The organism is Marinobacterium jannaschii DSM 6295 (genome assembly GCF_000620085.1).
GTDB lineage: Bacteria > Pseudomonadota > Gammaproteobacteria > Pseudomonadales > Balneatricaceae > Pontibacterium > Pontibacterium jannaschii.
The window spans coordinates 1-115,343 of record NZ_JHVJ01000003.1; the positions used below are offsets into that span (position 1 = coordinate 1).

General features: G+C 54.4%; 93 protein-coding genes and 1 tRNA gene (1 of these 94 running past the window's edge). 51 read left to right on the forward strand and 43 right to left on the reverse strand.

What is annotated here, in order from left to right; genetic code table 11:
• Window positions 1-1,073 precede the first annotated feature (1,073 nt).
• A complete protein-coding gene (locus tag Q354_RS28105) occupies window positions 1,074-1,643 on the forward strand; it encodes a hypothetical protein (RefSeq protein ID WP_156948092.1) in 570 nt (189 codons plus the stop codon).
• Window positions 1,644-2,397: 754 nt separating this feature from the next.
• On the opposite strand, the gene Q354_RS0100015 is transcribed toward Q354_RS28105, so the two are convergent.
• The 7 genes from Q354_RS0100015 to betI form a co-directional block, all read right to left on the reverse strand.
• The gene (locus Q354_RS0100015; RefSeq protein ID WP_027855813.1) at window positions 2,398-3,531 is read right to left on the reverse strand and encodes a BCCT family transporter; all 1,134 of its coding nucleotides are present in this window, start codon (window positions 3,529-3,531) and stop codon (window positions 2,398-2,400) included.
• 215 nt (window positions 3,532-3,746) lie between these two features.
• Window positions 3,747-4,940 carry a choline ABC transporter ATP-binding protein gene (gene choV, locus Q354_RS0100020; protein ID WP_027855814.1) on the reverse strand — a complete coding sequence of 398 codons (1,194 nt, stop codon included), beginning with the start codon at window positions 4,938-4,940 and terminating at the stop codon, window positions 3,747-3,749.
• Between the two features lie 2 nt (window positions 4,941-4,942).
• On the reverse strand, window positions 4,943-5,788 hold the full coding sequence (choW, locus tag Q354_RS0100025) for a choline ABC transporter permease subunit (protein ID WP_027855815.1): 846 nt from the start codon (window positions 5,786-5,788) through the stop codon (window positions 4,943-4,945).
• A 174-nt stretch (window positions 5,789-5,962) separates the two neighbouring features.
• Window positions 5,963-6,925, reverse strand: a complete 963-nt coding sequence (locus Q354_RS0100030) for a choline ABC transporter substrate-binding protein (RefSeq protein ID WP_036228118.1) — start codon at window positions 6,923-6,925, stop codon at window positions 5,963-5,965.
• A gap of 160 nt (window positions 6,926-7,085) precedes the next feature.
• Window positions 7,086-8,777 carry a choline dehydrogenase gene (betA, locus tag Q354_RS0100035; protein WP_027855817.1) on the reverse strand — a complete coding sequence of 564 codons (1,692 nt, stop codon included), beginning with the start codon at window positions 8,775-8,777 and terminating at the stop codon, window positions 7,086-7,088.
• Window positions 8,778-8,826: 49 nt separating this feature from the next.
• Window positions 8,827-10,284, reverse strand: coding sequence for a betaine-aldehyde dehydrogenase (gene betB / locus Q354_RS0100040; protein WP_027855818.1), 1,458 nt, complete (start codon window positions 10,282-10,284; stop codon window positions 8,827-8,829).
• On the reverse strand, window positions 10,284-10,913 hold the full coding sequence (gene betI / locus Q354_RS0100045; RefSeq protein WP_027855819.1) for a transcriptional regulator BetI: 630 nt from the start codon (window positions 10,911-10,913) through the stop codon (window positions 10,284-10,286). The genes betB and betI overlap by 1 nt, the downstream gene beginning before the upstream one ends.
• 388 nt (window positions 10,914-11,301) lie before the next feature.
• Between betI and Q354_RS0100050 the strand changes: the two genes are divergently transcribed.
• Entirely contained in the window at window positions 11,302-11,667 is a 366-nt protein-coding gene (locus tag Q354_RS0100050; protein ID WP_027855820.1) for a YacL family protein, read from the forward strand.
• Window positions 11,668-11,737: 70 nt separating this feature from the next.
• Here Q354_RS0100050 and mqo read toward each other — a convergent pair whose 3' ends face one another.
• Window positions 11,738-13,300: a malate dehydrogenase (quinone) gene (gene mqo, locus Q354_RS0100055; RefSeq protein WP_084332409.1), complete on the reverse strand. Its 1,563-nt coding sequence runs from the start codon at window positions 13,298-13,300 to the stop codon at window positions 11,738-11,740.
• Window positions 13,301-13,622: 322 nt separating this feature from the next.
• Between mqo and Q354_RS0100060 the strand changes: the two genes are divergently transcribed.
• The 3 genes from Q354_RS0100060 (at window position 13,623) to Q354_RS0100070 (ending at window position 16,771) form a co-directional block, all read left to right on the forward strand.
• Window positions 13,623-14,354 carry a helix-turn-helix domain-containing protein gene (locus Q354_RS0100060; RefSeq protein WP_027855822.1) on the forward strand — a complete coding sequence of 244 codons (732 nt, stop codon included), beginning with the start codon at window positions 13,623-13,625 and terminating at the stop codon, window positions 14,352-14,354.
• Window positions 14,355-14,650: 296 nt separating this feature from the next.
• On the forward strand, window positions 14,651-15,067 hold the full coding sequence (locus tag Q354_RS0100065) for a hypothetical protein (RefSeq protein ID WP_156948094.1): 417 nt from the start codon (window positions 14,651-14,653) through the stop codon (window positions 15,065-15,067).
• Between the two features lie 168 nt (window positions 15,068-15,235).
• Entirely contained in the window at window positions 15,236-16,771 is a 1,536-nt protein-coding gene (locus Q354_RS0100070; protein WP_027855824.1) for a hypothetical protein, read from the forward strand.
• A gap of 90 nt (window positions 16,772-16,861) precedes the next feature.
• Here the strand turns inward: Q354_RS0100070 and Q354_RS0100075 are convergent, their stop codons facing one another.
• Window positions 16,862-18,373, reverse strand: coding sequence for an alanine/glycine:cation symporter family protein (locus Q354_RS0100075; RefSeq protein WP_027855825.1), 1,512 nt, complete (start codon window positions 18,371-18,373; stop codon window positions 16,862-16,864).
• A 499-nt stretch (window positions 18,374-18,872) separates the two neighbouring features.
• On the opposite strand from Q354_RS0100075, the gene Q354_RS0100080 reads away from it, so the two are divergent.
• Window positions 18,873-20,162, forward strand: a complete 1,290-nt coding sequence (locus Q354_RS0100080; protein WP_027855826.1) for an NAD(P)/FAD-dependent oxidoreductase — start codon at window positions 18,873-18,875, stop codon at window positions 20,160-20,162.
• Between the two features lie 64 nt (window positions 20,163-20,226).
• On the opposite strand, the gene Q354_RS24045 is transcribed toward Q354_RS0100080, so the two are convergent.
• Both Q354_RS24045 and Q354_RS0100090 read right to left on the reverse strand, forming a co-directional pair.
• Window positions 20,227-20,649 (reverse strand): SRPBCC family protein, encoded by a 423-nt coding sequence (locus Q354_RS24045; protein ID WP_051559762.1) that lies wholly within the window; start codon window positions 20,647-20,649, stop codon window positions 20,227-20,229.
• Window positions 20,650-20,684: 35 nt separating this feature from the next.
• Window positions 20,685-21,047: an ArsR/SmtB family transcription factor gene (locus tag Q354_RS0100090; RefSeq protein WP_245600952.1), complete on the reverse strand. Its 363-nt coding sequence runs from the start codon at window positions 21,045-21,047 to the stop codon at window positions 20,685-20,687.
• A 215-nt stretch (window positions 21,048-21,262) separates the two neighbouring features.
• On the opposite strand from Q354_RS0100090, the gene Q354_RS0100095 reads away from it, so the two are divergent.
• The 3 genes from Q354_RS0100095 (at window position 21,263) to Q354_RS0100105 (ending at window position 25,864) form a co-directional block, all read left to right on the forward strand.
• Window positions 21,263-22,219: a GlxA family transcriptional regulator gene (locus tag Q354_RS0100095; RefSeq protein WP_027855828.1), complete on the forward strand. Its 957-nt coding sequence runs from the start codon at window positions 21,263-21,265 to the stop codon at window positions 22,217-22,219.
• A 312-nt stretch (window positions 22,220-22,531) separates the two neighbouring features.
• Window positions 22,532-23,698 (forward strand): acyl-CoA dehydrogenase family protein, encoded by a 1,167-nt coding sequence (locus tag Q354_RS0100100; protein ID WP_027855829.1) that lies wholly within the window; start codon window positions 22,532-22,534, stop codon window positions 23,696-23,698.
• A 66-nt stretch (window positions 23,699-23,764) separates the two neighbouring features.
• Window positions 23,765-25,864 carry an acetate--CoA ligase family protein gene (locus Q354_RS0100105; protein WP_027855830.1) on the forward strand — a complete coding sequence of 700 codons (2,100 nt, stop codon included), beginning with the start codon at window positions 23,765-23,767 and terminating at the stop codon, window positions 25,862-25,864.
• A 69-nt stretch (window positions 25,865-25,933) separates the two neighbouring features.
• On the opposite strand, the gene Q354_RS0100110 is transcribed toward Q354_RS0100105, so the two are convergent.
• Window positions 25,934-26,719 carry a carnitinyl-CoA dehydratase gene (locus tag Q354_RS0100110; protein WP_027855831.1) on the reverse strand — a complete coding sequence of 262 codons (786 nt, stop codon included), beginning with the start codon at window positions 26,717-26,719 and terminating at the stop codon, window positions 25,934-25,936.
• 235 nt (window positions 26,720-26,954) lie between these two features.
• Complete coding sequence (locus Q354_RS0100115) at window positions 26,955-29,489, reverse strand: CoA transferase (RefSeq protein WP_027855832.1); 2,535 nt, start codon at window positions 29,487-29,489, stop codon at window positions 26,955-26,957.
• Between the two features lie 167 nt (window positions 29,490-29,656).
• Here Q354_RS0100115 and Q354_RS0100120 point away from each other — a divergent pair, with 167 nt between their 5' ends.
• Complete coding sequence (locus tag Q354_RS0100120; protein WP_156948095.1) at window positions 29,657-30,511, forward strand: LysR family transcriptional regulator; 855 nt, start codon at window positions 29,657-29,659, stop codon at window positions 30,509-30,511.
• A 66-nt stretch (window positions 30,512-30,577) separates the two neighbouring features.
• Here Q354_RS0100120 and Q354_RS24050 read toward each other — a convergent pair whose 3' ends face one another.
• From Q354_RS24050 to Q354_RS0100140, 4 genes are all read right to left on the reverse strand, one after another.
• On the reverse strand, window positions 30,578-32,248 hold the full coding sequence (locus Q354_RS24050) for a BCCT family transporter (RefSeq protein WP_051559763.1): 1,671 nt from the start codon (window positions 32,246-32,248) through the stop codon (window positions 30,578-30,580).
• A gap of 153 nt (window positions 32,249-32,401) precedes the next feature.
• The gene (locus tag Q354_RS0100130) at window positions 32,402-33,163 is read right to left on the reverse strand and encodes an SDR family oxidoreductase (protein ID WP_027855834.1); all 762 of its coding nucleotides are present in this window, start codon (window positions 33,161-33,163) and stop codon (window positions 32,402-32,404) included.
• Between the two features lie 100 nt (window positions 33,164-33,263).
• Window positions 33,264-34,232 carry a 3-hydroxyacyl-CoA dehydrogenase NAD-binding domain-containing protein gene (locus Q354_RS0100135; RefSeq protein ID WP_027855835.1) on the reverse strand — a complete coding sequence of 323 codons (969 nt, stop codon included), beginning with the start codon at window positions 34,230-34,232 and terminating at the stop codon, window positions 33,264-33,266.
• Window positions 34,233-34,244: 12 nt separating this feature from the next.
• Window positions 34,245-35,135, reverse strand: a complete 891-nt coding sequence (locus Q354_RS0100140) for a BKACE family enzyme (RefSeq protein WP_027855836.1) — start codon at window positions 35,133-35,135, stop codon at window positions 34,245-34,247.
• A gap of 374 nt (window positions 35,136-35,509) precedes the next feature.
• Here Q354_RS0100140 and Q354_RS0100145 point away from each other — a divergent pair, with 374 nt between their 5' ends.
• Complete coding sequence (locus Q354_RS0100145) at window positions 35,510-36,694, forward strand: gamma-butyrobetaine dioxygenase (RefSeq protein WP_027855837.1); 1,185 nt, start codon at window positions 35,510-35,512, stop codon at window positions 36,692-36,694.
• A gap of 59 nt (window positions 36,695-36,753) precedes the next feature.
• On the opposite strand, the gene Q354_RS0100150 is transcribed toward Q354_RS0100145, so the two are convergent.
• A complete protein-coding gene (locus tag Q354_RS0100150) occupies window positions 36,754-37,710 on the reverse strand; it encodes a GlxA family transcriptional regulator (RefSeq protein WP_027855838.1) in 957 nt (318 codons plus the stop codon).
• A gap of 163 nt (window positions 37,711-37,873) precedes the next feature.
• Here Q354_RS0100150 and Q354_RS0100155 point away from each other — a divergent pair, with 163 nt between their 5' ends.
• The 8 genes from Q354_RS0100155 to apbC all read left to right on the forward strand — a co-directional run bounded on the left by Q354_RS0100155 (window position 37,874) and on the right by apbC (window position 48,670).
• The gene (locus Q354_RS0100155; RefSeq protein WP_245600953.1) at window positions 37,874-38,338 is read left to right on the forward strand and encodes a thioesterase family protein; all 465 of its coding nucleotides are present in this window, start codon (window positions 37,874-37,876) and stop codon (window positions 38,336-38,338) included.
• Between the two features lie 560 nt (window positions 38,339-38,898).
• Window positions 38,899-39,303: a ketosteroid isomerase-related protein gene (locus Q354_RS0100160; RefSeq protein ID WP_027855840.1), complete on the forward strand. Its 405-nt coding sequence runs from the start codon at window positions 38,899-38,901 to the stop codon at window positions 39,301-39,303.
• Window positions 39,304-39,545: 242 nt separating this feature from the next.
• Entirely contained in the window at window positions 39,546-40,001 is a 456-nt protein-coding gene (locus Q354_RS24055) for a glycine zipper domain-containing protein (protein ID WP_036228192.1), read from the forward strand.
• Window positions 40,002-40,165: 164 nt separating this feature from the next.
• Window positions 40,166-42,358, forward strand: coding sequence for an MFS transporter (locus Q354_RS0100170; protein WP_027855841.1), 2,193 nt, complete (start codon window positions 40,166-40,168; stop codon window positions 42,356-42,358).
• Between the two features lie 203 nt (window positions 42,359-42,561).
• Complete coding sequence (locus tag Q354_RS24060; RefSeq protein WP_036228121.1) at window positions 42,562-43,155, forward strand: TetR/AcrR family transcriptional regulator; 594 nt, start codon at window positions 42,562-42,564, stop codon at window positions 43,153-43,155.
• A 12-nt stretch (window positions 43,156-43,167) separates the two neighbouring features.
• Window positions 43,168-46,626, forward strand: coding sequence for an acyl-[ACP]--phospholipid O-acyltransferase (locus Q354_RS0100180; RefSeq protein WP_027855842.1), 3,459 nt, complete (start codon window positions 43,168-43,170; stop codon window positions 46,624-46,626).
• A 159-nt stretch (window positions 46,627-46,785) separates the two neighbouring features.
• A complete protein-coding gene (locus tag Q354_RS0100185) occupies window positions 46,786-47,142 on the forward strand; it encodes a RidA family protein (RefSeq protein WP_027855843.1) in 357 nt (118 codons plus the stop codon).
• 430 nt (window positions 47,143-47,572) lie between these two features.
• On the forward strand, window positions 47,573-48,670 hold the full coding sequence (gene apbC, locus Q354_RS0100190; protein ID WP_027855844.1) for an iron-sulfur cluster carrier protein ApbC: 1,098 nt from the start codon (window positions 47,573-47,575) through the stop codon (window positions 48,668-48,670).
• A gap of 55 nt (window positions 48,671-48,725) precedes the next feature.
• On the opposite strand, the gene fldB is transcribed toward apbC, so the two are convergent.
• A complete protein-coding gene (fldB, locus tag Q354_RS0100195) occupies window positions 48,726-49,244 on the reverse strand; it encodes a flavodoxin FldB (protein ID WP_027855845.1) in 519 nt (172 codons plus the stop codon).
• A 212-nt stretch (window positions 49,245-49,456) separates the two neighbouring features.
• Between fldB and dcd the strand changes: the two genes are divergently transcribed.
• From dcd to Q354_RS0100215, 3 genes are all read left to right on the forward strand, one after another.
• Window positions 49,457-50,023 (forward strand): dCTP deaminase, encoded by a 567-nt coding sequence (dcd, locus tag Q354_RS0100200; RefSeq protein WP_027855846.1) that lies wholly within the window; start codon window positions 49,457-49,459, stop codon window positions 50,021-50,023.
• Between the two features lie 23 nt (window positions 50,024-50,046).
• Window positions 50,047-50,691 carry a hypothetical protein gene (locus Q354_RS0100205; RefSeq protein ID WP_027855847.1) on the forward strand — a complete coding sequence of 215 codons (645 nt, stop codon included), beginning with the start codon at window positions 50,047-50,049 and terminating at the stop codon, window positions 50,689-50,691.
• A gap of 349 nt (window positions 50,692-51,040) precedes the next feature.
• The gene (locus Q354_RS0100215) at window positions 51,041-51,841 is read left to right on the forward strand and encodes a hypothetical protein (protein WP_027855848.1); all 801 of its coding nucleotides are present in this window, start codon (window positions 51,041-51,043) and stop codon (window positions 51,839-51,841) included.
• Window positions 51,842-51,917: 76 nt separating this feature from the next.
• On the opposite strand, the gene Q354_RS24065 is transcribed toward Q354_RS0100215, so the two are convergent.
• From Q354_RS24065 to gcvA, 8 genes are all read right to left on the reverse strand, one after another.
• Window positions 51,918-53,219 carry an MFS transporter gene (locus tag Q354_RS24065; RefSeq protein WP_084332411.1) on the reverse strand — a complete coding sequence of 434 codons (1,302 nt, stop codon included), beginning with the start codon at window positions 53,217-53,219 and terminating at the stop codon, window positions 51,918-51,920.
• 668 nt (window positions 53,220-53,887) lie between these two features.
• On the reverse strand, window positions 53,888-57,013 hold the full coding sequence (locus Q354_RS0100225) for an efflux RND transporter permease subunit (RefSeq protein WP_027855849.1): 3,126 nt from the start codon (window positions 57,011-57,013) through the stop codon (window positions 53,888-53,890).
• A 3-nt stretch (window positions 57,014-57,016) separates the two neighbouring features.
• Window positions 57,017-58,099, reverse strand: coding sequence for an efflux RND transporter periplasmic adaptor subunit (locus tag Q354_RS0100230; RefSeq protein ID WP_027855850.1), 1,083 nt, complete (start codon window positions 58,097-58,099; stop codon window positions 57,017-57,019).
• 232 nt (window positions 58,100-58,331) lie between these two features.
• On the reverse strand, window positions 58,332-59,630 hold the full coding sequence (locus Q354_RS0100235; protein WP_027855851.1) for a TolC family outer membrane protein: 1,299 nt from the start codon (window positions 59,628-59,630) through the stop codon (window positions 58,332-58,334).
• Window positions 59,631-59,723: 93 nt separating this feature from the next.
• Window positions 59,724-62,774: an efflux RND transporter permease subunit gene (locus Q354_RS0100240; RefSeq protein WP_027855852.1), complete on the reverse strand. Its 3,051-nt coding sequence runs from the start codon at window positions 62,772-62,774 to the stop codon at window positions 59,724-59,726.
• 5 nt (window positions 62,775-62,779) lie between these two features.
• Window positions 62,780-63,781, reverse strand: coding sequence for an efflux RND transporter periplasmic adaptor subunit (locus Q354_RS0100245; protein ID WP_245600954.1), 1,002 nt, complete (start codon window positions 63,779-63,781; stop codon window positions 62,780-62,782).
• A gap of 69 nt (window positions 63,782-63,850) precedes the next feature.
• Window positions 63,851-64,465, reverse strand: a complete 615-nt coding sequence (locus Q354_RS0100250) for a TetR/AcrR family transcriptional regulator (RefSeq protein WP_027855854.1) — start codon at window positions 64,463-64,465, stop codon at window positions 63,851-63,853.
• A 191-nt stretch (window positions 64,466-64,656) separates the two neighbouring features.
• Window positions 64,657-65,592 (reverse strand): transcriptional regulator GcvA, encoded by a 936-nt coding sequence (gene gcvA, locus Q354_RS0100255; RefSeq protein ID WP_322786124.1) that lies wholly within the window; start codon window positions 65,590-65,592, stop codon window positions 64,657-64,659.
• Window positions 65,593-65,779: 187 nt separating this feature from the next.
• Between gcvA and Q354_RS0100260 the strand changes: the two genes are divergently transcribed.
• Window positions 65,780-65,971 carry an RSP_7527 family protein gene (locus Q354_RS0100260; protein ID WP_027855856.1) on the forward strand — a complete coding sequence of 64 codons (192 nt, stop codon included), beginning with the start codon at window positions 65,780-65,782 and terminating at the stop codon, window positions 65,969-65,971.
• A 124-nt stretch (window positions 65,972-66,095) separates the two neighbouring features.
• On the opposite strand, the gene Q354_RS0100265 is transcribed toward Q354_RS0100260, so the two are convergent.
• A complete protein-coding gene (locus Q354_RS0100265; RefSeq protein ID WP_027855857.1) occupies window positions 66,096-66,599 on the reverse strand; it encodes a disulfide bond formation protein B in 504 nt (167 codons plus the stop codon).
• 231 nt (window positions 66,600-66,830) lie between these two features.
• The gene (gene ald / locus Q354_RS0100270) at window positions 66,831-67,946 is read right to left on the reverse strand and encodes an alanine dehydrogenase (RefSeq protein ID WP_027855858.1); all 1,116 of its coding nucleotides are present in this window, start codon (window positions 67,944-67,946) and stop codon (window positions 66,831-66,833) included.
• 288 nt (window positions 67,947-68,234) lie between these two features.
• Between ald and Q354_RS0100275 the strand changes: the two genes are divergently transcribed.
• Both Q354_RS0100275 and Q354_RS0100280 read left to right on the forward strand, forming a co-directional pair.
• Window positions 68,235-69,596, forward strand: coding sequence for a cache domain-containing protein (locus Q354_RS0100275; protein WP_036228124.1), 1,362 nt, complete (start codon window positions 68,235-68,237; stop codon window positions 69,594-69,596).
• A 12-nt stretch (window positions 69,597-69,608) separates the two neighbouring features.
• Window positions 69,609-70,268: a response regulator transcription factor gene (locus Q354_RS0100280; protein ID WP_027855860.1), complete on the forward strand. Its 660-nt coding sequence runs from the start codon at window positions 69,609-69,611 to the stop codon at window positions 70,266-70,268.
• A 56-nt stretch (window positions 70,269-70,324) separates the two neighbouring features.
• On the opposite strand, the gene Q354_RS0100285 is transcribed toward Q354_RS0100280, so the two are convergent.
• Window positions 70,325-71,146 carry a substrate-binding periplasmic protein gene (locus Q354_RS0100285; protein WP_211252174.1) on the reverse strand — a complete coding sequence of 274 codons (822 nt, stop codon included), beginning with the start codon at window positions 71,144-71,146 and terminating at the stop codon, window positions 70,325-70,327.
• Between the two features lie 339 nt (window positions 71,147-71,485).
• On the opposite strand from Q354_RS0100285, the gene Q354_RS0100290 reads away from it, so the two are divergent.
• The 11 genes from Q354_RS0100290 to Q354_RS0100345 all read left to right on the forward strand — a co-directional run bounded on the left by Q354_RS0100290 (window position 71,486) and on the right by Q354_RS0100345 (window position 90,727).
• Window positions 71,486-74,140: a bifunctional diguanylate cyclase/phosphodiesterase gene (locus Q354_RS0100290; RefSeq protein WP_027855862.1), complete on the forward strand. Its 2,655-nt coding sequence runs from the start codon at window positions 71,486-71,488 to the stop codon at window positions 74,138-74,140.
• An 84-nt stretch (window positions 74,141-74,224) separates the two neighbouring features.
• Window positions 74,225-74,301: transfer RNA gene (locus tag Q354_RS0100295), tRNA-Val, on the forward strand.
• A 499-nt stretch (window positions 74,302-74,800) separates the two neighbouring features.
• Window positions 74,801-75,595: a sulfite exporter TauE/SafE family protein gene (locus Q354_RS0100300; protein WP_036228126.1), complete on the forward strand. Its 795-nt coding sequence runs from the start codon at window positions 74,801-74,803 to the stop codon at window positions 75,593-75,595.
• 593 nt (window positions 75,596-76,188) lie between these two features.
• Window positions 76,189-77,358 (forward strand): ABC transporter substrate-binding protein, encoded by a 1,170-nt coding sequence (locus tag Q354_RS0100310; RefSeq protein ID WP_245600955.1) that lies wholly within the window; start codon window positions 76,189-76,191, stop codon window positions 77,356-77,358.
• Between the two features lie 964 nt (window positions 77,359-78,322).
• Window positions 78,323-79,462 carry a diaminopimelate epimerase gene (locus tag Q354_RS24070; protein WP_051559765.1) on the forward strand — a complete coding sequence of 380 codons (1,140 nt, stop codon included), beginning with the start codon at window positions 78,323-78,325 and terminating at the stop codon, window positions 79,460-79,462.
• Window positions 79,459-81,498, forward strand: coding sequence for an MFS transporter (locus Q354_RS27085; protein WP_051559766.1), 2,040 nt, complete (start codon window positions 79,459-79,461; stop codon window positions 81,496-81,498). The genes Q354_RS24070 and Q354_RS27085 overlap by 4 nt, the downstream gene beginning before the upstream one ends.
• Before the next feature lie 34 nt (window positions 81,499-81,532).
• A complete protein-coding gene (locus Q354_RS0100325) occupies window positions 81,533-83,077 on the forward strand; it encodes a hypothetical protein (RefSeq protein ID WP_156948097.1) in 1,545 nt (514 codons plus the stop codon).
• A 101-nt stretch (window positions 83,078-83,178) separates the two neighbouring features.
• Window positions 83,179-84,231 (forward strand): ABC transporter substrate-binding protein, encoded by a 1,053-nt coding sequence (locus Q354_RS0100330; RefSeq protein WP_245600956.1) that lies wholly within the window; start codon window positions 83,179-83,181, stop codon window positions 84,229-84,231.
• Between the two features lie 49 nt (window positions 84,232-84,280).
• Window positions 84,281-85,354, forward strand: a complete 1,074-nt coding sequence (locus Q354_RS24080; RefSeq protein ID WP_169828843.1) for an ABC transporter substrate-binding protein — start codon at window positions 84,281-84,283, stop codon at window positions 85,352-85,354.
• A gap of 11 nt (window positions 85,355-85,365) precedes the next feature.
• Window positions 85,366-88,614 (forward strand): cache domain-containing protein, encoded by a 3,249-nt coding sequence (locus Q354_RS27090; RefSeq protein WP_051559768.1) that lies wholly within the window; start codon window positions 85,366-85,368, stop codon window positions 88,612-88,614.
• A complete protein-coding gene (locus Q354_RS0100345; protein ID WP_036228131.1) occupies window positions 88,589-90,727 on the forward strand; it encodes a two-component system response regulator in 2,139 nt (712 codons plus the stop codon). The genes Q354_RS27090 and Q354_RS0100345 overlap by 26 nt, the downstream gene beginning before the upstream one ends.
• A 152-nt stretch (window positions 90,728-90,879) precedes the next feature.
• Here the strand turns inward: Q354_RS0100345 and Q354_RS0100350 are convergent, their stop codons facing one another.
• The 3 genes from Q354_RS0100350 to Q354_RS0100360 form a co-directional block, all read right to left on the reverse strand.
• Window positions 90,880-91,203 (reverse strand): hypothetical protein, encoded by a 324-nt coding sequence (locus tag Q354_RS0100350; protein WP_027855869.1) that lies wholly within the window; start codon window positions 91,201-91,203, stop codon window positions 90,880-90,882.
• A gap of 51 nt (window positions 91,204-91,254) precedes the next feature.
• Window positions 91,255-92,541, reverse strand: a complete 1,287-nt coding sequence (locus tag Q354_RS0100355) for a CinA family nicotinamide mononucleotide deamidase-related protein (protein WP_027855870.1) — start codon at window positions 92,539-92,541, stop codon at window positions 91,255-91,257.
• Between the two features lie 74 nt (window positions 92,542-92,615).
• The gene (locus Q354_RS0100360) at window positions 92,616-93,188 is read right to left on the reverse strand and encodes a DNA-J related domain-containing protein (RefSeq protein ID WP_027855871.1); all 573 of its coding nucleotides are present in this window, start codon (window positions 93,186-93,188) and stop codon (window positions 92,616-92,618) included.
• A gap of 81 nt (window positions 93,189-93,269) precedes the next feature.
• On the opposite strand from Q354_RS0100360, the gene Q354_RS0100365 reads away from it, so the two are divergent.
• The 3 genes from Q354_RS0100365 (at window position 93,270) to Q354_RS0100375 (ending at window position 96,003) form a co-directional block, all read left to right on the forward strand.
• Entirely contained in the window at window positions 93,270-93,743 is a 474-nt protein-coding gene (locus Q354_RS0100365; protein WP_027855872.1) for a DUF2947 domain-containing protein, read from the forward strand.
• A gap of 175 nt (window positions 93,744-93,918) precedes the next feature.
• Window positions 93,919-94,761: a DNA ligase gene (locus Q354_RS0100370; protein ID WP_027855873.1), complete on the forward strand. Its 843-nt coding sequence runs from the start codon at window positions 93,919-93,921 to the stop codon at window positions 94,759-94,761.
• A 540-nt stretch (window positions 94,762-95,301) separates the two neighbouring features.
• Window positions 95,302-96,003 (forward strand): endonuclease, encoded by a 702-nt coding sequence (locus Q354_RS0100375; RefSeq protein WP_051559770.1) that lies wholly within the window; start codon window positions 95,302-95,304, stop codon window positions 96,001-96,003.
• 9 nt (window positions 96,004-96,012) lie between these two features.
• Here the strand turns inward: Q354_RS0100375 and Q354_RS0100380 are convergent, their stop codons facing one another.
• Window positions 96,013-96,915 (reverse strand): LysR family transcriptional regulator, encoded by a 903-nt coding sequence (locus Q354_RS0100380; RefSeq protein ID WP_027855875.1) that lies wholly within the window; start codon window positions 96,913-96,915, stop codon window positions 96,013-96,015.
• 107 nt (window positions 96,916-97,022) lie between these two features.
• On the opposite strand from Q354_RS0100380, the gene Q354_RS0100385 reads away from it, so the two are divergent.
• The 3 genes from Q354_RS0100385 to Q354_RS0100395 are packed head-to-tail and all read left to right on the forward strand — an operon-like array spanning window position 97,023 to window position 99,528.
• Window positions 97,023-97,628: an FMN-dependent NADH-azoreductase gene (locus Q354_RS0100385; RefSeq protein WP_027855876.1), complete on the forward strand. Its 606-nt coding sequence runs from the start codon at window positions 97,023-97,025 to the stop codon at window positions 97,626-97,628.
• Between the two features lie 30 nt (window positions 97,629-97,658).
• A complete protein-coding gene (locus Q354_RS0100390) occupies window positions 97,659-98,657 on the forward strand; it encodes a glutathione S-transferase family protein (protein WP_027855877.1) in 999 nt (332 codons plus the stop codon).
• A 13-nt stretch (window positions 98,658-98,670) separates the two neighbouring features.
• Window positions 98,671-99,528, forward strand: a complete 858-nt coding sequence (locus Q354_RS0100395; protein ID WP_027855878.1) for a pirin family protein — start codon at window positions 98,671-98,673, stop codon at window positions 99,526-99,528.
• On the opposite strand, the gene Q354_RS0100400 is transcribed toward Q354_RS0100395, so the two are convergent.
• The 5 genes from Q354_RS0100400 to Q354_RS0100420 all read right to left on the reverse strand — a co-directional run bounded on the left by Q354_RS0100400 (window position 99,525) and on the right by Q354_RS0100420 (window position 102,009).
• Window positions 99,525-100,070 carry an NUDIX domain-containing protein gene (locus Q354_RS0100400; protein ID WP_027855879.1) on the reverse strand — a complete coding sequence of 182 codons (546 nt, stop codon included), beginning with the start codon at window positions 100,068-100,070 and terminating at the stop codon, window positions 99,525-99,527. The two genes, Q354_RS0100395 and Q354_RS0100400, sit on opposite strands and share 4 nt — an antisense overlap.
• 97 nt (window positions 100,071-100,167) lie before the next feature.
• A complete protein-coding gene (locus tag Q354_RS0100405) occupies window positions 100,168-100,635 on the reverse strand; it encodes a GNAT family N-acetyltransferase (RefSeq protein WP_027855880.1) in 468 nt (155 codons plus the stop codon).
• Entirely contained in the window at window positions 100,636-101,025 is a 390-nt protein-coding gene (locus Q354_RS24090; RefSeq protein WP_051559771.1) for a zinc-ribbon domain containing protein, read from the reverse strand.
• Between the two features lie 146 nt (window positions 101,026-101,171).
• Window positions 101,172-101,471, reverse strand: coding sequence for a hypothetical protein (locus Q354_RS0100415; protein WP_027855881.1), 300 nt, complete (start codon window positions 101,469-101,471; stop codon window positions 101,172-101,174).
• 61 nt (window positions 101,472-101,532) lie between these two features.
• Window positions 101,533-102,009, reverse strand: coding sequence for an acyloxyacyl hydrolase (locus Q354_RS0100420; protein ID WP_027855882.1), 477 nt, complete (start codon window positions 102,007-102,009; stop codon window positions 101,533-101,535).
• A 398-nt stretch (window positions 102,010-102,407) separates the two neighbouring features.
• Here Q354_RS0100420 and Q354_RS0100425 point away from each other — a divergent pair, with 398 nt between their 5' ends.
• The 5 genes from Q354_RS0100425 (at window position 102,408) to Q354_RS24095 (ending at window position 109,210) form a co-directional block, all read left to right on the forward strand.
• Window positions 102,408-103,160, forward strand: a complete 753-nt coding sequence (locus tag Q354_RS0100425; protein WP_027855883.1) for a TetR/AcrR family transcriptional regulator — start codon at window positions 102,408-102,410, stop codon at window positions 103,158-103,160.
• 83 nt (window positions 103,161-103,243) lie between these two features.
• Window positions 103,244-105,562 (forward strand): efflux RND transporter permease subunit, encoded by a 2,319-nt coding sequence (locus Q354_RS0100430; protein ID WP_027855884.1) that lies wholly within the window; start codon window positions 103,244-103,246, stop codon window positions 105,560-105,562.
• Window positions 105,546-106,343, forward strand: a complete 798-nt coding sequence (locus Q354_RS0100435) for an outer membrane lipoprotein-sorting protein (RefSeq protein ID WP_027855885.1) — start codon at window positions 105,546-105,548, stop codon at window positions 106,341-106,343. The genes Q354_RS0100430 and Q354_RS0100435 overlap by 17 nt, the downstream gene beginning before the upstream one ends.
• 1 nt (window position 106,344) lies before the next feature.
• Window positions 106,345-107,568 carry a hypothetical protein gene (locus tag Q354_RS0100440; protein WP_027855886.1) on the forward strand — a complete coding sequence of 408 codons (1,224 nt, stop codon included), beginning with the start codon at window positions 106,345-106,347 and terminating at the stop codon, window positions 107,566-107,568.
• Between the two features lie 316 nt (window positions 107,569-107,884).
• Window positions 107,885-109,210 carry a DUF2254 domain-containing protein gene (locus Q354_RS24095; protein WP_051559773.1) on the forward strand — a complete coding sequence of 442 codons (1,326 nt, stop codon included), beginning with the start codon at window positions 107,885-107,887 and terminating at the stop codon, window positions 109,208-109,210.
• 99 nt (window positions 109,211-109,309) lie between these two features.
• Here Q354_RS24095 and Q354_RS0100450 read toward each other — a convergent pair whose 3' ends face one another.
• Both Q354_RS0100450 and Q354_RS0100455 read right to left on the reverse strand, forming a co-directional pair.
• The gene (locus Q354_RS0100450) at window positions 109,310-109,804 is read right to left on the reverse strand and encodes an HD domain-containing protein (RefSeq protein WP_027855887.1); all 495 of its coding nucleotides are present in this window, start codon (window positions 109,802-109,804) and stop codon (window positions 109,310-109,312) included.
• A gap of 111 nt (window positions 109,805-109,915) precedes the next feature.
• Window positions 109,916-110,605, reverse strand: a complete 690-nt coding sequence (locus Q354_RS0100455; RefSeq protein WP_027855888.1) for a pseudouridine synthase — start codon at window positions 110,603-110,605, stop codon at window positions 109,916-109,918.
• A gap of 166 nt (window positions 110,606-110,771) precedes the next feature.
• On the opposite strand from Q354_RS0100455, the gene Q354_RS24100 reads away from it, so the two are divergent.
• Window positions 110,772-111,701 (forward strand): S8/S53 family peptidase, encoded by a 930-nt coding sequence (locus Q354_RS24100; RefSeq protein WP_245600957.1) that lies wholly within the window; start codon window positions 110,772-110,774, stop codon window positions 111,699-111,701.
• Here Q354_RS24100 and Q354_RS0100465 read toward each other — a convergent pair.
• Window positions 111,688-112,287 (reverse strand): acyl carrier protein phosphodiesterase, encoded by a 600-nt coding sequence (locus Q354_RS0100465; RefSeq protein ID WP_027855889.1) that lies wholly within the window; start codon window positions 112,285-112,287, stop codon window positions 111,688-111,690. The two genes, Q354_RS24100 and Q354_RS0100465, sit on opposite strands and share 14 nt — an antisense overlap.
• A 192-nt stretch (window positions 112,288-112,479) precedes the next feature.
• Here Q354_RS0100465 and astE point away from each other — a divergent pair, with 192 nt between their 5' ends.
• Window positions 112,480-113,505 carry a succinylglutamate desuccinylase gene (astE, locus tag Q354_RS0100470; RefSeq protein WP_027855890.1) on the forward strand — a complete coding sequence of 342 codons (1,026 nt, stop codon included), beginning with the start codon at window positions 112,480-112,482 and terminating at the stop codon, window positions 113,503-113,505.
• A gap of 52 nt (window positions 113,506-113,557) precedes the next feature.
• Here astE and Q354_RS0100475 read toward each other — a convergent pair whose 3' ends face one another.
• Window positions 113,558-114,451: a LysR family transcriptional regulator gene (locus tag Q354_RS0100475; RefSeq protein ID WP_027855891.1), complete on the reverse strand. Its 894-nt coding sequence runs from the start codon at window positions 114,449-114,451 to the stop codon at window positions 113,558-113,560.
• 122 nt (window positions 114,452-114,573) lie between these two features.
• On the opposite strand from Q354_RS0100475, the gene Q354_RS0100480 reads away from it, so the two are divergent.
• Both Q354_RS0100480 and Q354_RS0100485 read left to right on the forward strand, forming a co-directional pair.
• On the forward strand, window positions 114,574-115,200 hold the full coding sequence (locus tag Q354_RS0100480) for a class I SAM-dependent methyltransferase (RefSeq protein WP_027855892.1): 627 nt from the start codon (window positions 114,574-114,576) through the stop codon (window positions 115,198-115,200).
• 105 nt (window positions 115,201-115,305) lie between these two features.
• A protein-coding gene (locus Q354_RS0100485) for a cupin domain-containing protein (RefSeq protein WP_027855893.1) crosses the window boundary here: on the forward strand, window positions 115,306-115,343 show its 5' portion. 277 nt of this gene lie beyond the right edge of the window; only the first 38 of its 315 coding nucleotides appear in the window; the start codon lies at window positions 115,306-115,308; its stop codon lies beyond the right edge, outside the window.

Sequence of the window (115,343 nt, forward strand, 5' to 3'; positions counted from 1 at the left end):
TCGGTGTAACGCGATTTTTTCATGCAGAATCTCCTGCGTGTAGATTACGAGAAAATTCTACTTTTGAGCACCGCTAATTCTCGGGGGGATTACCAGGCGGCTTCACCGGTGCTCAAGCCATTGTCACCGAAGCAGTCCGATAGCGAACGGACTATACCGTTTGACCTGGCTGACTAGTTTGCACTGGTCGATTGGACGGGGCGTTGCTGCCGTGATGACAAGCGGGGGCATATTCCTGATAGCCTGCCGCCGATATTGGAGCGCCTCGGTATAGACGCCGACCAGTGGTTAAGGTCAATGCAGCCAAAGGGCTTGCAGCTCAGTCGCGCTTTGGGACGGATTGAACGGCTGAAGCAGTATGCCGGGCAGGTGGGGAACCGCTGGGTGAAAGGCGTCACTCAGTCGAAGCGATTATTTTTGGTGGCCGGGGTGAGCTGAGGTTAGTCGAATTCAGTCTGCGTTTTTGAGGTAAAAATTTTATGGGTGTCCTTAATGCTTCTAATGCTTCTTCTTCTACTCAGTCGAAGCGATTATTTTTTGGTGGCCGGGGTGAGCTGAGGTTAGTCGAATTCAGTCTACGTTTTTGAGGAGAAATTTTTATGGGTGTCCTTGATGCTTCTTTTATGGGTTTCCTTAATGCTTCTTATGCGGCAAGTTGCTCATGAAAAGGATTTTCAATTCGGTGTTGATAGCTCAACTGATCTTTATAGCTGGCTTTATTTGGTTCGGATGGCAAGCTGACCAAACGATGGATAAATCGGGTGTTGGTAACTATGAGGAATGGAGTCGGCTAAATGGGTTAGCGAGCATTACATTTATGTCTGCAGTCGCTATGTGGATTTCAATGGTACTGTTAGCCTTATTTCAGCGAATGTTCAACACATTGTATGCCCAGATAGCGGTAGGCTTACCTCCACTTTTTCTAGCATTTGGCTGGGTTTCAACATGGGTAGTCTAGTTTCGCATAATAAGCGGCTGTTGTTGCCACTTCGTGGCTGGGACTGCCTTATCGCTACTTCGCAGCTACAAGTCAGCCCCAAAGCCGGGCGTTGTACCGTATAGGAGATATTCTCATGAATCTAAAGTTTTTACCCTTGGGCCTAACGCTACTGTCAATTAGCGGTTGTGCTATGTGGTCAGCTGATCGTTACCCAGATGGTGTTGTAGCTGATGCGCAATTCGTATCTGAACCAATGTGTATGCCAACAAATATTTCTCCGGATATTTCAGGCGAACCATCACCAGAATGGAAGCAGCGGGTTATCCATTCCTCCTCTGTTGCAACTCGCATCTTAGCGTCACAGGAGTTCGCTCAAGCATGCCAATCTTTAAGAATGACGCGTACCAACGGAAAGTCTGTCCAGGAAGTGTGTAGAGAGATGGTTTGTTCTGGAACTGTCAAACCATCAGTGAATTTCTATAACAAGCCCAGCACGCGCGCAATCGCTTATGAGAAAAATGGGGCGCTATACATCAATACTGCAAAAGAATCAGCAGGGGCCGGTGGTCCGGGAAATATGGCTCATGAGTTTACTCATACTCTGGGTTACACGCATTTCTCGAATTGGTCATTTTTAGGAAAAAGTTCAGTTCCGTACAGAGTTGGTAATCTTGTAGAAAGATTGGCAAAAGATGCTGAGTAGCTGCGGTACAACAATGCCTTACAACCGACCTGCTTTCCGCTACTTCCCTTTGATTATTCGCTCCAAATGGTCGGCTAAAGGCAAGCGTTATAGCCCAAGGCTAGAGTCTAGGAATAAGTGCGACAGTGACCCCAAAATATACTTCGTAGGGCGTCCGCCCCCCAGCACTAACCGCGGTCGACTGTTAATCAGGAAGCATTGCTGCTGCACATACCTGTCAGACAGCGTGGAAAAATCAGTTTTCTTCGGCCAGATACGCCGCAGTAATCCGTTCGTATTCTCGTTATTAACCCAGCGGGTAAATACTTTCAATGAAAGTAGCTAACTCAATGTAGTCGAACTCTAACGTGTTAGATAATTAAGACAGAAGCCAATAGTTATATTGCTAACAAACTGTTTAAGAGTGATTCGGAACGCGTGGCATTTTTACCATGCGTTGGTATAAGTGATTAACGTGGTATGCGGGGGCATCGGTATTGCGTGCCTCACACACGTAGGGTCTCTTACGCACCAGAAGTGTTGCCATACCGAAAATTCAGCTCGGTATGGGCCACTGGAAGTTACTCGGTAACTCTGGCTGTCCCAGTCAAAGGTGGAACATTCGGATCTACCCATTCGTTACTTCCAATGTAGGTGAGGAGATTGATCGCTTTCGGGGAAAACTCCTACAAGAGCAGTTGTGAAACCAAACAAAGAAGCCCCTTCGCTGCTGCCAGCTAAGGGGCTTTGTTTTATCTATCGATCAGATGCCAAATCAGGCGGTTTTGGCCGCCAGTTGTGGCCGGCGCATAAACAGCAGGGCGTAGATCGCGGCATAGAGGCCGATAACAATCAGGCCCACCCAGGCGATGTCGAACGGGGTGAACTGGTATGCCAGGATCAGGCCGTACATGGCGACGAAGTTGCCGAGGATGTACTTACCCTTGCCGAAGCGTTCCGGGGTCAGCTCCAGGTTGAGGGTGTAGAGACGGATCAGGGAGTCCAGTGAGTTGATCACGAAGACGATACCGACAAATACCATCGCCAGTTTGAGGAACTCGGTCATCTCGATGGCATTGATGTAGTTGTAGTACAGCACAGAGAACCAGATCGCCAGCGGGATCGATGGGATCACCAGCAGGGCGGCGCAGAGCTGCCAGGTTTTCAGGCCGCCGACGAAGCGGGCGACAAACTGGCCGATCATGATGCTCCAGGAGAACCACCAGAACAGGTAGAACTCATGGTAGTCGGAGATCGGACGGGTGAACTGGTCGATATTGGTGAAGTAGCCGCCGATGCTGGCGATGGTACCGAACAGCTCACCCAGGCCCAGGCCTTCGGTGCTGAAGATAACCAGCGCGATCAGAGCGAAGAACAGCCAGGTGGAGCCAACGCTCAGTACCTTGATGTAGCTGATATCGGTACTGGACAGCACGGCCATCAGTACCACTACGGCGACCAGGCCGAAGCGCATCGGATCGGAGATGCCTTCGACGTAGCTTGGCAGGTAGCTGAGGAACAGGAAGCCGGTGAAGGCGCAGGTGCCGATAATGACGATGTTGTTCACCAGCTTGATCAGCGGGATCTCAAACAGTTTTACCTTCGGCTCGATAACGCAGAAGTAGAAGGTGGTCAGGAAGTAGAAGCCCCACACCAGAAAGCCCCAGAAGCCGAATTCGATCGCCAGCGGGTTGGTGAACTGATACACCTCTTCCGCCGCATAGGTGGGGAATTCGGTCAGTGGGAACATGATCAGTCCCACATCGAGCCCGGAGGTAAACAGGATCGCGATAAAGGCGAACAGTGAGCTGGGGATTTCGCCCCGGCAGTTTACATTGCCCGCCCTCAGGAGGATAAAGGCTGACGTTAACAGCGTAACCGCTATGGCTACTGTCAGTATGGTGGTCATGTTGAGATGGTCTCCATTTATTATTATTTGTGCGGTGCCCGTTATATCGCTGGGGGGCCGTGTTCCGCGATTACTCTGTTGGCCCTTAAAAGGGCAACACTTGTCCGCACCGGCCGAAATTTCAGCCAGTGAGAAGGATTCGTTGATGAATTCACCGGCGGCATCAGGGCCGCCGGTGTTATCCGACAGTCAGCTCAGCTCAGCGAAGCCTGTTATCAGGCGGCGCTGGCGCTGAAGTGCTTGCCCAGCAGGGCGTGGTAGAAGTCTTTGTCCGACAGGACGCCGACCAGGCTGTCGCTTTCGTTCAGCAATACCGGTTGTCCGGTGCGGTAACGGATGCCGATGGCGTCGCGCATCGAGATCTCCGGGGTTGCCATGACCAGCGTATCTTCCGGCAGGGCATCCACCTCATCACCTTCGTTCCAGTGGTGCAACGGCAGAGGCTGGCCCTGACGGCTGGCTGCCACCACCTGGCCGGCATCGTTGGTGCTGACACAGGTGTTTTCATTGCGGTTAAGCACCAGCATCTGATCCAGTTGCTCCAGCTGACTGATATCGGTCATCAGTGAGCGCCCGCGCAGGACGTTGAGCGGGTTGGTATGGGCGACGAAGTCCTCGACATAGGCGGTGGCCGGGTTAAGGACGATATCTTCCGGCTTGCCGTGCTGAATGATTCTGGCCGATTCCATAATGGCGATATTGGTGCCGATCTTCAGGGCTTCATCCAGGTCGTGGCTGACGAACAGGATGGTCTTATTCAGGCGTTGCTGTAGCTCGATCAGCTCATCCTGCAGCTGGCTGCGGATCAGCGGGTCCAGGGCAGAAAAAGGCTCATCCATGAGCAGAATGTCGCTGTCCATTGCAAAGGCCCGAGCCAGGCCAACACGTTGCTGCATACCGCCGGAGAGTTCGTGGGGGTACTTGTCCTTCCACTCGGCCAGGCCGACCATCTCCAGTTTCTCCATTGCCTGAGCACGACGCTCAGTTTTCCCTAATCCCTGCATTTCGAGGCCGAAGGCCACGTTGTCCAGCACACTGAGCCAGGGCATCAGTGCGAATTTCTGGAATACCATTGAGACCCGGTGGGTGCGCATATGGCGCAGTGTGGTCGCATCGCAGCTGGCCATATCCACCATCTGGTCGCCGTCGCGTACCAGCAGCTCGCCCCGGCTGATCGGGTTGAGGCTGTTGACTGCACGCAACAGGCTGGATTTGCCCGAGCCAGACAGGCCCATCAGGACGCAGATCTCGCCCTGCTGTACTTCGATACTGGCGTCATGCACGCCGACGACGTCGCCGGTGTCGTCGATGATCTCCTGGCGGGTTTTACCCTTGTCCAGCAGTTGCAGGCTTTGCGCGACGTTGCCACCGAATACCACATCAAGATTGCGAATAGTTACTGCTGTCATGATCAACCCTCCTGACTGGAACCCGGTTTTTTACAGATGCGGTCGAGAATAATCGCGACCAGTACGATAGCCAGACCGGCTTCAAAACCCTGTGAGATGTTGACGGTGTTCAGGGCGCGGATAACCGGCTTGCCGAGGCCGTCGGCGCCGACCAGTGCGGCAATCACCACCATCGACAGTGACAGCATGATGCATTGGGTAATGCCGGCCATGATGTTCGGCATTGCCGCAGGCAGTTCCACTTTGTAGAGCAGCTTGAACGGGGTGGCACCAAAGGCCTTGCCTGCTTCGATCAGCTCTTCCGGTACCTTACTGATACCCAGGTAGGTGAGGCGGATCGGTGCGGCGATGGCGAAGATAATGGTGGAGATAAGGCCCGGCACCACGCCCAGCCCGAACAGTACCAGGGTAGGGATCAGGTACACGAAGGTCGGGATCGTCTGCATCAGATCGAGGATCGGTCGCAGGACGGTGTAGAGCCAGGGCTTATGGGCTGCCAGGATGCCGATCGGGATGCCGAACATGATCGACAGGGCGGTGGCGGTCAGTACCAGGACGAAGGTTTCCAGCATCTCCTGCCAGTAGCCCAGGTTCAGTATCAGCAGCAGCGCGGCGACGACAAAGATCACCAGCGGGATACTGCGGTGCAGTGCCCAGGCGATTGCGGCAGTCAATGCCATTGGTACAAACGGTGGAAACCACTGGAAGATCTCAACCATCGAGAGTATGACCCACTCCAGCGAAACTGATATCGCGTCGAAGAAGCCGGCGGCATTAAAGGTCAGCCAGTCGACAAACGACTCCATCCAGCTGCCTAGCGGAATTTTATTTTCTGTTATCCAATTCATGAATCTGCCTTTCAAAGGTGAACTGAGTGAGTGCCGGGCAGATCTGTGGTAGCGCGTTTCAGAGAAAACGCCTTACCGCAGATATAATTATTATTTTTCTGTGTGTTACGGGCATGGCGACAGCGGCCAGCCTGGGCGGCCGCTGTGTTGTTTACTGAGGTACTTAGCTCAGCATCAGATGCCCAGATGCTTGCGCACGGCGGATACCGCATCGCCACCGTCTTTGGTGGTGACGCCGTCCAGCCACTTGTTCAGCACAGCGGGGTTGTTCTGCAACCAGTCGCGTGCGGCCAGCTGTGGTTGCTGGCTTTCGTCCAGAATGGCACCCATCACCTTGTTTTCCATCTCCAGCGAGAACTGCAGGTTCTGCAGCAGTTTGCCGACATTCGGACACTCTTTGGTGTAGTTCTTCCGCACGTTGGTGTAGACATCGGCACCACCGTAGTTCGGGCCGAAGTAATCGTCGCCACCGGAAAGGTAGGTCATCTCGATATTGGAATTCATCGGGTGCGGTGCCCAGCCAAGGAAGACCACCCACTGCTGGCGTCTGGAGGCACGGCTGACCTGGGAGATCATGCCGGCTTCACTGGATTCCACCAGTTTGAAGCCTTTGAGGTCGAAGGCACCCTTGTCGATCATATCCTGAATCAGGCGATTGCCATCGTTACCCGGCTCGATACCGTAGATGCGCCCCTTAAACTTGTCCTTGTTCTTGGCGATATCGGCGAAGCTCTTCACACCGGCATCGTAGACATACTTTGGCACCGCCAGGGTGTATTTAGCGCCTTCAAGGTTGGCGCGGACGGTCTCGACAGTACCGGCATCACGGTATTTGGCGATATCGGCTTCCATGGTCGGCATCCAGTTGCCGAGGAATACGTCGATATCGTTGTTCGCCAGTGAGGTGTAGGTTACCGGCACGGACAGCAGCTGGGTGCGGGTGCGGTAGCCGAGTCCTTGCAGTACTTCACTGGTGACGGCCGTCGTGGCTGTGATGTCGGTCCAGCCTACATCGGAGAAGCGCACAGTGTCGCACTGACCGGCGAAGGTCAGCGAGGCGCTGAGGCTAAGGGTCGCGGCTGCGACCGCTCCGATAAGTGTATTTTTACGGCTGAGCTTTTTCTGTCGAGTCGTCATGAATCTTTCCTTATAGTTTTTGTTTCTTGCTTTACTCACTGCAGCTGAAGCGGGTGAGGGCTTCGAATTGGCAGGGGCGCTTGCAGGGCATTGCCGCCGCCAGGTATTGCTCCTATAAAATGCCCGGCGCTGCGCCGGGCAGTTGATGCTGAAGTGTTGGTTAAACCAGCGGGCGCTGGGCTTCGCCCTGGCGCTGGCGCTGTTCCCAATCCGGATCGATCCAGACCGGTACCTCTGCCGCAGGCAGCGGTGCCTTGCCAAGAATCATATCGGCGGCTTTTTCCGCCACCATGATGGTCGGTGCATTCAGGTTGCCGTTCGGAATGGTCGGGAAGATGGAGGAGTCCACCACCCGCAACATCTCGATACCGCGTACCCGGCATTCGCTGTCCAGTACCGCCATCGGATCGCTATCCGCGCCCATCTTGCAGGTACAGGAGGGGTGGTAGGCGCTTTCGACATTCTGTTTTACCCAGCTGTCGATCTCAGCGTCGCTGGTGATCTGCTGGCCCGGCTGGATCTCTTCGCCACGATAGGCATCCATCGCCGGCTGATTGAGGATCTCGCGGGTCAGGCGGATACAGTCGCGCCAGTCCTGCTTGTCCTGTTCGGTACTGATGTAGTTGAACAGGATGCCGGGCTTGGCATGGGGATCGGCGGAACGAATCCAGACACGGCCGCGGCTTTCCGGCTTGTTCGGGCCGACATGCACCTGGAAACCGTGGCCTTCAAACGCGGCCTGACCGTCATAGCGCATCGCGGCTGGCAGGAAGTGGTACTGGATGTTGGGCCACTTCAGACCGGCGCGGGAGCGGATAAAGGCGCAGGATTCAAAGTGGTTGGTGGCCCCGAGGCCATCCTTGAACAGAATCCAGCGGGTACCGATCAGGCCTTTGCTGATCAGGCCCAGCTTGCTGTTGAGGGAGATTGGCTGTTTGCAGTGGAACTGGAAGTACACTTCCAGATGGTCCTGCAGGTTTTCACCGACACCCGGCAGATCATGGATGGGCTCGACACCGGCATCCTTCAGCACCTGCTTCGGCCCGATACCGGACAGCTGCAACAGCTGCGGTGAGCCGACGGAACCGGCTGCCAGTATCACTTCACGGCCAGCCATTACGGTTTCGATGTTGCCGTTTTTCTCGAATTCGATGCCGACGGCACGCTTGCCTTCCAGCAGTACCTTGCGGCTGACCACGCCGGTTTTCAGGGTCAGGTTCGGGCGCTTCAGGGCGCGGCGCAGGTAGACGTTGGAGGTCGAGGCGCGCACGCCATCCTTCACCGTCATATGCATCGGGCCGAAACCTTCCTGACGGTGACCGTTGTAGTCATCCGTGGTCGGGTAGCCCGCTTCCGCACCGGCATCGATAAACGCCTGGTAGAGCGGGTTCAGCTTCATATCGTTGCCGTTACAGGTCGCCAGCGGGCCCTTGCCGCCGCGGTAGTCGTCTTCACCGCCTTTCCAGGTCTCCGCCTTACGGAAGTAGGGCAGGCAGTTCTGGTAGCTCCAGCCTTCGGCACCCTTTTCCTGCCACTCGTCGAAGTCGCAGGCGTGGCCGCGGACATAAACCATGCCGTTGATGGAGGAGCCGCCGCCCAGTACCTTACCGCGCGGGCAGTGCAGTTCACGGCCATCGAGACCCTCTTCCTTCACCGTCTCGAACTGCCAGGCGTATTTCTCGGTGTTCATCGGGTAGGAGAGGGCGGTCGGCATCTGGATAAAGATGCTCTTATCGCTGCCACCGGCCTCCAGCAGCAGCACCTGATGCTGGCCGTCTTCGGTCAGGCGGTCTGCAAGTACGCAACCTGCAGAACCGGCGCCAACGATGATGTAGTCGTAATTCTTAGACATAGTGCTCGTGCCTGTTGTTATGCTTCAGTCATTACTGCGCCGCTGTGGCTCAGTAAGGGCTTTCCACGTCACCCAGCTCGATAAAGACGCTCTTGGTCTGGGTGTAGTGATTCAGGGTTTCGATACCATTTTCACGGCCGATGCCGGAGAGCTTGTAGCCGCCGACCGGCATCTCTGCCGGAGAGGCGCCCCAGGTGTTGATCCAGCAGATACCGGCCTGCATCTGTGCGATCACACGGTGAGCACGGGAGAAGTTGGTGGTAAACAGGCCGGCTGCCAGACCAAACTCGGTATCGTTGGCGCGGCGTACCACTTCCTCTTCGTCGCTGAAGCGCAGGATCGACATCACCGGACCGAAGATCTCTTCCTGTACGTTTGGCATATCGTCAGTGCAGTCGGCGAAGACGGTCGGCTGAACGAAGTTACCCTTGTCCAGGCCGTTTTCAGTGGCACGCTCGCCACCGCAGACCAGGCGGGCACCAGCTGCTTTCGCCGCTTCGATGTAGCCCAGTACTTTTTCCATATGCTGGGTGGAGATCAGGGCCCCAACCTGGGTTTCCGGATCGGTCGGATCGCCGATAATCATCTTCCCGGTACGCTCGGCTACACGCTTGATGAACTCGTCATAGATGCTGTCGTGGACGAAGACACGGGTACCGTTGGTGCAGACTTCGCCCTGGGTGTAGAAGTTTGCCAGCAGAGCGCCGGAGACGGCGTTATCCAGCTCGGCATCTTCAAATACGATCAGCGGGGACTTGCCGCCCAGCTCCATGGTGACCTCTTTCAGCGAGCCAGCTGCGTCGGTCATTACCTTACGGCCGGTACCGCATTCGCCGGTAAAAGACACCTTGGCGATCTCAGGGTGGCGGGACAGGGCCTGTCCGGCGCGGTAGTCACCCTGGATAACGTTGAAGACACCATCCGGCAGGCCGGCTTCGGTGAAGATCTCGGCCAGTTTCAGCGCCGTTAGCGGGGTCTCTTCGGACGGTTTGAAAATCAGGCAGTTGCCGGCGGCCAGGGCCGGGCCGGATTTCCACATGGCGATCTGGATCGGGTAGTTCCAGGCACCGATACCGGCGCAGACACCCAGAGGCTCGCGGCGGCTGTAGAAGAAGTTGGTACCGCCCAGATCCTGCTGTTCGCCGTGCAGGCTGGCAGCCAGACCGGCATAGTATTCGATAACGTCGGCACCGGTGACGATGTCGACACAGTCTGCTTCCTGAATCGGCTTGCCGGTATCCAGTACTTCCAGCATCGCCAGTTCATCGTTGCGCTCGCGCAGGATAGCCACGGCGCGCTGCAGGATACGGCCGCGCTCGATGCCGCTCATGGCGGACCAGACTTTAAATCCTTCTTTGGCAGAGGCTACCGCCGCATCAACATCCGCCAGTGCGGCCTGCTGAACTTCAGCCAGTACTTCGCCGGTGGCCGGGTTACGGGTGACAAAGGTTTCGCCAGACGTAGCGTCCTGATAGCGACCGTGAATATAGAGAGCTTGCTGTTGCATCAGTGTGCGCCTTTAGATATCAGTTTACGGTGGTAGTCGAAATGTTCTTTTGGGAGCTGAAGCTCCAGATAATCGGTAATAATGCGCTGGGCCAGATCGCCGTCGATGCCGCCCGGTGTCAGGGCGCCTCGTAGCCAGATACCGTCGATCAGTGCCGCGATCGCCTGGGCGGTCAGCTGGGCTTTGTCGTGTGGCAACACCCGTTTCAGTTCCAGGCGCAGGTGAGACAGCAGACGGCGTTCGTTCACCCGTTGCAGGCGGTACAGCATCGGGTCATGCATGGCCTGCGACCAGAAGGCCAGCCATGTCTTAACCACTTTGCTGTCCAGCTGACGCGGGTCGAAGTTTCCGCCGACGATCGCCTTGATGCGGCCGATCACATCATCCGGGTCCTGCAGCGTGATGCGTTCCTGTACGCCTTCAGACAACTGGCGCAGGACCGAGCGCATGGTGGCTTCCAGCAGGCCGTCTTTGCCGCCGAAGTAATGGTTAATAATGCCCGGGGAGACACCCGCCGCTTTACTGATCAGAGATACGCTTGCGCCCTGCAGGCCGACGTTGTCGATCACCTGCATGGTGGCGTGAATCAGCTGAGGGCGACGAATCTCATCCATTCCTACCTTAGGCATAATTTGTGCACCTGCGTTTTTATTAATTAACCGTTTAATTAAAAACAAATATGGTGATTTATTGAACTTAAGTCAATGGAATTATTTTTGGTCGTAAATGGATATGGCGATAAGGGAGCGGCTCTGCTTGCCGCTAACCGGGTATAAATGCCGGAAACAGCGTGCTTTCTGGGCTTAACTGCCGTTATCTCGAATATACGCTGTAGAGGAAAATGATTCGTACCGAAAGGAATTGTCGCAAAAAGAATATTCTGGAATGGCTGGTCGGGAATGTGTGTCGCAATCAGCTATTCCGGCTTCGCTCAGCATCGGGCAGCCTGATCGCGGGGCAGGCGTTGTACTTTGACGTTAAGTCCCTAAAATAGCGGCTTTTTCAGCGGATCTGCTTATGGATTACGAATTCGGCCGGGATATTACCGGTGCTTATCAGGCGTTGTTCTCGATGGGGCACGAGGCGCTGGGAGTCTGGTTGACCGATGAGATCGGTACCGACAGGCATCGTCTGGACAGGGTGATCAGTGAGACTGAGCGTCTGTTGCAGCGTCAGGGCTGGGAGTGGTCGCAGGAAGGGCTTTCCTACAGTCTGTTTCTGAGTCGTGATGAGGCGAGCGTCAGGGCGAATGCGCTGGGGCAACCGCAGGATATGGAGATCGACGACGAGGATATGGATTTCTATGATGATGAAAGTCAGGCCAGTTGCGGGCTGGATGACTTCTACAAGGTGCTGCAGGACTGGGCTGAGTTTACCGCCTGATGGCCTGGTCTGCTGGCACGGATACAAAAACGCCCGGTGACCCGGGCGTTTTCAGTGGTGAGGAGGGTGCTCAGCTATCCAGCTTCAGCACGTCCAGGTTCTGCTTACGCACTTCCAGCAGCACGTTCGGCTCTTGCACCATATCGTGGCCATAGGATGGCACCATCTGCTTCATCTTCGCCTGCCAGGCTTCGGACGCCATCTGTTCCGGGAAGCATTTTTCGATAATGTTGATCATCGTCGGTACGGCGGTGGATGCGCCCGGGGATGCGCCCAGCAGGGCTGCCAGGGTGCCGTCGCCGGCGGTGATCGCTTCGGTACCGAATTCCAGCTTGCCGCTGCCGTGCTCGTCTTTCTTGATGATCTGCACGCGCTGACCGGCGTAGGACAGTTCCCAGTCTTCGTCTTTTGCATCCGGGAAGAAGCTGCGCAGGGACTCGACGCGGTCGGCGTGAGACTGGCGCACTTCACTGATCAGGTAGCGGGTCAGGTCCATATTCTTCATGCCGACAGAGAGCATTGGCTTGAGGTTACTCAGGCTGATGCTGCGTGGCATATCCAGTACAGAGCCTTCTTTCAGGAACTTGGTGGTAAAGCCGGCAAACGGACCAAATAACAGTGCGGTTTCGCCGTCCAGCAGGCGGGTGTCCAGATGAGGAACCGACATCGGCGGCGCACCGATTGGCGCAGTGCCATACACCTTGGCCAGATGTTTGTTCACGATCTCCGGTTTGCGGCATACCAGCCACTGGCCGCTGACAGGGAAGCCACCGTAGCCTTTACCTTCCGGAATATCTGACAGCTGCAGCAGTGGCAGGGCACCGCCACCGGCGCCGAGGAAGACGAACTTGGCATCGATCTCTTCGCACTTGCCGCTCTGCTCGTTGCGCAGCTCGACAGACCAGCTGCCATCCTGTTGTTGGTCCAGATCCTTCACGGTGCGGTTAAGCAGCAGTTCGAAGCCGTCCTGCTTCTCCAGATACTTAACCATGTTGCGCGCCAGCGAGCCGAAGTTAACATCGCTGCCGTAGCGAACACGGGTGGCGGCGACTTTCTCGCCTTCTTTCCGGTTCTGCATGATCAGCGGAATCCACTCGCGCAATACCTCAGGATCTTCACTGTATTCCATATCAGCGAAGGCTGGCTGCGAACTCAGTGCTTCGTAGCGGGTACGCAGAAACTGAACATTGTCTTCACCCCAGACAAAGCTCATATGCGGTACCGGATTGATAAACTGCTCTGGCTGCGGCAGCGCCTGCTGCTGAACCAGGTACGACCAGAACTGCAAGCTCACTTCAAAAGCGGCATTGATAGAAAAAGCTTTGGAGGTGTTAACGCCGCCGTCAGCGGTCTTAGGCGTATAGTTCAGCTCACAATAAGCTGCATGGCCTGTACCGGCGTTATTCCAGCCATCGGTGCTTTCACGGGCAACATGATCAAGGCGCTCAACCATGCTGATTTTCAAGGATGGATCTAACTGCTTTAGCAGCATCCCCAGGGTGGTGCTCATAGCACCTGCCCCGACTAGCAACACATCTACTGCTTTAGTGGTCATATGATCTTCGCCATTTATTATCAATATTGTAGTTAGAGATGACTCAGGGTGCTGGCTTGTGGCCGCTGAGCAGTGCATCTCCTGGCAAAGATGCTGGCTACCGCTCTAACCCCGATGTACCTCTCCCAGAGTTCCCTGATTGCCGGGTCATAAACATATGATTGTGACAATTTGGCCGAAACGCTGGTCGTTTGGCGCAGAATTATACGGATTTTGTGTCGGAAGTCTCGGATTATAGGACTAAAGGTGTTATCAATTAGCAGTATTGTTCTGCTAAAGTCTTAGTTATATCCACTGCTTATGTGGTGGATTAAGAGAAAATTGATCTGCCAATCGGCCAAAATAGCTGATTCTGTGAAATTATCTGATCACGACAGGCAGACGCAACGGATGGCCGCTTATGTCGCAAACGGTAACCCTTGTTGAAACGCTCAAGAAACAGCTGCGCGCACGCGGGCTGACCTATAGAGATGTCGCTGAGGCGCTGGACCTGAGCGAGGCCAGTGTTAAGCGGCTCTTCTCCGAATATAACTTCACCCTTAACCGGTTAGAGGCGATCGCCCAGCTGGCGGGGATGCAGCTGAGTGAGCTGGTGGCGATCATGTCCGCCGATATGCCGCAGCTGAAACAACTGACCCGCGAGCAGGAGCAGGTGATTGCCGATGACCTGCCATTGCTGATGGTCGCAGTCAGTGTGATCAATGGCTTCAGTTTTGGTGATCTGCTACAGCAGTATCAGTTGTCTGAGACCGACTGTATCGGCTATCTGGCGAAACTGGACAGGCTGCGGATTATTGAGTTGCAACCCCGCAACCGGATTCGCCTGCTGGTATCCCCGAACTTTCGCTGGCTGCCCAACGGGCCGATACAGCGTTTCTTTCTGGACAAGGTGCAGCAGGACTTCTTTAACTCCGGATTTGATAAGAGTACAGAGAGCCTGGTGGTGCTGAACGGAGTCCTGAGTCAGGCCTCTAATGCCGAGCTGCAGAAAAAGATGCAGCGTCTGGCGCGCGACTTTAATGAACTGCTGCGAGAAGACGCCGCCCTGTCACTGGATGAGCGTAAAGGCACTACTATGGTGCTGGCCCTGAGGCAGTGGCAGTTTAAGCCGTTTAAGCGTCTTCAAAAGTAAATGGATTGCGATCAGGTTACCAAGTGATCTGGTTGAAATGGCTGCTTGCCAATTGGTTCTGATTCGTATTTCATTGTTTCCGGTTTTGACGGACTGTGCCGTTTCAGGGATGATTTTTCCGAAGCTTTATAACTCTCGGCGACGAAACGTTGTCAGGCTTATTGGAACTTTTATCTCTGTATATTTATCACTCAATGGCAGGATTTTTTAGCACTTCAAAGTGCTATTGTTTTCCTGAGCGAGGAAAATGAGTGGTGTAGTTCATGCTCAGCTATTTTGAAATTAAGGAGAGAAGAGTGAAATCAATCTGGTTACGTCTGATGTTGCTGCCGTTCGTTCTGTTGCTTGCATCCTGTGCAACGGTCAATACGGTAGCGAATGCCCCTGAAACTGAGGGAGTTAGCAGCTACTTTGACGAAGATTATGATCTGGTGAAGGAGGCCGTGACAAACTCCATTTATAACTTGGGTGTAGACATAAAGATGCAGCGGGATATCGGCAGCCGACATTCAATTGTGTTTAGCAAAGATATGTCGGCTTTCAGTTGGGGAGAAGTCGGTCGCGTCATGGTTATTCCAATGGATGACGGTCGCTCAAAAGTTACTGTATATACGGAAAAGAGATCTAAATATCAGTTAACGGGTACGAGCGAAAACGAATTTGCACAAGAGATTTTCTTAAGCACTAGAAATATTTTGGCGGTGCTGAAGTAGTATGCCTGCTCAAAAGTAAGCCGGTATACCAGAATAACGGCTAAAGTAATAAGGAAGCCGCAGCTTTGAAGAAAGGCTGCGGCTTCCTTGTATTTATGGCACCTTACCAGCAGGGGGAGGATGAATGGGCAAGTTTATTCCAAAGGTTGCTGCCGTCGGTGTTACTTCATGAAACTGAAGATCTTGTCAGCTGCGCTATTGTTTGTGACGCACCTCAATATTTACGCCGCCGATATCACGATACAGGTGTCAGACTCTGAAGTGCTGCAGCCGATACCGCCGGGCGTGGTTGGCTGGGGAGCAATGTGGAAGCAGAAGATGCTCTGGCCCGCACCACCGGCCAGCATGACCGATCAGCAACATCAGGCCTATATCCGTCAGCTGGGCCTGCGCAACCTGTCGCAGGTGCAGGCGGCCGATATGCGCAATATCAGCTGGCCCTGGGGTGTTAGCTTTTCCACCTGGGGCGTTAACTGGGAGAACAGCGCGAAGCCCTGGAGCCAGCGGGTGGCTGATTGTGCGCGAATCCTTAACCGCACCAGCCCCTGGTGTGAGAAGACGGTTGTGGGAGTCGGTGATCTAATGGCGCTGGCGGATATCTGGCAGCTTGAGGCCCTCACTGTCGCTGTGCCGCTGGCGGTGATCGATGGCCGGCGTACCCGCTGGGGGCCGGGTTTCTTTGATCAGACCTTTTCCGACCACACCATCGAGCAAATAGCCGATCACGGCTATCGTCTGGTCGAGTTAATGAAGCAACAGCCCGGCTGGAAACGCCTGCAGCGGGTCTACCTCTCGGCCGGTACCGAGTGGCGTCACTACAGGTTGCGTAATCCCTCATCCGCGGTGCTTAGCTACGCCAAGCTATTGCGACGCCTGCGGGAGAAAATTGCCGACAGCAAAGTGATCATCGTTGGTTCGGCCTCGGACTCCACCGATATCCCCGGTATCAAACACCAGCAGGCGATATCCTGGAATCGCTACCTCTATCGCGAGCTGCACAATGTGCCGGGTATCGCACTGGATCTGCACCGTTATCGTGGCATGATCGGCACCCAGGCCGACAGTAACGGCCGCACTCCGCTCAATTTCCATAATGTAGAGGCCATGCTGGCAACCGGTGCAGGGCAGCGGCAGTACCTGACGGTCAAGCCCGCTGACTGGGGTGAGTCGGGTCCGACAATGCCGACCGTGTTGCTGGAAAATGCTATTCATGGCCGTATGGCCGATCACAGCACTCACTCCTCTCAACCGATTCCCTGGCCAGTGGCGATGGCCCATGCTGATCTGGTGCGTGAGGCGCTGGCCAGCGAAGCACTAACCTTTCTGGGCTGGACCTGGTTTCCCGAAGATCTGCCGGAGGAGTGGCCTCACGGGGCGCTCAGGCCGGATGGTCGCCTCAGTGCGCCAGCCAGGGCGCAGGGCTTTCTCAGTCACTATCATCGTGGCAATCGCGTGAATCTGACAATCAGCGATGAGTCCGCTATCCGGGCTAATGCGGTCGTTGGTGCTAAGGGAAAGTTAGCGCTTTATGGTGGCAACTTCAGCCAGCAGGCAAACCGGTTGCGGATCGGGCTTTTGCATAAAGGAAAGGTGGCTGGAAGTCTGGAGCTGATGAGCGCAGCGGGTATCCATCAGCAGTCATTGACACTGCCTGCCACGATCAGCTTGCCATCTCTAACGTTGTGGCGCTGGCAGGCTCGCTGAATTCTGCAGGCCGTATAAACAGAAAACCGCAGCCCGAAGGCTGCGGTTTCAGAGTGCTTGCGGCTTTAAGCTTGTCGCTCGAAGATGCTCTTAAGCGATCTCTTTCTCTTTCTGAGTTTCAGTCGCTTTAGCTTTCTTAGCCCAGAAGTCAGCGTTCTTGATACCCAGTTTTTCAGGGTTGAAGCTGTATCTGGCCACACCGGCTTTACGCTGCGCTTCATAATCCTTCAGCGCTTTGATTGCAGGCTTGGAGGCGAAGAAGATGATCAGGATGCCGACAATGTTCAGCCATGCCATCAGGCCAACACCTACGTCGCCCAGACCCCACGCCAGATCCGCAGTCTTGATCGCGCCGTAGAAAGTAGACGCCATGATTGCAACTTTCAGAAGCATAGTCAGGCCAGGGATCGGCAGAGAGCGCTGGATGTAGGCAACGTTAGTCTCGGCGATGTAGTAGTAGGCCAGGATGGTGGTGAAGGAGAAGAAGAACAGGGCAAAAGCGACAAACGGAGCGCCTACGCCTGGCAGTACATTCTCGATCGCCATCTGGGTGAACATTGGACCGTTAGCCGCGATGTTCGCACCGATGTTCTGGATCAGGAAGCCTTCGCCGCCGTGTACGTTGTAAGCACCGGTGATCAGGATCATCAGCGCAGTCGCAGTACATACAAACAGAGTATCGATGTAAACGGAGAATGCCTGTACCAGACCCTGCTGAGCCGGGTGGTCAACTTCAGCGGCAGCGGCAGCATGAGGACCTGTACCCTGGCCGGCTTCGTTGGAGTAAACACCACGCTTAACGCCCCAGCCAATTGCCGCGCCGAAGCCCGCCATCGGTGTGAATGCGTCTTCCAGAATCATGCCGAAGATGCCTGGTAGCATATCAACATTCAGCAGAACGATTACGGAAGCGATGATGATGTAGGCCAGTGCCATGAATGGCACAACGATCTGGGTAAAGTTAGCGATACGCTTAACGCCACCGAAGATGATGAAGCCGAGTACCAGAACAACTACGGTGCCGGTAGCGACTTTAGCGAAGCTCAGTGCGCCGAACAGTGAGGTCTCGATGACGCTGCCGCTGCCGACTACCGCTTCTACCGCGTTACCGATGCTGTTGGACTGAACGCCTGGCAGGAACAGGCCGCAGGCTGCGATCGTCGCGATAGCGAAGATCCAGGCGAACCATTTCTGGCCCATTGCCTTCTCGAAGTAGAAAGCCGGACCACCACGGTACTGACCTTCGTGCTCTTCTTTGTAGATCTGTGCCAGGGTGGATTCAGCGTAAGCAGTTGCTGCGCCCAGGAAGGCTACAACCCACATCCAGAAGACCGCACCCGGACCACCGAAGCCGATCGCAGCCGCAACACCGGCAATGTTACCGGTACCGACACGTCCGGACAGGGATACTGCCAGTGCCTGGAAAGAGGAGATCCCTTTTTCAGAACTCTTATTGGAAAGCAGAAGCCTCCACATCTCGCGGAACATGCGAACCTGCACGAAGCGCGTCATGATGGAGTAGAAAAGACCAGCGCCAAGGCAAAGATAGATCAGTGCCGGGCTCCAGATGATGCCGTTCATAAAATCAACAAATGCTTGCAAAGGACGAGTCCCCCCGTGGATTCCGTTGTTTTAACGGTAATTAGAATTATTGGTGGGATGATTCTATAGAGAGCGCTTTGGAGTGATTTTCTGAAAGCTGTGTAAAAACGTTAAAAATATATGCAATTGACAGCCATAAAAGGGAAAAAGGTCTGGAAAAGTGCTTGGCTGCGTAGTGCTACTTAGGGGCTACGTAGTTGTGATTAGGGGATTTTTAAGGGAAATTTCGGGAGGGATTTCCTACCGAGAATCGCACTCCTTTGCGGCAAAGTCATCAGGCTAATAGTCTAATGACAGCACCTATCTAAACGGTTGTTCGGGCAGTCCAGGCAGCTAAAGATCCACGGGCGGGAAATAGCCGAATTGATCAGGTCTGATCGAAAATCATACTAAAGTAGCGAGAACAGGGATTGTTATTTAATTAGTGTTATCTATATTAGGTGGTTCTAATAAAAAGAGTCCGGCCAGCTACCTGGACCGGTAATTCAAGGAGATGAACATGGCCCGTGTTGTGATTGTTGGTGCAAGTACCGGCGGCTTGCCGATGGCTTATGATATTCGCAAAGCGCTTTCCCAAGACCATGAGGTGACCGTCGTATCCAATACGGCCGAGTTTCAGTTTGTTCCTTCTAACCCCTGGGTGGCTGTTGGCTGGCGTAAACCTGAGGATATTACGTTTCCCCTGGAGCCGGCACTGGTGCGTAAGGGGATCGACTTTATCCACTGCGCCGCCCGTCATATCAACGCAGAACACAACCAGCTGTTGCTGAGTGATGGCCGCGTTCTGGACTATGACTACCTGGTTCTGGCAACCGGCCCTAAACTGACCTTCGATGAAGTCGAGGGGCTGGGACCGAATGGCGGCTTTACCAATTCGATCTGCACCACCGGGCATGCGATTAAAGCCTTTGATCAATGGCAGACGTTCTGTGAGCGGCCGGGTCATACGGTCGTGGGGGCGGTACAGGGAGTCTCCTGTTTCGGGCCGGCTTACGAGTTTGCCATGATTATGGATAAGGATCTGCGCAAGCGAAAGCTGCGGGATCGGGTGCCGATGACCTTTATTACACCCGAACCCTATATCGGTCATATGGGGCTGGGTGGGGTAGGGGATTCAAAGACACTGCTGGAATCCGAGTTCCGCCAGCGCCATATCAACTGGATCTGCAATGCGAAGGTGACCCGGATTACCTCCGAAGCGATCTATGTGGATGAGCTGGATGCTCAGGGGGCCTTGCTGAAACAACATGAATTGCCCAATACCTTCAGTATGCTGATGCCGCCGTTCAAGGGTGTCGATCTCTACGATGACGCGCCGCAGGGGCTGGTTAACCCACGTGGTTTCGTACAGGTGGATGCCTTTAACCGTAACCCCGTCTTTCCCAATATCTACGCTCTGGGTGTCGGCATCGCCATTCCTCCGCTGGAAGCAACGCCCGTACCGGTAGGGGTACCGAAGACCGGCCTGATGATCGAAGGGATGGTGACCGCTATCTGCGCCAATATCAAAGCTGAAACGGAGGGGCGGGAGCCTCAGGAGCAGGCCACCTGGAATACGATCTGCCTGGCGGATATGGGCGATACCGGTGTCGCCTTTGTTGCACTGCCGCAGCTGCCGCCACGTAATGTGACCTGGGCCCGTAAGGGGAAGTGGGTGCACCTGGCCAAAGTCGCCTTTGAGAAGTACTTCCTGCATAACATGAAAAACGGCAATGCCGAGCCTGTCTATCAGAAGTACATCCTGAAGATGCTGGGCATCGCCCGTATTAGAAGCGACGAGAAAAAATAACATTGCTGCCTTATCCCGGGGAGACAACGGAGTCCTCCCCGGCGCTCGTATCCTGACCGTTGCTTCATTGCGCCAGTAGCTGCTGCAGCTTGCTCAGGCAGCCCTCCCAACCCTGCTGATGTTTGTCGCGTAACTCCTCGTCTGCAAATTCACGGTGGATCAGGTCCAGCTGGCAACGAGTGTCACTCAGCGCGGTAAAGCGCAGCTCTACCCGGCTGGCACATTCAGCGTGCTGCCACTGCCAGCTGAAAACCAGTTTCTGGTTTTCAATAACATCAATGTAGTGACCGGTGACGATATGCTGCTCGCCATCGGGCTGTTCCATGACCACTCGATATTGTCCGCCGATTGCCGTGTCGGCACTGACTTCCGTTGCTTTCAGGTCGCCCGGTGCCAGCCAGCGGCTCATCAGTGCCGGGTGGGTCCAGGCTTTGAACAGCCTGGCGGCGGAGGCCTCAAATTCCTGACAGATATGAAGCTGATACATCGTTCACCTCCTATTCGTAATTGCGGAGCGCAGGTTCAGGCCTGCTGATCCGGTTTCTCGATAAGCCCGGAAAGGGCGTCCAGTCGCTGTTGCCAGAAACGGCGGTAGACGCTGATCCAGTCCAGGGCCCCGCTGAGCTGCTCCGGCCTGAGCAACAGGTAGTAACTGCGACCGGATTTTCGCCGTTGTATCAAGCCTGCGCTTTCCAGCACCTTAATATGTTTCGAGACTGCGGCCAGAGACATATCGAAGGGTGCCGCCAGCTCGCTCACCGAACACTCCTTCTGTGCCAGCATATGGATCAGCTGGCGCCGGGTGCTGTCAGCCAGTGCCATAAAGACCTGATCCAGTTTGGCGTCAGCATCGGCCGGTTGTTGCTTACTCTTGTTTTCAGACACAGTGTTTTCTTATTTAACCAGTTGGTTAAATATTAGTCGGCATTCTGTTTTATTCAACTAACTGGTTTAATATTTTGGCATTCAAATTCTTGAAATAGGCGGCTCCGCCGGATGGTGTCGGAGGCCTGCTCGCTATAAGCTGCTGTTTTAACCTGTGTTATTTCTGTTCCGGATTGACCGGGCAGTACCTCGAAAAGGGAAGGGTGCTCAGCTGTATGATCCTTAAGCCAGATAAAGACGGTGTATTTAACGTCACCTTCCTGCTGTTTCCCGAATATGCCATGGTGGCACTGATGTCGGCGATCGAGCCGATGCGGGTGGCAAACCGGTTTGCGGGTAAGACCGTATTTCGCTGGGAGATCACCACCGAGGATGGTGAGCCGGTGGAGGCCAGCAATGAGATGGCCCTGCGTGATGCGCGCCGGGTTGGCGATGTCGGCCAGATCGACAATCTGTTTTTGTGCTCAAGCTTTAATCCGGAAAAGCATGTCCGTAAAGAGACAGTAAGCTGGCTGAGAAAACAGGCCCGGCAGGGCACGGTGATCGGTGCCATGGATACCGGCTGTCACTGGCTGGTCGAAGCCGGATTGCTGAAAGACCGGCGGATCACTATGCACTGGGAAGGTGTGCCGGCATTCCAGGAAATGCATCCGGCGCTGATGATTACTAATGAGCTGTTCGAGATCGACAAGGGACTGATCACCTGTGCCGGTGGCAGCTCGGCGATCGACCTGATGTTGCACATTATTCAGACCGAGCTGGGCCATGAGCTGGCGATGATGATCTGTGAGCAGTTCATCAAGAGTGGTATCCGGCAGAAATCCGATAAGCAGCGTATCGACCTGTCGGCACGGCTGAAGATCCATCATCCGCGATTGCTGCGGGTGCTGGCGAAGATGGAAGAGAATCTGGAAACTCCCCTGTCACCGGGGCAGTTGGCGGAATTTGCCCACCTCTCGGTGCGTCAGCTGGAACGGCTGTTTCGCAGCCATCTGCAACATTCTCCATCTGAGTACTATATGAAACTGCGGCTGGAGCGGGCGCGGCAGCTGCTGAAGGAGTCCAGTCTCAGTGTCTCCGAAGTCGCTATTGCCTGCGGCTTTGGCTCGGCGTCCCACTTCACCCGCACCTATCGCAAGCATTTTGCCTGCAGTCCGCGCGAGGAGCGCTGAGCCGGTCCTGAGTTAGCTGTTGAAATTCCCCTGCGGGCAGCAAGCCCGCCGCGACCTACCCCTGAATCTATCGTGCGCTGTTGATCGGATTCGCCGTTTTCTGGTACTTCAGCGACAACCTTATCTGTTGTCTAAATCCCGCTTCTACTGGTCCGCGCAAGATGGCGAATTTGCGCAGAAAAGCGACGAATCTGATCAAGTGGCTCAGTCCGCTATTGCCGTAGTTTTAAAACAGATTCGGGCAGCGCCGGTATCGCGATCACGCGGCCGGGCTGCCGTCGCTAACAAAAATAATTCAGCGGAGAGCTACAGATGGATTTCAACCTGTCGAAAGAGCATCAGGCGTTGCAGGCCAAGGCACAGGAATTTACCGAACAGGTGCTGTTCCCTCATGAGATGGAGTGTGAGGAGAACGATGGCATCAGCCGGGAGACTCACCAGAGTATCATCCAGTCGGTGATGGACTGGGAATTCAACGCGCCGAACCACAGCAAGGAAGATGGCGGTCAGGGCTTCAGTATCTTTGAGCAAACTATCCTTAACGAACAGCTGGGCAAGGCCACTGGCGCGATCTGGGATGCGCTCTGGTATCCCTCCTATCCGATGCGCTTTGCTTCTCAGGCGCAGAAGGAGGAGTACCTGATCCCGACCTGCCAGGGCAAGCGCCGCGATGCCTATGCCATCACTGAAGCGGATGCCGGTTCCGATCCGCGTCAGTGCCTGACCCGGGCTGATAAGGTGGACGGTGGCTGGAAGATCAGTGGCGAGAAGTGGTTTGTCACTATCGGCGATATCGCCGACTACATCCTGGTGCATGCCCATGTCGACGGTGATCCGGATAAGCCGACGGTATTCTTTGTCGATAAGGACCTGCCGGGTGTCGAACTGAAACGCACGCCACTCTATACCCATCATTTCGCCTTCAAGCACCCGGAGTACATCTTTAACGATGTGATTGTCGGCGATGACAAAGTGCTGGGCGAGATCGGTCAGGGCTATGACATGACGAAGGACTGGTTTGTCGAGGCCCGCCTGGGTATTGCCGCGCGCTGTGTTGGCGGTGCGATCCGCGCCGCAGAGGAAGCTAACGCCTATGCCGCTAACCGTATCCAGTTCGGGCAGCCGGTGCGTGACTTCCAGGCGATCGAATTTATGCTGGCGGATATGGCGGTTGAGATCATGGCGGCCAAATCGATGCTCTACCGCCTCAGCTGGGAGATCGACCAGAGCGGTGATCGTAAGCGTAACCATGCCCGTGCGGCGGCGCTGAAACTGCATTGCTCTGAGATGGTGGGGCGGGTGTGTGACAAGGCGGTCCAGGTGATGGGTGGCCGGGGCTACATGCGTGAACAGGCGGTCGAGCGTCTGTGGCGTGATACCCGCGTCGATCGTATCTGGGAAGGCACCTCTGAGATCCAGCGCGTCATCATCGGTGGCCAGATCAAGAAACGCGGCCTGGATATCTACACTGGCTGGTAATCCCTCCCCGGGGTGTGGTTTCCGCCACACCCCAACTTCCTATCAAGATCTGTTCAGGTTTTTGTTATGTCTAAACAAAATAACCTGCGGCGCCTTATGGCGCCGCGAAGCATCGTGATGATCGGTGGGTCCAACCTGGCTGAGCCGATCCACAACACCCGGGCGATCGGTTTTGACGGTGAAATCTGGGTGGTGAACCCGAAATACGATGAGATTGCCGGAATCCCCTGTTACCGCAGCATTACCGACCTGCCCGGAGCACCGGATGCGGCCTTCGTTGCCGTCAATGCGGCGCTGACGGTGCCGGCGGTTGCCCAGTTGAGTGAAAAGGGCTGTGCCAGTGCGGTGTGTTACGCCGCCGGTTTTGCCGAAGTGGGTGAGGAAGGCGCGCAGTTGCAACAGCAACTGATCGACGCCGCAGGCGAGATGGCGCTGGTAGGGCCAAACTGCTACGGCCTGCTGAATTTCAGCAATGGCGTGGCGTTGTGGCCGGACCGGTTATCCGGCGAGAAACATCCTAAAGGGGTTGCCATCATCAGCCAGAGTGGCAACCTGGCCCTGAACCTGACCATGCAGCAGCGTTCGGTGCCGATCAATCATATGATCAGTGTCGGCAATCAGGCTATTTTAGGTATCGGTGACTATATAGAGCCGCTGCTGGAAGATGACAGCGTCTGCGCCATCGGCCTCTATATCGAGGGGCTGAAGGATATTCGTGGCTTCAGTCAGGCGGCGCTGCTGGCGTTGCAGAAAGGGGTGCCATTGGTTGTGCTGAAGGCCGGGACTTCGGAACTCGGTAGTCAGTTGGCCCTGAGCCATACCAGCTCGCTGGCGGGTTCTGACGAGATGTATCAGGCACTGTTTGACCGCCTCGGTATTATGCGGGTGCACTCCCAGGCGGAGCTGCTGGAAACCCTCAAGCTGGCGGCTATCTGTCGGCCTCCTGAAACTGGCCGGGTTGGCGTGCTGACCTGTTCCGGCGCTGACTCGGCACTGATTGCCGATGGCCTTGACGAGCGGGGGCTGACATTACCGTCCCTCACCGCCAGTCAATGCGCGACCCTGCGCCCGCTTCTGCCCGACTTCGTGACCCTGAGTAATCCACTGGATTACAACACCACGATCTGGGGCGACCTGGAAACCTGTACCCAGGTTTTCGGGGCGATGATGGATGGCGATAGTGATACCAATATCCTGGCGCTGGATTTCCCTAAACCGGGTGTCGGTAGCGACCGGGAATGGCAGGCTGCGGTAGATGCGATGATCGCCGCCCATCAGCAGCGCAGTAAGACGACCATTGTGCTGTCCAACCTCAGCGAGCTGCTGGCCGAAGATGCCCGCCAGCGAATGGTCGAGGCTGGTGTGGCGCCGATGCAGGGCCTTGAAGAGGGATTGTCGGCTCTGGCGGCACTGGTGCGCTTTGCTCAGCGGCGTAAACAGATCCTGGCGATGAGTGACCCACAACGGCTGATTCTGCGTCAAAGTGAGTTGTCCGACGGGGACAGCCGGATGTTGGATGAGTGGGTCTCGAAGCAGTTGCTGGGACACTATGGCCTGCCGTTGCCGGGTGGCCAGCTGGCCGACCTGGCATCGGTTGCTACCGTTGCCGACAGTGTCGGGTATCCGGTGGTGATGAAAGCTGTGAGTGACCGCCTGGCGCATAAGACCGAAGCCGGTGCCGTGGTGCTGAATCTGCAGGATGCCGCAGCGGTCAGTGCGGCCGCCGAAGTCATGTCAAACCGGCTGCAGGCACAGGGGCTGGAGCAGTTTAGTTTCCTGATCGAGCCGATGGTGTCTGACGCTGTTGGTGAACTGATTATCGGCCTGAAGCGTGATGAGCAGTTTGGCCTGGCGCTGATTATCGGCACGGGTGGCGTGCTGGTGAATCTGCTGAATGACAGTGCCACGCTGTTGCTGCCAACCGATCGCTCTGCCATTGCCGGGGCCATCGAATCGCTCAAGGGCTATCCGCTATTACAGGGCTATCGCGGCCGTGAGGCGGGGGATATCGAGGCTGCGGTAGATGCGGTGATGGCGGTGGCGGATTTCGCCATGGAACACTGGCACAGCGTCACTGAGCTGGATATCAATCCACTGATGGTGCGCCCGCAGGGCAAAGGGGTGGTTGCGGTGGATGCGCTGGTGCGGCGGGTTGCGACTAACTGAATAAAAAGACCCGAAACAACAAAACCCGGCACAGTGATGTGCCGGGTTTTTCTATTGATGGCAGGGGGCTTAACGTCCCTGCCAGACCGGTGCGCGTTTCTCGGCAAAGGCGCGGGCGCCTTCGACGGCATCCTCACTGTCATACAGCTTGTCGACGGTGGCGAACTGGCGTCGGCCAATACGGTTCATCGCTTCCTGAAAGCTGAGTGATTCCGCTTCCCGTGCAACTTCTTTGATGGCCGCGAATACCAGCGGCGGGCCGGATGCCAGCAGGCGGGCGATCTCCCAGACGCGCTCCATCAGCCGCTCTTTGGGCATGACTTCGTTCACCAGCCCCCAGCGATGGGCTTCCTCCACATCCATCCAGCGTCCGGTCAGCAGCAGGTCCATCGCTACATGGTAGGGTATCCGCTTCGGCAGCTTAACGGTGGCGGCATCGGCCAGGGTGCCTGCGGTAATCTCCGGCAGGGCAAAGCTGGAATGGTCGGCACAGTAGATCAGGTCTGCTGACAGGGCCAGTTCGAAGCCACCGCCGACCGCCATGCCGCTGACGGCAGCGATCACTGGTTTGTTCAGGTCGCGCAGCTCCTGTATACCGCCAAATCCGCCGACACCGTAGTTGCCATCCACCGCCGCGCCCCCGGCAGCGGCCTTGAGGTCCCAGCCGGCACAGAAAAAGCGATCCCCGGCGGTTTTAATGATCGCAACTTTCAGCGCCGGGTCATCACGGAACTCCCTGAAAACCAGTCCCATGCGGCGGCTGGTTTCCAGGTCGATCGCATTGGCCTTGGGGCGGTCCAGCTCTATCTCCAGGATGCCGTCTTCGCGGCGGATATTCAGCAGGTTGTCACTCATTGTTATTGTTCTCTTCAGTTATCACTGCATAACCAAACCGAGGTTGTGCGATCAGCACCGCCGGGTTTGATACGGAAGGGTGTGGATGAACTCTACCGCTGCAGGGCGCGCGGGCTTTTGATCGGATTCGCCGTATTCTGGTACCGCTGCGACATACCGGGCCGCAGGGCCAGCCGGGGCTGGAAATAAGGAAGGCCGGGCGGATGCCGGGCCTTAAGTGGTTTTGAAGCGGCGCTCAGTGCGGCAGGTAGTTGTGGCTCCACTCTGTAGCGGCGATGCCCTGTTCGATCAGGCTGTCGATTTGATGGTCGTCATAGCCGAGCTGTTGCAGCGTTGTCCGGGTATGGGCTCCGTATTTTGGCATCGCGGTCGGTAATACTACGGCGGCATCGTTCGGACGTATCGCGTTGGGGGCGATCAGTTCGACCGCGTGACCGCAGGGGTGATCGGCGTGACGGATGAATGCCACGCTATGTTCTCCCTTCAGATCGATGCCACTCTCTGGCGTCATCAGGTTGTTGTGGCGCAGCTGGCTCATGGTGGCCAGCGGCTGGCAGCCGATATCTGCTGCTTTAAGTGTTTGCTGCCAGTCACTGCAGCAGCGACTTCTGAACAGTGCCTCAAGCTGCTGTTCCAGCTCCGCCGTATCCTCAATTGGGGGCAGGTCCAGGGTATCGAGCAGGGCCGCCAGCTGGCGCTTAGGTTCCAGGGCCAGGAAGAACCAGCTGTCGGCCGCCTGGTAGCAGCGATAGAAGGGGTTGGCACCCTTAACCTCGCGGCCACTGGGTTCGTTAAAGGGCTTGCGGCCCGGATAGTCATACATAAAGGGTGCCTGGATTAGTTGTCCGGCGGCCACCAGTGAACTGCGGGCGAGCGAGCCACCGCCACCACGTGCCCGCTTGACCAGTGCGATGCCGATCGCCTGGGCGGCACAATAGCCGCCCAGTACATCGATGGTGCCGAAGTGGGCGTGTTCTTCAGGGGTCTCCATGCCGCCGCCAAAGCGGGACATGATGCCGGTGGTGGCCTGTACCAGGTCGTCATAACCGGGGTGGTTACTGCGAGGGCCTGTTGCGGGGCCGCCGTAGGCATCGAACTGGCACAGTATGATCTCAGGGTTGTGTTGCTGCAGAGCCTGTTGCGTCAGGCCGAGACGCTCCAGTTGTGCGTCGCTGGCGTTGATGGTGACGATGTCGAAGTCTGGCAGCATGCAGTGCAGTACTTCCTGTCCGTGCGGGGATTTCAGATCGAGCAACAGACTGGACTTGCCCTGATTTGCCTGCATACCGAATACAGTGCTGTTCCAGGGATCGAGAGTGGGTTGCGGCGGATCGATACTGAGCACCTCAGCGCCAAAGCGGGCCAGGGTTCCGGCGATGGTCGGGCCTGCGATTACATTGGTCAGGTCGAGGATACGTATCCCCTCCAGCCAGCCTTTATTTTCCGGCGGCTGATGAGATGCTGCCGCTTTGCTGGCATCGGAATTGGCTGAGCGCCGCCGCCAGTCTGCCAGTGTGGCTTCGATGGTGGCACGACTCTGCCCGTTGGCATGGGCCGCCTTTTTGTTCAGCACGGCTTTATCGTTATGCAGCCAGCAGATATTGCCAAACTGGCGCATGGTGCTGAAGCGCGGGTCTTCGACTTCCAGTACATTGCCCGACTGCAGGGCATGATCTGAATTTAACCACTCCTGTGTCAGCTGATGGGCGCAGCCCGGCACGCCCGCATCGCCAAAGATCTGTTGCCATTCATAGGCCGGCCGGGTGGCGAAGGCGGTTTTCATCCGCTCGGAAACGACGCTCGCCCAGTCGGGAGAGAGGGGGTAGGAGACCAGGGTGCAGTCGGCACCCTCGGGCCAGTCGGCCATATCCAGGTAGGCGCTGTGGGTCGGGATACCGGCCGCTTCGATCTCCTGCCAGATCCCCAGTACCTTGAGACAGTTGATCGGATGGCGGCTATGGGATGAGCAGACGGCATAGAAAGGGCGGCCATCCTGGCAGCGGTAGGTACGATAGAACGGATCGAGAAACTCCTGCAGGTCGGGGTACTGCAGGTCGAGGGGCTCAGCGTTGGCCCGGCGGCGCTCTATCTCCAGCTCGCGGGGCGATTTGTAGCGATCCGGCAGGCCTTCGACATGCATCGAGTTATACGCCAGGCCCTCCATCAGTGCAGCGGAGATGGGGACTTCGATCCTGTCGCCGCATCCGCTTTGCTCCCGGGCAAACAGCGCCAGTGCTACCGATGTGGCACCCAGTACCGAGGCGTAGGCTGAAGCCAGCGGCAGCGGAGAGAACGATGGGTTGATGCCCATCAGGATGCGGTTGAGCCCCATATCGGTGAACTGGCCTACGGCGGCTGCGATAATTCCCTCCCAGGCGGGCAGGTCGGCATACTCCCGGTCGTGCTCTGAGAAGCCGGGCAGCGAGAGATAGACCAGGCCGGGGTTAGCCTGACGCATCGCGACGGCGTCCAGTCCCAGCCGCTCCATCACGCCGGGGCGGAAGTTCTCGATCAGGACATCGGCATTGCGAATCAGCTCCTGTGCCAGCTCAAGGTCAGCTGCCTGTTTCAGGTCCAGCTGGATACGTTGCTTACCCCGGTTGAGGATGGCATCCGCCGGATTGTCCCAGCGAGGGCCGCCCGGAGGATCGATATGGATGACTTCCGCCCCCTGGTCCGCCAGCATCATCGCCACGGCTGGGCCGGCAATATACTGGCCGAAATCTACTACCCGGTAACCACTCAGTGGTCGCTTGTTCTCTGTTGTCATAGCCGTTTCCGTTGTTATTTTTTATCGGACCTGGCCGATCCTATTGGATTGCCTCAGGGCGGCATATCGGATAATTTTCAATCAGGTGTTAGAAGAATTCTAACGGTTAAGTGAAGCCTGAAATCGTTGTTAACCGCTGGTTTTTGATCAGCGCCGGAGCCCGCTCAATGGATATGCAGACCATCAAAACCTTCTTTACACTGGCTGAAGTCAAGCGCCTGAGTCTTTGTGCTGAACAGCTTTGCCTGACCAAGTCGGCGTTGAGTTCGCGTATCAAGCAGCTGGAGCAGGAGCTGGATCAGATCCTGTTCCAGCGTGATGCCAAAGGGATGCTGTTAACCAATGCCGGACGGCGTTTTTATCATCATGCCCTGGCGATGCAGCAACGCTGGGAACGGGCACGGCGGGAGATCGCACTGGGAGATGAGCAGGCAGCATCACTACGCCTCGGTGCCCACCCGACACTGGCGCGGGACCTGCTGTTGCCCTGGAGTGGCCGGCTGAAACAGCAGCATCCGGATCTGACCCTGCATATGGAGGTGGATTACTCCAGCGAGATGGTACGGCAGGTAGCGGCGGGGGAGCTGGATATCGGCCTGATTCTGGTGGCCGATACGACGGCCGGGCTGGTGGTCGAACAGGTGTTTGAGGACCGGCTGCTGATGGTTTCAACCCGGGCGACCGAACTGGCGCAGGTCAGCGCCGAGCAATATCTCTATCTGGACTGGGGCTGGGGGTACAACGCCGCCCATGCGGAACGCCTGCCGCAACTGGAAAACAGCGGTGTCTCCTGTGGCCTGGGCGCGCTGGGCCTGCCCTGGCTGGAGTCCCAGGGAGGGACAGCCTATCTGCCGGAGCGGCTGGTGGGCGAGTCAGTGAAATCGGGACAGCTGCTGCTGGTGGAGGATGCGCCGCAATTTCGCCGTCCGGTGTTTGCCACGTTTTCCCGCGAGCCGCTGGATCCGGTGCTGGTTGAACAGGCGTTAGGTGTATTAGCCGGATTGACGCTTGCTACCCGCTAAAACAAAAAAACGCGGCCAGCTGGGGCTGGCCGCGTGGTTGCAGCGAGGTGTTTCTATAGCTTTAGATCAAACGGCTTCGCTCTCTGCTGCTGTTGGCTGATCTTTAGCGCGCCGTTCCTGGATCAGGGATTTCAGCACCCCGGCTGTCATCAGCAGGATAATCACACTCAGTGGCAGTGCGGCGGCGATATTCGCCGTCTGCAATGCACTCAGGCCACCGGCCACCAGCAGTACGGCGGCAACCAGTCCGATCACGATGCCCCAGAAAATGCGGAAGATCTTCGGTGGCTCCTCGTTACCCAGCGACAGGATGGTGGTCAGTACCAGGGTGCTGGAGTCGGAAGAGGTGATAAACCAGCTCAGCAGCAGGAATACCATCATCGCGGAGATGATCCAGCCGAGGGTGCCGTCGCCGGCAATGCCATCGGAGCTGGCAAACAGCGCCGCAGGCAGGTTCCAGGCTTTCACCAGGTCGATCAGTCCGGCGCTTCCCGCGCCGCCCGCCGCATTCAGCTCCTGGAACAGGGCTGTGCCACCGAAGATGCCGAGCCAGACAAAGATCACCAGGGTCGGTACGAAGAGTACGCCGATCACGAATTCACGCAGTGTGCGGCCGCGGGAGATGCGGGCAATAAACAGGCCAACAAACGGAGCCCAGGCCAGCCACCAGCCCCAGTAAAATACGGTCCAGCCATTCTGCCAGGCTGCCGGGCCTTCCTCTTCAGGGAACCAGAGCCCCATCTGGACGAAGTTGGCCAGGTAGTCACCCAGCGATTCTGCAAACACACTCAACAGCCAGGCAGTCGGGCCGCCAAACAGGAAAAAAGCAATGACCAGAACCGACACCACAATATTCCATTCGGAGATAATCTTGATACCGCGACCGACGCCGGACAGTGCCGACATGATAGAGAGTACCGAGATGATCGCGATCAGCACCAACTGGGTGTTGGTGCCGGAATCGACACTGATCAGCCGTTCCAGGCCCACTGCCATCTGGCTGACACCGAGGCCCAGCGACGTGGCAACACCAAAGACGCAGCCCATCACGCCGAGGATATCGACTACATGACCGATCGGGCCGTAGATGCGGTCACCGATAAACGGGTAGAGGCAGGAGCGCAGCGCCAGTGGCAGCTTTTTGCGGTAGGCGAAATAGGCCAGGGACATGCCGACGATGACGTAGACCGCCCAGCCGTGGAAGCCCCAGTGGAAGTAGGTGACGCGCAGCGCGTCGACGGCCCGGTCGTGACCGATCGCCGCCGCCCCGGCCATATCGGCATAGGGGTTGTTGGGGTAGCCGAAGGCACCGCTGTTATCAAGGTAGAAGATCGGTTCGGCGACCCCGAAAAACAGGATGCCGATACCGATACCGGCCGAGAACAACATCGAGAACCAGGCAAAGTTGCTGAATTCGGGACGGCTGTCATCGTCGCCCAGACGCACGCTGCCGTGCGGACTGACGACGATATAGAAGCAGACCGCGATCAGTAGCACCACGGTGACCAGGTAGTACCAGCCGAAGGTGGATTCGATCCAGCCGCGTGCCGCGCCGAATATAGAGCCAGCCAGCTCAGTATTGGTGCCGGTAAAGAGGACGAAGGCAAGGATCAGGACGGCAGCCGACACGGTCATGCCCTTGTGCATATCCTGGAATAATCCAGATTTGGCTAGTAATTCCGCCTTAAAAACAGAGGTACTTTGGGTACCTCCATCTCTGTTCTGGGTGGATGACATAGCTGATTCTCCGATTGTTTTTGTTATATGAGTAAGCTTCTTAGTGACCGGCACAGGCCGGTATTCCGGGGTGCTGCGCGAACTCATAATCTGCAGGCCGCGAAGCTTAACCCCGTTAAGCCGATGGCGATACTCAAATGATCGCCACAGGGCTTAAGCCAGCGTGTGGGTATCCCCATCGACGCTGATTATCTGGCCCGAGATGCGGGCCCCGGCCGTCGAACTGAGAAACAGCGCCATCGCGGCGATATCCTCTGGGTCGACAAAGGTTTTCATTGAGCACTGGCTGACATAGCTTTCACGTACCTGGCTTTCGCTGAGGTTGCGTGCCGCCGCTTCATTACCGATCACCCGGTCCATCCGCTCGCCGGAGACCGCACCGGGACAGATCGCGTTAACCCGGATGCCATCGCCGCCGCACTCCATCGCCAGCGACTTGGTTAAGCCGGTGACCGCCCATTTTGCCGCGGCATAGGGGGTGCGCAGTGGGTAGCCCATAATGCCTGCGGTGGAGGAGAGGTTGACGATAGAGCCGCTGCCTTGAGCCTTCATATACGGCAGTGCCTGCTTACAGGCATAGAAGGTTGAGTTCAGGTTTAGCTGGATTGTCTGCTGCCAGGCGGCGCTATTCAGTGTTTCCAGGGTGCCGGCCGGGCCGCCGATTCCGGCATTATTGACCAGCACGTCGATACCGCCCAGCTGTTCCAGGCCATCGCGAAAGAATTGTTCCACCTGAGCCTCGTCACCCACATCGGTGACGCTGTAGCTGATCTGTGGCTGCGAGGCGGCCAGCGTTTCCAGCGCCGGGCCGTCGATATCGCAGATATGTACCCGTGCCCCGGCATCACAGAAGGCGATGGCGATGGCGCGTCCGATACCCGCCGCTGCAGCGGTTATAAATACCCGTTGTTGCATGGTTTCTGCTCTTTTGCTTCAGGATTGTAAGGTGTCATCGCGACTTGCCCGCTTGTCTGACAGTCCCGCCCCGGCGGGGACACTCCGGGGCGGGGCCAGGTCAGCGCTTAATACCGCGCTCTTCGCGGTACTCCTGCAGGGTCTGCATGATGCGAATCAGGCAGTCATCGCGTTCCTGGATCAGGTCATTGATGCTGGCGCCATTAGCCTGACTGAGGCAGCCTGCGACCATGTCGTCCTTCAGTTCCTTGGTCAGGGCCGGGGCCTCCAGACGGGTCCAGGGCTCCAGTAGCGAGTCTTCAAAGTGATCCAGCAGGTGTGCCATACCACCCTGACCGCCACCCAGGTGGTAGGTCAGGCAGTGACCCATAATCGCCCAGCGCAGGCCCGGGCCGTAGGCGATCGCCTTATCAATATCCTCAACCGAGCACTCCTTGTTGGCGACCATATGCAGGGCCTCGCGCCACAGGGCTTCCTGCAGGCGGTTACCGATAAAGCCCGGCAGCTCTTTGTCCATCTTGGCCACTTGCTTATCAGTGGCTTCGTAGAAAGCGGCCGTCCAATCAACCACCTCCTGACTGGTACGCTTGCCGCCACAGACTTCGGCGAATGGCACCAGATAAGGCGGATTGAACGGATGGCCGACAACAAAGCGCTCCGGCTGCAATTCCAGCTCCGGCGTCATATCACTCATGGCAAAGCCGGAAGTACTGGAGATAATCACGACTTCGGGTGGCGTGATCGCGTCCAACTGTTTGAACAGGGCGCGTTTGGCGTCGAGGTTTTCCGGCGTACTCTCCTGAATCACTTCGACGTTGCTAACCAGTTCTTCCAGGCTGTCGGCAAAACTCAGACGTTGTGGGCTGGCGCCTTCGCGCAGCCCCAGCTTCACAATGGTTGGCCAGATATGGTCGACCATCGCCAGTAGCTTTTCGCGTGAATTCGGACCCGGATCATAGGCCACCACATCCATGCCCATACGCAGGAAGTGCAGTGCCCAGGCGCCGCCGATAACGCCGGTGCCGATAACGCCGGCTTTTTTAACTTCGGTCGGTAGTGGTCGGGACATCGTTATCTCTCCTTACTGAGTGCCACGCAGGCGCAGTTTTTCACGGGCTTCGGCTGGTGACAGCACCCGTGCACCCATGTTTTCGACGATATTGACCGAGCGCTCGACCAGCTGGCCGTTGGTCGCCAGCTCGCCCTTACCGAGGTAGAGGTTATCTTCCAGGCCGACGCGGACATGACCGCCCATCAGCACGGACTGTGCGGTAAACGGCAGCTGGTTACGGCCCAGCGCGAAGGAGGTGAACTGGGAGCCCTGTGGCAGCATATCGACCATACCCTTCATGATGCCCAGATCGGGCGGCGCACCCCATGGAATGCCGTGGCAAAGCTGGAACATCGCGGTGTCGTCCAGCAGGCCCTCTTTCATCATCTGCAGGGCAAACCAGAGGTTACCGGTATCGAAGATCTCCAGCTCGACGGTCACGCCCAGTTCTTTAATGCGCTGGGCGCCTTTACGCAGCATCTCCGGGGTGGAGACATACACCATATTGCTGTTGCCGAAGTTCAGTGAGCCGCAGTCCAGGGTGCAGATCTCTGGCTTGAGTTCTTCGATATGAACCAGTCGCTCCATAGCGCCCACCAGATCTGTCCCTTCGGCGAACGCCGTCGGGTTTTCATCCGGGCCGATAAACAGGTCGCCGCCCATGCCTGCGGTCAGGTTGATGATCACATCGCAATCGGCTTCGCGAATGCGTTCGCATACTTCGGCGTACAGATCGACCCGGCGCGATCCCTGTTTGGTCTCAGGATCACGCACATGCATATGGGCAATAGCGGCACCGGCATTCCAGGCCTCGATGGCGGCATCGGCGATCTCTTTCGGTGTGACCGGTACGTGTGGGCTCTTGTCTGCGGTGTCGCCGGCGCCAGTCACGGCACAGGTGATAATTACGTCCTGATTCATAACGTTTTTAGCTCTTATTGTGTTGTTGGGTCCTCGACGGGTCATGCCACTTAAGTGGTGGTCCGTCGTTGAATTGCTATTAAAATTACCGGGATGGGAGGGATGTTTTTGCCAAAAATCGAAGGATGTTTGTTAAAAATCGAGCGTTGTGCGTGTATGACGCAAATGAATACGACTTTTCCAGCCGCGACAGCGAGGCTCGTTTGGGAAGCGGGAAGGCTGGCAATTCCGGTAGCCCGGGCCTTTAAGGGGTGAAAGGGCAGGTTGTCGGATGCCATCAATAAATGTACGAATCCGTACAAGTCCGGGCTGCAGTAATCGCCCTAATATGGATGGCGTACCTTCCCTCCCAGCAACAAAAATAAGGATTCGCGATGAATAATCACCCTGACGTTCATGAAATCGCTGGTTACTACCGTTATGACATCAATCATTTGCCGGTCGGGTTGGAGCTGGGGGAGAGTGCATTACGCATTGTCTGGGACGACGGTCGCCGCAGCGAGTACCATTACCTGTGGTTGCGGGATAACTGTCCCTGTCACGAATGTATCAGTGAGCTGAGCCGCGAACAGGTCTTTGAGATCTGTGATGTACCACTGACGATTCGGCCCGAGACTGCAACGCTGACGGAAGATGGGCGCCTGGATATCGTCTGGGACCATGAAGCCCACAAAAGCCGTTATCATCCCGGCTGGTTGCGTAAACATTGCTACAGCGATGAAGCCCGGGAAGAGCGTGTCCTGAAACCGGTTATCTGGGAGAAGGGGCAGATTGATCGCTCACTTCCAACCTATGGATTCGCAGACATCATGGAAGACGATGGTGTCCTGCTGAACTGGTTACGCGGTCAGCGCGACTATGGCCTCTGTCTCGTTGAGGGCGTGCCGACACTGCCGGGTACGGTTCAGGCCATTGCCAACCGGATCTCCTTTATTCGCGAAACCAACTTCGGCGTTTTGTTTGATGTCCAGTCAAAGCCTGATGCTAACAGTGCCGCCTACACCACCTTGCGACTGCCGCTGCATACGGACCTGCCGACCCGTGAGCTTCAGCCCGGGCTGCAGTTTTTGCATTGCCTGGTGAATGATGCCAGCGGTGGTGAGTCGATTCTGGTGGATGGCTTCCGTATTGCCGAAGAAATGCGCGAACACTATCCCGAAGATTTTGCCGCGCTCAGTACACTGCCGATGGATTTCTACAATAAAGACCGCGATACCGATTACCGTTTTCGGGCAACGGCCCTGAAGCTGGACAGTGAGGGCAATGTCAGCGAAGTACGTATCGCTAACTTCCTGCGTGGTCCGCTGGATCTGCCCGGCGGGGATATCGCCGCGCTCTATAAAGCCTACCGGCAGTTTATGCTGCTGACCCGCGAGTCACGCTTCCAGTATTTCCGCCAGTTGCAGGCCGGTGACATGATCGTGTTTGATAACCGGCGTGTGCTTCATGCACGTAATGCCTTCGATCTTAAGGCCGGTGATCGCCACCTGCAGGGGTGCTATGTCGATCGGGATGAACTGCTGTCGCGTATCCGGGTACTCGAACGCACCTATGGGTAATCTGGCCGGTTTCTCAGACAGCCAGGCTTTTTAGCCTGCCTGTCTTGTTTTGAGGCTGGCTAACGCTCCTGGCTGGGCTTTTTATCGAAGCGTTTCTGATAGCTGCGGGTGAAGTGAGACAGTGAGGCAAAGCCGCAGGCGACTGAGATACTGGTAACGCTGTCGGTGCTCTGTTGCAGCATCCAGCGTGCCTGGTCCAGCCGCAGGTCGCGGTAATAGGCTTTCGGCGTCTGTTGCAGGTAGTGGCGAAACAGCCGTTCCAGTTCCCGGTGAGAGATGCCGATATGCTGCGCGATCTCCGGTATGTGCAGCGGTTCTTCCATATTGCGCTCCATCAGCTGTACTGCATCGATCAGGTGCGGGTTACGGCTGTCCAGGCGGCGCTGCAGTGTGGTCCGTTGCGGGTCGCTTTGGGCACGCTTCTGGGTGTAGATCAATTCATCAGCCACAGCCGTCGCCAGGCCATTGCCATGCTGGGTGGTGATCAGGTGCAGCATCATATCCAGTCCTGAAAGCGCACCGGGACAGGAGAAACGTTTGCGGTCGATCACCAGCAGTTCCTGCACCAGCTCCACCTTAGGAAACGCTTCGGAGGTGCTCTGCAGGTTTTCCCAGTGCATCGTGGCACGATAGCCATCCATGACACCGGCCGCTGCCGCGATATAGGCGGCTGTATCCTGACAACCGATATCCGCACCATGACTGGCTTGCTGGCGAATATAGCCGAGCAGGGCGGATGTTAACTGTTCCTGGGGAGAGTTTCCGGCACAGATGATCAGGGTCTCGCAGCGGGGCACATCGCGCAGGCTGCTATGGGTCATTATCTCCAGAGCATCGCTGCTGCTGACCAGGCCGCCCTGTTCGGAGATCAGCTGCCACTTGTAGAGATCCTGATTGGCGGCCCGATTAGCATGCCGTAAAGCGTCCAGCATTGAGGTGAAGCCAAACAGCGAAAAGCCGGGCACCAGCAGGAAGGTCAGTTTTTGCGGGTAGCTCTTTGGGCGGTCACCAAACATCAATCAGCCTCATGGTCTGAGAAATCACTAGATTCGGCGAAAAATAGCACTAAATATGCGATTAAGTACAACTTTATCTCGGTGTCCTGATTAGGATGCTATCTATCAGCTTTTTTAAGCACTCCGATTAACCCGCAGTAAGAGAGTCATAATGACAACAGGAATGACAGTATTTGAGGGGCCGGTTCGCAGCGACTGGATCGACTACAACGGTCATATGAACGATGCCTGCTATGTAGTGGTATTTAGCCAGGGGATCGACGAATTCATGCTGAAAATTGGCCTGACAGAGGCATTTCGCGAAGAAAACCAGGTATCGATCTATACCCTCCAGAGCATGGTTCATTATCTGCAGGAAGTGAGCGAAGGGGAGCCACTAAGGATAGAGGCCCAGTTGCTGGAGAGCGATAACAAAAAGCTACGGCTGTTTTTTACCCTGTATCAGGCAGAGACAGGCGATCAGCTGGCGGCGATGGAAACCCTGCTGCTGCATATGGATATGAGCAGCCACCGGGCAGCCCCGTTTCTTGACGCAACCCGTGAGCGGGTCGAGCAGCTGCAGCATCAGCACAATGAAGTGCCCCAGCCAGAACTGGCCGGACGCAGCATAATGCTTAAGCGACGTTGATCGATAGTTTCGCCACCTGCCGGGAATCGGATTGTCGGGAGACTATCCATCGCAAGATAAAAACGGCCCTGCCGTGTAGGTGGTTATTAAAAAATATTTAAGTACTGCTTACAAATTATTAAATAGGTTTGGGTTAGCAGATTAGTTAACGTAATCAGAGCATTAACGGTTTCGCTGCAATCGGGTTGGAAAGTCTGCGGATTTTTGCAACAAAACTACTCCTAGGTTTTTTGTAGTGAATTATTCGGCCTTGCTTGCAAGGCCTTTTTTATTGCTTGCAATACCCGGATCAGGCGCGGACATAAGTTGTCGAAAACAGGCCGACTGACTTCGCGACAGGCAATCAGTGGGGATTTCTGAAGTGCAGCCAGCGAACTCCGGACCATAAGGCCCATGGAGCAGGGGTATTAGGTTGCCCCGAAATCCTGTCTGCGTCGTCGGCAGAACGTTCTGCCGGAGAGTTTGGATTGTCGATATCTCAAACCATGGCGACGCAGTGAAACCGCCTCTTTGGCGCAGATCATGGTAGCTTCGTTTTTATTTTCAGGAGACCTGTCAAAATGCGCGATGCAACATTAGAACTGATCCAGCAGTATTACGCCGCTTTTAACGCCGGTGATATGGATGTCTTTCTTAACCTGCTGACCGACGATGTCATTCACGATATCAACCAGGGCGGGCGCGAGGTGGGTCGCGATGCCTTCGCCGCCTTTATGGATCGGATGAACGGCAGCTACCAGGAGGAGCTGGTGGATATCGAAGTGATGGTCAATGCGGATGGTAGCCGCGCTGCAGCCGAGTTTGTGGTGCTGGGTAAATACCTCAAGTCTGATCCCGGCCTGCCGGAAGCGAAAGGACAGAACTACCGCTTGCCTGCCGGTGCTTTCTTTGAAGTCCGCGACGGTAAGGTGGCACGCATCAGCAACTACTATAACCTGGAAGATTGGATCGCCCAGGTCTCCTAACCCGATCTTTTTGCCCTGATACAAAAAAGCGCTGCCGGACAGCGCTTTTTTGTTTTCCTCTTTTATGTTTACGCGCGTTTTTAGCGGTCGCTGTAAAGCAACAGTATTTCTGAACGGTGTTCAGTTTCAGCTCAGAAACAGTATGGCAATCTGTGTTCAAGTTAAAGCAAAGCGATATTGACCCGGTTGTTATCCGTGAACGGGCCCTGGCTTTGCCAATCTCTTGGCTGGAGGAGCAGCTTATGTTCAGAAAAATATTTGCAGTGGTATTGCTTGTAGTCGTCTCTCAGGGAGTACAGGCGGGTAGCCTGGCGCAGGATTCGGCGGTGGGTGGTGCGATTGGTGGTGCTCTGGGCGGTCTTATCGGTGCCGAGGCGGGTGGTCGTGATGGCGCTATGCTCGGAGCCGGTCTGGGGGCCGCGGTCGGAACCGCAATTAATACTAAGGATCATCGAGAGCCGCGCTACCGTACCATAGAACATCGGCGCGAAACCCACGTTTATCATGAGCCACGTTACCGTGAAGCACCACGTTACCGCGAAGTCCGGGTTGTGCGTGAGCAACCGGTGTACTACAGCGAACATCACTATTATGGCAAACCCAAGCACTGGCGTAAGCATAAGCGCCGTCACTGGAAGCGCCACCACCGTCACCACCGTCGTCACGGTCATGGGCACGGCCATCGTCACTGGCACTGAATTCAGATCCAACCTCTCGTTTGGGCTCCTTGTGAGCCCTTTTTTTGTCTGTAGAGTTGCTGTAATACGACAAATGCTGTCGTTTTTCTATACGGGTCTTTCAAAATATCTCAAGGAGGCCGACACTTCGGGCTGAATTTAAACCTGACCGATCCGGAGTCATTATGGTCGCCACTCTGTTGCCCCTTTTCTCGCTGCTTTTCAGCGTATTTATCCTGATGCTGGGCAATGGCCTGACCGGTATTCTGCTGCCGGTACGTATGGGTATGGATGCAACGGATACCAGTACCATCGGTCTGGTGATGTCGATGTACGCTGTTGGCATGTTGCTGGGCGGACTCTATTCGCGGCAACTGGTTAAACGCGCCGGTCACTCGCGGGTATTTGCGGCCAGTGCTGCCGGAGCGGCGATCAGCATTCTGGCCAGTGGTCTTCATGCCAATGAATGGTTAATGGGCGCGATGCGTATTCTCACCGGATTTGGCATTGCTGCCGCGACCACGACCATCGATAGCTGGCTCAGTGAAATTGCCAGCGAGAAAACCCGGGGACGTATCCTGGCAACGAACCAGGTAGTGATTATGGGGGGCTTTATCACCAGCCAGTTTATGATCAACCTGGCAGATCCGGCCAGTACCAGCCTGTTTATGGTTGCCGGTATTCTCTTTGCTGCTGCGGTGATTCCAATTGCCCTCAGTCGTCAAAAAGGGCCGCTGGTTGAGGAGGCGACCTATCTGCCGTTTATGGATCTGCTCCGGGCATCTCCGCTGGGCCTGGTGACCTGTTTTTTCTGTGGCGTGCTTTATACCGGCCTGCTGAACATGTTGCCGATCTACGCGGCTGAATATGATATCAGTGGCTTCCGTCTGTCTCTTTTCATGGGATCTGCGATGTTGGGGGCATTCCTGCTGCAGATACCGGTAGGCGCACTGTCGGATCGCTATGACCGGCGTACCGTATTGCTGTTCTTGCTGGTGATATCGATCGCGGCCACGGCTATGGTGCCGACAGTTACCCATATGGATATCTTCGGCATGATGTTGTTGGGTGTGGCGTTAATGACCGGTGTTTTTGGCTGCCTGTATCCCATCAGTGTTTCCCAGACTCTGGACCGGGTGCGTCAGTCGGATATCGTTGCCGCGCTTAGTGGGTTGATGGCGGCCTACGCGGTTGGCAGTATCGCCGGCCCTGTATTGGCTTCGTTTTCGATGGAGATGCTGGGTGTCGATGCACTATTTTATTTCCTGCTGGTGCTTCAGGGGCTGCTGATTCTGTTTGTACTGCATCGTATGCGGGTGAGTGTGGCGCTGCCTACCGAAGCCCAGGAGCATTATGTGATGCAGGCAGCGGGAATAAGCTCAGCGCCGGAGCTGGATCCGCGTACAGAGTATATTGAGCCAGAGATGCCGCTAAGTGCTGAAGCTGAGGTGGCCGTTGCAGTGGCTGAAAGCAATCCGGCGGCAGCGGTGAAAATGGCTAAGGCACTGGCTGCAAATGCGCCGGAGCAGGCTGCCCAGCTCACTGCGGCACTGGCGCAGGTGGAGGATATCGAGGTTTCCAGGTTGTATGCGGCGATTATCGATGCGGCGCCTGAGATGTCTGAATATATTGCGGAAGCGCTGGCTGCAGCGACGCCGGAAGATGCCGAAGAACTGGTGCAGTGGCTGGTGGATGAGAAGCATGATCGACTGGTGGAAATCACCGTTGCCATGGCTAAAGCTGTACCGGAGCAGGGTGGAGCCCTGATCGAATCGGCCGCTGAATCGGTGGCAGAAGACTCGCCGGAAATGCTGGTAGAACTAACTGCGGGCTATGCCTCCGATCGACAGGAAGAACTGGACGGTATGCGCCCGGTCGACCGTGAGGCCGATAGCACCGAGCAGGAGATGGCTGATCTGGTTTCCAACCTGTCCGATATCGCGCCGGATCAGGCCAGTGAACTGGCATTGACAATGGTCGAGGCTGTGCCGGATGCCGCCACTGAGGTGACGGAAGCCTATGTCTGCTCCGTGACCGGCGGTGAAGATGATGAGTCTGGAGAGAGTCATGTCGATGAGGCCGAGACTGAGGCTGCGAAAGCCGAAGAAGTGGAAGAAAGCCTGACCGAATATATGACCCAGGTCGTTGAGAAAGTGCCGGAACAGGCGGTTGATGTCGCTGTGGTTGTGGTAGAGGCGGTGCCTGAGATGGCTTCAGGCGTGGTTGATATGTTGAATGAAGCTGATGCTGTCGAGCCGCTGATGCAGGATATCGACGACCGCCCGGAAGAGTCTGCACTGCAGTCTCAGGCGGAGGAAGAGGTAGCGGTAGCGGTAGCGGACAAAGAAGGCGAAAACAACCAGCTGAGCCGTTCCTGATCTAATCCAAGCCCGGCTTTCAGGGGCCGGGCTTTATCCTTTTCTGAATACACCTCTAAAATTAATCTGAACGACGTTCAAAATTTATGTTTACATTCTGAACGGTGTTCATTATTCTGTGTTTACGCTTGCTGAACGCTGTTCACGAAGCATAGAATCAGCACAGGGTTTCGTGGCAGTGGAATATATCGGGGGATATAGCTTTGGCAAGACGTAGTGATCATTCCAGAGATGAGCTTCGCGAAATGGCGATTGATGCCGCAGAGCAGCTGCTCGATCAGCAGGGTATCGCTGCATTGAGCGCGCGAAAGGTTGCCAACGCAATCGGCTACTCCGTCGGAGCGCTGTATCTGGTGTTTAAGAATCTGGATGATCTCTGTTGGCATATCAATGCCCGTACCATGCATCAGCTGCTGCAGGCGTTGAAGAGTGAAGGGGACAAGGTAGACCCGCGTGAAATACTGAAGGGGTATGCGCGGGCCTACCTTTTTTTTGCTGAGCAGAACCCCCACCGCTGGAGCCTGATGTTTGAGCATCAGGCGCCCGACGAAATGGTATCACCTGCATGGCTTGAAGAATCGATTGCTGCTTTATTTAGCGGTGTCGAGGCTCAGCTATGCTCACTTCATCCCGATGCTGATGAAGGTGAGGTTCGCTTCGCCGCCCGCACCCTCTGGAGCGGAGTCCACGGTATTACTATCCTGAATCTGCGCGATAAGCTGTTTATGGCCGGGCCGGACAGCGCGCTGCAGATGACAGACAATCTGATCGATCGCTATCTTGATGGTTGGCAGTAAAAGGAAAACTGTATGAAAGCGCTGTTGAGTGTTAAAGGCTTCCTGGCATTTATCAGTGTGGCCTTTATTAATGCCTTCGTGGATCTTGGCCACAAAATTGTTATCCAGAATACCCTCTTTAAGGGCTTTGAAGGGGAGACTCAGATCCTGTTGACGGCTATCGTCAATGGTCTGATCTTATTGCCCTTTATCCTGCTGTTTACACCCTCTGGCTTTCTTGCCGACAAGTATCCCAAGCATCGGGTGATGCGACTGGCCGCGGCCGGTGCGGTGCTGATTACCCTGCTGATTACCTGGTGTTACTACCAGGGGCTCTTTGAGCTGGCGTTCGGGCTGACCTTCGTACTGGCGCTGCAGAGTGCTTTCTACTCCCCGGCGAAGTACGGCTATATCAAGCAACTGGTGGGGACTGAAAACCTCAGTGAAGGTAATGGCTGGGTTCAGGCGGTGACCATGATCGCCATTCTGGCCGGTATCGTCGTATTCTCGGCTCTGTTTGAGATTCGCCTGGAAGGCGTTGCCCATATGGCACCGGAGCAGTCATTGCAGATTATCGCTCCGCTGGGATGGGTGCTGGTAGCCGGATCGGTCATTGAGCTGCTGCTGGCCCTACGCCTGCCGAAGTTAAGTGACACTGACGAGCAGGCGCATTTTGACTGGGCGGCTTATACCTCGGGGCGCACGCTGCGTAGGAATTTCAGTCTGATCTACCGTCGTAAGGCGATCTGGCTGTCGATTCTCGGACTGACACTGTTCTGGTCGATCAGTCAGGTGATGCTGGCGGTGTTTCCGGCGTTCGCTGAGGAGTATCTGGGCCAGCACAATACCTTCGTTATTCAGGGCGTGATGGCGCTGGCTGGAATCGGCATCATGCTCGGCTCGATGGTTGTCGGCCGCCTGTCAACCCACTACATCAATGTTGGCCTGATACCTCTCGGCGCTGCCGGTGTGGCCCTGGGACTGATTCTGTTGCCGATGATGGATTCGATGACGCTTCTTGCCGGTGTTTTCCTGCTGATCGGCTTTACCGGCGCCCTGATGAACGTGCCGCTGAATGCGCTGGTGCAGTTCCATGCGGAAGAGCATGAAACCGGTCGGGTGCTGGCGGGCAGTAACTTTATTCAGAATATCGGCATGCTCAGTTTCCTTGGCCTGACCGTCGCCTTTGCTCTGGCCTCTGTTGATGGCATCTGGTTGCTATGGCTGCTGGCGGCGATCGGCATCGGTGGTGCCGTGTTTGCGATAGTCAGTCTGCCTGAGGCGCTGATCCGGGTTATTCTGGCGGCGATCTTCAAACAGAAATACCGCCTTAAAGTACTGGGCTTTGAGCACCTGCCGGAAGAGGGTAAAGGTACTCTGCTGCTGGGTAATCATATCAGCTGGCTGGACTGGGCGATGCTGCAGCTGGCCAGTCCGCGGCATATCCACTTTGTGATGGATCGCGGCATCTATTCCCGCTGGTATCTGAAATGGTTTTTTGATCTCTACCGGGTTATCCCGATCTCCGGTGGCCAGAGCCGACAGGCCTTAGACCAGGTGCGGGAACTGCTTAACCAGGGCGAAATGGTGTGTCTTTTCCCGGAAGGAACCATCAGCCATATCGGCCAGCTGAACGAATTTAAGCGTGGTTTTGAACGTGCCTGCGAGGGCGCAGACGGTGTCATTATCCCGTTCTATCTGCGTGGCCTCTGGGGCAGTTTGTTCTCACGTTCGGCAGATAAGCTGAAACAGCTGCGCAGCCGGGGCCTTAAGCGTGATGTTATCGTCGCCTTCGGCGCACCGCTGCCGATCGATAGCACCGCCGAAACCGTTAAGAAGCGCGTGTTTGAACTGTCTATCCATACCTGGGAGCAGCATACCCGTTCGTTGGAGACCCTGCCGCAGGCGTTTATCCGCACCGCCAAAGCCGCACCTGCAGAGTGGGCCATTACCGATGTGCAGGGTCAGCCGGTAAGCTATGCCAGGTTGCTGACCGGTGCCCGGTTATTTTCAAAACGTCTGAAATCAACCTCAGGCCAGAATCTGGGGCTGTTGCTGCCCACCTCCACCGCCGGGGCAATTGCCAATATGGCCGCGCTGATGGCTGGTAAAACGCTGGTAAACCTGAACTTCACTGCCTCAACTGAGGCACTGCTTTCAGGCCTGAAGCAGGCTGAGGTGTCAACGATCCTGACGGCGCATAAGTTTGTGCGCAAGCTTGAGCAGAAAGGCATCGATGTAACACCGCTGTTTGAAGGACGTGATGTCCTCTATATGGAGGATCTCAAGGAGGGCATCAGTAAAGCGGAGGGCCTGACGACCCTGATTACCGCCAAACTCCTGCCGGTATCGCTGTTGCAACTGGCCTGGTGTCGCAGCAACGGGCTGGAAGATACGGCGGCGATCCTGTTCTCATCCGGCAGTGAAGGTGCACCTAAAGGGGTCATGCTGAGTCAGCGAAATATTATGGCTAACCTGCGTCAGGTCTCCGATATGCTTAATGTGCGTGAAGAAGACCGCATTATGGCGACCCTGCCGCTGTTCCATGCTTTTGGCCTCACCGTGACCTGCTTTATGCCGCTGATCGAGGGTATCCCGGTGGTATGTCACCCTGACCCGACCGATGCCCTGAGTATCGGTAAGGGCGTCGCAAAATACCGGGCGACCTTTATGTGTGCGACCTCGACATTCCTGCGTATGTATACCCGTAATCGCAAGGTGCATCCGCTGATGTTCAAGTCGCTGCGGGTAGTAGTGGCAGGGGCTGAGAAGCTGGATAACGCCGTGCGGGAAGCATTTGAAAGCAAATACCATGTGCAGATCATAGAAGGCTATGGCTGTACCGAAACGACACCTGTCGCCGGGGTGAACCTGCCGGACCACCTGGATACCGATGACTGGCGGGTTCAGCATGGCTCAAGGCTGGGAACCGTTGGCCTTGCGCTGCCGGGCAGTACCTTCCGGATCGTTGACCCGGATACCCTCGAAGAATTACCAACCGGGACCGATGGCCTGATCCTGATTGGTGGTACCCAGATTATGAAGGGCTATCTGGGTAACCCACAGAAAACGGCCGATGTCGTCGTGGAGATGGATGGAATTCGCTGGTACAAGAGTGGCGACAAAGGACATGTGGATGAAGACGGCTTCCTGACTATCGTGGATCGCTACTCCCGCTTCGCCAAGCTGGGCGGGGAGATGGTCAGCCTGACCAGCGTTGAATCCGAAGTACGCCGTATACTGAAGGAACCTGAACTGCCGATGGTCGCTGTGAACCTGCCGGATGCTAAAAAAGGTGAAAAAGTGGTGCTGTTGCTGGAAGGTAAACAGGATCCCCGGGGATTACGTGAGCAGTTGATCAGTGCCGGCATGGCGGCCCTCACCATTCCGTCCGCTATCCACCTGGTGGATCAGGTACCGATGCTGGGTAGCGGCAAAACTGATTTCAGTCGCTCAAGGCTGCTGGCCGAAGCCGCAGAGGGCGTTGCCTGAGCCGCGACGCTGTATCAGGCAGACCTGACAGCGCTTGTAGGTATTGCAAGCGTCCCAGAAGAAAGCTTCAGATATCTGCGCAAATGCTACGTGGCCCGGATCATCCCGGGGCGCGGGCATTTGTCACAGAACTAAATTTTAGTTTAGAGAGTAAAGCCAATGTCTATTGAACGTATCGATACAAATGCCCGCACCAGCCGCATTGTCATTCACGGCGATACCATCTACTTGTGCGGCCAGGTTGCCGCAGATGCCAGCGCCGGTATTCAGGAGCAGACCCGTACCATGCTGGCAAAGGTCGATGCATTGCTGCAGCAGGCGGGTAGTGACCGTCACCATATGCTGGCGGCGACGATTTATCTGGCCGACATGGCAGATTTTCAGGCGATGAATGAGGTCTGGAATGACTGGGTACCGACCGGCAGTGCGCCGGCACGTGCCTGTGTCAGTGCCGCTATGGCGCGGGCAGAACTGAAAGTCGAAATTTCGGTGACTGCGGCAAAAATCCAGAAGTAGTCTTTATAATACGGCGGCGTTGCAAGCTGATCGCAATGGCCGTCGCAGTCACAGGGGCCGCTTCCGGCCGTTGAGCAACCGAAGCCGAAGCGGCCCTTGTTTATTACCGATTCTGGCTCTTCTGTTCGCCCGCTATCAGAGTCTTGTCAATTGCAGTTTATAACTTCATATATGCCTGCCCGGCTGCAGTATGACAAAGTCCCGGTCTACTGTCGGCTCACAGTCAGCTTCCCTTGTTTTCCTGTGATGAACAGTGAACACTCTCCGTCCGTTATTTAGCTGTCCGCGTCCTTCATCCGGCCGCATATTCAGGCCGGGCTGGACGTCAGCGTTTTTGTTTCGCATAATCCTGACATAATTACTTGGTTATTGGGTGAAGGTGAGCATGTTTTCAAAGCTCTTCGGTAAAAATGATTCCAAAGGAAAGGCTATGTTTGGTCCTGAGTGTGCAGTCATTGAAACAGAACTGGCAAAGATTCAGTTGCCCTACCTGGACGCTGATCTGATCAGCGCAGACGTTGTTCGATCTCTGAATAATGATGCCGGTAAAGTGGCTGTTGAACTGCAACTGCCTTATCCGAGCGCGGGTACCGCGACGGCACTGAAAGCCCAGGTATCTGAAGCCCTGCTGGCACTGGATGGTGTGAGCGAAGTGACGGTAAGCGTGGGGCATAAGCTCAGTGCTCATCCTGCTCCGGCTGATGCTGGCAGCAATCTGGCGGGTGTGAAGAACATAGTGGCGGTGGCATCCGGTAAGGGCGGCGTCGGTAAATCGACTACCACCGTGAACCTGGCGCTGGCAATGGCTGCCGAGGGCGCCCGAGTGGGTATTCTGGACGCCGATATCTATGGGCCGTCACAGGGACAGATGCTGGGTATCCAGCCGGGTATCCATCCGGAATCCGTTGATGAGAAGTTCTTCCGTCCGATTGAGGCGCATGGCCTGCAGTCGATGTCGATGGGCTACCTGATCGATGAAACCACGCCGATGGTCTGGCGGGGGCCTATGGCCAGCGGGGCCTTGCAGCAGCTGGTTTCTAACACCATCTGGGGCGAGCTTGATTACCTGTTTATCGATATGCCGCCGGGCACCGGTGATATTCAGCTGACCCTGTCACAGAAAGTACCTGTTGCGGGTGCCGTGATCGTCACCACACCACAGGATATCGCCTTGCTGGATGCCAAGAAAGGTATCGAGATGTTCCGTAAGGTGGAGATCCCGGTCCTTGGTATTGTTGAAAATATGAGCGTGCATATCTGTAGCAATTGCGGCAATGCCGAGCATATCTTCGGTGAAGGTGGGGGAGAGCGTATCGCAGCGCAATATGAAACCACCCAGCTGGGCAGTCTGCCGCTTTCGCTGCAGATTCGTGAACAGGTCGATTCCGGTAAGCCGTCAGTGGTGGCTGATCCTGAAGGCAAGGCCGCAGGCCTGTATCGTGACGTTGCGCTTAAAGTGGCGGTGGAGCTGTCGAAGCGAAACGGTGCCGGCAGTAAGATCCCTTCGATCTCTGTCTCCGACGACTGAGTTACTTGCAAGGTTACTTGCCGGAATCCCCTGGGATTCCGGCGTCTGATCTCTGCTAGCAGGCTACTGCAAATTCCACCATCACCTGAGAACACCACTCACTGAGGCGCTCGCGGGTGGATTCATGCTGGTTATCCTCATCCAGTGCTAGCCCGACAAAGTGGCGACCATCAGAGGTTTCAGCCTTGGATTCGTCGTATTCATAGCCATCGACGGGCCAGTGGCCAACGACCGCAGCTCCGGCGGCAACCAGCTTGTCATGCAGCATTCCCATGGCATCGACAAACCACTCGGCGTAGCCATACTGATCCCCCAGCCCGATCAGGGCAACGGTCTTGCCGCTCATATCCAGCCCGTCCAGTTCCTGCCAGATATCAAGCCAGTCCTCCTGAACTTCGCCGTAGTCCCAGGTCGGGATAGCAAAGATCAGTTGATCAAAGTCACTCACGGCAGCCAGCGACGTATCCTTTACGTCGAAGACCGAGGCTTCTTCAGTACCAAAGAATTCCTGCACCAGCACGGCAATATCGCCTGTATTACCTGTGGTTGTGCCATAAAAAATACCGAGACTCACGCTGTCTGCTCCAACTATTGAATGAGAGTTATTATCATTAAAGTAAAAATGATAACGATTATCAATACGTATGGATGAAGTTTTTCGACTATTTGGCTGTAAATAGGGCCTGAATTACCGTCCCCGGTGATGAATATCTTTCGCCCGGGGGGCTGAATCCGGTAGAATCGCTCCCCTGTTATCGAAGTATTGTGAAGGTAAGTAGACCGAATATGGGTATCAAGTCAGATCGCTGGATTCGCCGCATGGCACTGGAACAGGAAATGATCGCGCCATTCGAGCCAAACCAGGTACGTAACGTATCAGGCGAGCGCATTGTTTCTTATGGCACATCAAGCTACGGCTATGATGTTCGCTGTGCTGACGAGTTTAAGATCTTCACGAATATCAACTCCTCGGTTGTAGACCCGAAGAACTTCGACGAAGGCAGTTTCGTCGATGTGAAGTCAGATGTATGTATCATCCCGCCGAACTCCTTTGCGCTGGCGCGCACGGTCGAGTACTTCAAGATTCCGCGCGATGTGCTGACCATCTGCCTGGGTAAAAGCACCTATGCCCGTTGCGGTATTATCGTCAATGTCACTCCGCTGGAACCTGAATGGGAAGGCCATGTGACACTTGAATTTTCCAATACCACTCCATTGCCTGCAAAAATTTATGCCAACGAAGGCGTTGCCCAGATGTTGTTCCTTGGTGCGGATGAAGTGTGTGAAACATCTTACAAGGATCGTGATGGCAAGTATCAGGGACAGACTGGCGTTGTAGTTCCACGTACCTGATCTCTAATATCTCGCAGGCGTTTATGAACCAGACTCGCAAGAAAATTAATGTCTTCTGGGAACAGCTGGAAGACACCATCGAACAGCTGTTGCGCAGCCGTAATGATGACCGCTTTGAAGCAGAGCCGTTGCTAAAGCAGTACCGCGATCAGTTGCGTAAGATCGATGGCAACCTGACCTTTCACTTCGAGCGTGATGAAGAGACGGAAGGGCCGGTTGAGATGATCTTTGGCTGTGACGGCTTTCCGGAATCGATTCACTCGGTACTGAGCCTGATCGGGGCGGCACCGGAACTGACCGGTATCCGCTTTAAGGCATTTAATGATCGTTATGACCCGGTACCCCAGGTGGTGAATATCGGTGAAGAGCTGGCGGAGATGGGTGACTTCTGGTGTGCGCTGCGAGAGGTGAAAGGTCGCCTGCACCTTGAGATCTATATGACCGATTCGCCTAAAGTGCTGGATATGGAGCCGCGTGTTGAAGCGGTGATGATCTTCCTTGATGCACTGATCGGCGAGTACGAACTGATGACCCGCATTTGGACTCTGGACTGGTTCGAGTTACCCGTCTCTCCGGAAGATCACGGCCTGATTCCACTGGGGAACCTGCGGGACCTGTTTGACGGTCAGAAAGATGTGATTAAACCGATCGGCATCACGGTACATTAAGCAGCACTGCAGAACACAAAAAAACGGGTCGATTGACCCGTTTTTTTGTTGCTGTTTTTCTTATAGGGAGAACAGATCAGTTATCTGACAGAATGTAGATGCGTCCTTCTTCATCCTGATAATCCTGTTCTTCCTTTTCCCGGCAGTACATTGCGTGATTCCCTCGCGATTTATGAATAAAGTGTGCCAAACTAACGGAAAGAAATTCCATGACCATATTGGTCTCAGTCCATGCGGGCTGCAATCCTGCACCTGTATGGTTAAGGTTTCTTTACACTGGCCTCAGTTAGGGTAGACCAAAATCTGAAGTTTGCCGCTGCCGGGTTCATTATTTTTCACGGAGGTAAAAATGAGTGGTTTATTGACGCAGATTCTCGATGAGGTGCGTCTGGAGTACCTCGAACTGATGCGGGAAAGCGGCTTTGAAAAGCCCTACGCCACTGCGGAGCGCCTCTGCCATGAAAAGCTGTTTCTCGACGTAGACCTGCTTGCCCGGATAGTGGAGGAAGACCCAACGCTGCTGGCGGCACGGGCCGGTGATCATATTATGAATCGCCAGGAGCGGGAAAATCCGGCTGTTGGCGTGATCATCTGCGCCAATATACTGGCCGCGGCCCTGGAAGGGCTGATGTCTATCGCGGTGGAGAATAACTGGCTGGAGGAGGATGAAGACGGCACTATTCTGGTTTCGTCCGAAGAACTGGAGCAGGAAGCGGAGTACCCGATTACGGCGGACTACAGTCATTCAGAAACTGCCCGCAATAACCTGGCCCGCCCGGGGCCGAGCCACCTCAGTCAGCTGTTTGCCTCCGCCGAGGAGAGCTTCGTCGACAGCCTGCAGCAGGATGCCCGCGATGCTTATCAGAGCGCACTTGAGGTGTCTTCTGAGTTCTCGATCTTTGCCCCCGATGATATTGCGCCGCTGGTGGCTGAAAATCCTCTGCTGCTGGGCTTGCGCCCCGATGGCATGATTGATGAGGAGCTGTTTGAGGGCGATCCGCCGGCCGGTATTATTATCAGCGCCCATCTGACCCGTATGTTGCTGAACCAGCTGTTGGAGCTGGGGATGGAACACGGAGCCCTGGCAATGGACAGCGATGGTAATATCATCCTGCCGGAGGACCCTGAGCAAAAGCCAACGCTGCACTGAGCCTGTGCCATGAGACCCAGGGGCAATAAAAAACCGCGATATTGAGATCGCGGTTTTTTTGGCGGTTTGGTTTACCTCAGGCTTGAAAAGCCTCATCGCGAGGCGCTTCAGGAACAGGCTCTGCAGTGATTTCCTGCACCGGTTCAGCGGCTTCCTGAGCGCTTTGCAGCAGCTCTTCGGAGGCGAACGGAGCCGAGGGCTGCAGCACGAATTCCATCTTCTCGCGGCTCTGACCGGCTCTGATAGACTGCCAGATTGCATAGCACATCAGCAGCAGGCAGTTCAGGGTGACAAAGCCGAACAGGCCACCCGGCCCCAGTTGCCCCATGCTGAAAGAGGCTACGGTCGGACCGAAGATAGCGCCGACACCGTAGCCGATCAGCAGGCCGGAAGAGGTCTGCATCAGCTTATCCGGATCGCTCCAGTCATTGGCATGGGCTGCGGCCAGCGAATAAATGGTGGAGGAGAGCGCGCCATAGATAAACACACCGGTATAGTGCAGTGTCGGGTCCGTGTTGCCATTGCTGGTAAGCATCACCATAAAGGCTGCCGCAAATGCGGAGCCCAGCGAGACGCTGGCCATGACCAGACGGCGTTCAACTCGGTCCGACAGCCGCCCGATCGGCACCTGCAACAGCATGCCACCGGCAATTCCGGCCGCCATAAATACCGAAATCTGGTCGAGGCTCAGGCCGATATCCTGACCGTAGACCGGTCCCATGGCAAAGAACGCCGAGGTGATCAGTCCGGCACAGACACAGCCCCAGAAGCCTGCCGGCGCCGCTTTCAGCAGTGGTTTGATGCTCATACCGTCCGGTGATTCCGGTACCGGTGCGTTCGCGCGGGAAAGCAGCAGCGGTACCAGTGACAGTGAGAATACGATCGATGCCAGGCTGAACAACTCAAAGCTCTTCGGATCAGCCAGCGGCAGCAGAAACTGGGCCGAGCCGGAGGCGGTGAAGTTGGTCACCATATAGAGAGCCAGGATGCTGCCCCGGGTTTTATTGTCCGCCCGTGCATTGAGCCAGCTTTCAGTGATAACGAACAGGCCGGCAATACAGAAGCCATCGATCAGGCGGATAAACAGCCAGGCTACCGGCTCGACCCAGATGGAATGGATCAGCGGAGAGACGGACACCATTGAAGCCAGTGCAGCGAAGGCCCTGATATGCCCGGCGCGCTGCACTACGTTGGCAGAATAACGCGCGCCAAGAAACATCCCGAGATAGTAGGCTGTCATCAGAAAGCCGACCCACTCTGTAGAAAAGCCTTCCAGCTTGGTTCTGATACTCAACAACGTAGTAAACAGGCCATTCGCCAGAATCAGCAGAGCGTAGGATATAAACAGGGCTGTCAGTGGGCGTGCCGCCGCAAACATGAGCGTATTCTCCAGGTGTTGGCGGACGGAAAGCAATAGCATCCCGGTACGCCATAACGCACGGTTAAAAAGGTTTCAGATTGTTGGAAATTACTTTGCCAACAGGACGTCGGCTTTAAGAATGCGCGCATTGTGCACAGCTGAATCAGGTTTGAAAACCGATTGTTTTAACTCTAAATATTATTTGTTTCTCCTGATGGTTTGATCCCTAAATAGTTTTTATCAAGGCACCCGCTGGCCGGGCCGGTTGGGCTGAGCTTTCATCAGTTTACGCAAAGGTAAAGGAGCCCGTTCTGCCGCGCCGGTTGTCTGATTTCCTGGCGTGAATTCCCCTTCTGGCCATACGGGAAGCCTTTGGCTTTGGATTAACTTGATGAAAAATATAGAAAAAACCTAATCTCTTAGTTTTGCTGGGTGTTGCCATAGAGTCGCTCATGCAGCCGTCTGCCTTCTGTCGTCTGGCGAAAGGGGCTGACGGCCGGGGATAGCCGCTGTTGCTGTGATTCGGGCAATAATCAAAAATCGACGGAAAAAAATTTAAAAAGCCGGAAATTAATTCGTTAAAGCTTTGACCTGAAAAGGCAATCGGCGCTTTTAAGCAAGGAGAAAGGGCGATTGCCGGGATGCATGTGCATCCCGGCAGAAGGGCTGCAGTAACTACGCCACTGTTACTCCACTGTTGTTTCCGGTGCTCCTTTAACTTTCTCGCGCATTCGCTGCAAAGCCACAAACAAAGGTGGAATAAAGAAGATTCCGACCACTGTGGCCAGCAACATCCCTCCCAGCACGACAAAGCCGATCGATACCCGGCTGGCAGCGCCGGCACCGGTGGCCATGACCAGCGGCAGCACACCGAGGATAAAGGACAGAGCGGTCATCAATACGGCGCGGAAGCGCAGTTTGGCGGCTTCGTCGGCGGCATCCAGAATAGACAGCCCCTCTTCACGGCGTTGCTTGGCAAATTCCACAATCAGGATCGCGGACTTGGAGGCCAGGCCGATCAGCATCACGATACCGATCTGTGCATAGAGGTTGTTGTTCAGGAATGGCAGCAGGTAGAGCGGGATCAGCGCCCCCAGCAGGGCCACTGATACGGAAGCCATCACCGCGACCGGAATGGACCAGCTCTCATACTGTGCGACCAGAAACAGATAGGCGAACAGCACGGCCAGACTCATAATCAGTACCACAAAGCCACCGGCCTCCTGTTCCTGCTGAGTGGTGCCGGTCCACTGCAGAATGTAGCCGTCCGGCAGTACATCGGCGGCGATCGCTTCCAGTGTCTGGATTGCCTCACCGCTGCTGACGCCGGTGGCCGGTGTGGCATTGATTGCCGCAGTGCGTTGCTGGTTATAGCGGTTCAGGGTCTGTGGGCCCAGCACCGGCTCTATATCGACCAGAGCACTGACAGGCACCATATGGCCCAGGTTGCTGCGGACGTAGATCCGGTTCAGATCATCCATTTCGTCACGATAGGCACTGTCTGCCTGCAGCATGACCCGGTAGTTACGGCCATACAGATTGAAGTCGTTGACATACTGGCTGCCCAGCTGGCTCTGCAGGGTGTTAAACAGCTGTTGCACCGGAACTCCCAGCGACTGCGCCTTGGCACGGTCTACTATCAGTTCCATCTGTGGTACGTTCGCCGAATAAGTAGTAAAGGCCCGGTCAATAGTATCCGCCTGGTTAGCGGCAATGATCAGGCTGTTGGCCGCCTGGGCCAGCTCCTGCGGCGAGCGGGCGCTGAGGTCAATCAGCTGCGCTTCGAGTCCACCGGAGCTGCCGAGTCCCGGAATAGGGGGCAGAGGGAAGGCGACAATGTTCGCCGCAGCAATCCCCTGCAGCTTGGCATTAATCTCGCCGAGAATACGATACCAGGCCAGCTCCGGTGTTTTACGTTCATCCCAGTGGGTCAGCACCGGAATCGCCAGTGCCGCATTGGAAGCCGCGCCGCCCAGCAGGCTGTAGCCGTTGACCGATATTACGTCTTTCACGCCCGGTTGCTCATTCAGAATCTGCTGGATCTGCTGGGAGACCTCTTCGGTGCGGTTCAGGGATGCGCCGTCTGGCAGCTGCACATTAACAAAGAAAGCACCGTTGTCCTCATACGGCAGGAAGCCGGTGGGGACGGTCTTGAACAGGTAGCCAATCCCGACAGCCATCGCCAGCATCATACCCATACTGAGCCAGAGCTTTCGGCTGAGAAAGCCGGTTTTGCGCACATAGCCATCGCGCAGGCCGTCGATACGCCGGTCGAACCAGCCGAAGAAACCAGTGCTTTTCGCCGGTTTGGGTTTTAGCAGCAGGGCACAGAGAGCCGGAGACAGGGTCAGGGCGTTCACCGAGGAGAGGGCGACGGCGGCTGAAATCGTCACGGCAAATTCGGTATATAGCTTGCCGGTTATGCCGGGCATAAAGGCCACAGGTACGAAAACTGCCAGCAGAACCAGGGTGGTCGCGATAACCGGGCCAAACACCTCTTTCATCGCCAGGGCTGTCGCTTCCGGCGCGCTGAGATGATCCTGCTCCATATGACGCTTGACGTTCTCGACCACCACAATGGCATCATCCACCACGATACCTATCGCCAGAATCAGGGCGAACAAGGAAATGGTGTTGATTGAGAAGCCCATGGTTTGCAGCACGATAAAAGTACCGATCAGGGAAACGGGTATCGTTGCGGCAGGGATCAGTGTTGCCCGCCAGTCTGCCAGGAAGATAAAGGTGACGAACACCACCAGGACAAAGGTAATGCCGAGGGTTTCGATGACCTCTTGCAGCGAGGCTTTTACTGACTGGGTGGTATCGTAGAGGACCGCATACTTCATATCGTCCGGAAAGCGCTGGCTGAGGCGTTCCAGTTCAGCGTAGACGCTGTCAGCCACGTCCAGGGCGTTGGCGCCGGGGCTTTGGTAAATCGCGATAGTGGCGGTAGGTTCGCCGTTCAGCTTACTGCTGGAGCTGTAATTCTGCGACCCCAGCTCGATCCGGGCGACATCTTTCAGCCGCAATACGGCACCGCTGGCATCACTGCGGATAATGATATCTTCAAACTCTTCCACCGTTTCCAGGCGGCCCCGTGCCCGCAGGCTGTACTGGAACTGCTGTTCACTGGCCAGGGGAGGCTGGCCGATGATGCCGACAGAAGCCTGGATGTTCTGCTGGGCGATAGCGTTATTGATATCCTCAGGTGTCAGTTCCAGTGCTTTCAGGCGATCGGGGTCGAGCCATACGCGCATTCCGTAGTTAAGGGCACCGAACTGGCTGGCAGAGCCGACGCCATTGATGCGCGCCAGGGCATCCTGAACGTAGATGCTGGCGTAGTTACTGAGAAACAGGGCGTCGTGGGTCTTCTCCGGGGAAAACAGGTTGATTACCAGCAGCATATTGCTGGACTGCTTGCGGGTGGTTACACCCTGGCGCACTACTTCCTGAGGCAGGGTTGACTCGGACAGCGCTACACGGTTCTGAACATTTATCGCCGCCTGATCCGGGTCGGTACCGACCGCAAAGGTAATGTTGAGGGTATAGCTGCCATCGTTGGCGCTGGTCGAGGACATATACAGCATATTCTCGACGCCATTCACCTGCGCTTCTATCGGGGTCGCAACGGCTTTCTCGACTGTTTCGGCATTCGCGCCGGGGTAGCTGGCGGATACCTGCACCTGCGGAGGTGTAATTTCCGGATACTGAGCAATCGGCAAGGCCTGCATGGCTAACAGGCCGGCAATAATCAGTACGATGGAGATCACCAGGGCAAACTTAGGGCGGCGTATAAAGAAGATGGAGAACATAATTTACTCCTCGACCGCTTTTACCTGAATGCCGGGACGTACCTTCTGCAGGCCTTCTGTGATAATGCGTTCGCCCTGAGCCAGGCCGCCGTTGATCTGCCAGCGTCCCTTACGCTGCTCGCCAGCCTGTACCGGGCGTTTCTCGACGGTATTATCCCGGTTTACCGCCAGCACGTAGTAGCCATCACGGTCCTTCAGTACAGCCGATTGGGGGATGGTGATCATCTTCTGGGGCTGTTTGTTGCGGACGGTGACATGGACAAACTCACCTGGTAGCAGGATGCCTTCCGGATTTGGAAAGGTTGCACGGATGCGCACGGTGTCGGTGTTACGGTCCACTTCGGGAGAGACATAGTTAAACTCTCCGGCGTGTTCATAACGGCTGCCGTCAGACAGGACCAGCGATGGCTTCACCGGCGGGTTGTCCAGGTCCAGCCCATTGCGCCTGGCTTCGATCATCAGCTTCTCGCTGACCGTCAGCTCAACATGAATCGGATCCTGCTGCACTATGGTTACCAGAGGCTTGCCGTTGGGGCTGACCAGCGCGCCGGCCGAGTAGGTGGCGATGCCGATGCGGCCGGTTATCGGCGCTTTAACCTGGGTATAACTGAGCTCCAGCTCCGCCTTGCGCAGGCCGGCTTTGGCCTTCATAACCTGGGCCTGGGCCTGATCGCGGTCGGCTTCAGACTGATCCAGCTTTGCCTGAGCGATGGCATTTCGCTTTTTCAGTTCGCGGTTTCGTTTCAGGGTGAACTGGGCGTTTTTCAGGGCGGCCCGGGCGCTGGCCAGCTCTGCCTTGGCCTGTTCCATCGCAATCTGGTAACTGTCAGCTTCAATAACAAAAAGCTCGCTGCCGGCTTCGACCGGGTGGCCTTCTTTAAACAGGCGCTGTTGCAGGTAGCCAGTCACCCGAGGCATGATCTCCACCCGCTCGGCCGCCTCGATACGGCCAATCATCCTGAAGGACGGGGTTTCGGTGGATTCGGTGACTGTTGAGACAGTGACGGCGGGCAGAGGCTTTTGTTCTGCTAATGCAGGCTGACTGGTCGCTGCAACTATCAGCAGGGAGAGTAAAATCTTCTTCACGGCGTGCTCCTGGCGCGTGCTGGTTGAATACGACCGCTTGATCGTCTGTCCATAGTCTTACCCGGACGGGGTTACCATCGGGTTAACCGGTTCGCAGAATGTAATTGGAAGAGGCTGCTCTGACGCTTAGTTTAGCGTCAAATTCCGCTATAAGCTGTTGAGGCTGAGGGGGATAGCGCAAAAGGCAGCTCACCGGGGAAGCTGAGCTGCCGTTAAATAGGGCGGAAAAATCCTACTTCGCAGACTCCAGCCACTGATCCAGCACTTCGATATCATCCGGATTCAGCGTGCCTATCTGCTGTTTGAAACGGAACAGATTGGTAACGTAACCGAAACGGGCATTGGCATAGTCGCGCTGCGCGGCATAGAGCTGCTGCTCTGCGTTCAGTACATCAACGACGTTTCGGGTGCCTTCGTTATAACCCAGTTCGGTGGCTTCCAGGGCGGTTTCGCTGGACTTGATGCTCTGTGCCCTTGCCGATACGCTGAGGACGTCTGTGCGCAGGTTGCGCAGCAGGCCGCGGGTCTGCTGTGTTACGTCACGCAGGGTATCTTCACGGTTCTCCATCGCTTCGGTCAGACGGTACTCGGACTCAAGAATCCGGGAGCTGGTGCCGCCACCCTGATACAGGGGCAGTTTAAACGACAGGCCGATCGAGGTGGTTTCAATGCTGTCGTCAGTTGTGAAGCTGCCGTCATCGTAATCGTAACTGGCATTCAGGTTAACGGTTGGGGAGTGGCCGGCGCGGCTGATGCGGATATTTTCACGCGCGCTGCGCACGGAAGCGTCCGAGATCTGTATGCCGAGATTCTGTTTGCGGGCCTTCTCCAGCCAGGGTTTAGCTTCCGGAGGCTCCGGTGCTTCGATCGGGTAGTTGTCGCGCAGCGTTTCCACTTCGTTGACGGTACTACCGGTCAGCCGCTCCAGCGCATCATAGCTGTTGTCGAGATCCCCTTCGGCTTCGATGCGGGCGACCCGGGCATTATCATAGGAGGCCTGGGCTTCCTGGACATCAGTAATCGCGATCTGTCCGACTTCATACTGGGCGTTAACCTGATCCAGGCGGCGCTTGATCGCACGTTCCTGAGCCTGATTGGTTTCCAGGTTATTGATCGCCCGCAACACATTCAGGTAAGCATCGACGGTACGGAAGATCAGATTTTGAGCAGACTGGTCAAACTGCAGTCGTGCCTGCTCGCTGATCACTTTACCGCGCTGGAAGCTGTACCAGCGGGATGCGTCAAATACCGGCTGGGTCAGGCTCAGGGTCAGTCCGGTATTATCGAAGCTCTTGCTGTCGGTATCGTTCCAGGTCTGGTTTCCGCTCAGGCTGATATCCGGCAACAGACCGGCTTTTGCCTGAGGCAGTGTTTCAGCCGTCGCCCGGTAGGAAGCCTGAGCTGCGCGTAGCTGCGGATCATTTTTAACCGCTTCCCGGTATATATCAGCCAGTGTGCCGGCGCTGGCCGGCACCGCCTGCAGCGAGGCAACCAGCAAGGTCGAGACTGAAAAGGCTTTGGATAGTTTCACTTACGCATCCCCTGCAAAAGTTGTATCAGTCATTATTATGCATTAAGCATAGTGAACAAAGAGTAAAGGCGACCGCTATCGGTCGCCTGATCATTATTGCCAGTTTGGCTCTACCTCTTTGAAGGTACGTTTGCCCAGATAGCTGTATACCGTCGGAATCACAAACAGTGTCAGCAAGGTACCGAAGGTCATGCCACCGACAATAACCCAGCCGATCTGCTGGCGGGATTCCGCGCCGGCACCGAAGGCAATTGCCAGTGGCACCGCTCCCAGTACGGTCGCTGCGGTGGTCATCAGGATTGGTCTCAGTCGCAGGCTGGCCGCTTCAATCACCGCCTCCCGCAACTCTGTACCCTGTTCCTGCAGCTGGTTGGCAAACTCAACGATCAGAATGCCATGCTTAGTAACTAGACCGACCAGTGTGATTAAGCCTATCTGACTGTAAACGCTAAGGGAACCGCCTGAGTAATAAAGTGCGATCAATGCCCCGAAAATAGCCGGTGGTACTGACAGCATGATAACCAGCGGGTTTTTGAAACTTTCAAACTGAGCCGCCAGTACCAGGAAGATAAAGATCAGCGACAGTACAAAGGTGGTCTGCATGCTGTTGCTGGATTTCCTGAACTCCCGTGACGGGCCGGTGTAGTCAAACGTTGCATCGGGCGCAATTTCCGCCAGGCTCTGTTCCAGATAGTTAAGGGCTTCACCGAGACTGTAGTCCGGGGTCAGCAGGGCCTGAAACTTCACAGCCTTGACCTTATCAAAGTGGTTCAGCTCGCGTGGCGCAACCGTTTCGGTGACCGATATCAGGTTGGAAAGCTGAACCATTTCGCCATCCCGGGTGCGGGCGTAGAGGTCGGTCAGGTCACTGGGGTCACGGCGTTCGCGGTCGGAGACCTTGACGATAACTTCATACTGTTCACCGATCTTCTTGAACCGGGTGACTTCACGGCCCGCCATGTAGCTTTCCAGGGTATGGCCGACCTGATCAACATCGATACCGATCTCGGACAGCTTGTCGCGCTTCACATTGATGGAGAGCTCCGGCTTGTTAAGCTTCAGGTCGGAGTCCGGCTGGGCAAAGCCTTTGTTCTGCATGATCTTGCCCATCATCTGGTCGGCGATGCCTTTCAGGTCGTCATAAGTGCCGTTGTACTTCACCACGAATTCAACCGGACGGGAGATAAAGCTCTGGCCCAGAGAGGGCAGGTTCAGAGCGAAACTCATCACACCCGGGACGCCGCCATATAGCTGAGGCGTCAGCTGGGCAGAGATCTCCTGCTGCTTACGTTCACGATCTTCCCAGCGATCCAGCCCAAGGAAGGTCATGGCATTTGTTTCTGCCGGGAAGCCGACGATGGAGAAGAAACGGTCGCCTTCCGGAACCTGACTGACAATACCTTCTATCTGGCGGGAATACTTGTCGATAAAGCTGCTGGTGGAACCGTCCGGCGCCATCGCAAACACCAGGATATCGCCGCGATCTTCATAAGGCGCCAGTTCCTGCGGCAACTGCTGATAGTAGAACCAGCCGCCGTAGACGCTGCCTGCCATGATGGCGATTGCCAGCAGGCGGGAGCGCAGCACTTTGCTGAGCAGGGCGGTGTAGCCGCGTGTGAGGCCGTTCAGCATCCCTTCGATCAGGTTGAACAGCCAGTTGTGGCGCTTCTCATGCTTCAGCATCCGGGAAGCCATCATCGGTGACAGGGTCAGAGCGACAAAGGTAGAAACAACCACGGCACCCGCCAGCGTCAGGGCAAATTCCGTAAATAGCTTACCGGTGCGACCTTCACTAAATGCCACCGGCACAAACACGGCAACCAGTACGGCGGTGGTCGCCAGCACGGCAAAGCCGATCTCTTTGGCCCCTTTGAAGGCAGCCTGAATCGGGTGCAGGCCCTCTTCAACGTGACGGTAGATGTTTTCCAGCATCACGATGGCATCATCCACCACCAGGCCGATTGCCAGTACCAGAGCCAGCAGGGTCAGGGTGTTAATGCTGAAGTTAAAGGCGTACATCATGGCAAAGGCACCGATCAGCGACAGCGGAATCGTCACTACCGGGATCAGCGTTGCACGGATATTACGCAGGAAGAACAGCAGCACGATTACAACCAGGGCACCGGCCTGCAGCAGGGTGCTGTAGACTGACTTGATCGACTCATCGATAAAGATCGATGAGTCATAGGCGACCTCTACCTGCATTCCTTCAGGCAGGTTCGGGCGTATTTTTTCCAACTTGGTGCGGATGCCGCCGGAGACATCCAGCGGGTTAGCTGTGGATTGCTTCACCACACCCAGGGCAACGGCATTAGTGCCCTTATAACGCGAGATCTGGCGATCGCTTTCAGGGGCGATCTCAACCCGGGCTACATCACGAATCCTGACCGGATAACCGTCGGCATTACGAATGATGATCTGTTCGAACTCTTCGATGTCGTTGAGATCGGTCTTGGTCAGCAGGGTGAACTCACGTGCCTGGCTCTCAATGCGTCCGGCCGGCACTTCGATATTCTGCTGGCGCAGGGCGCCCTCGATATCCTGAGGAATGACGCCATAGGCGGCCATCCGGGTCGGATCGAGCCAGATACGCATCGCATAGCGGCGTTCACCGAAGATCATTACGTTAGCGACTCCGGCCACCGTTTGCAGCTGGTCGCGGACGCGCTGGTCGGCAATCTCGGTAATCTCCATGCTGTTGTGGGCACTGGAGGAGAATGCCAGCCAGATAATCGGCTGAGCATCGGCTTCGGTCTTGGCAATTACCGGCGGATCGACTGCATCCGGTAGCTGGCCGATGACCCGGCTGACGCGGTCGCGCACATCGGCTGCAGCATTATCCGGGTCACGGTCAATCTTAAAGGTGACGGTGATCTGCGAGTTCTCGGTCCGGCTGATCGAGTTCATGAAGTCGATCCCTTCGATGCCGGACAGGGAGTCCTCAATCACCTGGGTGATCTGCGACTCCATAATCGTGGCACTGGCGCCGGGGTAGGTGGTTTCTACTGTCACCACCGGCAGATCGATTTTCGGGTATTCACGGACGCTGAGGCGATCGTAGGCGATGGCGCCGATCAGCAGCAACAGTATGCTCATCACTGTTGCTAGCACCGGCCGTTTGATACTGATTTCAGACAATACCATGTTGCTTAATTCTCCTTCGCCAGTTTCGGCTGGCTGCCGTCAACATAGATTGGGGTGATCGGCATGCCCGGGAACAGTTTCAGCTGTCCGGCAGTGACGATCACATCGCCAGGATTTAGTCCGCTGGAGATCTGCACAATGCCCGGGCGGCGCTGACCCAGTACAACCGGTGCCATTTCCACGGTCTTGTCTTCTTTCATGCGCAGTACGAAAAAGCCGCTATCCTGCGGGATAATCGCCTGTTCTGGGATCATCAGGGCAGTTTTATCACGACTGGCTATCAGCTCGACCTTGGCAAACAGGCCGGGGCGCAGGGCGCCGTCAGTGTTTTTAATGCGGGCGCGAACCTGAATATTGTGGGCGCGGCTATCAGAGCCTGGCGCGATGGCATAAACCTCACCCTGGAAGCGCTGTCCCGGAAAGGCATCGATCTCTACTTCAATCTGACTGCCGGGTTTAAGGGTTTGCAGGTAGATCTCAGGCACCCGGAAATCGACTTTCAGGCTGCTGATATCGGTCAGCTCGACCAGCTCCTGTCCCGGATTAACATAGTCACCGGGGCTGACCAGGCGCAGGCCGGTGATGCCGCTAAAGGGGGCCTTAACCGTCATTTTCTCAAGACGGGTGCTGGCCAGTGCGAGCTGTGCCCGATCGACTTCCAGTTCGGCAAAAGCCTGATCGCGCGACTGTTCGGAACCGACACGTTTTTGCAACAGGTTCGTGGCCCGGTCATAGGCGATCTGGCTCAGTTTGACCCGCGCCTGTGCCTGTCGCATCTCTGCGGCGTAGATCGCCTTATCCAGCTGAAACAGCGGTTTACCGGCTTTTACCTGCTGGCCTTCCTGAAACAGGATGGTTTCGATCCGGCCGCTTTGCTCGGCGCTGAGTTTGAGTGATTCGTTCGCGCGCAGGTTGCCAACGACGCTGATGCGCTTGTCGAGTGTCTGGGACTGAACATGGACAACCTCAGCAGGCAGGCCCTGCGGTGCGCCATCTGCAGCCTGCAACGGTGCAGATGCGAGCAGGGTGGCAACAAGTAGTCCTTTTAATAGGGGGGGATTTTCCGTTCATGGGGTTTAAGCCTGTTGGGTTAGTTCAGATGCGCGGAGGATGCGCATAAAATTGTCACAGTGTGCGATCAGCGGATCGATCCGTTGTTCTACTTTCATGCGCAGGATTGCGCCTTGCCAGTGATCCCAGATCATCTCTGCCAGTTGTCTGGCAGAGAAATCGCTTCTGATACTGCCTTCTTGCTGGCAGAGCCTGATGTCACCTTCGATGGCGTCCAGAATGCGCGTGATGGATTCACGGATACACTGATGCAGGGCCGGAGATGCCTGTACGATCTCGCCGGAAAGGTTTGCCAGCAGGCAGCCGATCTTGTCCGGCTCATCCTGATGGCAGCAGATCGCTTCCTGTATCAGGCTGTGGATACCGTCCAGCCGGTTGCCGGGATAGAGCTCCAGGGTCTCGTTCCAGCGAGCCAGCTCTATGGCCTGATAGTGCTCGATGATTTCGATCGCAAAGGCCTCTTTGCTATCGAAAAAGTTGTAAAAAGATCCTTTGGGGATCTCACAGGCATCCAGAATCTCTTTCAGCCCCGTTGCGTGGTAACCCTGTCGGGTAAACAGCTCCATCCCTGTGGTCAGTATCTTCTCACGGTTATGTTCGGTGCGTCTGCCTTTGCTCATAAGAAATAGACCGGTCGTCTTAAAAACGTTGCGGCTATTTTAGTGAACAATAAATAAGTATCAATCTATTGTCTGTTGCAATTCTGCAATCAACTGTTGTCGTTGTGCTATTTCCGGGTTTGAAAGCAAGTCCCACGATTGTGGGACTTGCTTTGAATCGTGATTATAAGCGCTTCGGCTTATGCCTGAGGCTACTCGGTGACAGTGCTCTGCAGCATCTCCGAGAGAATCCAGTCACGGACTTCCTGCATGCCGTGTGTCAGTTGTCGGTTTTTCTGATACACCAGGTAGAATGCCTTGCCAGTGTCATGCTGCAGGTCAAATGGTATGGCGAGCTGACCATAACTGACTTCGCGCTCAACCAGCTGGATATCCGCCAGGGCGATGCCCACCCCCTCCATCGCGGCCCCCACCGCCAGTGAGGAGTTGGAGAAGGTCAGGCCCTGCGCCGGAGATTCATGGATGCCTGCCTGTGCCAGCATCTGGGACCACTCATGAGGACGCCGCTCAACCTGAATCAGGTTGTGCCGTAGCAGGTCCTTAGGTTCATTGAGCGGTTTGCTACCTTCCAGCAAACGGGGGCTGCAAACCGGTACCAGCACCATATTACGCAGGTAATGGGTTTCGACGCCGCGCCAGTTGCCATCTCCCATATAAACGGCCATATCGGTATCAGAGTGGGCAAAGTCTATCAGGCCGGTCGAAGCGGTCAGACGCAGCTCGACATGAGGATATTGTTCCTGAAACTTGCCCAGCCGGGGGACCAGCCAGCGGGTAAGGAAGGCCGGGGCGACACTGAGGTTTACTTTGCCGGCGTTGGGGGCGGCCATCAGACGACGGGTGGCACTGTCGATCTCATCTAAGGCGTGTTCAATCGATTTCAGGTATTTCTCGCCGGCCGCCGTCAGTAAAACCTGGCGCTTTTCCCGCCGGAATAGCTTTATTTCGAGAAAATCCTCAAGCGATTTAACCTGATGACTGACCGCAGACGGCGTCACATAGAGCTCTTCGGCTGCCTGGTTAAAACTCCCGAGACGGGCGGCTGCCTCAAAGCTTTTCAACGCATTGAGTGGGGGAAGGCGTCTGATGGCAAAAACTCCTATAGGTGAAAAAAACTCATCTTTCAGCTGAAAATCTGTCGTTTGTGGAAAGCCTTGTAAGACCTTAGTATAGCGCCAGCACTGAACGAGAGACACATTCAGATCGCACGGTTTTTAGGACTTCGCTACTTTTGAAGTCGCCTGCATCACTCAAGCTGTCCTCTCGCAAGATATTGTACTTTTATATTTTGATGATTTTTTCTTGGGGACCGTCATGTCACAGAATTTCGATGTAGAGCTGCGTGTAGATCAATTTGGACAACTGGACACTCAATACTACCTGCAGGAAGCTGAGCGTCTGCGTAGTGAAGAGATGGGCCGGATAATGGCCGCTCTGAAACAGCGTCTGAAAACGATGTTCTCTTTCAAACGAATTCCTTCACTGGAGGCTGTTTACGGCCACTGAGTCTCTGATCACCTTCCGCGGGGGATGGCTGAGGCCATCAATGGAAGGGGATTAAGGCAACTTCGATACATCCTTGTTGTTTTGTTTCGGGCCCACATTTGTGGGCCTTTTTTATGGCTGAAATTCAGGCATTAACGGATTTCAGCGCGGCAATAATCTGTATCGTCACTGCCAGAATCAGTAGTGCGGAAAAGGCGATCAGTCCTTCCGCCATCGTGATTCCTGATATTAGCTCCGGGGTGTAGCCGCAAGGCTCCCAGGGTTCGAAGATCACCGGCAGCCATTGGTCGAGGGGCAGCCAGGTGGGATAGCCTGAGTCCATCGTGCAGCTGCCTTCTATAGTGCCGCGCTCAACGCCCAGAGTGATCCATGAACGTTCAGCCAGCCCGGCTGCAGCGCCCAGCGATAAGATATGTGGTACCAGCTGTAATCGGTTAGACGGAATAAACAGTCCGATGACGGCAATGAGCATCAGTGCCAGTATCCAGGCACGGATATGCACGCAGAGCACACAGGGGCCGTAGTCCAGTCCGTACTGGAAGTAGAGCGCAACGGCTTCCATGGATAGTCCGGCGACGATGATCGCCACCCAGTAAGGTTTGCTGAGTGAGGTCAGCTTGCTTAGCATCTTTTTCCCCTGTGATTGCCGTTAATGGTGCTGCTGTGTGATTCTGAAAATACAGATCGGTTCCGCTTTTGGGTATATATCTTTGATTCGTACGGCGTTTTTTGATCTGTCGCAGGTAGTGATTTTAACCTGCTTTGGGCAAAAGAGGTGCCGGCTTTAAAAGCCAAAGCATAAAAAAGCCCCGCGAATGCGGGGCAAAAGACGGTTTAGAGCTAAGTGTTACTTTAGCTGCTAGGAGATAGCACTCTCAGCAGACTGGTAGTCGTATCCCAGATCACGGGCGACCGCTTCGTAAGTCACCTGTCCGCGGTGCACATTCAGGCCATCACGCAGGTTTGCATCGTCTTTCAGGGCCTGTTTGTATCCCTTATTCGCCAGCGCCAGTGCGAACGGCAGTGTCGCATTGGTCAGGGCAAAGGTAGAGGTGCGGGCAACACCGCCAGGCATGTTCGCTACACAGTAGTGAATTACGCCGTCCACGGTGTAAGTCGGTTCCTGATGGGTGGTAGCCTTCGATGTTTCGAAACATCCGCCCTGGTCGATGGCAACATCCACCAGTACCGCGCCATCTTTCATCTTGCCGAGCATCTCACGGGTGACCAGTTTAGGTGCCGCTGCACCCGGGATCAGAACTGCGCCGATCACCAGATCTGCCTGGGTCACTTCCTGCTCGATAGCATCCGCTGTGGAGTAGAGGGTCTTCAGTTGAGGGCCATACAGTGCATCGAGTTCTTTCAGGCGTGGCAGGGAGCGGTCGAGAATAGTGACGTCCGCACCCAGGCCAAGAGCCATACGGGCAGAGTTGATGCCCACCACGCCGCCGCCAATAACAACTACTTTAGCGGGAGCTACGCCGGGAACGCCACCCAGAAGGGTACCCAGACCACCCTGCGCTTTCTCCAGAGAATGCGCGCCAGCCTGAATGGCCATGCGTCCGGCAACCTCTGACATTGGTGCCAGTAGCGGTAATCCGCCGCGTGGGTCGGTCACGGTCTCATAAGCGATGGCGACGGCATCTGATTCGACCAGCAGGCGGGTCTGTTCAGGGTCCGGAGCCAGGTGCAGGTAAGTGAAGAGTATCTGGCCGGAACGCAGCATCTTGCATTCGTTTGGCTGTGGCTCCTTCACCTTCACGATCATTTCGGCTTTGGCGAAGATCTCTTCAGGGGTGTCGATAATTGTCGCCCCTGCGGCCTCATATTGTTCGTTGCTCAGACCGATGGCGCTACCGCCATCACGCTGAATCATCACCTCGTGTCCCGCAGCGACCAGTTCTCGGACGCCTGATGGGGTCATGCCGATGCGATATTCATGGTTTTTTATTTCTTTTGGTACACCAATCAGCATCTCGGTAATCCTCCGAAGTACAATGTTGCGTTCAGAAAGTAAATTCAGATTATCACTGCTTTCCTGGGTGTAACCTCTGTTTTTTGTTAAAGGTTTGGTTCTATTTTCTGTAAAATTGGTTTTGACAGAATGATTTCCAAACAACCTTAACCTTTGGTGTTGTTTAAAGAATAGACCGATTATTGCGATGTCGGGTTGGCGGGTGAAAACAGTGGCCGCAGCGTTATAATGACGCCTCTCTATTCGCCGCACTTATTTATCGGACACTGCATTCTGCTACGGGTGGTCATGTCTCTAAAAATCAAAATCCTGCTGCTTTCCATTCTTCCGCTGGTGTTGGTGACAACCGTGGTGACACTGATCAGTCTGAAGGAAGCCCGACAGCTGTCAGAGCAGGAGCTTGAGACATTTGAGCGTAATCTGTTAGAAGCCCGTCAAACAGAACTCAGAAACTATGTGACTATCACCCTGGCATCGATTGCGCAGATTGTTGCTGACGGCAATCCACGTTCAGTTAAGACCCGGCAAGATGTCCGTCATCTGTTAAAAACCCTTAATTACGGTGAGGATGGCTACTTTTTTGCCTATGACAGCCGGGGGAACAGCATAGTGCATCCCTCGCAGCCAGACCTCGAAGGGCGCAACCTCTACGATATACAGGATGTGAAAGGGCAGTACGTTGTGCGGGACCTGCTGCATATTGCCTGGGATGGCGGGGGCTTCCATCAATATACCTGGCGAAAACCCTCCAGCGGGAAAGAGGAGGAGAAGATCAGTTATGTTGTCAATGTGCCTGGCCTGAACTGGATGCTTGGAACCGGTATCTATATAGAAGATATCGCCACCGATGTCGCGAAGATCCGTAAAGACGTGGATCATAATATCCGTAACACCTTTTTTACCGTTCTGGTGATTGTGACGGGTGCTGTAGTGGCCGTTGCATTGCTGGGGATTGCTATCAATGTCCGTGAGTACCAGATGGCTGACCTTCGCCTGCGGAAACTGGCCCATCGCTATGTACAGGTTCAGGTTGACCAGCGTCGCCAGTTTGCGCGGGACCTGCACGATGGAATCAATCAGTTGATGGTCTCGGTGAAATTTCGCCTGGAGCTTGCTCGGGAGAAGCTGGAAAAGGGCAATATTGCGATAGAGCGTGACCTGGATAAGGGGTGTGAGGTGCTGAATATGGCCATTCAGGAAGCCCGCAGGATATCGCATGACCTCAGGCCGAGCTTGCTGGACGATATGGGGCTGAGAACGGCATTGGTAAATCTGATGGAAGATTTTGAAGAGCGCAGCCCTGCAGAGGTGCGCTGCCGGGTATTCCTGCCGGATCACCCGGTACCGGATGATATTGAAATCTCGATCTATCGGATGGTGCAGGAAGCGATCAGCAATATTGAGCGGCATGCCAAGGCCCGTAACGTTTCACTGGATGTCTGGTATCATGACGAGCGAATCTGGATTGAAATCAAGGATAACGGTGTCGGCTTCGATACCGACCTCAACTCAGAAGGGATTGGCCTTATTCATATGCGGGAACGGGCAGAGTTATTGAGTGGTGATTTCTCGTATAATAGCCGGGTGGGCATCGGCACGCGGATAAGAGCCTATTTTCCCGCTACAATAAACGCGGCAGACCTCGCTTGATCGGAAGAGAATATGAGCAGTAAAACAATAATTAAAGTCCTGTTAGTTGATGATCATCCTCTGGTTTTAGACGGTATTAGCGCGCGCCTGGAGGGGAGCGAAAACCTGGATGTGGTCGGTACCGCCGGGAACGGCCAGGAGGCCTTGGAAAAGGCACTGGAACTGAAACCGGACGTGGTGTTGATGGATATTTCAATGCCGGTGCTGAATGGCCTTGAAGCATCCTCCCGATTTCGCGATGAACAGCCTGATGTCAAAGTGTTGATTCTCAGCATGCATGACAACCGCGAATATATTGTGAAGATGATTCAGAACGGTGCGGCTGGCTATGTATTGAAAGACGTGTCCTCAGATGAGCTGATCAATGCCATCGAAACAGTATTCCAGGGCGGAACTTACTTTAGCGCAGGCGCATCGCATACTCTGTTTAGCCAATTTGCGGATGAGGCGGAACCTGAAGCTGAACCTGTAAATGTGCTGACCCGGCGTGAGGAAACCGTCCTGAAGCTGCTGGCGGAAGGGCTCTGTAACAAGGATGTCGCCCGGCAACTGAATATCTCGGTCAGGACAGTCGAAACACACCGCCAGAATATTAAGAGTAAGCTCAATATCACCACTGCTGCGGGGTTGACCCGATTCGCCATCGAGCAGAAGCTGATTACGCTGACATAAGTTAAAACTACAGATATAAAAAAACGGGCTTTTCAGCCCGTTTTTTTATTGTGAAATCAGTAAATAATTGGCGTCAGTCCATGCTTCTCGCCGGCTTGCCGAAGTCGGCCGTCACTTTTGATATCGGCAACAAAGCGATTTACACGCGCCAGCCATTCAGGTTGTCCTTTGGCAACGGCATAGGCGTACTGAAATTTGCCGCCGCTTTGTGATAGCGGCGTCAGCAAGCGTGCCCAGTCGTAGCTCTTCAGTACTTTCTGGCCGTATGGATAGTCGGTAATAAATACATCCGCACGACCTGAGCGAACTTCCGCTTCACGCTCGTAGGGGCGGTTTACAACGCTGATCTCGGCGTGTTTGAGCGTATTGCGCATAGCTGACTCCATATAGGTGCCTTTCTGCACGCAGACAACAATGTCGGGCCTATCGATCGATTCCCAGCTGGTGATTTGCTGGTGAGTCTTGGTCGTGATGCCATACATGCCGCTCGCCATATAGGGCTGGCTGAAATCAAGCCGTGCAAGGCGGGATTTGGTTCTGCCAATACCAAACATGCCTATATCGCAGCGGTCAGACTCGATATCGTCCATAAAACGGCCAAAGTCGGTAAATACCAGTCGGGTTTTAACTCCCAGGTCTTCAGACAATGCCCGGGCCATATCGATATCCAGTCCCTGGATGGAGCCGTTCTTATTGTTGCGATAGCTAATGGCAAAATATTCCGGCCAGACACATACCTTCAATTCACCGCTGTTTTCAATGCGAGACTGGCGAGAATCTTCGGCATAGGAGGGGCTGGCTAAGAGTAGTAGTACTGAGCCGACCATGACGTCGGTCAACGTTGATCTTGAATGTTTTTTGTAGACTTCGCGCTTCATAACGGCCTTCATCCGAAGATATGAGTAAGAGGTTTTGATTTTTGAGTCAGGTGTTGCGCACGGGGTGCCTCAGAATATAGTAGTATCTGATAGGATTGGTAGAGTTTACTTTACAGGCGGTTAGCCGTGCTTTTTACTCTGTAACTAAGTGTCCGCTGTATCCTCTAGTAAGGCACGGATATTATCCTAAAGAAAGACTAGCTTACTCAAACCTTGTACGGTCGAGAGTGAGTCAGATCAAATTTTGTTCGTATTACCGCAGTTGGATTGTGCATGGATGTAGTTGTAGAGAAGTTAAATGCCACCAGGGGATATATAAAACCCCATCTTGCGGTGCTTATGTTCACACTGACAATTGCATCGGGTTGTTTTGCCCTGATGTTGTTTGTGCTGGAGAAGGGTGAGCAGCGTGCAATATTTGAACAGAAAGATAAAACCCGCCTGTTAGCTCATGCATTGGAGAATACGGTTATACGCAGCGTGGAGGATGTCGTTGGCCGCTTGCGTGTAATGGGGGAGACGCTTCGCATATCGCCTAGCCTGATCCAGCAGGACGCATCCAGACTTGGCGTGCTGATGCGGGATCTGTTGCCTTTGGCGCCCGGACTACGTGAGCTGGCAGTTCACCTGCCTGACGGGCGTTGGGTTGCCTCCAGTCGTATGAAGGCGCCAGATGATATTCATCTGTCAGCTTCCTGCGGGCAGCAACTATTAAACAATGGATTGAGTGCTTTTCTGGTAAGTGAGCCGCAGGGAGGGCGCTATCTGGGCGATCTGGCTGATGGTTCTGGTCAGTATCATATTCCGTTGTGCCTGGAGGTGCTGAGTCTGGAAGGTGAAAGCCTCGCCATTGTCACTGCCGCTATGAACCCCGCCTATATAAAGGAGCTATTCCGACCGGCAGTGGAATCCAATCCGGTGGAATTGTCTCTGTATCGTTATGATGGCGCGCCTCTGGTGTCTGCAAAGAGCGGTGATGAGGGCAGTAAGTATAACGCCTATCTTGATGAGTTATTTGCAACACGCTTGTCTCGTCAGGAGTTTGATACCTACGAGCGGGTCGTTGTCGCTGATTCACCGGATCAGTCAGATGCTCAGTTTGTGACCTCATATCGTTCTACGTCACCGCTTCCGCTGGTTCTTATCGCAGACCTTGATCTTCGGCAGGGACTGGAAACCTGGCGGGCCGAATCCAATATCATCTTCTGGATTTTCCTGGCATTGATTCTGGCGGTAGTCACAGGTGGATCCGTATTGATGATTGCCTTGATGAGAAAGCATCGTATGGAGGCCGAAATTACGCTACTGACGGCTGCGATATCCAGTGCAGCGAACGCAATCTTTATTACAGATGCTTCTGGCCATATTCAGTGGATTAACAATGCGTTTGAAAAGCTAACAGGCTGGACCATCGAAGAGGTAAGAAACCGGACCCCCAGAATTCTCAATTCCGGTGAGCATGAGTGGCGGTTTTTTAAGGAGCTGTGGCAGACAATTCTGCAGGGCGAGGTATGGCGTGGGGAGATTACAAATATCTCCCGTCATAACAAAGCAATGATTGTTGAACAGACCATTACGCCGATCGTCAACGATAGTGGTGTGGTGACCCACTTTGTTGCCGTGCATGAAGATGTGACTGCCCGGACGCAGGCCGAACGTAAGGCCAGTTTCCTATCCCAGCATGACTCACTGACCGGATTACCCAACCGTCGTGCATTCAGCCATCACGTGAATGATATATTGCATCAGTCGGTAAAGCGGCGGGTTGCGCTACTGCTGGTGGATCTCGATCACTTTAAAACGGTTAATGATACGCTGGGGCATCAGGCAGGTGACGAAGTGCTGCAGACGGCAACCAGACGGATCAATAACCTCCTGGCCGATAATATGATGCTTGCCCGTTTGGGGGGAGATGAGTTCGCTATACTGATCGATTCCTGTGGTGCGGAATCTGCCATGGTCGAGTTGGTTGAGAAAATACTGAGTTCGCTGGCGCAGCCTGTGGCACTGGGTGAAAGCAGTTTCCGCTTGTCGGCGAGTATTGGCATTGCTTTCGGTGAGGTTGGTGAAGCTGATAGTAATACGCTGCTGAGGCAGTCTGATCTGGCAATGTACCGAGCCAAGCATATCGGACGCAGTACCTATAGTGTGTTTGACGATGATATGGACTATCTGATCCATCGCCATGTCGATCTGGAGCAGGGGATGCGCCAGTCTCTGGTAATGGGGCAGGGCTTCTCGTTGGTCTATCAGCCTATCATGTCCGCTAAGAGTCTGAAGCCAGTTAAGGTTGAGGTGCTGATGCGCTGGAGTAACCAGAACGGTGAACCGGTCTCTCCAGGTGAGTTTATACCGGTTGCAGAAGGGGTCGGGCTGATCACGGATATTGGTCACTGGCAGATGAAAGAGCTGTCCAGGCAGTTATCTGAGTGGCGTTATGGTCCGATGGCCGAGCTTCAGGTGGCGCTTAATATCTCTACGGTTCAGCTATCACGCGATGCTGTTTCACAACTGTTGCTTGATGCGATGGCCGGGGCAGGTATTCCATTTTCTCAGCTGGTGGTCGAAGTAACAGAGACGGCCCTGGTGACTAATAACGAGAAGATGCTTGAGAACCTGCGTCTGCTTAGGGATGCTGGTGTACGGCTCTCGATAGATGACTTTGGTACCGGCTACTCCTCTTTGAGTTATATCCGCGAGCTTGATGCCAGTATCCTGAAGATAGACAAGAGTTTTGTGGCCGGTATAGGGGAGAACAGTAGTGACGAAGAGATCATACTGGCGACTATTGCACTCGCTAAGAACCTTGATATCGAAATCGTAGCTGAAGGTGTAGAGACTGAGCAGCAGGCTGTCTACCTGCGTCGTGCCGGGGTTGATTACCTGCAGGGTTACCTCTATTCCAAGCCATTGCAGCCGTTGTTGCTGGAGGCTTATATCGAAGATTACCGGCCTGCAGACTCAGTGCCTTTAGTAGCTGTAAATACCGATTGAATCGTCGGTCGGAGTTGAGTGTAAAAAATAGTAAGAAAGTTGTTGCGTAACAAAGTGTTAGGTTTATAATACGCAGCACTTAACAGGACTATAGCTCAGTTGGTTAGAGCGCTACCTTGACATGGTAGAGGTCGGCAGTTCGAATCTGCCTAGTCCTACCAGAATTTGTAAACAAAAACAGCGAGTTAGCGAAAGCGGCTCGCTGTTTTTGTTTGTGGCTTAGGTAATTCTGACGGCTGGCCGGTCTATGTATCGGGATATTGTGGGTTTCCGGGAATGCCAGGCTGTGCTGTAGGGCTCTTAAGCAACATAGTTTCTATCTTACGGCCTCTTTGCTGTAGCACCTTACTCTGCACTAATCAGGGGTTTGCGTCACGTCGTCCCCGAACCTCCCGATCTGCGCGCCCGATCGATTTTATATTCTGGCTGTTCAGCGGACAGAGCTGGAATTGTCGTAGTAGAAATTGATTTGAAGCAGGCCTGATGGTACGAAACGTCAAGGTCTTGAAATCTTTCTTTCGTTGCTCAGTCTCAGTCCTGTTTTATCCTAATTCTATCCGCAGCACTTTCTCGGCAGAAATCGTCAACTGTACGCTCGTATAAAAGCTTCCGGGTCTGCAGGATGTGATTGGCCTTGTTTAGACTGAGAGGTCGGTATTAATGGAGTGGTTACTTACAGTGGGTATTCTCGAGCAGCTGGGGCTATTGCTGATCTCTTTCATTGCCAATGGGCTTTCGGCGCTGGCCGGCGGCGGTGCCGGGTTGCTGCAGTTGCCTATATTGATCTTTCTTGGCTTGGGATTCAGTACCGCGCTGGCGACTCATAAGGTGGCTTCGGTGGCGCTTGGGGTCGGTGCGACACTCCGGCATATCCGCGAAGGCAGCATTAGCTGGCGATTTGCGCTATTTATTTTGTGCAGTGGTTTGCCTGGTGTGGTGTTGGGTGCATTTAAGGTGCTGGACTTTCAGGAATCGTTTCTGCTAATTGCGTTGGGTTGCTTGACCGCCGGTTTGGGTATCTATTCGGCGATTAAAAAGGGATTGGGGATGGACGCCCGGAAACTGAATCGGGATGTCCGTGGCTATCTGCTGGGCGGGACTGTGTTATTTGCTATCGGTTGCCTGAACGGATCTCTGACTTCGGGAACCGGATTGTTTGTAACGCTCTGGCTGGTGAGATGGTTTGGGCTTGATTATAAGCAAGCCGTCGCCTACACCCTGATTCTAGTCGGACTTTTCTGGAATGGCGCGGGCGCTATAGCGCTGGTGCTTCAGGTTCAGCCTGTATGGGATTGGCTGCCTGCATTGCTGGCGGGAGCGATTATCGGGGCGTATACGGGGGCTCATCTGGGGCTAAAACAGGGAAACGTTTTCATTAAACGTGTTTTTGAAGCGCTTACTCTATTGGTCGGCTCTAAATTGATATATGACGGTATATCTCAGTACCTGATGTGATGGTGTGTGATCTCCGAGGCTGAATCGGCGCCAACAGCTACATGCCTATTTTACAGTGACCTTCCCGCCAACGATTTTAAGTGCAGGGACGCCCCTGATCAGTGTTTCACGCGCATACATGCAACCGCAGTTCGGGCAGATGCCAGGGCTAAGCGTATAGTCGTCGACTATTCGCTCGACAAAGCATTTGATCAGAGAACCTTTCCCGCCTTTTCGGTACTTTAGCAATTGGCTACGGCACTTATTGCAGTATATGTTGACTGTCTTGTCCGGGCCTTTCTTGTTTGGTTTTGCCATCGGGATTCCTTTGTATCCGGTCACTCTGCTACTGTCGGCTCTCCCTGTTATATAGAGGGATAGCTGCCGACTCCGAATCGATATTCTACAGGAAATTGTAGTAGGTCCCGAGTAGCCAATTTGTTTGAATCAGAAGGACTCTGCTCCACTCATTCTGAAAATTTGTGGTACCCTGTGTAGCGGTTTCTTCAACGAGGAAGCTAACCACTAAGGTATCAGTGGTCATTGTCTTCGCATTCATCTAAACGTATGGCGGGGACCCATCCTACCAGGCATATATCTGGCTCGATAGCACCGTGGGGACAAGGCGTTATTTCATGATTGTATTGCGATTCTTATCTTGGGTTACTTTGCTAGCCTGTATGCAGGTGTCCGCCGTGCATGCCAATGAATGGTCAGTAGCACCGAATACCAATGACGGAAAGCGCTGGCAGGTTGCCTACTATGAAGGCGGCGATTATCAGGATTACCGCAAGGTACTTGTAGCCACCCTGAATGGGTTGATGGATCTCGGCTGGATAGAGCCACAGCCTTTACCTGATCCGGATGGGCATGATTCAAAAAGTCTGTGGATGTGGGTGGTCGATAATCTGCAGAGCCAATACCTCTCATTCAGGAAAGATGCATATTATTCAGCAGAGTGGGATGTCGAACAGCGCGCAGATAACAGTCGCCGCTTTCTGCAGCGCCTGATACTCCAGAAAGATATTGATCTGGTTCTGGCCATGGGAACCTGGGCCGGCCAGGATCTGGCCACGTCCAGGCATAGCACTCCGACTCTGGTCCTGACTGCCAGTAATCCGATCACCGCTGGTATTATCAAAAGCAGCAGTGAATCGGGACTGGATCACCTGCACGCCACAGTCGACCCGTCACTTCACTCCCGCCAACTTCAGATTTTTCACGAACTGGTGGGTTTCAAGACCCTCGGTATGGCCTATGAAGATACTGTGAGTGGTCGGAGCTACGCTGCCGTGGATCAGGCTGAGACACTGAGCTTCGATCTTGGATTTGAGATCGTGCCTTGCTTTACCAAAAGCGATGTCAAAGACCAGGCAGAGGCTGAAGAAAGTGTCATTGCGTGTATGAAGGAACTGTCTTCCTCTGTAGATGCGATCTATGTGACAGTTCAGGGAGGGGTAACTAAGCGTAGCATTAACGAGATAGTGGCTATTGCCCTGGAAGCGCAGGTGGCAACTTTTTCGCAGGGGAGTTCGTCTGAAGTAAAAGCGGGCGTGCTATTTAGTCTCGCCATGGACGACTTCCGTGGGGTTGGGCGGTTTGAGGCGGAAAATATGGCCAAAGTATTTAACGGGGCAAAAGCGGGTCACTTAAGGCAAACTTATGAGGCGCCGCCGCGGATCGCAGTTAATACCCGTGTGGCTGAAGTTATCGGCTATAATCCCCCGCTACTGCTTTTGGGGGCAGCGGATGAGCTCTATGAAGAGATCGTTCCCTTTCCTTGATTGTGATGACCATTGTCGGGCTATTGCGTGTTGAGCCTGTGATTTGTTTACCGTGAGCGTTACCGCTATCGCTTAGCTCAGACCTATGACCGACAGAGGGTAACAGGTCTTTCAATTGGTTTAAAAAATCAGGTAGCCCCATCAGTCTTCTGTGCCTGTCTGCTTGCCCAAGAGATTCTGCATTAGAGCCTTTGTTCGAATAGCGAATTTATATCTCCAGGCGAAACCCTTGTACGCCGGAGATGTTGCCTGTCTGAGGAAGGGGCGGGGCGATTACGGCTTCCTTGGGCTGATATTGATTTGAAAGATTAGCTGAATTATTTGTATTTCCTCCTTTTGGTTTCTCTTGTTCTCCTTATTTATATAACCATATGTTTTTAGTGGTTTTGTGGTGCTGAGGCGTTTCGTTTTGAATGGACTCTCTGCTCTCTGCCAAAAAACCGTTGTTTCATGCGGCTATATTTTCGGTGAGGATTGCTCCGATTTTTTAATTTTTCCGGCGTTACAAGGGCTTACCTCAGATCAGATATATGTCTTGCCGCTGTTAACTATCAACTGCTTTTGGGTCGATATATGGTTGCAGTTTGATCTTTTGTTCTTGGTTTTATCGGTCGTGCGCGCTAGGTTTTAAGTCAACGCTAGTTGATTAAACGCTTGTTTTACTTTGCAGGTCCGGGCAGGGTACTATCGCAATAGCTTTGCTCGGATCATGGCTATTCGGGAAAATTAATTCTTAGTTGTCGCGTTGATTTATGCACATAGACTGGCTAATTACTGACTATGAATTAAATTTAATATTCTGTAGAGTTTCACTCGCCCCAATTGCAATAGGTCAAAAATCTTATCTGTACGGAGCTGGTTGAGAGATGGGCCGCAGCAGGGTGCTAAATGCCTGATTCAGGGCACTATATCGTAAATGGAATACGGCTGTTCAAGTGGCCGGTAGTTACATGGTAATAGGCCGATGTTGAAAAAAATTCCCTTTGTAAAATTAACATCTTGTGGGAATAACTTCGTTATTGTTGATGAGACAGATAGCGAAATACTCACCGAGCAAGAAAAGTCAGGCTTTGCGACGTTAGCGACGAGCACCAGCTTTGGTGTAGGTTGCGACAACCTCTTGATTATTCAGCGCTGTACGGAAGAGACGCTCGCTTCAATACAACAGAGTCGTCGCTACTGGAATGCCCCGCCATCCGGTGGAGAAGCCGATTTTCTGTTTCGTATGTTTGAACCGGATGGAAGTGAAGCACTTTGTTGTGGCAACGGACTGATCTGTGTCGCGAACTATTTGTTTGAACAGCAGGGTATTGAGTCTGCCAGCATCCTCACTGAAATCCCTCTAGGGACACCGAAGGCAATATCTATCGGCTCCGTCGCGGTATCAAATGAAGGGTGGGCTAATCTGGGAGAGCCGCGTCGCTCGCCTGAAGAGTTAGTGATGCCTGGCACCGCAATTCCGTATGGGGAGTCCATTTGCGAGCTTGCTGGTGTAGATATCGGTTTTCGATCTGCTGACCTGGCACCCTACACCAGTGCTTCGAATCTGAAACTCTCTGGTTATCTGGTGTTTACAGGTGAGCCACATTTTGTTGTGTTTCCTGATACCGGGTTTTCCTCTCCGGAGCTTGCAGACTACATATTTGGAGAGAGCGCATCCGGAGAGCCGGTGTCTGAGTTAAAACGCCGAAGCTTCGGGACTTTTCTGATTGAGCACATTGGCAATTATATAAACAATAACTATCGACAGCTGTTTCCTGCCGGGCTGAATGTTAACTTTGCGCGCGTCAAACCCTCCGGGATCGTTGAGAACAGGTGTTACGAAAGGGGCGTATTTAAGGAAACGCTTGCCTGCGGAACCGGGGCATTAGCTGTGTCTTATGTAGTACAGCAAGTGATGAAAACCGGCGCGCGGGACATGACGGTATATCCGCTTCGATGTCGTTGGGATGATCCGGAGGCCGCAATTCGAATTAAGCAAACTTCGACAGGGTGGTTGCTAAGTACTAAACCTGTATTGCTGTTCGAAGGGGTCTACAGAATGATGGCAAGCAGTTCTTCAGGTGAGGATATTCCCGTCACTGAGGGGCAGTTGACATCATGATAGGAGAAGAATCGGGTATGGGGTCTCTGTGGAAGGGCAGAATCACCGCGATAATGATCGCCATGATGGGATTGGCTGTTTGCTCTGTCTTGGTTTTTGCTTCGTCCGAGCTCCTATTTCGTTCGGTTAATCTAACCATAGTACGATGGGATCTGATCGTATCTCTTGCTCTTTCTGCAGCAGGAGCGCTTAGTGTGCTACTACTGAGTTTTATCTTGCTGGACAGCTTCAAAAACTTCACTTCATTTAGGCTCCTGAGGGGCAAACCGTCAGGTCGGTTGGCCCTTCCTGTTCTGATTTCTCAGATTTCATTTGTAGTTTTTTTTACTGTTGCTATCAGTCAGGGATTTCATGCCGACTTGTCACGGCAACTTCAAGATAAGATTGTTCAGGTTGAGTCTGGCTGTGCAGATCCTCTGGCAGAATGCTTACGCCAGGCGGATCCGGCCGTTTTCTTTGGTGCAAGTCAGGTTTATGTGGAAGAGTCTTCTGAGCAGTCAGGTCACTCCAGTCAGAGTGGTTCGGCTATCTCAATTACCAGCGGGGCAGCGCCTGACAAAGAGCCAGGGTATTTTTCTAAGCTGGCTTCGTTCCCTGAGATTACTTTTGATTATGTGCATCCAGCAGGAGCGCCGTATAAACAGCGGGTTGTTAGTCTTGAGGCGGGACATCTTGAAGTTTACTGGCATACTTTCCTTGCCGCGATAGCAACGGCGGCAATGATAGCCAGCCTGATCTGTATTGAGCTATCTGTTCTGGCGTCAGCCAGAGCAAGGCGTCATGAGAAAGCCATTTCAGCCGAAGTCGGGGCTGCTGATTATCGGCTGATGCGACCAGCGATTTTTGTGTTCCTGTTTGGTGTTGACCTTTCCATGGCATTTATCCCGCTTTATACGGAATCCCTATTCGAGCCGATGTTCGGATTGTCCAGGGATGTGGTGATGGGGCTGCCAATTTCATTTGAATTCCTCTGTGTCGGTATTGCAATACTTGTAGCCGGAGCCTGGTTCGACAGGCGCGGATGGCAGGAGCCCTTTTATGTGGGCTTGGTTCTGGCGGGTATTGGTGGGATCTGTTCCTGGCTGGCTTCCGATGCACTCGAATTTATTCTCTCACGTGGGTTAGTTGGCTTCGGCTACGGGCTGGCTCAGCTTTCATCCCATGGCTTTGTGATAAAGAATACGGACGACAAAACTAAAGCGCAGGGCTTATCACACCTTGCAGCAGGCCTCTACTCGGGAAGTATTTGTGGTGCTGCTGCTGGCGCTGTCATGGCGGACTACTTTGATTATGAGGTTGTGTTTGCCGTATCTGCCGTAACCATTTTTAGTGTTTTACTATATGGCTTTGTCTGCCTGGGTCCGAAACCTGTTTCTAAGCAAGAACACTCTGGTGCAGTTGCCGTTTCAGCCGGCACCGAACGAGGTGCCCTGTGGAGTTATCTGAAAGACCGCGGTGTGTTGGCGGCAATCTTTTTCAGCAGCATGCCCGCGTCAATCGCCGTCGTTGGTTACCTGAACTACTTCAGTCCGGTCTATCTGAATCGGATCGATATCAGCGAGTCAACCATTGGCCAGGTGTTAATGCTGTTTGGTATCTGCCTTTCCCTGGCGGGGCCCTATCTGGGTAAAGTCATTGATGCTACGGAAAATAAAAAGGCGGTCATCGTGGTTGGCAGCCTGATTGGTAGTGCGTCCTTTCTGAGCTTTGCTGTGTGGGATGGACTGCCGGCGGTGGTGTTAGCTGTCTTGCTGTTGGGAGTTTCAAACTGTCTGGTGTTGTCTGCCCAGAGTGTCTACGTGTTAAACAGGCCGGTTTCGAAAAGGTTAGGCTCTGGAAAGGCGCTGGCAATATTCCGATCGACAAGCCGAATTGGTCAGATGCTGGGACCGATTATCTTTGCCTGGATAATTTTGTCAGATCAGCCAGTGGTCGGTGTTTTTTACTTCGGAGTGGCATATTTCTTAGCTGCTGTTATGTTTTTAGTAGTCGCTGGAAAAGATCGTGAGTCGATGACCCTGGCTACGGAGAGTTAGAGAGAAGATGGAGATATCAGTGGAGACGTCACGAATGAGCGATCCGAGCGAGAGCCTGCTTGAGCACTATATGGGCTTGATTCGCGAAAAACTGCCGGTTGTGGATCGAACGTTAAGCGACTACGGACATCTTACGATTGATGAATATCTTGATGTCATAACAAAAACTCCCTCTGCTAGCTACCAGCCCTCTGATGACTTTGCTGAGGCTGTCTATGATTGTGCTGCTCCGCTTCTGGGAGAAGAAACAGCTTTACTGGTTCGGAACGAATTACGGCAAAGCCCAGTTGTGTTGACGGCAAATCATCATGGAGTTGATTACTTTGCCCAGTCAGTTCAAGGCACGATGATTTTTAGTCAGCGAAAACTGCCTTCCGGGAAAAAGGCTAAAACTATACCGGTGTTGGCCTGCGGAAACATTCCTCTCAATAATCTTACCTATCCAAGAGGGATAATGGCTTACGGGCAGAATTCCACGGTTTTGAAAATACCAATCTTTCCGAAAAGAAAGCAGGCTCAATTGGTGTTTAGAATGAGTGCTATTAATTCTGAAGATTTGAGTCGAGCATGCAAGTATGTTAGTCGAATGGTTGCTGATGGTGAAGTTGACATTGAAACTGGACAGGCTATCCGACGGATTATTCTTGAGCACTATTCTAATGAAGACGTCGTTTCACTGGGTAGTTATTCTGATCAGGCAACTGTTGTCAATTCCAGGTTATGGGATAGTGCTTTTAAAAAAGATTTTTCAAGTAGGCTTGTCTATATACAGCAAGAAGATGTAGTTAATCGACTGCTTCTAAAAGATCTTAGAAACCCTGAAAGCTTAGCTTCTATAGTTATTTTTAATAAAAGTATTCGTGATAATGTTATTGAAGATTTGAATGGCTGCCCTGGATGCTGGAACTTGGATCAGCTAAATGATCGCCTGAATGGAAATGATACCCCTACAGGTAGCGGAGGGTCTGCAGGTAGTTTTATGTTCTGGCTTCTCGATGAGAAAGGGCGAAGAGTACCTCTTAACTTTCATGAAGAGGCGGGTATAGCGTTTCTTCATGGAGTCAGTGATGCTGGTGGTTTTCATACAGTTAAGTTTGATGTCGACACGATACAGGGACTCATTGAAAATAAAACTCTAATACCCACAAACTTTCTAGCTTTTCTTATAATGTCATTTTCCCGAGGCGTTAACTGTTTAGGAGGATACTATCAATCATACTACTTAACCCTATATAAAGAAAAGTTACTTGCTGTTTTTGAAAATTCTGCGGATTATTCGGAAGTGGTTAAGTTTCTTCTAGAAGTTCCAAGTGATAGCTACCTATCAGGAATGCAGCTTTATTCTAAGGGTAAGGATTGTGAGGAAATATATTCGCTAAATGGAATGGTGGAGTTCTATAAAAAATCATTGCAAGGAGAAAGCGTGCATAAGGGATATTTGGATATAACCGTTTCTGATGCACATATTGCATCTATAATGGATACTGTATTCGATGTCTGTAAAGGATCTCTAAGCGAAGACGTATACTCTGAATTGAAGTTCAGTCTGGATGACTATTTTTGTTCTGCCCGTAACTGATCTTAAGTTTATTTACTGGAGGGAGTATGTTGAGGATACTAATATGTTTGGTTGTTTTCTGTTGCTCTCTGGGGCCGGCTTGGGGAGAGCAGTCTACTCCTATGTCAGGTGATAAGTGGGCGGTGGCTTATTATGAAGGAGGAGAATATAAAGATTATAAAAGTGAGTTCCTTGCTACAATTAAAAGCTTGATGCAAAGAGGCTGGATCGAGGAGAAGGCAATACCGAAATTTGATGGTGATAGTACTAAAGAATTGTGGAGTTGGCTTGCATCCTCTGTGAAGTCTGATCACCTGAAGTTTCTTAAAGATGGCCACTATAGCGCTGATTGGAGCGAAGAAACTCGGGAAAAAACAAGAGGCGCGCTGATAAATAGGTTGAGCTCTGGTGAGGAAATTGATTTATTGATTTCAATGGGGACCTGGGCAGGGAAAGATACGGCTAACAGCAAGCATAAGGTTCCAACGCTAGTACTGTCGGCAAGCGATCCTCTAGCAGCTGGGATAATAAAGAGTGTAGAAGATTCAGGTTATAGCCATGTTCACGCAACAGTCGATCCTCATCGGTTTCGACGTCAAGTTGAGATATTTCACGAACTTGTGCAGTTTAAAAAACTTGGTGTTGCATATGAAAACACTCTAAGCGGACGTAGTTATGCAGCTATAGATGATCTTGAAGGTTTGGCAAGAGATAGAGGGTTTGAGTTGGTTTCTTGTTTTACTGAAAGTGATATAAGTGATAAAAACCGCGCTGAACAAAGTGTTGTTGATTGTTTTGAATCGCTGTCTGATTCGGCTGATGCTATTTACGTGACGAATCAAGGTGGAGTGAATAAAAATAGTATCCCTAAGCTTGTTGGTGTGGCAATTTTAAACAAGGTTCCTACATTTTCTCAGTCTGGTTCCGATGAGGTTAAGTATGGATTTCTATTTAGTTTGTCGCGAGCAGCTTATAAGTATCTTGGAGATTTTCATGCTAAAACAATTGAGCAAATAATTGCTGGGGCTCAGCCTGGTGATATAGCGCAGCTGTTTGAAGAGCCTCCGAAAATTGTTATTAATTTGAAAACAGCAGAGCTCGTCGGCTTTGATCCTCCTTTATTGTTGCTGGGTGCCGCGGACGAAATATATAGGGAAATATATGCTCCGGATTAATGTCTATTGCATTAATGTTGTGTTATTTGTGTTGTTTATATGCATCTCAATGATGGGTTATGCCGGTGATAATCTTGAGTCGAATCAGGAACGTTTACGTGTCGCCTATTATCAAGGTGGAGACTATGGAGAATACAATGATTATCTAAAGGCCATGGTAAGTGCTTTTTCTGACACTGGCCTTATTGATCTTGATGGCGAGCTTAGCTCGCTTTCAAGCTTTAAACTTTGGAACGAAGTCTCAGTTAGAAGCAGAGGCGGGAAACTGGAATTTATTCAGAATGGCTTTTATAGCAGTGGCTGGGATGCAAAGGATAGGCTGCGAGTAAGAGACGAGATCAGGAGCAGAGTCAGGTCTAAGTCTGATATAGATCTGATCATTGCCATGGGGACATGGGCTGCTAAAGATCTCGCTGGATATGTAAGTGATATACCTATACTTGTGGTTTCAAGTAGTAACCCGGTTGAAGCAGGTATAGTAAAAAACCAGGCGAAATCTGGAGTTTATAATGTTTTTGCTCATGTTGACCCAAATTATTATGAGCGGCAGATACGCTTGCTTTACCGTATATTTCCATTTAGAAAGTTAGGCATGATTTATGAAGACAGTACCTTGGGTCGAAGCTATTCTGCGATTGAGAAAATTAGGAGTGTTTCTGCGCAGCTGGACTATGAATTGATAGAGTGTCATGCAATTAGCGATACACCGTATCAGGAGCAAGCTGAGAAAGAGGTTGTTGATTGTTTTGAGTATCTATCGAAGCATAGTGATGCTATTTACATTACAGCCCATGGCGGAGTATCTGAAAACAGCATTCCGATTCTGTCGAAAATCGCTAGGGAAAATAGGGTGGTAACTTTATCTGAAGTAGGAAAAGATGAAGTAAAATATGGGTTCTTGTTAAGCCTGTCCAGAGTGGATAAATATAACACAGGAATTTTTATAGCAGAGAGTATAATCGAGTATATGAATGGGGTTCCTTTGAATGAGTTGGACCAGATTTTTCAAGAAAGCTTGAAAATGTCTATAAACCTAAAAACAGCTGAAGAGATAGGTTTATACTTGTATGCGGATACCCTGGCTGCTGCCGATAAAATCTATTATGAAATTGAAGCACCCTGAAAGGACTCTGGATGTTTAGTTCTCTTAAGTCGAAGTTTATTCTACTGCTGATCATCATGATGACGGCAACTGCTTCTGCTTTGCTCTATTTTACCAATAGAGATGTTGGAGAGGCGGTATCTAAGGCTGAAAAAGCTTCGGCACAAAATGTGTTGCAGTTAGTCGAGCTCAATATCAGGGCCGGTTATAGCCGACTGGTCTCGGATAAAATTGAGATCCTGCGAGGGTTGGATAAGGAGCTTAAACGGGTCTCTTTGGTGAGTGCATCTGCGGTGAGTGGTTATGCTGCCAGCAGCCGCTCCGGAGATCTGTCGGAAGCTAAAGCACAGGCTTTGGCGTTGCGTTGGCTTAACACTATACGGATTGAAAAAGGAGAGGTGTTTCTTTTTCAACGGGACGGAAGAATTCTTGGCCATAGTGAAGACGGCCTGGATGGAGCCTCGCTGGCGAATGTGCGTGACCTTAAAGGACGCCGGCTTGAGGTGGTTATGCGGGACGATCAGCTTTCTGATAAAGGTGATTCAGCCGTTTTTTACTGGCACAAACCGGATGACGCGGTTGGCGGAAAGTATATGGGGCATTTTCGTCCTATTGAAGGCTGGCCCTGGACGCTTGGCGTAATTCTCAACTTTGATGATATTGAGAAAGAGAGCCGAGCCAAGATGGATGCAATTCTAGATGGTCTGACAAAGACCTTCTCTCGTATTCAGGTTGCCGAATCGGGATATGTATTCCTGTTTAGTGGGGATAATAAAATACTTATTCCTCCTTCGGGCATGACGTTGCAGGAACGAAGCTTCGTTGAATTGGGAGAGCGGTCTGTTGGATTGCTGGAACAGCTCAAAAGAACGACCGGCAGGGATGAAGTCCCGTCTGTCCGCTATGATGATCCCCTGATTTCAGGTGCGAGAAATGTTGAAACCTTTGTCAGCTATTTTAAGGCCTTTGACTGGTATCTTGCAGTGGTCGTCCCCGTGGCTGAGATCCATGCGCCAGCCAAGGCTCTGATCAAAAGGCACAGTGCGGTTATCGGCCTGGTATTTCTGATTAGCGTTATCGCAGCAATCATGATTGTTGCCCGGATATCACGACCTTTAAATCAACTAACAGATTACGCTAAGGCGCTCCCAGCGCAGGACTTTGCCCAGGAGGACTCGCTTCGCGGAGGTATTGCTACTCTGGCAGGCAGTTCGAAGGATGAAGTTGGCAGACTCGCTGAGTCGTTTGTGTTTATGGAGTCTGAAATAAGGCGGCGGATTCTGGAAGCGCAACGTGAGAAGGAAGTTGCCGAGGCAGCCAGCCGTGCCAAAAGCGAGTTTCTTGCCACCATGAGCCATGAGATCCGGACTCCGATGAACGGAGTACTGGGTATGACTGAGCTGGTCCTGGATACAGAGCTGGCAGATAACCAGCGAAGATTCATGGAATCCATACGTTTGTCGGCAGATGGTCTGCTGACGATTATCAACGATATCCTGGATTTTTCTAAGGTTGAGGCAGGCAAGCTCCGGCTCGATAAAGCGCCTTTTGAACTGAGGAACCTGGTCGAGGATCTGGGGCTGTTGTTTGGTTCCCGAGCTCATGAAAAAGGAATTGAGCTCGCTTGTCAGGTGCCTCCTGACCTGAATGACCAGTTGTATGGAGATGCCGGTCGTCTACGGCAGATCCTGACTAATTTAATCGGGAACGCCATTAAGTTTACTGAGAGCGGTGAGGTTTCTGTTGCTGTCAGGATGCTTCGGCAGTCTGAAGACCAGGTCGCTCTGATATTTGAAGTATCTGATACCGGCATCGGTATTCCGGTTGACCAGCAGCAGCGTATCTTTGACTCGTTTTCTCAGGCCGACAGTTCCACAACGCGCAATTTTGGCGGTACAGGCCTTGGCCTGGCAATCTCAAAGCGGTTGGTTGAAATGATGGGAGGGGAAATAGGTCTCGATAGCCTGGAGGGAAGGGGATCGCGTTTCTGGTTCTCTGTAACCCTGCCGGTCGCTGCGCCGGTTGAGGTGAAATGGGAGATTGAAGATCCTGCCCGGGTATTGATCGTCGAAGACCGGAAAACCCTCAGAGATACGCTTCATATTTATATGACAGCCCTGGGATTAAGGCCGCAAAGTGTCTCGACCAATCCTGAAGCATTAAGGGTGTTGCTGGAATCTCATGCCGTAGGTGATCCGTTCAGGGTGGTTATTTTCGATAGCGCAGATCAAACATCTGAACAGGACAATTTGCCGGTTACGTTAAAAAGTACCCCTGTGTTGGCGCGGATTCCTCACATTGTGCTTAGTGGTGGAGGGGAGTTGCTTACCGGTCCGGGGGATGAAACAGGCCAGTTCATTCTGACGAAGCCGGTTAAGTTGATCGAGCTGAAGGAGGTGTTACTGGCAGCGCTGGATAAGCCGGTTGCTAAAACGGTCGTATCGGCATCTCGGATTGATCAGGATAAAAAACTGGAAGGCCGGGTGTTGCTGGTTGAGGATCATCTGGTTAACCAGAAAGTCGCGCAGGCAATGCTGGCTAATATGGGGCTTGAGTCTGATATTGCCTGCAATGGGGTTGAGGCGCTGGCCTGTTTCGCAGACCAGCAATATGACCTGGTGTTAATGGACTGCCAGATGCCGGTGATGGATGGCTTTGAAGCAACAAAAGCTATCCGTACTCAGGAAAGCAAAAATGGCCTGGCTCACACACCAATAGTGGCGTTGACTGCGAATGCATTACAGGAAGATCGTGAACGCTGTCTCGCCGTTGGTATGGACAGTTATCTGGCAAAACCGTATAACAAACAACAACTTCATTCTGAGGTTTATCGCTGGCTAGGCGGTCAGGATAAAGCAGCCGAGGAGTCGGATAACGGCAGCGAAGAGATCCGGCAACCGGCGGCAGCCGGAAATCCGCTGTCGCAAGCGGTACTGACACAGCTGCAGGGACTTGAACCCAACGGCGATTTTTTCCAGCAACTGGTCGATGCTTATCTGGAGCAGTCGCTGGCTAATTTGTCTGAGTTACAACGTAGTGTTGATGCGGGGTCGGCTGACGCAGTTAGAGCGGCGGCCCACAGCTTTAAATCCAGCAGTGGCAATATGGGAGCGCTTGAACTGGCTGACCGTTGTCGTGAACTGGAAATGGCAGCCCGTCTTGGCAACCTGGAAGAAAGCGGTCGTCTGCTTGAGGCGATCAGGAGTGAGTATGCAAGGGTAAGCAATGCCCTTGATGGAGTAGTAAGGGGCGAGCATGCAAGCGATTCACTCACAGGGTAAAGAAGACGCACGGGTTCTGGTTGTTGATGACGATATAACAGCGAGGATGTTGGCGAATAAAGCGCTGATTACTCAGGGCTTTGAAGTTATTCTTGCAAATGATGGTGTTTCTGCAATTGAGATGTTCCAGACCCGGCGTCCCCATCTGGTACTGATGGACGTGGATATGCCCGGTCTGGATGGTTTCCAGGCCTGTAAAAAGCTCAGGGAACTGCCTCACGGCAAGATCGTTCCTATCTTAATGGTCACCGGGCAGGATGATCTTGATTCCATCGAATCCGCCTACAATGCGGGCGCAACTGATTTTGTTCCGAAGCCGATTAACTGGCGGATTCTGGGCCACCGCTTGCGTTATATGCTGAGGGCGAGCGAAGTACGCACTCGCCTTGATGAACTGCAGAAAAGTGAAACCCGACTCGATAATGCCCAGCGTATTGCCGGGCTGGGGAACTGGGAATGGAATCGCGCGACCGGGGAGATCTACTGGTCTGATCAGATGTGCCACTTTCTGGGGATCGGCGTGAATGATCAGGAGAAAACCCTGGCGCGTTTTCTCGATAATGTGCCACCGTTTCAGCGTTCTGCCGTTCAGCACTGGTTTGAGGAAGCCGTATCTGGCTCGGACCAATCCGAAATCGTCCATCGGCTGTTGCAGAGTGATGGCTCAGAACTGCATGTACAGCATCAGATTGAAGTCTATGGTGATGACTCTGAGGTTGCGCTGGTTTCCGGCACGGTGCTTGATGTTACCCAGCTGAAACAGGCCGAGGAGCGAATCCTGCAACTGGCCCATTACGATCACCTGACTGGTTTGTGTAACCGGGTGATCTTCAAAGACCGGGTGACCCGAGCTGTTGCACGGGCACAGGCTGAAGGCCATATCGGTGCAATACTGTTTCTGGACCTCGATAACTTCAAGCGTATTAACGATACATTGGGGCATGTCGTCGGCGATATGCTGTTGAAGGAGGTATCCCGCCGCCTGACAAACAGCGTACGTGCGGTCGACCGGGGGGGTGACCGCGAGCTGAATCACCACGTTATCTCCCGCTTTGGCGGTGATGAGTTTACGGTGCTCCTGGCTGAGATTCGCAGGCCCGATGATGCCGCCCGGGTGGCGCAAAGAATTCTCGATACCATCGGCCACACCATGACGCTGGGCGAGCATGAGGTGGTCATTACCCCGAGCATCGGCATTGCTCTGTTCCCGGAGCATGGCTGTGATGTCGATGGTTTGCTGCAGAACGTTGATACTGCCATGTACAGCGTAAAGAATTCCGGTCGTAACAACTACGAGTTCTTTGCCAGCTCCATGAAAACCCTGGCGGATCGGCGCCTGACTATTGAAAACAGTCTACGTAAGGCATTGGACCGTGATGAGCTGAGGCTGCATTATCAGCCACAGATCGATCTGCGCAGTCAGCAGATTATCGGAGTCGAAGCACTCCTGCGCTGGACCAGCCGTGATCTTGGACCTGTATTTCCTGACGAATTTATTCCGATCGCAGAAGAGACCGGACTGATCTCTCCGATAGGCGAATGGGTGATGCGAACCGCCTGCAGCCAGGCGAAGGCCTGGATTGATGAAGGTGTCGAACCGCTTACCATGGCGGTGAACCTTTCCGTCAGCCAGTTCGTCGGCCAGGATCTGACCGCGCTGGTATCAGATGTATTGCAAAGCAGCGGATTGCCTGCCGATGCACTGGAGCTTGAGATAACGGAAAATATGCTGATGGATGATGTGGCGGGAGCGGTTGATGTGCTGCATAGCCTTAAGTCACTCGGTATAAAGCTGTCCATCGACGATTTTGGTACAGGTTACTCCAGCCTGAGTTACCTCAAGCGCTTTCCGATTGATAAGCTCAAGATTGATCGCTCCTTCGTTACTCATATCGTGTCTGATAGTACGGATGCAGCCGTGACTAAAGCGATTATCGCGATGGCTCATAGTCTCGGATTAAGAGTCACAGCAGAAGGGGTGGAAAATCAGGAGCAGAAGAACTTCCTGCAAAGCCGTGGTTGTGACGAAGTACAGGGTTATCTCTATAGCCGCCCGCTTCCTGCGGAAGAAGTATCTGATCTTCTGAAGCTGCACCTTTTCGAAGGAACCTGAGGTGGAACGCCGATAGGGTGGGGGAAATCAACGGTGATTAATGCAGTCGAGGATTGCGAAGTGCAATCCCCGGCCCTGCCGATAAGGATTTCACAACCCTATCGGGCAGTGGAGATAGATAGCCACATTCGGGTGGCGCGTTAAAGCACCTATTACTCGTTATCTATCCATACCCAGCGTAGCGGCTCACCGAAGTCATCATAGATGATTTTCTTACGGGGTTTACGGCGGGGCCTGTCCGCACTGACGGGTGCCGATTTACTACGACGGGCATCGATTCTTGCCAGAACGCCATTCACTGGTGTTCTCTCCTGCGGAGGCGCAGAGAATCCCATATTGCGGGTGTTATATTTGCCATCGACGAGGCCTGTGGCCCCCATCTCACACTGGGAGATCGATCCCCCTTTGTTGAGAAAGGCCTGCACCTGATTATTCAGTTCTTCGCGCAATTCGGCTTTGGTTGGATGTTTTTTCATCACAATATTATGGCACGGAATTCTATTACTGACAGTGCCAATTGATAGCAATCAGTTATATTTACTGGCATAACCAGCGCGGTCAATTAGGTAGCGTGGCGTAGATGTTATTCCGCAATCCCTGCGCCTGATCAGGTCGAGTGCTGCACCGGCGACCATCGTCTGGAACATCTTGCGGCCATACGGCAGGCAGAGGCAGGCTGTTTCAATCTGTGTACTGTCGCCCCACGCAATCCAGACGGATCCGACCGGTTTATCGTCACTGCCTCCATCTGGTCCGGCTATACCCGACACTGCAACCGCATAGTCCGCACCCGATGCCTCCAGGGCCCCCTGAGCCATCTCTATAACAACCGCTTCACTGACGGCGCCATGAGCCTCCAGCGTCTTGGGATTGACGCCAATCGCACTGGTTTTAATTCGATTGGAATAGGTGACATAGCCAGCTTCAAACACGGCGGATGAGCCGGACTCAGCAGTGATCATCGACGCGATCAGTCCGCCGGTACAGGATTCTGCAGTGGCAAGTGATCTGCCCTGTTGCCGGAGCTGATCGATCAGCGCCCGGCACTGGCTGTCGCTACCGGTCGAAACGATATAGTCTCCGATCAGCGCTTTTAACTGGTCGACAAACTGATGATAGGGCTGTGACTGGCTTTGTTGACCCTGAACTTTTACTTCCAGTGTGGGGGCCCCGGCGCGGAAGCCGAGCTCAACGCCTTCAGGAACTGACAGCTCGCTGTCATCGATCCACTGTTGCAGGTTTGACTCCCCCAGCCCGTAGGTATGGAAGCGGCTGCGGATGGCGGCATCGACTGCATCTGTCCGGGGGCATATCAGGCTGACGATAGTATCGCTGAGCATCTGGCATAATTCACTGGGCACTCCCGGTGTGCAGATGACCAGGCAATTGTTGAGCATCAGATGAAACCCGACCGCAGAGCCACGGGGATTGTCGATAATACTGCAGTGTTGCGGCAAGACCGTCTGCTTAAGGTTGGCCTGATTCAGCCGGGAGCCGCGCTTTTCGCACCAGCGCGTCAGGTGATCAAGCGCTTCAGGGTGAGTCTCCAGCGGCAGTCCGGATGCCTGTGCTAACGCTTCGGCGGTCATATCGTCCCGCGTTGGTCCCAGGCCGCCATTGACGATGATCACATCGGCTGTCTGACTCATTGATGTGAGTTCGCTGATAAGAAGATCAAGTTCGTCTCCAACGGTGACCTTACGATGGATGCTGATGCCGACATCCGCCAGCGCCTCAGCAATCATCGCAGAGTTGCTGTCGACAATGTCGCCACTCATCAGCTCTGTTCCGGTCATCAGTAGTTGTAACTTCATGATCTCTCTTCCTTAGCAATCGAACACCCGGGACGTGGGCAGGTTATAACCCAAGGCCCGATAATACTGGATGGTCAGCTGAGTTTCAGCACTTCCCAGGCTTCTCTTAATGCGATGAACTCCGAAGTGTCGCCGCCTTTATCAGGATGGAGTTCATTCGCCAGGCGGCGATAGCGTTGCTTTATCTCACTGTAGGTTGCTGTCGATGACAGACCCAACAGATCCAGTGCAGACTGGCGCTTGTCCTGATTGAGAAAGCGTTGCCAGAACTGATCCAGCAATTCCTCGACATAGCCGCGATCGGCTCCCTCCATATTGCTCCAGTCAAGATAGTACTCGCGTAAGCTGGCATCGGTCGCATCGCCGGGAAGTGTTGAATCCGCTGCGTTCACACTGGTCGGGCTGATCCCTATATCGAGTGCGCTGATCCGCAGATAGAGCGCCTCTTCCTGCCAGAACTGCAGTTGCAGCTGATATAAAGCGTTCATCACCAGAAAGTGTTTCTGGAACAGGGCGACAGAGTCATCACTGCTCAGCCCCCCGAACATCGACTGGGCATCGAGCGACCTGATCAGGTCATACTCCTTACAGCCCTGGGGGTGGTGCTTAAGTTCGGCGGTTATTGCCTGGAGTAAAGGATTGCGCACGTTTTAAGGGCCTTGTGCTGCAGGTTGAGGTGGCCTTTGATATAGTCCACAGCAAATCTGATCAGCAACCTGAGTGAATGAATGAGTTACATCCCGTTATCAGAATACCCTAAAGCCTGGATTTTTCGCCATAAAGACCTGCCGTTAAGCGAGGAAGACCTGGCTGGAATCCGTCCTCTGACAGAAAGCCGTTCAAACCAGCTATGGGGGCAGCAGATCAGTCAGTATGCCAGCCATCCGGATTACTTTGAGAAGGGTGACTGGCCGGCAGATGGCTCGGTCTGGCAGGAGACCGGGCGCTGGCAGGAAGCCTGGGACAGTCAGGAGCCACAGTTACCGGAGCTGCTAAACGACCATATCGAGTGGGAAGATAATACGGTGGTGTGGTTTTGTTACGAAAGCGATCATGTGATCGAAACCACCTGGGGGATCTTCAAGCGCGCCTGGAAGAACTTTCTGTTTATGGATGATGGCCCACTATTAATTGGCCGTCGCAGAAAGCAAACCGCGCAGTTTTTCCAGAATGGTAATGTTAAAGTGGGTACACGTAAGTAGGGATCGCTGCCCGTATGCCCGGAGGGCGGGATGAAACGCCCCGGGCTCGGGCGTGGTAGCCGACAGCATACCTGCCCTGTTCCTGAGCGACTCCGGAGTCTCTCTGGAGTCCGCGGCGTAATCTGCCGATAACGGCCGGTTATGTCGGTATTTGAGCCAGCATCAAGGAGGATGTATGAAGCTCGTGTATCTTGTTCTGATCCTGTTTATCAGCCTGCCACTGCCCTTATGGGTATCTGCTGCAAACCTGTCTCCGCCAGCGGTCATGTTGGCGAAAACCTACAGCCCGGTATCCGATATTACCCGCTATCTGGTGAGTGAAAAGCTCGACGGGGTGCGTGCCTATTGGGATGGGAAACTGCTTCGCAGTCGCAGCGGCAGGGTGATACAGGCGCCTGACTGGTTTCTTGCGGGCCTGCCTGAGGTGCCGCTCGATGGAGAACTCTGGGCCGGTCGCGGTAACTTTGAGACAGTCTCTGCTGCCTCGCGACGCCGGAATAGCGAACGTGACTGGTGGGATATTCGCTTTATGGTGTTTGATATGCCTGCGGCTGAAGGGGATTTCTCCAGTCGTTACCAAGCGTTAACCGGACTGGTCGAGCGTCTTGACCAGCCCCATCTGGCATTGGTTCAGCACCAGCAACTTGCATCCCCGGAGGCGCTGGATCAACTGCTCTATGCCGTGACCAATCATGGCGGCGAAGGCTTGATGCTGCGACGCGCAGACTCTGCTTATCAGGGCGGGCGCAGCAGTGACATGCTTAAGCTTAAACTGTTTGAGGATGCCGAAGCGGTGGTGATCGCCCATTTGCCCGGCAAGGGGCGTCATCAGGGCCGGCTCGGAGCGCTGTTGGTCCGATTACCCGATGGGAAAAAGCTGAAACTGGGTAGCGGTCTGTCTGATCCTGAGCGCATTACGCCGCCACCGCTTGGCACTACCGTAACCTACCGCTTCAACGGTTATACCTCCAAAGGGCTGCCCCGATTTGCCCGTTATCTGCGGATTCGTAACGACTGATCTCCTTTCCTGTTCAGGTCGCCGGCGAACGCGGCGACCCTTATTTCTTCCGCGTTGTTGTAGATTGAAAACCGCTGCCTGATACCGAATCCCTCTATAAAACAGTCCTGATTAAATCGTGAGAGAAGATATGCGGTTTTTCTCCGGGGCATATCGTAAAAATCGCGGTGATTTCCGGATATTTATATTTTTACGACTGTTCATTTTGTATATCCTTCCACTTCGAAAGAGTTTGCCTGCAAACCTGATTGATCCGGGGCTTCGCGAGGTCAGCCTCCCCAATCTTTTGCTGCACTATTGAGCCAGTATTTGGGGACTTTCAGTGCAACGTCAATGAGTTGGAATGGGTGTTCGTCAGCCCGTATTTATTGTCGTGATAGCTGAACGCTGCGATAGCCTGAGGCCCAATTGATCTGTTAGCTGGCGCCTAAGTACAGGGACGCGCTGATTTTTCTTCTTCAGCGCATGGATCTGCAGCGATCAGGCCGAAAGCCGGTACCTCAGAAGTTGGGGTGTGTCTGCAGATTCAAGGGGCAATGGATGCCTGATGAAGTTATTCAGGAATCCGTTGTGCCATTAATATTGCTATTTTTGCTGCTGTTACTCCAGTCCTGTCTGTCAGAGGCAGCCACAAGCTTTCGCCAGTCAAAAAAGACGCTGGCTAAAATCTACCTTGATCACCCTAAAACCTTCTATTGCGGATGTGATTTCGAGTTTCGCAATAAAAAGCTCAGGCCTGACCTTAACCATTGCGGCTATACGCCACGCAAGAACCCGAAGCGAGCCAGTCGCATCGAATGGGAGCATCTGGTGCCCGCCTGGGCCTTTGGCCACCAGCTGCGCTGCTGGCAGGAGGGTGGGCGGCAAGCCTGTCGCCGGGATAAGCAGTTCCGGCTGATGGAAGCCGATATGCACAATCTGGTACCGGCTATTGGCGAAGTCAATGGTGACCGTTCTAATTATCGCTTTGCGATGATCCCCGGTGAGCGCCGGCGTTATGGGCGCTGTAATATGGAGATCGATTTCAAACAGAGGAAAGCGGAGCCGCCACCCGAGGTACGGGGGGATATCGCCCGCGCCTATTTTTATATGCAACAACGTTACGGCTTGAAAATTTCACGTAGCGAGCGTCGCCTGTTTGAAGCCTGGAACCGGGAAGACCCGGTCGACCGCTGGGAGCGGAAGAAGGCGCAGCGCGTATCTGAGATTCAGGGTAACTCCAATACCTTTGTTACTGATTAATCTGTCCGATCAGATGGCGACATCGGGACAGCATTGGCGGGTTTTCTGGCTCAGCGTGGCGCCCAAAGCCCGCACAGTAGGGCCTGCGTAGTCAGCCTGGCTATAGACCAGATGCATATCCACCATGCGGCTTTGACCTTCGGTAAGCTGCAGGGGCTTTAACAGCCCCGAATCGAGGTGTTGCCGGATCTTCTCCTCGGGAAACCATGCAAAGCCCAGGCCCTGGGTTGCGGCAGCAATAGAGGTTTGCATATTGCTGAATGTCAGGCGGTGCTGTGCCTGCAGCCAGCCGGAATCCAGCCGGCGACTGCCGGAATCCCTTACTACCAGCTGACGGTGGCGCCTGAGCTGCTGGTAGCTCAGAGGGGAGTCCTGCTGATGTAAAGGGTGGTCGGGATGGGCCACGGCGACAAAGCGGATCTGCATCAGGGGGGAGCCGTGAAAGCCGGTGGGAATTCTGCTGCAGATGGCGATATCCACTTCCCGCCGAAGCAGGGCCTCGTCGGTACCGCTGAGCACGGTTTCCAAAACTTCCAGGCGGCACTGTGGGTAGTTGTCACTAAACTCTTGCAGCGCGTTCAGAATCAGCCATTCCGGAAAGATAGTATCTACTGCAATCTTAACTTCCACCTGCTCGCCGGCGGCGTACTGGGCAGCCAGCTCTTCAATCATTCCGGCTTCCTCTACCAGCGTCCGCGCCCGCTGATACAGCACTTTACCAGCCTCGGTAAGCACGGCCCTACGCCCTTCGATCTGGAAGACCCTGACATTTAGCACGCTTTCCAGCTTGCCTACCGCGTAGCTGATGGACGACTGGCTTTTGCCCAGGGCTTCGGCGGCGGCGGCATAACCGCCGGCATCCACAACCGCCAGCAGGGCCTGCCACTGTTCGAGAGTGATTGATGGTTTCATATATCTAAAAAATTGATCAAATCGAACTCATTTTTACTGTTTTTAATCGGATCAATCAATAGGAAACTAGTGTCATCAAACAGAGGCTTACTCAGGAGAGCACACAGATGGCAACTTTACTTCATATCAGTAGCAGCATTTTTGGTTCCGAAGGACAGTCTTCTCAGCTGGCTGATCGCTACCTGCAGCAGTGGAAGAATTCACATCCGGATGGAAAAGTTGTAGTCCGTGATGTGATCGCAGACGCCGTACCTCATCTGGATGGTGCCCGTGCCGGCGCATTTTTTACTCCGGAGGAGAATCGCAGTGCCGAACAGCAAGCCTACGTGGATTACTCTGATTCCCTGATCGCGGAGCTGCGTCAGGCAGATGAGGTGGTGATCGGGCTGCCACTCTATAACTTCAGCATCCCCTCTCAGCTGAAAGCCTACTTTGACCAGCTGGCGCGTGCAGGCGTGACTTTTAAGTACACTGAAAACGGCCCGGTTGGCCTGATCGAAAACAAACCGGTACACCTGCTGGCGACCCGCGGTGGCATCTATAAGGACAGTGAAGCGGATACTTCGATTCCGTTTGTAAAACAGTTTCTGGGCTTTATTGGTCTGAGCGATGTCAGGGTGATCTATGCCGAAGGTCTCAGCATGGAGGATCATAAAGATGCGTCCCTGAGCCAGGCGCGTGCCGAAGTCGATTCGATTCTGTCGGCAATCTGAATCCCGGAATAATGAGCGAGGAGGTGATGTATGGGTCTGTTAGTTGATGGTCAGTGGCATGATCGCTGGTACGACACTGAAAAAAATGATGGCCGCTTTGTCCGCAGCGAGTCGCAGTTCAGAAACTGGGTTACTGCTGACGGCAGTGCAGGCCCGAGCGGGCAGGCAGGATTTAAAGCTGAGCCGGGCCGCTATCACCTTTATGTCTCCCTGGCTTGTCCCTGGGCACACCGGACCCTGATCTTCCGTCAGCTCAAAGGGCTGCAGTCGATGATCAGCGTCGATGTTGTCGATGCCCTGATGGCAGAACAGGGCTGGACTCTGGCGGGTTCAGAAGCCGGGGCGACGGGCGATCGGGTCAATGCAAAACAGTACCTGCATGAGGTCTATAGCCTGGCTGATCCCGGCTACACCGGGCGGGTGACCGTACCGGTACTGTGGGATAAGAAGACCGGCACTATTGTCAGTAATGAGTCGTCCGAAATCATCCGAATGCTAAACAGTGCCTTTGATCATCTGGGTGCGGCGGAAGGCGATTACTATCCGGAAGCCTTGCGCAGCGAGATCGATACGGTTAATGGCTGGATTTACGACGCGGTCAATAATGGCGTCTACCGGGCGGGATTTGCCTCCTCACAGCAAGCCTACGACGAAGCCGTCGAGGTGCTGTTCAGTGCGCTGGATCAGCTTGAGCAAAGGCTTGCCGCCCATCGCTATCTGCTGGGCAACAGGCTTACCGAGGCTGACTGGCGCCTGTTTACCACCCTGCTGCGGTTTGATCCGGTCTATGTCACCCATTTCAAATGTGATCGCAAACGCATCAGTGACTACCCCAATCTGTTCGGTTACCTGAAAGATCTCTATCAGGTGCCCGGTATCGCAGGCACGGTAAATATGAAACATATCCGGGAGCACTACTACCGTAGCCACCGGATGATTAATCCGACCGGTATCTTGTCTGTCGGGCCACAGCAGGATCTGACTGAAGCGCATCAGCGTCATCGCTTTGATCATCCGGAAACCCCTTGAATCAGGACCCTCTATGAAACGTTCAATTGACCAGATCATCCCCGCTATCGAAACCTCAGATGGTGCCGGTGTAAGGATACTGCGCTCTGTCGGGCAGCGTCAGGGCCTCAGAGTCGATCCGTTCCTGATGCTGGATTTCTTCTCATCCTCCAACCCTGATGACTATGTGGCGGGGTTCCCGGCCCATCCTCACCGTGGTTTTGAGACCGTGACCTATATGCTGAACGGTACGCTGCAGCATCGTGATCATATGGGGAATGAAGGCACGCTCAGCTCGGGTGGCGTGCAATGGATGACTGCCGGGCGGGGCGTGATCCATGAAGAGATGCCAAAGCAGCAGGATGGCCTGATGCGGGGTTTCCAGCTGTGGGTTAACCTGCCTGCCGCGCATAAGATGCGGCCCGCCGCGTATCAGAATATAGCGCCACACCAATTGCCACTGATCACATTGCCCGGTGATAGTGGGGAGATGAAGCTAATCGCCGGTGAACTGACGCTGGCAGCTGAGCATTATCAGGGACCTGTCGCCGGTGTAACTGTCGACCCGCTGTTACTGGATCTCCATCTGCAGCAAGGCGCCAGTGTGCAGTTGCCGCTGGAATCAGGACACAACGCCTTTATCTACCTATATGAGGGAGAGGCGGAGATCGGCGATAGAGTACTGGCTACAGACCAGGCGGCAACCCTGACACAGGGGAGTTCGGTTGAGATAAAGGCGCTGAAGGGGGCTCGCCTGCTTCTGGCGGCCGGTCGACCGATCCGGGAGCCTGTGGTGCAGTATGGCCCCTTTGTCATGAACAGCACTGAAGAGATCGACCAGGCTTTGCGAGACTATCGCGAGGGTGTCCTGACTGAAGGCCGGGGTTACTAGCCCAGTCCCATTACGCGCAGGCGCAGCAGGGCGGCCACGCACTGGGCATCGGTAATGTCGCCGCTCATTGCCATATCAATCGCTTCCCGCAGGGGGAGCTTGCGGACGGTGATATCTTCCGTATCTTCATGTTCCGTCTCCTGCTGGCTCAGCTGCTGAGCCAGATAGACATATCCCTCTTCATTGGTCACTGAATTTGAGGTGTGCATCTTCATCAGGAGCTGCAGACGTCCGGCCACCAGCCCTGTTTCCTCCTTCAGTTCGCGTCGGGCGCAGGCTTCCAGGTCCTCGCCCAGCGGGCTGCCGCCCATCGGCAGTTCCCAGGAGTACTCGTTGAGGGCATAGCGGGTCTGGCCAACCAGCCAGGTATTGCCCGCATCATCGACCGGAATCACCGTCACCGAGCGGGTTTTAAAGCTGACTACGCCATAAATTCCCTCACCCCCCGCCGGGTTGATCACCTGATCTTCACGCACGCTGATCCAGGGGTTGTCGTAGATAGCTTTACTGCTTAGGGTCTTCCAGGGGTTGTTGTGATCCATCTGTGTACTTTCCTCGGTGCCGGGACGTGTCGATAGGGGAGAAGTAATTTCCGCGGGTAATTGTAGTTGCCCCAAGCGGGGCTCGGGTTACCGGGATTCAGGGTAGAGCTTTCTTCATCCGGAAGTTAGTCAATACCTCTCCCCGGCGTTCCAGCTGATTCTGCCGGACAAGCTCAAAGCCGTGCCGCGTAAAGAAGGGCCTTGCCAGATAACTGGCATCGGTTTCCAGGATGGTCAGGTTAGCCTCTGACGCCATACGCTCGGCATCCGCCAGGAGCTGGGAGGCGACTCCCTGCCGCTGAAGGTCAGGATCGACATACAGGCAATCAATGTAGCCGTTGGCTCTCAGCTCTATAAACCCCGCCACAGCGGTCCCGGAGATTGCTACCCTTGGCAGCGTTTCGCTAAAACGGTAGCTAAAGAAGTCATAATCGGGCGGAGAGGGGGCCCAGGCTTCCTGCTGGGCCGCCGTGTAAAAGGCGCCGGTGGACTGATGAATGCTGCGATAGAAGATATCAGTCAGCAGCCGGGCATCTTCCGGTTGATAGGCCCTGACCCGCAGCATTTATGCACTGGTCGCCAGTAGCGGTTGTTCCTGTTCCGGCTCTTCGGCAGGCTGCTGCATTGGCCGGGCGTTAATAGCCGCCCGACAGGTCGGACAGCGGGTCGCGATAGAGTTGATATCGGCTTTGAACTCTTCGTACCACCATTTCTGGTCTGCTGCTGCCCAGATCTCTTCGCTGTTGCAATCAGCGCAGACAAAGAAGAGGTCTTCGTAAAACAGTGGCAGCGGGCCGAAGGTTTTGTTGTGGCTCAGCTTCTCGGGATTGGATGGTACACGCTGGATGCCGGGCAGATCTCCCGGTGGACTGTCCAGGCAGGCGGCATATTGGCGACGGGCGCGGCGCAGTTGTCTTTGATGGGAGGCGAATTGACGCAGGCGACGTTGGCTCATGGTACTGGCTCGTGTTGACCAAACATTCTGAAGAGGACACAACTACCCGCCAGGCTCGGAATGTCTCCGGGACTAACAGGGCAATCTCGCCCGCATTGTAGTGAATTTGCGGGGTCAGGGCTATTGAATGTTTCTGCGGCAGTCGCCTATTTATGGTTATCTATTTTGCAAAAGGCTGCGTCGCCACTGACGATAATTGTCTGGTTGTCGCCGAAGCGATGTCGCAGGTCGATAATAATGACGCCACCGCTGTAGATTTCCATCGAAACCTCCTGGGCCTCCCTGACCTCGGACCAGCCATCATGCGACCGGCAGCGGACTTCACAGCCTCCGATAGCACAGCGGTACTGACGCTCCTGAATCAGTTCGGCCGCCATCAGCTGATGACTGTACAGCAGTGAGCAGAATAGGGAGATCGCCGGCAGAACAGCGGTTTGCATACGCATGGTGGTTTCCTGTTAAAACTCCATTTATTGAGACTATCTGCCGGTTGGTCTTAATGAGACCTTAAAAGTCGATCACCCAGTCAATCAGTGCCATGTTCATTCCGGGATTGTCGTTGCCAAGGTCGGCATTGGAGATATGGCCATATTCCACACGGATTTTATGTCCCTGCATCACGGCGTAGCCAATATAAATCTTGGTCTTAAATTCGACGTCGTGTCCCAGCTCCAGACTTTCTTCATCGGTATCGTAGTATCCGACGGTTGCGCCAAAGCCCAGCTGCCAGCGCTGTGATAACTCAAACTCTTTGATCAGGCCGGCACCGACATAATAGGTTTCGTCAGCCAGAAACACATTGGCATAGGGCTTGAGGCCAAGAAACGACTGCAACTCGTTCCCCTCCAGTCCCAGATCGATCACTGTGTGGTGCTTGTCATCGCGGCCTTCTGCGGCGCCAACGCCGAGCACCAGCGAGGATGCGAGAGTGCTGTGGCTGAATATAAGCAGGAGAAAGAGCAGAGTGATATTTTTTGTATTCATGAAGCTTCCCTGAGAGTGTGGATCTTGTAGGAGTACGGGGACCTTAGAGCACGTCCTTTGCACCTCAGGATGATCGGGCTACCCAAAGGGTAGCGGTGAAGCAGTTAACCGCTTGATGTTGCAAGCAATTTGCAAAGGAGGCCGGTGAACCCTGCGAACTCCTCTGCCCGGCTTACCACTTCCTGGCGCGCTGAGTTAATTCAGCGGTCCCCAAATCAGATACAACAAATTCGACTACGGTCGCATTTAATTTCAGCTTAGCAGATCGATTGAAAACCGCTCTTTATTGATAAAAATGCAACGCTGCGTGTCGGTTATTGTTGTCTCCGGTTGTTGCGGATGAGGGACTGATAGCGTAACTTTGACGAATCGTCACTAAAGAGCTGAAAACGCACAGAATGAGCCCAAGGGTAATAGATGACGCCACATTAGTGGCACGAGAGCAGACCATGCTAGACGCCGCGCTGGAGATTATCAGCGAGCAGGGCGTGGCGGCGCTGACGATGGATAAGCTGGTGGCCCGGGTGCCGTATTCCAAGGGTACGGTCTATAACCACTTTTCCGGCAAGGAAGATCTGCTGGTGGCACTGTGCAACAGCAGTATGCAGTCTTTGCTGGAGCTGTTTCAGCGCGTGCTGACGTTTAATGGTTTAAGCCGGCATAAAATGCTGGCGATCTGTTTTGCATATATGCTGTTCGCCAAGCTCTATCCGCGTAAATTCATGCTGGTGATTACCGCAAAGATACCGGCGGTTTCAGAGAAGTGTTCCAGCCGGCGTCAGGCTGAGCATCAGGAGCTGGATGAAACATTACTCGGTGTGGCCTTTGAAGTTATCCGCGAGGCACTTGAAGCCGGTGAGCTGACGCTTCCGGAAAGCCGTCTGCCGGAACAGGTAGCGTTCTCAGTCTGGGCAATGTGTTTCGGCACCATCGCACTGTTGAGTGAGGATATCGAGCAGTGCTCAGCCCGTAGCGAACTACTGATGGAGCAGGAGGTGATCAGCCACAGCAACATCGTACTCGATGGTCTGGGCTGGCAGCCGGACGCTGCGCAGAGCGATATGAATGAGGTGGTGAACCGCTTTAAGCAGGAGCTGTTCGCCGAAGAGATAGAGAAACTGGGCTATCAGGGGCGATCCCTTAAGCTCTGAACTCTCTGACTGTAATCAGGGCGGCCGCTGCCGCCTTTTAAATGGACTTTATGTTGACGATTCGTCACAAAACGGGGCTTGCGATGAAAAATCGATTATTCCGCGCCGTCACTGATTACCCGGTCTGGGTAGTCACGCTGACGCTGCTACTGGTGTTTGCAGCCGCTGCCGGTGCGCCAAACCTGGTATTTAAATCCGACTACCGGGTCTTCTTCTCAGAGGAGAACCCGCAATTAACCGCCTTCGAGGCGATGCAACGGGTATATAACAAAAGTGACAATGTCTCCTTTGTTATAGCGCCTGAAGATGGCAATGTCTTTACGCCGGAACATCTGGCTGCGGTGCAGAAACTCACCACAGAAGCCTGGCAGATTCCCTATTCCACCCGGGTCGATTCGATCACCAACTTCCAGCACACCTGGGCGGAAGAGGATGACATGATCGTTGAAGATCTGGTGCTGGAGCCGGAAACCCTGACCGACGAAGATATGCCGCGCATCCGCCAGGTGGCAACCTCAGAGCCGCTACTGGTAGGTAAGCTGGTATCGCCTGAGGGCCATGTCAATGTGGTGAATGTGACCGTACAGTTACCCGGTGTGAATCCCGTTACCGAGGTGCCGGAAGTTACTGCCAAGGTACGCGAGATTAAGGCGCAGTTTGAGGCCGCCAACCCGGACAGTAAAGTCTACCTCTCCGGCGTTGTGATGATGAATAACAGCTTTGCAGAGTCCTCACTCACCGACAATGCCACGCTGGTGCCGCTGATGTTCGGCGTCGTGTTACTGGGTATGATCATCATGCTGCGTACCTTCAGTGGTACCTTTGCTACGGTATTGATCATCATCTTTTCGATTGTCAGCACTATGGGCATCGTGGGCTGGGCCGGCTTCTTCCTCACCGGGCCTTCGGCCAGCGCCCCGACCATGATCCTGACGCTGGCGGTGGCGGACTGTGTGCATATCCTCACCACCATGTTCTATGAGATGCGTCAGGGCGTCGAGAAGCGTAAGGCGATCATCGACAGCCTGAAAATTAACTTCCAGCCAATCCTGCTGACCAGTGTGACCACGGCGATCGGCTTCCTCAGCATGAACTTCTCTGACTCACCGCCGTTCCGCGATCTGGGCAACATGGTGGCGATCGGTGTCATGCTGGCCTTCGTTTTCTCTGTGACCGTGTTCCCGGCCTTGCTGATGATCCTGCCGGTGAAGATCAAGCCGCGTCCTGAAGGTAAGCGCGACCTGATGCACAAACTGTCTGACTTTGTTATCGCCAACCGCCGCAAGCTGTTGCCGGGTATGAGTGTGGTCATGCTGACTCTGGTCGCTTTCCTGCCGCAGAACAAGCTGAACGATGACTTCGTAAAGTATTTTGATACCAGCGTGCCGTTCCGTCAGGCGACCGACTTCATGCAGGACAACCTGTCCGGTATGACCAATGTGGAGATCTCCATCGATAGCGGCGAAAGCAGCGGAATCAACTCACCACAGTTTCTCAAGGTGATGGGCGATTTCAGCAGCTGGTTGCGGGCGCAGCCGGAAACGGATCACCTCAACACCCTTTCAGACACCATTAAGCGTCTGAATAAGAACATGCATGCTGACGATGAGAGCTACTACAAGCTGCCTGAAGACCGTGAACTGTCAGCTCAGTACCTGCTGTTGTATGAGATGTCGCTGCCGTATGGACTGGACCTTAACGACCAGCTGAACGTCGACAAGTCATCCACCCGCATGATCGTCACACTGCGCAATATGACCAGTAAAGAGATGGTCGCGGTGGAAAACCGGATCTATCAGTGGTTTGAGGCCAACGCACCGCAACTTACCGTGCACGTAGCCAGCCCGAACCTGATGTTTGCCCATATCGGCCAGCGCAATATCCAGAGCATGCTGATCGGTACTACGGTTGCGCTGATCCTGATCTCGGTCCTGCTGGGCATCGCTCTGCGTTCCGTACGCTATGGCTTTATCAGCCTGCTGCCTAACCTGGCGCCGGCGGCGATGGGATTCGGTCTCTGGTACATGATTGACGGCTATGTCGGACTGGCACTGTCGATCGTAGCCGGTATGACCCTGGGTATCGTGGTGGATGACACCGTCCACTTCCTCAGTAAGTACCTGTATGCCCGCAATAAGCGAGGCGCAAGCAGCGAGGAAGCTGTATCCTACGCCTTCGCCAGCGTGGGCCGGGCACTCTGGATCACCACACTGGTGCTGGTGGCAGGCTTCATGGTACTGGCACAGTCGAGCTTTAAGGTAAATGCCGATATGGGGCTGCTGACCGCAATCACCATATTGATTGCTCTGGTGGTGGACTTCCTGTTCCTGCCGCCGTTATTGATGAAACTGGATAATCACGTATCTGCAAAAAAGGGAGATCGCAATGAAGTCGTTAACTAAATCTTTCAACAGCCTGCTGCTGGCCGCCACTGTCGTTATGCCGGTTATGGCGCTGGCTGAAACTGCAGAAGAGAAAGGTCTGGCGATCTCAAAGGAGGCTAAGGTCCGTGACCTGGGCTGGGCTGATATGCAGGCGGATATGCGTATGGTATTGCGTAACAAGCAGGGCCAGGAAAGCCTGCGCGAGATCCGCATGAAGTCACTGGAAGTCGCGGACGACGGCGACAAAAGCCTGACCGTATTCGATAAGCCCCGCGATGTTAAAGGCACGGCATTCCTGAGCTTTTCTCACCCGGTCGGAGCGGACGATCAGTGGCTGTATCTGCCGGCCCTGAAAAGGGTGAAGCGGATCGCCTCCCGCAACAAGTCCGGCCCGTTTATGGGCTCTGAATTCGCATACGAAGACCTGACCTCGTTCGAGATCGAGAAGTACAGCTACAAATACCTGCGTGACGAAGCCTGCGAAGGCGGCACCTGCTTTGTAGTCGAGCAGTATCCGGTCGACAAGCACTCGGGTTATACCCGTCGCGTGGTCTGGATTGACCAGAACGAGTACCGCATCTGGAAGGTCGATTTCTTTGACCGTAAAAACTCGCCGTTGAAGACCCTGACCTTCGAAGGCTACAACCAGTACCTCAGCAAATACTGGCGTGCCGACCTGCAGAAAATGGTGAACCACCAGAACGGTAAGAGTACCGACCTGGTCTGGAGTGACTACCGCTTCCAGACCGGCCTGAGCGACAGCGACTTCAACAAGAACACTCTGAAGCGTGCCCGTTAAGATGAGACTGAGTCGCAAATTAGGCGCAGCAAGGCTGGCATCCGCTGTGATGCTGGCGGCGCTGCCACTGTCACAGGTGCAGGCGGAAGGTATCTACTTTGAGATGGCCGGTAAGGTGTCCGGCGAGCTGCGTTACTTTACCGAAGAAGCGCAGTTTGCCGGTCAGGATCAGGAGACAAATATCTCCTTTGCCGCCGAACCGGAGTTCTTCTGGGAGTGGAACGAGGGCAGTGACAGCCTGACCTTTACTCCTTTTCTGCGGGTCGACCAGCATGATGACGAGCGAACTCACGGCGATATCCGCGAACTGAGCTGGATACATGTGGGTGAAGACTGGGAGCTGCGTGCCGGATTGCGCAAGGTGTTCTGGGGCGTCACCGAGTTCCAGCATCTGGTGGATGTGATTAACCAGACCGATGCGGTGGAAGACTTCGACGGCGAGGATAAGCTGGGACAGCAGATGGTTAACCTGTCGCTGGTCCGTGACTGGGGCATCCTCGACCTGTTTTTGCTGCCGGGATTCCGAGAGCGGACTTTTGCCGGTGACGATGGCCGTCTGCGTTTCGGATTGCCGGTGCTGACAGACCGCGCAACCTATGAATCCGCTGCCGGGGAAAATCATCTGGATACCGCCATCCGCTGGAGTCACTCCGTCGATGTCTACGATATGGGGGTCTACTGGTTCCACGGTACCGGACGTGATCCGGTGTTGCAGCTGCAGAATGTCAACGGTCAGCCTTCTCTGGTGCCTCACTACCAGCAGGTGGATCAGATCGGGTTCGATCTGCAGGCCACCATCGACAGCTGGCTTTGGAAGCTGGAGCTGCTGTGGCAGGACAACAACACCGAGTCGTACAGCGCAGTCCAGGGGGGCTTTGAGTACACCCTTTACGGTATCTCTGATACCGCCTGGGATCTGGGCCTGCTGATGGAATACGGTTGGGATGAACGGCGTGAGGATGCACCGGTTTCGGCGCAGAACGATCTCTTCTTTGGTGCCCGTCTGGCACTGAATGATGCAGAAAGTACTGAAGTCCTGGCCGGGATCAGCCATGACCTGGATTTCGACAGCCAGGGACTGATCGTAGAGGCAAGCCGCCGCTATGGTGATAACTGGAAGGCCAGCATCGACGGGCGCTTTTTTTATGCGGATGATCCGGCCGATCCGGCGTACAGCTTCCGGAAAGATGACCATCTGCAGCTGACGGTCGAGCGCTTCTTCTGAGAGACGCCTGACCTGACAAGCCCCGAGCCCGCGCTGATCCCGCGGGCTTTTTTCTGTCTGAAAAACACCAGAGTCCGCGGTAATGACCGCGCGGTTTAAGCAATATCTGAAGCCTGACGTAGCCCTTGGGTGCTGGCGGCGTCAGGTGAAGCCGGCGGCAGATCGTCTATATTGCCTGTACCCTTCGGGTGTCTGTGTACATCCGTGAATTGAGCGATGTGGCATCAGATCCGGCACCTGCAGCGTTTGCACTCTGAACCCGCAAACCTGGTATGACTGCTGAGACTGAGTCCGCCTAACGTGATAATGGCCCTGTATGAAGCGCATCCGCCGGTTTGGAATCGACAGTCAGCATCGTATCGCCTTTTACCTGAACCGGCTGAGAGAAAGGCTGTGGGTGAAGCCATTATTCTTCTGCATTCTGTCTATCGGCGTCGCCTTTCTGGCCGGTCTGGCGGATCACGTCGCGCCGGGCCTGAAGGTACCGGATATATCAGCAGCTTCGATTGAAACCCTGCTGACGATAATCTCCTCCAGTATGCTGGTGATCGCTGTCTTTGCAGCGGGGGCGATGTTATCGGCCTATACATCGGCCTCCAGTATCGCCACGCCGCGATCGTTCAGCCTGGTGGTGGCTGATGATGTGTCACAAAATGCACTGTCCACTTTTCTTGGCGCATTTATCTTCAGTATTGTCGGACTGGTGGCATTGCTGAACGGGTTCTATCAGCAGGCTGGCCGTTTCCTGCTGTTTCTGCTGATTATTGTGGTTTTTGCCATCGTGATACTGAGCTTCGTGCGCTGGGTTGACCGCATTGCCCGTCTGGGCCGCTTGGGTACCTCAATTCTCAAGGTCGAAAAAGCCACCGCGTCCGCGATGAAGATGCGGGCGGCCCATCCGACGATGCAGGCCGCCAGAGGGCAGGGAGGTTCTAAGGGGACTCCGTTGCAGTCGGGGCGGGTCGGATATGTTCAGCGTATTGATATGGAGAAGCTGCAGCGTCTGGCAGAGAAAGGCCGGATCCGTATCGTGGTGGCTGCGTTGCCCGGAGCTTTTGCCTGTTCGGGCAAACCTCTGGCCTATATCGAGACGGAGGCGGGTGCCGATCAGGTGATTGATGATGAAAGCCTGTGCGAGGCATTTGAGATCGGTAACGACCGGACTTTTGATGAAGATCCCCGCTTTGGCCTGGTGGTACTGTCGGAGATTGCCAGCCGCGCGCTGTCACCGGCGGTGAATGATCCGGGCACGGCGATCGATGTGATTGGCAGCCTTGTCCGGTTATTTACCCTCTGGGCGAGAACGGCCCCTGATTCAGCGGTATCTGATACCTACTATGACCGGATAGAGATTGCAGAGTTGTCGATTGACGATATGTTTGAGGATGCTTTCAGCGCTATTGCACGGGATGGCGCCTCGATGCTGGAGGTGGCTATCCGTTTGCAGAAAGGTCTCTATTCACTGACGCAGCTTGGTTCCCAGGCGATGGGGCAGGCCGCAGCCGATCAGGCGGCGCTGGCTGAAAAATACGCCGAGGCGGCACTGCGCTTGCCGGAGGAGGTCGAGCGGCTGAAAGCGGTCTCCCGGCGGACTGTTCAGCGGGGTTTATCGGGTGATAAAGACGGCGAAGCCGGGGAATGATATCCCGCTGTCAGAACAGAGGCGACAGAACGGAGGCGGCAAAATCGGTGCGGAGGGCCCGCGCCGGTATGTTCCGCAGCGCGGCCTGCATGAGCTCGTTCAGGATTCAATGGTGCGTTTTATCCGCTTCCACAGATCTTCACACAGCGCCGGGCGGTAAACCGCCTCGACGAACTGATCATGTTCGGCGAGATACATCTCCAGTTTCTCTTCATTTCCCCCGGCAATGCAGGCTTCAAGGTTCGCCAGCCGGTCGGCGGTTTTAACCACCAATGCCAGGGCTTCCTCGCTGTCCTGATCGATCGCGGCCAGGCGGGCGTTTGCCTGCTTTTTGCGTTCGCGCCGGGTTTTGCCGGGTGGGTCGGATACCAGCTGCACGCAGCGGGCTATACGGGCACCGAACTGGTCTGCAATCATCGTCTCGCTGACGGGCGTATCCTCCAGCACATCGTGCAGATAGCCGATAACGATAGCAGCAGAACCGTAGGGTTTGAGAATACGTGCGACTGCATCCAGATGCACACTGTAGGGAAGCTCGCCATACAGTTGTTCGCCGTGCGCACAAAGCGCAAATTGCCTGGCTTTCTTAAGCATTTTGAGTCAATAGCGTATTGGTTAGGGGTGAGGGCCTGAAATTCAGTATAAACCCGACGGCCGGAATTGCAGTGAATTCAGAATAATTGCCGATCTGAATATAGGGCCCGATTAAACCGAGGCGACCTCTTCAGGCGTCAGTGCCCTGTATTCCCCTTCGGCCAGTGCGGGGTCCAGCAGGATCTCGCCCATGCTCTCCCGATGGAGTCCGACCACGGCATTGCGGAAGTGGCCAAACATCCGCTTTACCTGATGATAGCGTCCTTCGTAAATGGTCAGGCGGGCGCTGTTTGCTCCCAGCTGCTCCAGCTCGGCGGGCAGGGTGGTGAGGTTCTCATAGGCGAAGTAGATGCCGCGACGAAATACCTCGGCGTACTCTGCCTCTATCGGATGCTGCGTCTCTACCCGATAGACCTTGGGGATCTTCTCTTCCGGCTGGGTCAGTCGACGGGACCAGCGGCCGTTATTGGTGAGGATCAACAGGCCGGAGGTATTGAGGTCGAGCCGGCCGCCGATATGCAGATCGTCTTTATCCGCTAAATCGAGCAGGTCCAGCACGGTAGGATGTTCGTTGTCGACGGTCGCGCTGACATAGCCCTTTGGCTTATGCAGCATATAGTAGCGTTCGCTGCGTGCCTGCAGCAGGCGATCGCCAAGCTCTATCCGCTGCAGCTCGTTGATTTGCAGCAGACCGTCACGCACCACTTCACCATCCACCCGCACCTGGCCGGTGGCCAGCTGAATACGCGCTTCGCGGTTGCCGATGGCGGCCTGCTTTGTCAGAAATCTGTCCAGTCTCATGGCGCGGGATTATCGCATATATCCCGGCCACTGGCGGCAGGGCTGGGAAATTCTGCTAATACTTAAGTAGTGGCGCTCCCGGACTCTTTGATTTTATGGGAGAAATGTCGCCCAGCTGCCCCCGCAAGGAGCCAGATGCACGAAGAATAAGAAGAGGAGTTTGCTGATGCGGCGAAGCCTTTACCTGCTATTTGCGCTGTTTATCTGTCTTGCCCCTGCCAGTGCCAGTATTCAAGGCACACTGATTCTAGCGCCTGCCTCATACCGCGTTGCCGTGGTGGATCGTTTCTATCCGCCCGAGGGGGGATTTCAGTCCGACTCTGATCGCAGTCTTCACCGGACCCTCTACGGTATGTTCGATATTGACGATGACCAGGTTAAGGAACCCTATTATCACGGTGATCTGGTCAGCATGATCGCCTCAGATCCGAGATTTTCGCTGATTCATTATCCGATTCGGGACGGCGTCCCGCCGATCGACGAGATCCAGCGAAACCTGAAAAAACTATTGGTGCGCCAGGCTTCACAGCCGGTGACGGCGCTGGTGTTGTCCTGGGAATCCTCCACCCTGATCAGTGCCTTTGAAAAGCCGCTGCGGCGGGAGCATGCCAGCCGTTATAAGGCGGAACTGGCTCGCTGGGGCGAGACCAGCCCGGTCTGGCAAAGCACCCGCGAGATTATCGATACCCTGGAAGCGCTGGTGGCGTCGGGCGTTGCGGTATATACCATCGCCGGTAACGGCGGGCGGGGGATGGTGAATACCTTCTCTTTCGCTGAGGGCGTGATTACCGTAGGTGCCGCCGAGCGGGAGTTGTCACACTTCGTCTCAGATAACGCCTTTGTCGATACCTACGCACCGGCGGCCTATAAGATCCGGCGGGTGGATGATGCTGCCGGTAAACCGGTTGGCTACGATGTGGATGGTGACCGATGTCCTGATATTCCGCTCAATCGCCTGACCGCTGCAACCGCCAGCGATGAATACCCCGGTAGTTACTGGAAGCTGATTAAGGGCTCCTCATTCGCGGCACCGGCGGCGATGAAGACGGCTCTGCTGGCGGGGCTTGCCCCGGGCTGTGCCATCAAGGTGATGTAACCTGCGGACGCTGCTGCACGCTGTTAACCGCATCGATAAGGTCCGGAAACAGCCTCAGGAAAACCTGCTCAAAGTGCTGGTAGTGGGGCCTGATCTCTTCAATGGGATCGTCAAAACGGTGGCGAAAGCGGATCCGTCCGGCAATCCGGTTGAGGGCGAAGTTAACATTCTCCAGCGATTCGTAGCTGCTGAGCCAGTCATCATCGATCATCCGCTCCATAACCTGCTGCATTCGTGGTGGCATCAGCACAAAGCCGCGCTCCAGATCCTGATAGCAGTCGGCGAGAAATGGCTCCAGGGGTTGCTCGCTGAACTGATCCCAGTGGCGGATCAGGTAGTGGTCAAACAACACATCAAGGCAGATACCGGCAAAGCGCCGGCGCTGGGGGCTGAAGTAACGACGCGCATCCACGACAGCAGGATGCTGATCGGTCAGCTGGTCGACCCGGCGGTGGTTCTGCAGTCCACGTAACACCTCGGGTGGCTGGGCTGAAGTATCCAGGCCGCGGGCGAAATCGCCGAGTAAATTCCCGACCCGGGCGGGCACGGTTGGCTTGGACAGATAGAGATGGGCAAGAAAGTTCATAGGCTCTTTCGCTGAGGCGTCATCAGTTGAGCTGAAGCGACGCAAATAGACAGTGGCACTCAGTGACTGTAATAAAATGGCTGACGGGGCTGTGCAGGCACATTTGTACCGTCCCGGTCTCCGGGGCCAGTTGCTATTGTGACAGCTCCCGGCGGCGAAATCTCCGCGCGATATCTGATGCAAGAGGATCTTATGACCCAGTTTACCGGTGACGACTTTCTGGCCTATACCCTGGCTAACCCTGAAGGGATCTCCAGCCCCTGCGAACGTAAGTTACCGGATGGCAGTCGACTGATCGTCAGCGACACAGGAGTGATGACACTGGAGCCCGCCAATGAGGTCGCCCCGGTCGATCTGGTGCTCTCCTGCGGCGTACATGGCAACGAGACGGCGCCGATGGAACTGGTGCGGGATATGGTCTCAGACCTGATTCATGGCCGGTTGACGCTGGGCGTACGCCTGCTGGTGATTATCGGTAATCCGGTCGCCGCCACCAAAGCGCAGCGTTTTGATGAGGTAAACCTGAACCGGCTGTTCAGCGGTGCCCATGCAAACCATCAGGGCCATGAAGCGGAACGTGCGCTGAACCTGGAAGCGGCTGTCGATCGTTTCTTTGACTATGGCGGCGCAGGACGCAGCCGTTGTCATTACGATCTGCATACGGCGATTCGCGGTTCTGAACATGAAAAATTTGCCGTGCATCCCTTTATGGACGGCAAACCCTACAGCGACACCCAGCTGGGTTTCCTGACTGCCTGTGGTATCGAGGCGGTGCTCTTTTCCAACAAACCCTCGACGACATTCTCCTATTATTCCAAGGGAGCCCACGGAGCAGCGGCATTCACGCTGGAGCTGGGTAAGGTGCACGCTTTCGGCGACAACGACCTGAGTCGCTTTACCCGCATCGATCAGGCCCTGCGGTTGTTAATTACGGAAGGCCGGTTTGCCCGCGGCGACTGGAAGCAGGAACTGGTCTGCTTCGATGTCTGTCATGAGCTGCTGAAGGACGCCGACGATTTCGCCCTGAACTTCTCCGACGACCTGAATAACTTCGCCCTGTTCAACAAAGGGGAGCTGGTGGCGTTCTCGTCGGCAAAAGAATACCGCGCCCGCGAATCCCGGGAAGCGATCGTATTCCCTAACGCCAATGTCCCGGTAGGCGGCCGTGCGGCGCTGATGCTGAAGGCGGTAGAACCTGACGAGGTTGATGTAATCTGACCCTCTCTGGGGTGACCAGGGCCCGACCGGTTCAGTGCAGCCCGGGCCGCTTTCATCCCGCGCCACTTAGTTCCTGCGCCAGAAAATCAAACACTACCCGTACCCGTCGGTTCGTTTTTAGTTCCCGGTGGGCGACCAGCCACAACGGGGTCGTCAGCAGCGAGCGCTCGGGCATAACCCGCACTACTCCCGGCTCACGGTCACCGATATCGGCGGGCATAATACCGATGGCCAGCCCCTGTTTGACCAGTTCCCAGTGCACCAGATGGCTTTCCGTAATCAGTGGAAAGTTCTGCCGGCTCAGCTCCAGTCCGAAATGCCGCATCGCCTCAATCAGGCGTTCGTTCTCGCCGAAACAGATATAGTCCGCCCGGTTAAAGGCCGCCAGCGTGGTGGGATGGCCAATGGCGCTCAGGTAGTCGGTGGAGGCGTAAAGCCCGACCTCGATATCGCCGACCCGGCGGGCGATCAGCTCAGGCTGCGTTGGTTGGAATGCCCGCAGGGCAATATCGGCTTCACGCCGCTGCAGGTCGCTGGCGTGATTGCTGGCGACTATTTCGACACTGATGCCGGGCTGCTGCTGGCGCAGTTTCTGAATCAGGGGGGGTAATGTGTAGGCTGCGGTGACTTCGGTGGCGGAGAGGCAGATATGCCCCTCGACCGATTCGGACCGGCCGCTGGCGGTGAGTGCCAGCTGATTGGCGGCTTCGCCCATCGCCCGCACATGTTGCAACAGATCCAGCCCGTTCGGTGTCAGCTCCAGTCCTCTACCGATGCGTTCGAACAGCGCGACACCCAGCTCTTTTTCCAGAGCCGTTACCTGCCGGCTCAGGGTGGGCTGAGTTATCTCCAACGCGCGGGCCGCGGCAGATAGCGAGCCCTCTTCGGCCGTTACCAGAAAAGCGCGGGCCCGGTTCCAGTCAAAGTTTACTGATCGCCAATCCATACGTTTTTGCATACCTGAAATTCAGTTTTCTGCATTTTAACTCTATTTTTGCATTGATATGCTCAAAGTTAAGGGCTGATCAGTCGATCGGCTTGTCTGGGGTTAAACAGAGAGGAGTTAACGTGGCGTATTCAATCGGGTTCTGGAATCGCATTGCACCGCGATACGCGCGCCAGCCGGTGGCCGATCAGGCAGCCTACGAAGAGAAACTGGCGATCACCCGCAGCTACCTGCGACCGGAGATGCAGGTGCTGGAGTTTGCCTGTGGCACCGGCTCTACCGCGCTGCTGCATGCGCCTTTGGTGGCCCGCTACCGCGCCACCGACCTGTCACCGAAAATGATCGAGATCGCCGAAGCCAAGCGGGCACAGACGGCGCTGGATAATCTGACCTTTGAAGCCGCGCCGCTGCAGCAGCTCGATATTGAGCCGCAATCACTGGATGCCGTGCTGGGGATGAGCATCCTGCATCTGCTGGATGACCGCGATGCTGCGATCCGCCAGGTGTACGACATGCTAAAGCCGGGTGGGCTGTTTTTCAGCAGCACCGCCTGTATTGCAGACTTTATGCCCTGGTTCCGACTGATCGCGCCGCTGGGCAGTTTTCTCCGCCTGATACCCAGGGTCAGCATCTTCAGTCAGCTGGCGCTGGAGAACAGCCTTACCGCGGCGGGATTCACCATCGAACAACGATTTAAACCCGAATCTGCTTCCGCGTCGGTGTTTCTGGTGGCACGCAAACCGGATTGAGCCGCTTGAGGGTATGTGCCGGTTCCAATCCGGCGATGCCGGGGTTAGGCTGCGCTTTAGGGCTGATCAACCGCAGCGATCAGCGCATTCTGATAAGGAACGCCTATGAATAACCTCTTTGCGGATCTGCCGCAGACACTGGA

Bases quoted from the DNA above. Each gene is read 5' to 3' on its own strand.
- Q354_RS0100095 (WP_027855828.1), top strand. From the start codon at position 21,263: ATGATCCTTAAGCCAGATAAAGACGGTGTATTTAACGTCACCTTCCTG.
- Q354_RS0100060 (WP_027855822.1), top strand. From the start codon at position 13,623: ATGTCGCAAACGGTAACCCTTGTTGAAACGCTCAAGAAACAGCTGCGC.
- dcd (WP_027855846.1), top strand. From the start codon at position 49,457: ATGGGTATCAAGTCAGATCGCTGGATTCGCCGCATGGCACTGGAACAG.
- Q354_RS24090 (WP_051559771.1), bottom strand. From the start codon at position 101,025: ATGAGCCAACGTCGCCTGCGTCAATTCGCCTCCCATCAAAGACAACTG.
- Q354_RS0100030 (WP_036228118.1), bottom strand. From the start codon at position 6,925: ATGACGACTCGACAGAAAAAGCTCAGCCGTAAAAATACACTTATCGGA.
- Q354_RS0100300 (WP_036228126.1), top strand. From the start codon at position 74,801: ATGGAGTGGTTACTTACAGTGGGTATTCTCGAGCAGCTGGGGCTATTG.
- Q354_RS28105 (WP_156948092.1), top strand. From the start codon at position 1,074: ATGAATCTAAAGTTTTTACCCTTGGGCCTAACGCTACTGTCAATTAGC.
- Q354_RS0100355 (WP_027855870.1), bottom strand. From the start codon at position 92,541: ATGAAGTTACAACTACTGATGACCGGAACAGAGCTGATGAGTGGCGAC.
- Q354_RS0100375 (WP_051559770.1), top strand. From the start codon at position 95,302: ATGCCTGATGAAGTTATTCAGGAATCCGTTGTGCCATTAATATTGCTA.
- Q354_RS0100150 (WP_027855838.1), bottom strand. From the start codon at position 37,710: ATGTTTGGTGACCGCCCAAAGAGCTACCCGCAAAAACTGACCTTCCTG.
- mqo (WP_084332409.1), bottom strand. From the start codon at position 13,300: ATGCACTGCTCAGCGGCCACAAGCCAGCACCCTGAGTCATCTCTAACT.
- Q354_RS0100290 (WP_027855862.1), top strand. From the start codon at position 71,486: ATGTTCACACTGACAATTGCATCGGGTTGTTTTGCCCTGATGTTGTTT.
- Q354_RS27090 (WP_051559768.1), top strand. From the start codon at position 85,366: ATGTTTAGTTCTCTTAAGTCGAAGTTTATTCTACTGCTGATCATCATG.
- Q354_RS24070 (WP_051559765.1), top strand. From the start codon at position 78,323: ATGTTGAAAAAAATTCCCTTTGTAAAATTAACATCTTGTGGGAATAAC.
- betB (WP_027855818.1), bottom strand. From the start codon at position 10,284: ATGCAACAGCAAGCTCTCTATATTCACGGTCGCTATCAGGACGCTACG.
- betI (WP_027855819.1), bottom strand. From the start codon at position 10,913: ATGCCTAAGGTAGGAATGGATGAGATTCGTCGCCCTCAGCTGATTCAC.
- Q354_RS0100110 (WP_027855831.1), bottom strand. From the start codon at position 26,719: ATGAGTGACAACCTGCTGAATATCCGCCGCGAAGACGGCATCCTGGAG.
- Q354_RS24055 (WP_036228192.1), top strand. From the start codon at position 39,546: ATGTTCAGAAAAATATTTGCAGTGGTATTGCTTGTAGTCGTCTCTCAG.
- Q354_RS0100390 (WP_027855877.1), top strand. From the start codon at position 97,659: ATGGGTCTGTTAGTTGATGGTCAGTGGCATGATCGCTGGTACGACACT.
- Q354_RS0100475 (WP_027855891.1), bottom strand. From the start codon at position 114,451: ATGGATTGGCGATCAGTAAACTTTGACTGGAACCGGGCCCGCGCTTTT.
- Q354_RS24095 (WP_051559773.1), top strand. From the start codon at position 107,885: ATGAAGCGCATCCGCCGGTTTGGAATCGACAGTCAGCATCGTATCGCC.
- Q354_RS0100370 (WP_027855873.1), top strand. From the start codon at position 93,919: ATGAAGCTCGTGTATCTTGTTCTGATCCTGTTTATCAGCCTGCCACTG.
- Q354_RS27085 (WP_051559766.1), top strand. From the start codon at position 79,459: ATGATAGGAGAAGAATCGGGTATGGGGTCTCTGTGGAAGGGCAGAATC.
- Q354_RS0100015 (WP_027855813.1), bottom strand. From the start codon at position 3,531: ATGACCACCATACTGACAGTAGCCATAGCGGTTACGCTGTTAACGTCA.
- Q354_RS0100120 (WP_156948095.1), top strand. From the start codon at position 29,657: ATGGATATGCAGACCATCAAAACCTTCTTTACACTGGCTGAAGTCAAG.
- Q354_RS0100440 (WP_027855886.1), top strand. From the start codon at position 106,345: ATGAGACTGAGTCGCAAATTAGGCGCAGCAAGGCTGGCATCCGCTGTG.
- Q354_RS0100415 (WP_027855881.1), bottom strand. From the start codon at position 101,471: ATGCGTATGCAAACCGCTGTTCTGCCGGCGATCTCCCTATTCTGCTCA.
- Q354_RS0100265 (WP_027855857.1), bottom strand. From the start codon at position 66,599: ATGCTAAGCAAGCTGACCTCACTCAGCAAACCTTACTGGGTGGCGATC.
- Q354_RS0100050 (WP_027855820.1), top strand. From the start codon at position 11,302: ATGGATTACGAATTCGGCCGGGATATTACCGGTGCTTATCAGGCGTTG.
- Q354_RS0100240 (WP_027855852.1), bottom strand. From the start codon at position 62,774: ATGGTATTGTCTGAAATCAGTATCAAACGGCCGGTGCTAGCAACAGTG.
- Q354_RS0100070 (WP_027855824.1), top strand. From the start codon at position 15,236: ATGAAACTGAAGATCTTGTCAGCTGCGCTATTGTTTGTGACGCACCTC.
- Q354_RS0100100 (WP_027855829.1), top strand. From the start codon at position 22,532: ATGGATTTCAACCTGTCGAAAGAGCATCAGGCGTTGCAGGCCAAGGCA.
- Q354_RS0100145 (WP_027855837.1), top strand. From the start codon at position 35,510: ATGAATAATCACCCTGACGTTCATGAAATCGCTGGTTACTACCGTTAT.
- Q354_RS0100080 (WP_027855826.1), top strand. From the start codon at position 18,873: ATGGCCCGTGTTGTGATTGTTGGTGCAAGTACCGGCGGCTTGCCGATG.
- apbC (WP_027855844.1), top strand. From the start codon at position 47,573: ATGTTTGGTCCTGAGTGTGCAGTCATTGAAACAGAACTGGCAAAGATT.
- Q354_RS24100 (WP_245600957.1), top strand. From the start codon at position 110,772: ATGCGGCGAAGCCTTTACCTGCTATTTGCGCTGTTTATCTGTCTTGCC.
- Q354_RS0100325 (WP_156948097.1), top strand. From the start codon at position 81,533: ATGAGCGATCCGAGCGAGAGCCTGCTTGAGCACTATATGGGCTTGATT.
- Q354_RS0100160 (WP_027855840.1), top strand. From the start codon at position 38,899: ATGCGCGATGCAACATTAGAACTGATCCAGCAGTATTACGCCGCTTTT.
- Q354_RS0100225 (WP_027855849.1), bottom strand. From the start codon at position 57,013: ATGTTCTCCATCTTCTTTATACGCCGCCCTAAGTTTGCCCTGGTGATC.
- astE (WP_027855890.1), top strand. From the start codon at position 112,480: ATGACCCAGTTTACCGGTGACGACTTTCTGGCCTATACCCTGGCTAAC.
- ald (WP_027855858.1), bottom strand. From the start codon at position 67,946: ATGCTGATTGGTGTACCAAAAGAAATAAAAAACCATGAATATCGCATC.
- Q354_RS0100405 (WP_027855880.1), bottom strand. From the start codon at position 100,635: ATGCTGCGGGTCAGGGCCTATCAACCGGAAGATGCCCGGCTGCTGACT.
- Q354_RS0100280 (WP_027855860.1), top strand. From the start codon at position 69,609: ATGAGCAGTAAAACAATAATTAAAGTCCTGTTAGTTGATGATCATCCT.
- Q354_RS0100250 (WP_027855854.1), bottom strand. From the start codon at position 64,465: ATGAGCAAAGGCAGACGCACCGAACATAACCGTGAGAAGATACTGACC.
- choW (WP_027855815.1), bottom strand. From the start codon at position 5,788: ATGAATTGGATAACAGAAAATAAAATTCCGCTAGGCAGCTGGATGGAG.
- Q354_RS0100180 (WP_027855842.1), top strand. From the start codon at position 43,168: ATGAAAGCGCTGTTGAGTGTTAAAGGCTTCCTGGCATTTATCAGTGTG.
- Q354_RS0100350 (WP_027855869.1), bottom strand. From the start codon at position 91,203: ATGAAAAAACATCCAACCAAAGCCGAATTGCGCGAAGAACTGAATAAT.
- Q354_RS0100105 (WP_027855830.1), top strand. From the start codon at position 23,765: ATGTCTAAACAAAATAACCTGCGGCGCCTTATGGCGCCGCGAAGCATC.
- Q354_RS0100450 (WP_027855887.1), bottom strand. From the start codon at position 109,804: ATGCTTAAGAAAGCCAGGCAATTTGCGCTTTGTGCGCACGGCGAACAA.
- Q354_RS0100130 (WP_027855834.1), bottom strand. From the start codon at position 33,163: ATGCAACAACGGGTATTTATAACCGCTGCAGCGGCGGGTATCGGACGC.
- Q354_RS0100365 (WP_027855872.1), top strand. From the start codon at position 93,270: ATGAGTTACATCCCGTTATCAGAATACCCTAAAGCCTGGATTTTTCGC.
- Q354_RS24045 (WP_051559762.1), bottom strand. From the start codon at position 20,649: ATGTATCAGCTTCATATCTGTCAGGAATTTGAGGCCTCCGCCGCCAGG.
- Q354_RS0100420 (WP_027855882.1), bottom strand. From the start codon at position 102,009: ATGAATACAAAAAATATCACTCTGCTCTTTCTCCTGCTTATATTCAGC.
- Q354_RS0100330 (WP_245600956.1), top strand. From the start codon at position 83,179: ATGTCAGGTGATAAGTGGGCGGTGGCTTATTATGAAGGAGGAGAATAT.
- Q354_RS0100260 (WP_027855856.1), top strand. From the start codon at position 65,780: ATGTCACAGAATTTCGATGTAGAGCTGCGTGTAGATCAATTTGGACAA.
- Q354_RS0100140 (WP_027855836.1), bottom strand. From the start codon at position 35,135: ATGAATCAGGACGTAATTATCACCTGTGCCGTGACTGGCGCCGGCGAC.
- Q354_RS0100430 (WP_027855884.1), top strand. From the start codon at position 103,244: ATGAAAAATCGATTATTCCGCGCCGTCACTGATTACCCGGTCTGGGTA.
- Q354_RS0100465 (WP_027855889.1), bottom strand. From the start codon at position 112,287: ATGAACTTTCTTGCCCATCTCTATCTGTCCAAGCCAACCGTGCCCGCC.
- Q354_RS24080 (WP_169828843.1), top strand. From the start codon at position 84,281: ATGATGGGTTATGCCGGTGATAATCTTGAGTCGAATCAGGAACGTTTA.
- betA (WP_027855817.1), bottom strand. From the start codon at position 8,777: ATGTCTAAGAATTACGACTACATCATCGTTGGCGCCGGTTCTGCAGGT.
- Q354_RS0100155 (WP_245600953.1), top strand. From the start codon at position 37,874: ATGACAGTATTTGAGGGGCCGGTTCGCAGCGACTGGATCGACTACAAC.
- Q354_RS0100215 (WP_027855848.1), top strand. From the start codon at position 51,041: ATGAGTGGTTTATTGACGCAGATTCTCGATGAGGTGCGTCTGGAGTAC.
- Q354_RS0100115 (WP_027855832.1), bottom strand. From the start codon at position 29,489: ATGACAACAGAGAACAAGCGACCACTGAGTGGTTACCGGGTAGTAGAT.
- Q354_RS24050 (WP_051559763.1), bottom strand. From the start codon at position 32,248: ATGTCATCCACCCAGAACAGAGATGGAGGTACCCAAAGTACCTCTGTT.
- Q354_RS0100395 (WP_027855878.1), top strand. From the start codon at position 98,671: ATGAAACGTTCAATTGACCAGATCATCCCCGCTATCGAAACCTCAGAT.
- Q354_RS0100400 (WP_027855879.1), bottom strand. From the start codon at position 100,070: ATGGATCACAACAACCCCTGGAAGACCCTAAGCAGTAAAGCTATCTAC.
- Q354_RS0100135 (WP_027855835.1), bottom strand. From the start codon at position 34,232: ATGTCCCGACCACTACCGACCGAAGTTAAAAAAGCCGGCGTTATCGGC.
- Q354_RS0100425 (WP_027855883.1), top strand. From the start codon at position 102,408: ATGAGCCCAAGGGTAATAGATGACGCCACATTAGTGGCACGAGAGCAG.
- Q354_RS0100435 (WP_027855885.1), top strand. From the start codon at position 105,546: ATGAAGTCGTTAACTAAATCTTTCAACAGCCTGCTGCTGGCCGCCACT.
- choV (WP_027855814.1), bottom strand. From the start codon at position 4,940: ATGACAGCAGTAACTATTCGCAATCTTGATGTGGTATTCGGTGGCAAC.
- Q354_RS0100345 (WP_036228131.1), top strand. From the start codon at position 88,589: ATGCAAGCGATTCACTCACAGGGTAAAGAAGACGCACGGGTTCTGGTT.
- Q354_RS0100455 (WP_027855888.1), bottom strand. From the start codon at position 110,605: ATGAGACTGGACAGATTTCTGACAAAGCAGGCCGCCATCGGCAACCGC.
- Q354_RS0100275 (WP_036228124.1), top strand. From the start codon at position 68,235: ATGTCTCTAAAAATCAAAATCCTGCTGCTTTCCATTCTTCCGCTGGTG.
- Q354_RS0100380 (WP_027855875.1), bottom strand. From the start codon at position 96,915: ATGAAACCATCAATCACTCTCGAACAGTGGCAGGCCCTGCTGGCGGTT.
- Q354_RS0100385 (WP_027855876.1), top strand. From the start codon at position 97,023: ATGGCAACTTTACTTCATATCAGTAGCAGCATTTTTGGTTCCGAAGGA.
- Q354_RS24065 (WP_084332411.1), bottom strand. From the start codon at position 53,219: ATGTTTGCGGCGGCACGCCCACTGACAGCCCTGTTTATATCCTACGCT.
- Q354_RS0100285 (WP_211252174.1), bottom strand. From the start codon at position 71,146: ATGAAGCGCGAAGTCTACAAAAAACATTCAAGATCAACGTTGACCGAC.
- Q354_RS0100170 (WP_027855841.1), top strand. From the start codon at position 40,166: ATGGTCGCCACTCTGTTGCCCCTTTTCTCGCTGCTTTTCAGCGTATTT.
- Q354_RS0100185 (WP_027855843.1), top strand. From the start codon at position 46,786: ATGTCTATTGAACGTATCGATACAAATGCCCGCACCAGCCGCATTGTC.
- Q354_RS0100205 (WP_027855847.1), top strand. From the start codon at position 50,047: ATGAACCAGACTCGCAAGAAAATTAATGTCTTCTGGGAACAGCTGGAA.